The sequence below is a fragment of the Streptomyces sp. NPDC003034 genome, from assembly GCF_053591375.1.
Map to the genome: position 1 here is coordinate 1 of NZ_JBSFTS010000002.1, position 114,302 is coordinate 114,302.

At 72.1% G+C, this 114,302-nt stretch carries 95 protein-coding genes, 1 tRNA gene, 1 rRNA gene, 1 other RNA gene and 2 pseudogenes (1 of these 100 running past the window's edge); 64 read left to right on the plus strand and 36 right to left on the minus strand.

The genetic code is table 11. The features are described from left to right. Positions 1-140 precede the first annotated feature (140 nt). A 5S ribosomal RNA gene (rrf, locus tag ACWDX7_RS02415) occupies positions 141-257 on the plus strand. Between the two features lie 126 nt (positions 258-383). Here rrf and ACWDX7_RS02420 read toward each other — a convergent pair. From ACWDX7_RS02420 to ACWDX7_RS02440, 5 genes are read right to left on the minus strand one after another with little or no spacing between them, the layout of a single operon-like run. Continuing rightward, positions 384-1,694 (minus strand): DUF58 domain-containing protein, encoded by a 1,311-nt coding sequence (locus tag ACWDX7_RS02420; RefSeq protein ID WP_451488643.1) that lies wholly within the window; start codon positions 1,692-1,694, stop codon positions 384-386. Beyond that, complete coding sequence (locus ACWDX7_RS02425) at positions 1,694-2,674, minus strand: AAA family ATPase (protein WP_451488642.1); 981 nt, start codon at positions 2,672-2,674, stop codon at positions 1,694-1,696. The genes ACWDX7_RS02420 and ACWDX7_RS02425 overlap by 1 nt, the downstream gene beginning before the upstream one ends. After that, on the minus strand, positions 2,671-4,170 hold the full coding sequence (locus tag ACWDX7_RS02430) for a DUF4350 domain-containing protein (RefSeq protein ID WP_451488641.1): 1,500 nt from the start codon (positions 4,168-4,170) through the stop codon (positions 2,671-2,673). Before ACWDX7_RS02430 ends, ACWDX7_RS02425 begins: the two co-directional genes overlap by 4 nt. Further along, on the minus strand, positions 4,167-4,847 hold the full coding sequence (locus ACWDX7_RS02435; protein ID WP_451488640.1) for a DUF4129 domain-containing protein: 681 nt from the start codon (positions 4,845-4,847) through the stop codon (positions 4,167-4,169). Before ACWDX7_RS02435 ends, ACWDX7_RS02430 begins: the two co-directional genes overlap by 4 nt. Before the next feature lie 7 nt (positions 4,848-4,854). Further along, the gene (locus tag ACWDX7_RS02440; protein ID WP_451749275.1) at positions 4,855-6,219 is read right to left on the minus strand and encodes a hypothetical protein; all 1,365 of its coding nucleotides are present in this window, start codon (positions 6,217-6,219) and stop codon (positions 4,855-4,857) included. 235 nt (positions 6,220-6,454) lie between these two features. On the opposite strand from ACWDX7_RS02440, the gene mtrA reads away from it, so the two are divergent. From mtrA to ACWDX7_RS02470, 6 genes are all read left to right on the plus strand, one after another. Continuing rightward, a complete protein-coding gene (mtrA, locus tag ACWDX7_RS02445; RefSeq protein ID WP_189747360.1) occupies positions 6,455-7,144 on the plus strand; it encodes a two-component system response regulator MtrA in 690 nt (229 codons plus the stop codon). Between the two features lies 1 nt (position 7,145). Beyond that, the gene (mtrB, locus tag ACWDX7_RS02450) at positions 7,146-9,098 is read left to right on the plus strand and encodes an MtrAB system histidine kinase MtrB (protein WP_451488638.1); all 1,953 of its coding nucleotides are present in this window, start codon (positions 7,146-7,148) and stop codon (positions 9,096-9,098) included. A 115-nt stretch (positions 9,099-9,213) separates the two neighbouring features. Next, entirely contained in the window at positions 9,214-11,067 is a 1,854-nt protein-coding gene (locus ACWDX7_RS02455; protein WP_451488637.1) for an LpqB family beta-propeller domain-containing protein, read from the plus strand. Positions 11,068-11,152: 85 nt separating this feature from the next. Then, entirely contained in the window at positions 11,153-11,959 is an 807-nt protein-coding gene (locus ACWDX7_RS02460; protein ID WP_451488636.1) for a ComF family protein, read from the plus strand. 339 nt (positions 11,960-12,298) lie between these two features. Next, positions 12,299-12,994 (plus strand): ribosome hibernation-promoting factor, HPF/YfiA family, encoded by a 696-nt coding sequence (gene hpf, locus ACWDX7_RS02465; RefSeq protein WP_451488635.1) that lies wholly within the window; start codon positions 12,299-12,301, stop codon positions 12,992-12,994. A 187-nt stretch (positions 12,995-13,181) separates the two neighbouring features. Continuing rightward, complete coding sequence (locus tag ACWDX7_RS02470) at positions 13,182-13,946, plus strand: response regulator (RefSeq protein WP_451488634.1); 765 nt, start codon at positions 13,182-13,184, stop codon at positions 13,944-13,946. 55 nt (positions 13,947-14,001) lie between these two features. Here the strand turns inward: ACWDX7_RS02470 and ACWDX7_RS02475 are convergent, their stop codons facing one another. Both ACWDX7_RS02475 and ACWDX7_RS02480 read right to left on the minus strand, forming a co-directional pair. Then, complete coding sequence (locus ACWDX7_RS02475) at positions 14,002-15,192, minus strand: winged helix-turn-helix domain-containing protein (RefSeq protein WP_451488633.1); 1,191 nt, start codon at positions 15,190-15,192, stop codon at positions 14,002-14,004. A gap of 9 nt (positions 15,193-15,201) precedes the next feature. Beyond that, positions 15,202-15,804, minus strand: a complete 603-nt coding sequence (locus ACWDX7_RS02480; protein WP_451488632.1) for a GNAT family N-acetyltransferase — start codon at positions 15,802-15,804, stop codon at positions 15,202-15,204. 241 nt (positions 15,805-16,045) lie between these two features. Between ACWDX7_RS02480 and secA the strand changes: the two genes are divergently transcribed. Next, positions 16,046-18,838, plus strand: a complete 2,793-nt coding sequence (gene secA / locus ACWDX7_RS02485; protein ID WP_451488631.1) for a preprotein translocase subunit SecA — start codon at positions 16,046-16,048, stop codon at positions 18,836-18,838. Positions 18,839-19,125: 287 nt separating this feature from the next. Here secA and ACWDX7_RS02490 read toward each other — a convergent pair whose 3' ends face one another. Then, complete coding sequence (locus ACWDX7_RS02490) at positions 19,126-19,563, minus strand: Rv3235 family protein (RefSeq protein WP_451488658.1); 438 nt, start codon at positions 19,561-19,563, stop codon at positions 19,126-19,128. 468 nt (positions 19,564-20,031) lie between these two features. Here ACWDX7_RS02490 and ACWDX7_RS02495 point away from each other — a divergent pair, with 468 nt between their 5' ends. The 3 genes from ACWDX7_RS02495 to ACWDX7_RS02505 all read left to right on the plus strand — a co-directional run bounded on the left by ACWDX7_RS02495 (position 20,032) and on the right by ACWDX7_RS02505 (position 26,511). Next, entirely contained in the window at positions 20,032-20,532 is a 501-nt protein-coding gene (locus ACWDX7_RS02495; RefSeq protein ID WP_451488630.1) for a DUF6912 family protein, read from the plus strand. Continuing rightward, complete coding sequence (locus ACWDX7_RS02500) at positions 20,529-21,185, plus strand: HAD family hydrolase (protein WP_451488629.1); 657 nt, start codon at positions 20,529-20,531, stop codon at positions 21,183-21,185. Before ACWDX7_RS02495 ends, ACWDX7_RS02500 begins: the two co-directional genes overlap by 4 nt. A 355-nt stretch (positions 21,186-21,540) precedes the next feature. Continuing rightward, positions 21,541-26,511, plus strand: a complete 4,971-nt coding sequence (locus ACWDX7_RS02505; protein ID WP_451488628.1) for an NAD-glutamate dehydrogenase — start codon at positions 21,541-21,543, stop codon at positions 26,509-26,511. A gap of 159 nt (positions 26,512-26,670) precedes the next feature. Here ACWDX7_RS02505 and ACWDX7_RS02510 read toward each other — a convergent pair whose 3' ends face one another. Both ACWDX7_RS02510 and ACWDX7_RS02515 read right to left on the minus strand, forming a co-directional pair. Beyond that, complete coding sequence (locus tag ACWDX7_RS02510) at positions 26,671-27,447, minus strand: ABC transporter ATP-binding protein (RefSeq protein WP_451488627.1); 777 nt, start codon at positions 27,445-27,447, stop codon at positions 26,671-26,673. Further along, positions 27,440-28,375: an ABC transporter permease gene (locus ACWDX7_RS02515; RefSeq protein WP_451488626.1), complete on the minus strand. Its 936-nt coding sequence runs from the start codon at positions 28,373-28,375 to the stop codon at positions 27,440-27,442. The genes ACWDX7_RS02510 and ACWDX7_RS02515 overlap by 8 nt, the downstream gene beginning before the upstream one ends. A gap of 147 nt (positions 28,376-28,522) precedes the next feature. Between ACWDX7_RS02515 and ACWDX7_RS02520 the strand changes: the two genes are divergently transcribed. Next, complete coding sequence (locus ACWDX7_RS02520) at positions 28,523-29,155, plus strand: TetR/AcrR family transcriptional regulator (protein WP_451488625.1); 633 nt, start codon at positions 28,523-28,525, stop codon at positions 29,153-29,155. An 83-nt stretch (positions 29,156-29,238) separates the two neighbouring features. Here ACWDX7_RS02520 and ACWDX7_RS02525 read toward each other — a convergent pair whose 3' ends face one another. The 5 genes from ACWDX7_RS02525 to ACWDX7_RS02545 all read right to left on the minus strand — a co-directional run bounded on the left by ACWDX7_RS02525 (position 29,239) and on the right by ACWDX7_RS02545 (position 38,776). Next, positions 29,239-31,524: a bifunctional glycosyltransferase/CDP-glycerol:glycerophosphate glycerophosphotransferase gene (locus ACWDX7_RS02525; protein ID WP_451488624.1), complete on the minus strand. Its 2,286-nt coding sequence runs from the start codon at positions 31,522-31,524 to the stop codon at positions 29,239-29,241. A 180-nt stretch (positions 31,525-31,704) separates the two neighbouring features. Then, positions 31,705-32,610 (minus strand): carbohydrate ABC transporter permease, encoded by a 906-nt coding sequence (locus tag ACWDX7_RS02530; protein ID WP_451488623.1) that lies wholly within the window; start codon positions 32,608-32,610, stop codon positions 31,705-31,707. Further along, positions 32,607-33,920 (minus strand): carbohydrate ABC transporter permease, encoded by a 1,314-nt coding sequence (locus ACWDX7_RS02535; RefSeq protein WP_451488657.1) that lies wholly within the window; start codon positions 33,918-33,920, stop codon positions 32,607-32,609. The genes ACWDX7_RS02530 and ACWDX7_RS02535 overlap by 4 nt, the downstream gene beginning before the upstream one ends. A 133-nt stretch (positions 33,921-34,053) precedes the next feature. Further along, a complete protein-coding gene (locus ACWDX7_RS02540) occupies positions 34,054-35,445 on the minus strand; it encodes an ABC transporter substrate-binding protein (RefSeq protein ID WP_451488622.1) in 1,392 nt (463 codons plus the stop codon). A gap of 115 nt (positions 35,446-35,560) precedes the next feature. Continuing rightward, entirely contained in the window at positions 35,561-38,776 is a 3,216-nt protein-coding gene (locus tag ACWDX7_RS02545; RefSeq protein ID WP_451488621.1) for an FHA domain-containing protein, read from the minus strand. A 478-nt stretch (positions 38,777-39,254) separates the two neighbouring features. On the opposite strand from ACWDX7_RS02545, the gene ACWDX7_RS02550 reads away from it, so the two are divergent. Both ACWDX7_RS02550 and ACWDX7_RS02555 read left to right on the plus strand, forming a co-directional pair. Further along, positions 39,255-41,012, plus strand: coding sequence for a protein kinase domain-containing protein (locus ACWDX7_RS02550; RefSeq protein ID WP_451488620.1), 1,758 nt, complete (start codon positions 39,255-39,257; stop codon positions 41,010-41,012). 159 nt (positions 41,013-41,171) lie between these two features. Next, the gene (locus ACWDX7_RS02555; RefSeq protein WP_451488619.1) at positions 41,172-42,425 is read left to right on the plus strand and encodes a serine/threonine-protein kinase; all 1,254 of its coding nucleotides are present in this window, start codon (positions 41,172-41,174) and stop codon (positions 42,423-42,425) included. A 50-nt stretch (positions 42,426-42,475) separates the two neighbouring features. On the opposite strand, the gene ACWDX7_RS02560 is transcribed toward ACWDX7_RS02555, so the two are convergent. After that, the gene (locus tag ACWDX7_RS02560) at positions 42,476-43,477 is read right to left on the minus strand and encodes an isopenicillin N synthase family dioxygenase (RefSeq protein ID WP_451488618.1); all 1,002 of its coding nucleotides are present in this window, start codon (positions 43,475-43,477) and stop codon (positions 42,476-42,478) included. A 313-nt stretch (positions 43,478-43,790) separates the two neighbouring features. Here ACWDX7_RS02560 and prfB point away from each other — a divergent pair, with 313 nt between their 5' ends. Continuing rightward, positions 43,791-44,900 (plus strand): peptide chain release factor 2, encoded by a 1,110-nt coding sequence (gene prfB / locus ACWDX7_RS02565; RefSeq protein WP_451488617.1) that lies wholly within the window; start codon positions 43,791-43,793, stop codon positions 44,898-44,900. Positions 44,901-45,096: 196 nt separating this feature from the next. Here the strand turns inward: prfB and ACWDX7_RS02570 are convergent, their stop codons facing one another. After that, the gene (locus tag ACWDX7_RS02570) at positions 45,097-45,291 is read right to left on the minus strand and encodes a hypothetical protein (protein WP_451488616.1); all 195 of its coding nucleotides are present in this window, start codon (positions 45,289-45,291) and stop codon (positions 45,097-45,099) included. Positions 45,292-45,530: 239 nt separating this feature from the next. Here ACWDX7_RS02570 and ftsE point away from each other — a divergent pair, with 239 nt between their 5' ends. From ftsE to ssrA, 5 genes are all read left to right on the plus strand, one after another. After that, positions 45,531-46,220, plus strand: coding sequence for a cell division ATP-binding protein FtsE (gene ftsE / locus ACWDX7_RS02575; protein ID WP_451488615.1), 690 nt, complete (start codon positions 45,531-45,533; stop codon positions 46,218-46,220). A 9-nt stretch (positions 46,221-46,229) separates the two neighbouring features. Next, the gene (ftsX, locus tag ACWDX7_RS02580) at positions 46,230-47,189 is read left to right on the plus strand and encodes a permease-like cell division protein FtsX (protein ID WP_451488614.1); all 960 of its coding nucleotides are present in this window, start codon (positions 46,230-46,232) and stop codon (positions 47,187-47,189) included. Positions 47,190-47,256: 67 nt separating this feature from the next. Continuing rightward, positions 47,257-48,450, plus strand: coding sequence for a S41 family peptidase (locus tag ACWDX7_RS02585; protein WP_451488613.1), 1,194 nt, complete (start codon positions 47,257-47,259; stop codon positions 48,448-48,450). Between the two features lie 18 nt (positions 48,451-48,468). Further along, positions 48,469-48,951, plus strand: a complete 483-nt coding sequence (gene smpB / locus ACWDX7_RS02590) for an SsrA-binding protein SmpB (protein WP_451488612.1) — start codon at positions 48,469-48,471, stop codon at positions 48,949-48,951. Positions 48,952-49,107: 156 nt separating this feature from the next. Beyond that, positions 49,108-49,496: a transfer-messenger RNA gene (ssrA, locus tag ACWDX7_RS02595) on the plus strand. Positions 49,497-49,601: 105 nt separating this feature from the next. On the opposite strand, the gene ACWDX7_RS02600 is transcribed toward ssrA, so the two are convergent. Then, a complete protein-coding gene (locus ACWDX7_RS02600) occupies positions 49,602-50,960 on the minus strand; it encodes an MFS transporter (protein ID WP_451488656.1) in 1,359 nt (452 codons plus the stop codon). Positions 50,961-51,054: 94 nt separating this feature from the next. Here ACWDX7_RS02600 and ACWDX7_RS02605 point away from each other — a divergent pair, with 94 nt between their 5' ends. From ACWDX7_RS02605 to ACWDX7_RS02615, 3 genes are all read left to right on the plus strand, one after another. Continuing rightward, positions 51,055-52,029: a LysR family transcriptional regulator gene (locus tag ACWDX7_RS02605; RefSeq protein ID WP_451488611.1), complete on the plus strand. Its 975-nt coding sequence runs from the start codon at positions 51,055-51,057 to the stop codon at positions 52,027-52,029. A 96-nt stretch (positions 52,030-52,125) separates the two neighbouring features. Continuing rightward, positions 52,126-53,493 (plus strand): nitrate/nitrite transporter, encoded by a 1,368-nt coding sequence (locus ACWDX7_RS02610; protein ID WP_451488610.1) that lies wholly within the window; start codon positions 52,126-52,128, stop codon positions 53,491-53,493. 290 nt (positions 53,494-53,783) lie between these two features. Beyond that, on the plus strand, positions 53,784-54,926 hold the full coding sequence (locus ACWDX7_RS02615) for a uroporphyrinogen-III synthase (RefSeq protein WP_451488609.1): 1,143 nt from the start codon (positions 53,784-53,786) through the stop codon (positions 54,924-54,926). A gap of 10 nt (positions 54,927-54,936) precedes the next feature. Here the strand turns inward: ACWDX7_RS02615 and ACWDX7_RS02620 are convergent, their stop codons facing one another. Together ACWDX7_RS02620 and ACWDX7_RS02625 are read right to left on the minus strand one after the other, a co-directional pair. After that, positions 54,937-55,353, minus strand: a complete 417-nt coding sequence (locus ACWDX7_RS02620; RefSeq protein ID WP_451488608.1) for a PIN domain-containing protein — start codon at positions 55,351-55,353, stop codon at positions 54,937-54,939. 1 nt (position 55,354) lies between these two features. After that, a complete protein-coding gene (locus ACWDX7_RS02625; RefSeq protein ID WP_451488607.1) occupies positions 55,355-55,573 on the minus strand; it encodes a type II toxin-antitoxin system VapB family antitoxin in 219 nt (72 codons plus the stop codon). 196 nt (positions 55,574-55,769) lie between these two features. Here ACWDX7_RS02625 and ACWDX7_RS02630 point away from each other — a divergent pair, with 196 nt between their 5' ends. The 4 genes from ACWDX7_RS02630 (at position 55,770) to ACWDX7_RS02645 (ending at position 61,310) form a co-directional block, all read left to right on the plus strand. Next, positions 55,770-56,366 (plus strand): CGNR zinc finger domain-containing protein, encoded by a 597-nt coding sequence (locus ACWDX7_RS02630; RefSeq protein WP_451488606.1) that lies wholly within the window; start codon positions 55,770-55,772, stop codon positions 56,364-56,366. A 127-nt stretch (positions 56,367-56,493) separates the two neighbouring features. Next, a complete protein-coding gene (locus ACWDX7_RS02635) occupies positions 56,494-58,830 on the plus strand; it encodes a HelD family protein (protein ID WP_451488605.1) in 2,337 nt (778 codons plus the stop codon). Positions 58,831-59,272: 442 nt separating this feature from the next. Further along, the gene (locus ACWDX7_RS02640; RefSeq protein ID WP_451488604.1) at positions 59,273-60,697 is read left to right on the plus strand and encodes a malic enzyme-like NAD(P)-binding protein; all 1,425 of its coding nucleotides are present in this window, start codon (positions 59,273-59,275) and stop codon (positions 60,695-60,697) included. 331 nt (positions 60,698-61,028) lie between these two features. Then, positions 61,029-61,310, plus strand: a complete 282-nt coding sequence (locus ACWDX7_RS02645) for an HU family DNA-binding protein (protein ID WP_007264399.1) — start codon at positions 61,029-61,031, stop codon at positions 61,308-61,310. Positions 61,311-61,585: 275 nt separating this feature from the next. Here ACWDX7_RS02645 and murA read toward each other — a convergent pair whose 3' ends face one another. Beyond that, positions 61,586-62,932 (minus strand): UDP-N-acetylglucosamine 1-carboxyvinyltransferase, encoded by a 1,347-nt coding sequence (gene murA / locus ACWDX7_RS02650; RefSeq protein ID WP_451488603.1) that lies wholly within the window; start codon positions 62,930-62,932, stop codon positions 61,586-61,588. Between the two features lie 262 nt (positions 62,933-63,194). Between murA and ACWDX7_RS02655 the strand changes: the two genes are divergently transcribed. From ACWDX7_RS02655 to ACWDX7_RS02730, 16 genes are all read left to right on the plus strand, one after another. Then, positions 63,195-63,755, plus strand: coding sequence for a YqgE/AlgH family protein (locus tag ACWDX7_RS02655; protein WP_451488602.1), 561 nt, complete (start codon positions 63,195-63,197; stop codon positions 63,753-63,755). Positions 63,756-63,784: 29 nt separating this feature from the next. Then, positions 63,785-64,069 carry a DUF3039 domain-containing protein gene (locus tag ACWDX7_RS02660; RefSeq protein WP_451488601.1) on the plus strand — a complete coding sequence of 95 codons (285 nt, stop codon included), beginning with the start codon at positions 63,785-63,787 and terminating at the stop codon, positions 64,067-64,069. A gap of 282 nt (positions 64,070-64,351) precedes the next feature. Then, positions 64,352-66,010 carry a beta-N-acetylhexosaminidase gene (locus ACWDX7_RS02665; RefSeq protein WP_451488600.1) on the plus strand — a complete coding sequence of 553 codons (1,659 nt, stop codon included), beginning with the start codon at positions 64,352-64,354 and terminating at the stop codon, positions 66,008-66,010. Between the two features lie 321 nt (positions 66,011-66,331). Further along, on the plus strand, positions 66,332-67,234 hold the full coding sequence (locus ACWDX7_RS02670) for an FAD binding domain-containing protein (RefSeq protein WP_451488599.1): 903 nt from the start codon (positions 66,332-66,334) through the stop codon (positions 67,232-67,234). Further along, positions 67,231-69,435, plus strand: coding sequence for a 2Fe-2S iron-sulfur cluster-binding protein (locus ACWDX7_RS02675; RefSeq protein ID WP_451488598.1), 2,205 nt, complete (start codon positions 67,231-67,233; stop codon positions 69,433-69,435). The genes ACWDX7_RS02670 and ACWDX7_RS02675 overlap by 4 nt, the downstream gene beginning before the upstream one ends. Before the next feature lie 50 nt (positions 69,436-69,485). Then, positions 69,486-71,786, plus strand: a complete 2,301-nt coding sequence (locus tag ACWDX7_RS02680) for a xanthine dehydrogenase family protein molybdopterin-binding subunit (protein WP_451488655.1) — start codon at positions 69,486-69,488, stop codon at positions 71,784-71,786. Positions 71,787-71,977: 191 nt separating this feature from the next. After that, positions 71,978-72,445, plus strand: a complete 468-nt coding sequence (locus ACWDX7_RS02685; RefSeq protein ID WP_451488597.1) for a hypothetical protein — start codon at positions 71,978-71,980, stop codon at positions 72,443-72,445. Further along, on the plus strand, positions 72,445-73,881 hold the full coding sequence (locus tag ACWDX7_RS02690) for a hypothetical protein (protein ID WP_451488596.1): 1,437 nt from the start codon (positions 72,445-72,447) through the stop codon (positions 73,879-73,881). The genes ACWDX7_RS02685 and ACWDX7_RS02690 overlap by 1 nt, the downstream gene beginning before the upstream one ends. A gap of 21 nt (positions 73,882-73,902) precedes the next feature. Next, entirely contained in the window at positions 73,903-75,102 is a 1,200-nt protein-coding gene (gene mycP / locus ACWDX7_RS02695; protein WP_451488595.1) for a type VII secretion-associated serine protease mycosin, read from the plus strand. A gap of 35 nt (positions 75,103-75,137) precedes the next feature. Then, entirely contained in the window at positions 75,138-75,554 is a 417-nt protein-coding gene (locus ACWDX7_RS02700) for a hypothetical protein (RefSeq protein ID WP_451488594.1), read from the plus strand. An 8-nt stretch (positions 75,555-75,562) separates the two neighbouring features. Further along, complete coding sequence (locus ACWDX7_RS02705; RefSeq protein WP_451488593.1) at positions 75,563-77,848, plus strand: hypothetical protein; 2,286 nt, start codon at positions 75,563-75,565, stop codon at positions 77,846-77,848. Between the two features lie 170 nt (positions 77,849-78,018). After that, positions 78,019-78,396 carry a hypothetical protein gene (locus tag ACWDX7_RS02710; protein WP_451488592.1) on the plus strand — a complete coding sequence of 126 codons (378 nt, stop codon included), beginning with the start codon at positions 78,019-78,021 and terminating at the stop codon, positions 78,394-78,396. A 132-nt stretch (positions 78,397-78,528) separates the two neighbouring features. After that, the gene (locus ACWDX7_RS02715) at positions 78,529-80,007 is read left to right on the plus strand and encodes an MFS transporter (RefSeq protein WP_451488591.1); all 1,479 of its coding nucleotides are present in this window, start codon (positions 78,529-78,531) and stop codon (positions 80,005-80,007) included. 215 nt (positions 80,008-80,222) lie between these two features. Beyond that, the gene (locus ACWDX7_RS02720) at positions 80,223-82,007 is read left to right on the plus strand and encodes a DEAD/DEAH box helicase (protein ID WP_451488590.1); all 1,785 of its coding nucleotides are present in this window, start codon (positions 80,223-80,225) and stop codon (positions 82,005-82,007) included. A 506-nt stretch (positions 82,008-82,513) separates the two neighbouring features. Then, on the plus strand, positions 82,514-83,155 hold the full coding sequence (locus ACWDX7_RS02725) for an IclR family transcriptional regulator (RefSeq protein ID WP_451488589.1): 642 nt from the start codon (positions 82,514-82,516) through the stop codon (positions 83,153-83,155). Between the two features lie 410 nt (positions 83,156-83,565). Further along, the gene (locus ACWDX7_RS02730) at positions 83,566-84,363 is read left to right on the plus strand and encodes a S16 family serine protease (protein ID WP_451488588.1); all 798 of its coding nucleotides are present in this window, start codon (positions 83,566-83,568) and stop codon (positions 84,361-84,363) included. A 90-nt stretch (positions 84,364-84,453) separates the two neighbouring features. Here ACWDX7_RS02730 and ACWDX7_RS02735 read toward each other — a convergent pair whose 3' ends face one another. Continuing rightward, positions 84,454-84,930: an Lrp/AsnC family transcriptional regulator gene (locus ACWDX7_RS02735; RefSeq protein WP_451488587.1), complete on the minus strand. Its 477-nt coding sequence runs from the start codon at positions 84,928-84,930 to the stop codon at positions 84,454-84,456. Positions 84,931-85,062: 132 nt separating this feature from the next. On the opposite strand from ACWDX7_RS02735, the gene hppD reads away from it, so the two are divergent. Next, a complete protein-coding gene (gene hppD, locus ACWDX7_RS02740) occupies positions 85,063-86,208 on the plus strand; it encodes a 4-hydroxyphenylpyruvate dioxygenase (protein WP_451488586.1) in 1,146 nt (381 codons plus the stop codon). A gap of 78 nt (positions 86,209-86,286) precedes the next feature. Here hppD and ACWDX7_RS02745 read toward each other — a convergent pair whose 3' ends face one another. After that, positions 86,287-87,861, minus strand: coding sequence for a tetratricopeptide repeat protein (locus ACWDX7_RS02745; RefSeq protein ID WP_451488585.1), 1,575 nt, complete (start codon positions 87,859-87,861; stop codon positions 86,287-86,289). A 96-nt stretch (positions 87,862-87,957) separates the two neighbouring features. Here ACWDX7_RS02745 and ACWDX7_RS02750 point away from each other — a divergent pair, with 96 nt between their 5' ends. Further along, a complete protein-coding gene (locus ACWDX7_RS02750) occupies positions 87,958-89,412 on the plus strand; it encodes an FAD-binding oxidoreductase (RefSeq protein WP_451488584.1) in 1,455 nt (484 codons plus the stop codon). A gap of 89 nt (positions 89,413-89,501) precedes the next feature. On the opposite strand, the gene ACWDX7_RS02755 is transcribed toward ACWDX7_RS02750, so the two are convergent. Next, complete coding sequence (locus ACWDX7_RS02755) at positions 89,502-89,981, minus strand: SsgA family sporulation/cell division regulator (RefSeq protein ID WP_451488583.1); 480 nt, start codon at positions 89,979-89,981, stop codon at positions 89,502-89,504. Between the two features lie 453 nt (positions 89,982-90,434). Between ACWDX7_RS02755 and ACWDX7_RS02760 the strand changes: the two genes are divergently transcribed. Next, the gene (locus ACWDX7_RS02760) at positions 90,435-92,012 is read left to right on the plus strand and encodes an RDD family protein (RefSeq protein ID WP_451488582.1); all 1,578 of its coding nucleotides are present in this window, start codon (positions 90,435-90,437) and stop codon (positions 92,010-92,012) included. Between the two features lie 98 nt (positions 92,013-92,110). Further along, positions 92,111-92,839, plus strand: a complete 729-nt coding sequence (locus ACWDX7_RS02765; RefSeq protein ID WP_451488581.1) for an RDD family protein — start codon at positions 92,111-92,113, stop codon at positions 92,837-92,839. A 16-nt stretch (positions 92,840-92,855) separates the two neighbouring features. Here ACWDX7_RS02765 and ACWDX7_RS02770 read toward each other — a convergent pair whose 3' ends face one another. Next, positions 92,856-93,146 carry a hypothetical protein gene (locus ACWDX7_RS02770; protein WP_451488580.1) on the minus strand — a complete coding sequence of 97 codons (291 nt, stop codon included), beginning with the start codon at positions 93,144-93,146 and terminating at the stop codon, positions 92,856-92,858. A gap of 384 nt (positions 93,147-93,530) precedes the next feature. Between ACWDX7_RS02770 and ACWDX7_RS02775 the strand changes: the two genes are divergently transcribed. Then, positions 93,531-95,945: an immune inhibitor A domain-containing protein gene (locus ACWDX7_RS02775; protein WP_451488579.1), complete on the plus strand. Its 2,415-nt coding sequence runs from the start codon at positions 93,531-93,533 to the stop codon at positions 95,943-95,945. Positions 95,946-96,056: 111 nt separating this feature from the next. Continuing rightward, positions 96,057-96,392 carry a hypothetical protein gene (locus ACWDX7_RS02780; protein ID WP_451488578.1) on the plus strand — a complete coding sequence of 112 codons (336 nt, stop codon included), beginning with the start codon at positions 96,057-96,059 and terminating at the stop codon, positions 96,390-96,392. A 17-nt stretch (positions 96,393-96,409) separates the two neighbouring features. On the opposite strand, the gene ACWDX7_RS02785 is transcribed toward ACWDX7_RS02780, so the two are convergent. Further along, the gene (locus tag ACWDX7_RS02785) at positions 96,410-97,009 is read right to left on the minus strand and encodes a nicotinamidase (RefSeq protein ID WP_451488577.1); all 600 of its coding nucleotides are present in this window, start codon (positions 97,007-97,009) and stop codon (positions 96,410-96,412) included. A 218-nt stretch (positions 97,010-97,227) separates the two neighbouring features. Continuing rightward, a complete protein-coding gene (locus ACWDX7_RS02790; RefSeq protein ID WP_451488576.1) occupies positions 97,228-98,556 on the minus strand; it encodes a nicotinate phosphoribosyltransferase in 1,329 nt (442 codons plus the stop codon). 80 nt (positions 98,557-98,636) lie between these two features. Between ACWDX7_RS02790 and clpS the strand changes: the two genes are divergently transcribed. The 7 genes from clpS to ACWDX7_RS02825 all read left to right on the plus strand — a co-directional run bounded on the left by clpS (position 98,637) and on the right by ACWDX7_RS02825 (position 103,488). After that, a complete protein-coding gene (gene clpS, locus ACWDX7_RS02795) occupies positions 98,637-98,951 on the plus strand; it encodes an ATP-dependent Clp protease adapter ClpS (RefSeq protein ID WP_451488575.1) in 315 nt (104 codons plus the stop codon). Next, positions 98,951-99,565, plus strand: a complete 615-nt coding sequence (locus tag ACWDX7_RS02800; RefSeq protein ID WP_451488574.1) for a DUF2017 domain-containing protein — start codon at positions 98,951-98,953, stop codon at positions 99,563-99,565. Before clpS ends, ACWDX7_RS02800 begins: the two co-directional genes overlap by 1 nt. A gap of 356 nt (positions 99,566-99,921) precedes the next feature. Continuing rightward, complete coding sequence (locus ACWDX7_RS02805; RefSeq protein WP_451488573.1) at positions 99,922-101,358, plus strand: amino acid permease; 1,437 nt, start codon at positions 99,922-99,924, stop codon at positions 101,356-101,358. Positions 101,359-101,493: 135 nt separating this feature from the next. Further along, positions 101,494-101,916: a Mov34/MPN/PAD-1 family protein gene (locus ACWDX7_RS02810; RefSeq protein WP_451488572.1), complete on the plus strand. Its 423-nt coding sequence runs from the start codon at positions 101,494-101,496 to the stop codon at positions 101,914-101,916. Between the two features lie 77 nt (positions 101,917-101,993). After that, positions 101,994-102,158: a putative leader peptide gene (locus tag ACWDX7_RS02815; RefSeq protein ID WP_451488571.1), complete on the plus strand. Its 165-nt coding sequence runs from the start codon at positions 101,994-101,996 to the stop codon at positions 102,156-102,158. 92 nt (positions 102,159-102,250) lie between these two features. Then, entirely contained in the window at positions 102,251-102,538 is a 288-nt protein-coding gene (locus tag ACWDX7_RS02820) for a MoaD/ThiS family protein (RefSeq protein ID WP_451488570.1), read from the plus strand. Further along, positions 102,538-103,488, plus strand: coding sequence for a PLP-dependent cysteine synthase family protein (locus ACWDX7_RS02825; protein WP_451488569.1), 951 nt, complete (start codon positions 102,538-102,540; stop codon positions 103,486-103,488). Before ACWDX7_RS02820 ends, ACWDX7_RS02825 begins: the two co-directional genes overlap by 1 nt. Positions 103,489-104,183: 695 nt before the next feature. Here ACWDX7_RS02825 and ACWDX7_RS02830 read toward each other — a convergent pair. Next, positions 104,184-104,528 carry a DUF488 domain-containing protein gene (locus ACWDX7_RS02830; protein ID WP_451488568.1) on the minus strand — a complete coding sequence of 115 codons (345 nt, stop codon included), beginning with the start codon at positions 104,526-104,528 and terminating at the stop codon, positions 104,184-104,186. Then, positions 104,525-104,962, minus strand: coding sequence for a hypothetical protein (locus ACWDX7_RS02835; protein WP_451488567.1), 438 nt, complete (start codon positions 104,960-104,962; stop codon positions 104,525-104,527). Before ACWDX7_RS02835 ends, ACWDX7_RS02830 begins: the two co-directional genes overlap by 4 nt. Before the next feature lie 251 nt (positions 104,963-105,213). Here ACWDX7_RS02835 and ACWDX7_RS02840 point away from each other — a divergent pair, with 251 nt between their 5' ends. Continuing rightward, entirely contained in the window at positions 105,214-105,966 is a 753-nt protein-coding gene (locus ACWDX7_RS02840) for an MBL fold metallo-hydrolase (protein WP_451488566.1), read from the plus strand. Between the two features lie 115 nt (positions 105,967-106,081). Here the strand turns inward: ACWDX7_RS02840 and ACWDX7_RS02845 are convergent, their stop codons facing one another. Continuing rightward, positions 106,082-107,362 (minus strand): PTS transporter subunit EIIC, encoded by a 1,281-nt coding sequence (locus ACWDX7_RS02845; protein ID WP_451488565.1) that lies wholly within the window; start codon positions 107,360-107,362, stop codon positions 106,082-106,084. A 207-nt stretch (positions 107,363-107,569) separates the two neighbouring features. Continuing rightward, on the minus strand, positions 107,570-108,871 hold the full coding sequence (locus ACWDX7_RS02850) for a PTS transporter subunit EIIC (RefSeq protein ID WP_451488564.1): 1,302 nt from the start codon (positions 108,869-108,871) through the stop codon (positions 107,570-107,572). Between the two features lie 208 nt (positions 108,872-109,079). Here ACWDX7_RS02850 and ACWDX7_RS02855 point away from each other — a divergent pair. Next, positions 109,080-109,322 (plus strand): annotated as a pseudogene (locus tag ACWDX7_RS02855) (glucose PTS transporter subunit EIIB); the annotation flags it as partial. A 212-nt stretch (positions 109,323-109,534) separates the two neighbouring features. Here the strand turns inward: ACWDX7_RS02855 and ACWDX7_RS02860 are convergent. Next, a pseudogene (locus ACWDX7_RS02860) lies at positions 109,535-109,704 on the minus strand (MBL fold metallo-hydrolase); the annotation flags it as partial. A gap of 156 nt (positions 109,705-109,860) precedes the next feature. On the opposite strand from ACWDX7_RS02860, the gene rph reads away from it, so the two are divergent. The 4 genes from rph to rdgB all read left to right on the plus strand — a co-directional run bounded on the left by rph (position 109,861) and on the right by rdgB (position 111,893). Next, on the plus strand, positions 109,861-110,595 hold the full coding sequence (gene rph / locus ACWDX7_RS02865; protein WP_451488563.1) for a ribonuclease PH: 735 nt from the start codon (positions 109,861-109,863) through the stop codon (positions 110,593-110,595). 100 nt (positions 110,596-110,695) lie between these two features. Further along, positions 110,696-111,082: a hypothetical protein gene (locus ACWDX7_RS02870; RefSeq protein ID WP_451488562.1), complete on the plus strand. Its 387-nt coding sequence runs from the start codon at positions 110,696-110,698 to the stop codon at positions 111,080-111,082. Positions 111,083-111,087: 5 nt separating this feature from the next. Then, entirely contained in the window at positions 111,088-111,276 is a 189-nt protein-coding gene (locus ACWDX7_RS02875; protein WP_451488561.1) for a hypothetical protein, read from the plus strand. 8 nt (positions 111,277-111,284) lie between these two features. Next, the gene (rdgB, locus tag ACWDX7_RS02880) at positions 111,285-111,893 is read left to right on the plus strand and encodes an RdgB/HAM1 family non-canonical purine NTP pyrophosphatase (RefSeq protein ID WP_451488560.1); all 609 of its coding nucleotides are present in this window, start codon (positions 111,285-111,287) and stop codon (positions 111,891-111,893) included. Positions 111,894-111,958: 65 nt separating this feature from the next. Here rdgB and ACWDX7_RS02885 read toward each other — a convergent pair. The 4 genes from ACWDX7_RS02885 to bcp all read right to left on the minus strand — a co-directional run bounded on the left by ACWDX7_RS02885 (position 111,959) and on the right by bcp (position 113,531). Beyond that, positions 111,959-112,041, minus strand: a tRNA-Leu gene (locus ACWDX7_RS02885). A gap of 174 nt (positions 112,042-112,215) precedes the next feature. Next, positions 112,216-112,731: an HNH endonuclease gene (locus tag ACWDX7_RS02890; protein WP_451488559.1), complete on the minus strand. Its 516-nt coding sequence runs from the start codon at positions 112,729-112,731 to the stop codon at positions 112,216-112,218. Then, the gene (locus ACWDX7_RS02895) at positions 112,728-112,919 is read right to left on the minus strand and encodes a hypothetical protein (protein ID WP_451488558.1); all 192 of its coding nucleotides are present in this window, start codon (positions 112,917-112,919) and stop codon (positions 112,728-112,730) included. The genes ACWDX7_RS02890 and ACWDX7_RS02895 overlap by 4 nt, the downstream gene beginning before the upstream one ends. Positions 112,920-113,063: 144 nt before the next feature. Continuing rightward, complete coding sequence (gene bcp / locus ACWDX7_RS02900) at positions 113,064-113,531, minus strand: thioredoxin-dependent thiol peroxidase (protein ID WP_451488557.1); 468 nt, start codon at positions 113,529-113,531, stop codon at positions 113,064-113,066. A gap of 109 nt (positions 113,532-113,640) precedes the next feature. Between bcp and ACWDX7_RS02905 the strand changes: the two genes are divergently transcribed. Both ACWDX7_RS02905 and ACWDX7_RS02910 read left to right on the plus strand, forming a co-directional pair. Continuing rightward, complete coding sequence (locus ACWDX7_RS02905; RefSeq protein WP_451488654.1) at positions 113,641-113,958, plus strand: DUF3618 domain-containing protein; 318 nt, start codon at positions 113,641-113,643, stop codon at positions 113,956-113,958. A 46-nt stretch (positions 113,959-114,004) separates the two neighbouring features. Then, a protein-coding gene (locus ACWDX7_RS02910; RefSeq protein WP_451488556.1) for a GroES family chaperonin crosses the window boundary here: on the plus strand, positions 114,005-114,302 show its 5' portion. It continues 47 nt past the right edge of the window; only the first 298 of its 345 coding nucleotides appear in the window; it begins with the start codon at positions 114,005-114,007; its stop codon lies off the right edge, out of view.

Here is a 114,302-nt window from a genome sequence, read left to right on the forward strand (position 1 = left end):
CCAGATGTGGAAGCCCGGTAACGGGTGGAGCTGACTGGTACTAATAGGCCGAGGGCTTGTCCTCAGTTGCTCGCGTCCACTGTGTTAGTTCTGAAATAACGAACGGCTGTGTTCATGCCAGCGTTCAAATTTCATAGTGTTTCGGTGGTCATAGCGTTAGGGAAACGCCCGGTTACATTCCGAACCCGGAAGCTAAGCCTTTCAGCGCCGATGGTACTGCAGGGGGGACCCTGTGGGAGAGTAGGACGCCGCCGAACTTTTATTGTGGGAAAGCCCCGCACCTTATGGTGCGGGGCTTTCCTGCGTTTACGACCCTTTTCGACGGCGCCACCCTCGCGCGGGAGCCTTCGATGCGCGGCTCCCGCGAAAGGGGACCGGGACGGCTACAAGCGGCCCGCCGCCTTGAGGGCGAGGTAGGCGTCCGCCAGGGCGGGGGCCAGGGTGTCCGGGGTGGCGTCGACCACGTGGACGCCGTGGCGGGTCAGCTCTTCCGAGGTGCGGCGGCGCTGGGCCTGGGACTGGGTGCCGGCGGCCGCCTCGTAGACCGCGTCCACCGTGCCGCGCGACGTGGTCATCTGCGCCACGTGCGGGTCCGCCACCGAAGCCAGGAGCACGGTGTGGCGCTGCGTGAGGCGCGGTAGGACGGGGAGCAGGCCCTCTTCGATGGGGGCTGCATCCAGGCTCGTCAGCAGGACCACCAAGGAGCGGCGCGGGGCGCTGCGGAGGATGGTGGAGACCAGGGTGCGCGAGTCCGTCTCGACCAGTTCCGGTTCGAGGGTGGCCATCGCGTTGACGAAGGACGGCAGGATGTCGGCCGCCGCCCGGCCCTGGACCTGGGCGCGGGGGCGGCGGTCGTAGGCCAGCAGGTCCACCCGGTCGCCGGCGCGGGTGGCCAGGGCGGCGAGGAGCAGGGCCGCGTCCATCGCGGAGTCCAGCCGGGGGGCGTCGCCGACGCGCCCCGCCGACGTACGGCCGGTGTCCAGGCAGATCAGGATGTGCCGGTCGCGTTCCGGACGCCAGGTCCGGACGGCCACCTTGTTCTGGCGGGCCGTGGCACGCCAGTCGATGGAACGGGTGTCGTCGCCGGGCACGTAGTCGCGGAGGCTGTCGAACTCGGTTCCCTCACCGCGGGTCAGGAGGCTCGTACGGCCGTCCAGCTCCCGCAGGCGCGCCAGGCGTGACGGCAGGTGCTTGCGGCTGGTGAAGGGAGGCAGGACGCGGACCGTCCACGGGGACGCGATTGAGGCCTGCCGGGCCCAGAGGCCCAGCGGGCCGTACGAGCGGACCGTCACGCGGTCGGCCCGGCGGTCGCCGCGGCGGGTCGGCCGCAGGCGGGTGGTCAGGCGGCGGCGTTCGCCAGCGGGGACGGTGACCGTATGGCGGGAGGCGGTCGTCTCCGTGCCCGGGAGCCAGCTGCTCGGCGGCCAGGCGTCCCGGACGCGGGCGCGCAGGGTGCGGCCGCTGGGATTGGTCACCGACAGGTGCACCTCCGCGGCTTCGCCGAGGCGGACCGCGGTGTCGCCCGAGCGGTGCAGTACGAGGCTGCGGACGGGCGCCGCGAGGGCGCAGTCGAGCGCGCAGGCCAGCGCCAGCGGGCCATTGACCGCGAGGATCCCCGCCCAGCTCGGTTCCAGGATGCCGACGGGGATGCTGCCGAGGGCCGCCAGCAGGGCGGCTCGTCCGGTGACGGCCATCAGCGCGGCACGGGGACGTGGGAGAGGATCGCGGTGATGACGGCGTCTGCCGTGACTCCCTCCATTTCGGCTTCCGGGCGCAGTTGGACGCGGTGGCGCAGGGTCGGCAGGGCGAGGGCCTTGACGTCGTCGGGGGTGACGTAGTCACGGTCGGTGAGCCAGGCCCAGGCGCGGGCGGTGGCCAGCAGTGCGGTCGCGCCGCGAGGAGACACGCCGAGGGTGAGGGAGGGGGATTCCCGGGTCGCGCGGCAGATGTCCACGACGTAGCCGGTGATCTCCGGGGAGACGCTGGTCAGTTCGACGGCCTTGCGGGCGGCTTCCAGTTCCTTCGGGCCCGCGACCGGGCGGACGCCCGCGGCGTGCAGGTCGCGGGGGTTGAAGCCGGCGGCGTGGCGGGTCAGGACACCGATCTCGTCCTCGCGGGAGGGGAGGGGCACGGTGAGCTTGAGGAGGAAGCGGTCCAGTTGGGCTTCCGGCAGGGGGTAAGTCCCCTCGTACTCGACCGGGTTCATGGTGGCGGCCACCAGGAACGGGTCCGGGAGGGGGCGAGGGGTGCCGTCGACCGTGACCTGGCGTTCCTCCATCGCCTCCAGGAGGGAGGCCTGGGTCTTGGGAGGGGTCCGGTTGATCTCGTCCGCGAGGAGGAGGTTGGTGAAGACCGGGCCGTCCTGGAAGGAGAACTCGGCGGTGCGCGCGTCGTAGACCAGCGAGCCGGTGACATCGCTCGGCATCAGGTCGGGGGTGAACTGGACGCGCTTGGTGTCGAGTTCGAGGGCGGCGGCCAGCGCGCGCACGAGGAGGGTCTTCGCGACGCCGGGGACGCCTTCGAGCAGGACGTGGCCGCGGCACAGGAGGGCGACGACGAGGCCGGTGACGGCGGAGTCCTGACCGACCACGGCCTTGCCGATCTCGGTGCGGAGCGCTTCGAGGGAAGCGCGGGCGCTGTCCGCGGCGGCGGACTCGGTGGCCGGGTACGTCATGACGTACGGACCTCTCTTTCGAGGGCGTCGAGGTGGTCGGCGAGCGCGACGAGTGCCGCGTCGTCGGTAGGGGTGGAGCCGAAGAGGAGGGTGGTCAGGTCCCGTGCCTCGCCCGTGAGCCGGGCGGAGACGGCGGGGACCAGTGCGGTGGGCTCGTGGGCCCGGGTGTGCGGTACGCCGACCAGGGCGGCCAGGCGTTCGCGGGTGGCGGCTCGCAGCACGGTGGCGGCGCGGTCGCGGGCGCCGGCCTTGCGGTAGAGGCGGGCGCGGCCCTCGGTGGCCTCGGAGGCGCGGATGAGGACGGGCAGTTTCTCCGTGACGAGGGGGCCGAGCCGGCGGGCGCGCCAGAAGGCGGCGAGGGCGGCGGCGATGAAGAGCTGGAGGACGGCCCAGGACCAGCCGGCGGGGACGAGCTCCAGGAGGCTCTTCTCGCCGCCGGGGCCGCCGTCCGGGTCGCTGTCCGCGAGGGACGGCATGTACCAGACGAGGTCGGGGCGGGAGCCGAGGAGTTGCAGGGCGAGGGAGGCGTTGCCCTCTTCGGCGAGGTGCTCGTTGAGGAGGATCGTCTCGGAGCCGAGGAGGACGGTGTCGCCGGTGGTTCCCGTGGGGAGGACGAGGAGGGTGGGGTGGCCGTCGCTGGGGTAGCAGGCGGTGGCTGCCTGCACGGCGGTGGTGTAGCGCAGGCCGTTGCCCGTGCCGGCGCGGCCGGCGGAGGTGGCGGCGGGCAGGGCGCAGTGCGGGGCGAGTTCGTCCTCGCGCCCGGTGCCGCTGGTCCGCACGCCGGGGGCGAGGTCGGGGAGGCTGAAGCCGCTGGGGGCGAGCAGCACCGTACGGCCGCCGGAGGGTTCGGTGGCGGAGCGCAGGGTGCGGCGCTGGGCTTCGCCGAGCCGGTCGGGATCCGTGATGAGGAGGGTGGTGCGGGGGCCGGCCGCGGCGGCGGCCTCGCGGGCGGTGGTGACGACGCGGGTGGTGACGCCGCGCGCTTCGAGGAGCTCGGTGACGGCCATGCTGCCCGAGCGGTCGGGTGAGCGGGGGTCGAGGTAGCCGTGGCGGGTGCCGGAGTTGAGGGCGGCGACGACGAGTCCGCCTGCGGCGAGCACGGCGAGGAGGGTGAGCACGCGCCGGGCCCGCCGCCACGTCCAGCGCGTCCCCGGCGCCGCGCCGGTGTCCGGCGCGGGCCCCGAAGCCTGCTCGGACGCCGGGCGCGCTGAGGCACCGGTGGGCGGGCCCGGATGGTGGGCGTTCGCCCGGCGGGACCACGGTCCGGCGGTGGAGCCGCGGTGGGCGGCGGCCGCCTGTGGAGGCCCTGCGGGGCCAGCCGCCGCGTCGGCGGCGATGGGCTGCGGGGCCCCTGCGGGGGAAGTCGTGGCGTCGGCAGCGGTGGGCTGCCCGGACCGTCCGGCGGGAGGCGCCGCCTCGGCGGCTGCCTGCGGGGTGCCTGCCGGCGGAAGGGCGGGGGTCGGGGTGGTTGGGGGTTCGGGGGTGGGGCCGGTCATGCGGAGGGTCCCGTCAGGAGCGGCTTCGTGCGGGCCAGGGTGAGGTCGAGGGCGCGCAGGCGGCCGTACATGTCGGCGTCGCCCGTGCGGCCGCCGTAGGTGACGTCGTCGAAGGCGCGGGCGGCGGCGCGCAGTTCCCCGGCGTGGTCCGGGAGGGACACCGCGGCTTCGGCCGCGGCCTCGTCGGCGGTGCGGCCGGGGCGCGGGTCGAGGAGGGTGCGCTCCTCCAGGGAACGCACGACGGCGCGCATGCGTTCCTGGACGGCTTCGGTCCAGCGGCCCGCGTCGGCGTGGGCGTCGGCGGCCGTGCGGTGGTCGGCGGCGCTGCGGACGCCTCCGCCGAAGAGGAGGCCGGCGCCGGTGGCGGCCCGGCGGGGGGAGCCGAGCCGCCACCACAGGGCGGCGATGAGCAGGACGACCAGGAGGAGGATCACGACAAGGCCGAGCCAGCCGCCGGGTGTCGCCCCGGAGGCGCGGTCCAGGAGGTCGGTGACCCATTCCCAGAACCGGTCCAGGGCGCGCTGGATCAGCCCCGGATCGTTCTCGTGGTACTTCGGCTCGGACAGTTCGCGCCGGGCCGCTTCGCGGGCCGGTTCGCGCGGTGTCGTCACCGGTGGTGTCTCCGCGTTCGGCAGGAGCGCCGCGGATCGGGTGATGAGGCCCCCCGTGCTCATCATCGCTGCATCAGCCTCCGGTGACCGGCCCGCCGGAGGGCGGTGCGGCGGCGGTGTTGGCGCCGTAGTTCTCGACGCCCGCCGCCCGGGCGAGCTCCAGGTCGAGGGCCTCGCGGCGGATGCGCTGGTCGACGTAGAGCAGGACCGTGACGCCGGACTGCATCGGCATGGTGATCGTCTGGGCGATGGTCACGCCGACGGCGGAGAGGATCAGCGCTCCCCAGGCGGTGGCGGCGGTGCCGTCCTCGATGCCGCTGAAGCCGCCGCCGAAGACGGCGATGCCGATGATGGTCAGCGGCCAGACGATGATCGCGGAGACCAGGCCGGTGATGATGCCGGTCAGCGCCGTGATGCCGAAGATGCGCCACCAGGCGCCCTTGACCAGCTTCGAGGAGCGGGCGAGGGAGGTGAAGACGGTGCTCTTCTCCAGCATCAGCGCGGGGGAGGCCAGGCTGAACTTGATCCACAGCCACGCGAACAGCGGGATCGCGGCCAGGCCGCCGAGGACGCCGATCCCGATCTCCCCGGCGAGGATGCCGGGCAGGATGAGCACGGTGACGAGGAGGATGGCGCCGAGGCCCAGCAGCAGGGTCAGGCCGATCAGGCGCAGCAGCTGCGGACGCGCGTCGCGCCAGGCGTCGGAGACGGAGGAGCCGGTGCCGAGCACCGCCCGGCTGAAGATCATGGTGAGCATCGCGGTGGCCACGATGGTCCCGAGGGCCTGGATGAACAGGGTCGCCATCGAGAGCGCGGTGCTGGTGCCGAGGGTGTTGATCGTCTCCTCGACGCTCGCCTCGGGATCCGGGGCGAGGGCGAGGTCCCCCATCGCGTACTTCTGCACGAGCACGCTGATCACTTGCACGACGGTGGCCACGACGAGGGTGATGGGCAGCACCGAGCGCCAGTGGGCCCGCATGGTGGCGACGGCGCCGTCGAGGATCTCGCCCATGCCCAGGGGGCGCAGCGGGATCACCCCGGGCTTGGCGGCCGGGGGCTTGCCCCACTGGCCGGGGCCGCCGGGATAGCCGTACTGGCCGCCGTACGGGCTTCCGTACGGCGCCCCGGCCTGTCCGTCCGGCTGCTGGCCGTACGCGCCCCAGCCCGGGCCCTGGGGCTGCTGCGGGGCCGGCTGGGCGGGAGCGGTGGGCGGCTGCGTACCGGGGCTCGACCACTGGCCGGGCGGAGGCTGCTCGGCGGACCACTTCCCCTGACCGGCGGGCGGAGCGGCCGGTGCGGGCGGCTGCGCGGGCGCCGGCGGCTGCGCGGGCGCCGGCGGCTGCGCGGGCGCGGAGCCCGGCTCGTCGGCGGGTGCCCCCGACCGCTCGCCGTCGGACGGGGAGGGTCCGGGCGTAGCCCAGCCCGGAGAGTCGTTCATCGTCACTCCTTCACGTGCACCTTGCTGCGGCGGGGGCGCTGATCGCTGTCATCGTGCCACGTGACCTCATGGAACGGACCGGCCGTCCCCCCGGATCCCCGGCAGCCCGTACCTTCAATTGTCACCCGGATCCGGGGCAGACTGGTCGACCTGATCTCCACGCAGGTCCGAGGGGCGATTTCCAGCCCTTTTGGCTGTGGGACAGCTCACCGCCAGGTAACGATTAGCTAATGGGATGATGTCAACCATGAAGGGACGCGTCCTTGTCGTCGACGACGACACCGCGCTGGCCGAGATGCTCGGCATTGTGCTGCGTGGAGAAGGTTTTGAGCCGTCGTTCGTAGCGGACGGTGACAAGGCACTTGCTGCCTTCCGGGAGGCGAAGCCGGACCTGGTGCTGCTCGACCTCATGCTGCCCGGACGGGACGGCATAGAGGTGTGCAGGCTGATCAGGGCCGAGTCCGGCGTGCCGATCGTCATGCTCACGGCCAAGAGCGACACGGTGGACGTGGTCGTGGGCCTGGAGTCAGGGGCTGACGACTACATCGTCAAGCCGTTCAAGCCGAAGGAGCTGGTGGCCCGTATCCGGGCCCGTCTGCGCAGGTCGGAGGAGCCGGCGCCCGAGCAGCTGGCCATCGGTGACCTCGTCATCGACGTGGCCGGGCACTCGGTCAAACGCGACGGTGCCTCCATCGCCCTGACCCCGCTTGAGTTCGACCTGCTGGTCGCCCTCGCGCGCAAGCCCTGGCAGGTGTTCACCCGCGAGGTGCTGCTGGAGCAGGTCTGGGGCTACCGGCACGCGGCGGACACCCGCCTGGTCAATGTGCACGTACAGCGCCTGCGCTCCAAGGTGGAGAAGGACCCGGAGCGCCCCGAGATCGTCGTGACGGTGCGCGGTGTGGGCTACAAGGCAGGACCGAGCTGACATGAAGCCCGGCAAGTCCCGGGGCGGTTCCCGCTGGGGGACGCTTCGGGGCGGCCGGCTGCTCCAGGACGGAACACCCGGCGGCCCCGTGCTGCGGCTGCTCGTACGCCTCGTACGCCGGCCGCTGCTTCCGGCTGTCCGGCTGTGGCGGCGCAACATCCAGCTCCGCGTGGTCGCGGCCACCCTGCTGATGTCACTGGCCGTGGTGCTCGCACTGGGCTTCGTCGTCATCGCGCAGGTCAGCAGGGGGCTCCTCGAAGCCAAGGAGGAGGCCGCGCAGAGCCAGGCCGCGGGAGGGTTCGCGGTCGCACAGGAGAAGGCCAACACCCACTCCGCCGTGGACGGGCCCGACGCCACCGACAACAAGGTCGGCCACGATGCCAGCACCTGGATGAACTCGCTGGTCAAGCAACTGGCCAGTGGCGGCCAGACCGCCTTCGAGGTGGCGGCGCTCGGCGCCGGCACCGGCGAGGAGCCGACGGGTCCCGGCGAGCAGAAGAACGGCGTGCGCGGCGCCCGCGCCTCCGGCGACGTCGATCCGACGGCGAGCGTCCCGCTGAAGCTGCGCCAGTCCGTCAACCACGCCACCGGCACCTTCAAGACCTTCTCCGAGATCCGCTACGCCGCCGGATCGGAGGAGAAGACGCCCGAGCCCGCGCTGGTCATCGGCCAGCGGCTGAGCGATATCAACGGCGATCCGTACGACTTGTACTACCTCTTCCCGCTGACGCAGGAGGAGGAGTCCCTCAATCTGATCAAGGTCACCATCGCCACCGCCGGCCTGTTCGTCGTCGTGCTGCTCGGCGCCATCGCCTGGCTCGTCGTACGCCAGGTCGTGACGCCGGTGCGGATGGCCGCCGGGATCGCCGAGCGGCTCTCGGCCGGGCGGCTCCAGGAGCGGATGAAGGTCACCGGCGAGGACGACATCGCCCGCTTGGGCGAGGCCTTCAACAAGATGGCGCAGAACCTCCAGCACAAGATCCAGCAGCTGGAGGAGCTGTCGCGGATGCAGCGCCGGTTCGTCTCGGACGTCTCGCACGAGCTGCGGACCCCGCTCACGACGGTACGCATGGCCGCCGACGTCATCCACGACGCCCGGGTCGACTTCGACCCGGTCACGGCGCGCTCGGCGGAACTGCTCGCGGGGCAGCTCGACCGGTTCGAGTCGCTGCTGTCCGACCTGCTGGAGATCAGCCGGTTCGACGCGGGCGCCGCCGCCCTGGAGGCGGAGCCGATCGACCTGCGCGAGGTCGTACGCCGCGTCATCGACGGGGCGGAGCCGCTCGCCGAGCACAAGGGCACTCGGATCCGCGTCCTCGGCGACACCCAGCCCGTCATCGCCGAGGCCGACTCCCGGCGCGTGGAGCGGGTGCTGCGCAACCTCGTCGTCAACGCGGTGGAGCACGGCGAAGGCCGCGACGTGGTGGTACGCCTCGCCTCCGCGGGCGGGGCCGTCGCGGTCGCCGTCCGCGACTACGGGGTGGGCCTCAAGCCCGGCGAGGCCACCCGCGTCTTCAACCGCTTCTGGCGGGCGGATCCCGCGCGGGCCCGCACCACCGGCGGCACCGGCCTCGGCCTGTCCATCGCCGTCGAGGACGCGCGGCTGCACGGGGGCTGGCTCCAGGCGTGGGGCGAGCCGGGCGGGGGTTCGCAGTTCCGCCTCACCCTGCCGCGTACCGCCGACGAACCGCTGCGGGGGTCCCCGATCCCGCTGGAGCCCGAGGACTCGCGGGCCAACCGGGCCAGGGCCGCCGCCCAGGCCGCGGGCGCGGCGGGGCCCGCGCAGCCGGGGGAGGGCGCGGACCGGTCGCGGATACCGCCGCGGTCGGCGGTGGCCGGAGCCCTGCCGGTACCGGCGGATCCGACGGCTCTGCCGGGCAACGGGGCCCGGGTCGTGGCCCGGCCGGCCGAGCAGCCAGCAGCAGCACGGGAGGACACACCTGATGGACGCTGAACCCGGGAGGGCGGGGGGCGGGAGCGGACCCGGCGGGAGCGGACCCGGCGGGAGCGAACTCGGCGGGAGGGTGCGGGCGCACGGCCGGACCGCGGCCGGTGCTGGGCCCGGGGACGTGCGGGCTGGGTCCGGGGCCGCGCGGGCGGGAAGTCGTCGGCTCGGCGGCCTGCGGGCCTGCGCCCTCGGCGCCGCCGCGCTCCTGGTGGCCGGCTGCGCCTCCATGCCCGATCACGGCGAGATCCGCCCGGTGCGGGCCTCGCACGGCGTCGACTCGCAGGTCCGGGTGTTCAGTGTGCCGCCCGCCGACAAGGCCAGTCCGGCCGAGATCGTCGACGGCTTCCTGGAGGCCATGACCAGCGACGACCCGCAGCTGGAGACGGCCCGCAAGTACCTGACCGAGGAGGCCGCGAAGAACTGGAAGCCCGGCGGGGCCGTCACCGTGCTCGCCGCCGGACTCGGCCGGCGCTCCGTACAGGGCGAGAAGGACCCGTCGGGCCCCCGCTGGGAGGTGTCCGGCGAGAAGCTCGCGACGGTGGACGAGCGCAGCGCGTACCAGCCGGACCCGGGCGGCGGGGGCTACAAGGAGTTCCTCCAGCTGGTCAAGGTGGACAACAAGAACTGGCGGATCGCGACCCCGCCCAGCAGCCTCGTGCTCAGCGAATCCGACTTCCAGCGCATCTACATGCCGGTCAACAAGTACTACTTCGCGGGCGGCACGCTCGTCGCCGACCCGGTCTACGTGCGTCAGCGAAGCGACCCCGACTCGCGCATGGACCCCACCACGCAGGCGGTGAAGTCGCTGCTCGCCGGGCCGTCCCACTGGCTCGGCCCGGTCGTCGAGTCCAGCTTCCCCACCGGGACGGAACTGCGCGAGGGCACCAAGTCCCTCTCGTACGACGGCCAGAACACCCTGCGCGTCCCGCTCAACGACAAGGCGGGCAGCGTCGCGCAGCCGCAGTGCCAGAAGATGGCGACCCAACTGCTCCACACCGTCAAGGAGCTGACGGCCTCCCGGCTGGAGCGGGTCGAACTGCTGCGCGCCGACGGCAAGACGTCCCTGTGCGCGGTGACCGAGGCCGCGGCGGCCGTGATCGCCAACCGGGTGCCGAGCCCGCACTACCAGTACTACGTCGACAAGGACGACCGGCTCGTCCGGATGGAACTCGACGTCACCAGCGAGGAGCAGCAGTACCGGCCCCAGCTGGTGCCGGGGCCGCTGGCCGAGAACGCCGCCTTCAAGGTCGGTTCGGCGGCCGTGGCGTACGACGAGCGGCGCGCGGCGGTGGTGTCGGCGGACGGGCACGCGCTGTACGTGGTGCCGCTGGCGACCCCCGGAGCCATGCCGCAGCCCGTGCTGACGGCCAAGGGCAACAAGCCGGACCTGCTGACCGCGCCCAGCTGGGACGCGGCGGGCGACCTGTGGATCGCCGAGCGGGATTCCGGTTTGTGGCGCGTGCCCGGCGGGACGGGCACCCCGGAGAAGGTGCAGGTGGCCGGGCTCGACGGCGGGCAGATCACCTCGCTGAAGGCTTCTTCCGACGGAGTGCGGATCGCGCTGCTGGTGCAGCGGGACGGCAGCCGCAAGGACCTGTACGTCGGGCGCGTCGAACGGCCCGCCAAGGGGGAGACCTCGGCGGTGTCGGTGCGCGAGCTGCGCCCGGCGGCGCCGCAGATGGCGGAGGTGACCGCGATGAGCTGGGCGCCGCGCGGCCGGCTGCTGGTGGTGGGCCGGGAGAGCGGCGAGGTGGTCCAGGCCCGCTACATGCTGGCGGACGGCTCGACGGTCGCGGCGAGCCTGCCCGGTGCGAGCGGGCTGCTGGCGGTGGCGGTCGCGGCCTCGGAGGAGGAGACGAAACCGGAACCGCCGGTGGTCGGGTACTCGGAGGGCGACGGCATCGTGTGGCTGCCGCCCGGGGCGCAGTGGCGTACGGCGGCGCCGGGCGGCCGAGCGCCGGTGTACCCGGGCTGAGCCGGGCCCTACCCGGCCTGAGCAGCGGTTTCGCCGGTTGTCCACAGGGGTGGCGGCCCTGTGCCCGGCCCGGCAGAGTGGAGCCATGCGGGGGTGGTGGGGGGAGCTCGCCGGGCTGGTCCTGCCGGTCGACTGCGCCGGCTGCGGGGCCGCGCGGGTGCTGCTGTGTGCCGCTTGCCGGGACGCCCTGAGCGGGGCCGGCGCTGGCCGGGTGCGGCCGTCTCCTCCGCCCGAGGGCCTGCCGGTGGTGCACGCCGCCGCCGTGTACGGGGACGGCGTACGGGCGGTGCTGCTGGCGCACAAGGAGCGCGGGGCGCTGCCGCTGGCCGGGGCGCTCGGCGGCGCGCTGGCGGCGGCGATCGCCTGCGCCGCAAGCGGCGCCGGGGCCGGGCGTGGGGCGAGCGCGGCGGAGGTGGCGCTGATCCCCGTCCCCTCGGCGCGCGGGCAGGTCAGGGCGCGCGGTCACGATCCGGCGCGCAGGATCGCGCTGGCGGCCGCGGCGCGGCTGCGGCGGGCCGGCGTTCCCGCGCGCGTGGCGCCCGTACTGCGGCTGCGGCGGGCGGTGGCCGACCAGGCGGGCCTGGGGGCCCGGCAGCGTCGGGAGAACCTCGCGGGGGCGCTGGCGGTGTGCCGGGGCGCGGCGCGGCTGACGGACGGGGCCGCGCTCGTGCTCGTGGACGACCTGATCACCACCGGAGCGACGCTGGCGGAAGCGGCCCGGGCGGTGCGGGCGGCCGGTCTGGGGCGCGGGTCGCTCCCGGGGCGGACACAGGGATCCGCGTCGAGGACCGTGCCGGGGCCCGTCCTGCGGGCGGCGGTGGTGGCCGCGCCGGCGGACTCCTTCGAGCGAACCCGGCCGGCGACTGCCGCGGGGCGAAATTCGCCCGAATAGATTTGGAACCGGCGGGGAAGGCGGATCGTTGCAGTGATAAGACGGAAGAGACAACTGAACGGAGATACGGTCCGGTAGCGGGTGCCGACAGCGGGCATAGAGAGATATGTTCGGTGGTGAGGACTGGCGAACCTCGCGCCCCACGGATCGGATCGCACGTTTCGGGAATCTTCGTCAGGAGGCTGTCGCTCGTCTCCGAAGTCGGTGGGATACGGATCTCGCCGATGGGGGAGGAGGAGGTGGAAGTCGCCAGTCCGAGGCTCCGGTGCTCACCGGGGCCTGGTGCGAAAGGGAGACGCTTCGCCCCGTAGGCGGAGCTATCCGGGAACGGAGTTCTGCGTGGACATCGTCGTCAAGGGCCGTAAGACCGAAGTGCCCGACCGGTTCCGCAAGCACGTGGCCGAGAAGCTGAATCCGGAGCGGATCCAGAAGCTCGACGCCAAGGTGATCAGCTTGGACGTCGAGGTGTCCAAGGAACACAACCCGCGGCAGGCCGACCGTTCCGACCGTGTGGAGATCACTCTGCATTCGCGGGGTCCGGTGATCCGTGCCGAGGCGGCGGCCGCCGATCCGTATGCGGCGCTCGACCTGGCTCAGGACAAGCTGGAGGCCCGGCTGCGCAAGCAGCACGACAAGCGCTACACCCGCCGCGGCAGCGGCCGGCTGTCGGCCGCGGAGGTCGCCGATGTGGTCCCGGACGCCGCGCGTCTGAACGGGAGCGGCGAGCCGGTCGGCGAGGAGCAGGCGGACGCGGTCCCGACCACCCGGATCGGATCGCTGGAGGTACAGGGCGAAGGCCCGCTCATCGTTCGCGAGAAGACCCACTCGGCCGCGCCCATGTCGCTCGACCAGGCTCTGTACGAGATGGAGCTGGTCGGTCACGACTTCTATCTGTTCGTCGACTCGGACACCAAGATGCCCAGCGTCGTCTACCGACGTCATGCGTACGACTACGGCATCATCCACCTGAACCCCGACGGCGCTTCGAGCTCGGACGAGTCCGGCGCGGGCGCCGGCGGCGCGCTCGGCGGCTGAGCACACCATTCGTTGCCCCTGCGGGACGCCGAGGCGTTCCGCAGGGGCTCCTGTATGACGGGTATGAGCCAGGTGGCCGTCGCCGGCCCCGCCCGGTGGTGCGGGCATGGAATCATGGCGGGCAGTCAATCGGCGGCCGTACGCGTCCGGTTGGCCCAGCAGCTCAGCACATGCAGGGGGAGGAACCATGGCCGACGGCTTCGGGCCGGTGCGCGGTGACGACGGTGCGGGCTGCCGCGAGGCGGCCCGTGAGGCGGACCGCGCGGAGCAGGCCCCCGGCTCGTCGGGCGGGGAGCCCATCCGGGTCCTCGTGGTCGACGACCACGCGCTCTTCCGGCGGGGCCTGGAGATCGTCCTCGCGCAGGAGGAGGACATCCAGGTCGTGGGTGAGGCGGGTGACGGCGCGGAGGCCGTGGACAAGGCGGCCGACCTGCTGCCGGACATCGTGCTGATGGACGTACGGATGCCCAGGCGCGGCGGGATCGAGGCGTGCACGTCGATCAAGGAAGTGGCGCCTTCCGCGAAGATCATCATGCTGACGATCAGCGACGAGGAGGCGGACCTCTACGACGCGATCAAGGCGGGTGCGACCGGGTACCTCCTGAAGGAGATCTCGACGGACGAGGTGGCCACGGCGATCCGGGCCGTCGCGGACGGGCAGTCGCAGATCAGCCCGTCTATGGCGTCGAAACTGCTCACCGAGTTCAAGTCGATGATCCAGCGGACCGACGAGCGCCGGCTCCTGCCGGCGCCCAGGCTGACCGACCGGGAGCTGGAGGTCCTGAAGCTGGTGGCCACGGGCATGAACAACCGTGACATCGCGAAGGAGTTGTTCATCTCCGAGAACACGGTGAAGAACCACGTCCGCAACATCCTGGAGAAGCTGCAGCTGCACTCCCGGATGGAGGCCGTGGTCTACGCGATGCGGGAGAAGATCCTCGAAATCCGCTGACCCGTGTCCCGGACGGGACAGGCCGGCTTAGCGGGCCGCCCGTACCGGCACGCCGTTACGGGCGCCGCGCGGCGAGCTCGGCGGTGACGGCCGCCGCCTCCTGAGCGCTCCGCGCCCGCTCGACGCGTACCTCCTCGCACCCCACCCACCGCGCGGCCTCCCACAGGGCCTGCGCCATGGCGGCGGCCGCCTTGGGCGTCTCCAGCGAGAGCTGGCGCGCGACCAGGACGGCCCCCTCGCGGCCCGGGTCGACGCGGCCCTGGAGCCGCCCGCCCGCCAGCAGCGGCATCGCGAAGTAGCCGTGGATCCGCTTCGGCTTGGGGACGTACGCCTCCAGACGGTGGGTGAAACCGAAGATCCGCTCGGTGCGGGGCCGGTCCCAGACCAAGGAGTCGAACGGAGAGAGCAGCGTCGTGCGGTGACGGCCGCGGGGGGCCGTCGCCAGCGCCGCCGGGTCCGCCCACGCCGCCGCTCCCCGGCGGCGATCGCGCCCCCAGCCCTCGACCTTCACCGGGACCAGTCCGGAGTCCGCGATCACCGCGTCGACCTGATCCCCCTTGAGGCGGTGGTAGTCGGCGATGTCGGCGCGGGTGCCGACGCCCAGCGACTTACCGGCGAGCGCGACCAGGCGGCGCAGGCACTCGCGGTCGTCCAGGTCGTCATGGAGCAGGGCGTCCGGGACGGCGCGCTCGGGGAGGTCGTAGACGCGCTTCCAGCCGCGCCGCTCACCGCACACCACCTCGCCGGTGTCGAGCAGCCACTCCACCGCGATCTTGGTCTCGGACCAGTCGAACCACTCTCCGCCGTTCTTGGCGCCGCCGAGCTCGGTGGAGGTCAGCGGACCCTCGGCCTTGAGGCGGTCCAGGACCGCCTTGGTCGAGCGCTCCTTGTCCCGCAGGACGTGCCAGCGGTGGCCGCGCGCGCGGCGGGCCCGGCTGCGGAAGGCGAAGTGCGGCCACTCCTCCACGGGCAGGATGCAGGCCGCGTGCGACCAGTACTCGAAGGCGTGGTGTCCGGACCAGTACGCCGCTTCCACCGCCTTGCGCTCCACCGCGCCGAGGCGCGCGTACGCGACGAGCTCGTGCGACCGCGCCAGGACCGAGATCGTGTCCAGCTGCACGGCGCCCAGGTGGCGCAGCATGCCCCGGACCCCGCCACGCCGGTCGGGCGCCCCGAGGAAGCCCTGGGCGCGCAGGGCGATGCGGCGCGCTTCGTCGGCGGAGAGCGAGAGCGGGATCGAGGTCATGTCCGCAGCCTAGGCGGGGTCACTGACAGCCCCGTCGGACGGGATCCGTGCGGGGAGGTACGGCAGGGCGGGCGCCAGTCCGAGGTCCGAGGGGAGCAGGGCGCCCACCCAGCAGTCGCGTGCGGTGCCGCGCGTGCGCAGCCCGGCGCGCAGGGTGCCCTCGATGCGGAACCCGGCCTTCCGAGCGACGGCCCGGGAGCCGTCGTTGCCGACCTCGGCCCGCCACTCCAGTCGTACGGCGTCCAGCTCGGTGAAGGCCCAGCGGGCGACGGCGCCGACGGCCTCGGTCGTGTATCCGCGCCCCCGGTGCTCCTTGGCCGCCCAGTAGCCGATCTCGTGCGCGTCCTCCCCGCGCACGTGGACGCCGACGGCCGCGACCAGCGGGCCCCCGGCGCCGAGGCGGACGGCGAAGCTGTAGCCCGTGTCCCGGCGCCAGCCGTCCGGAACGATCTCGTTCACGAAGCCGTGCGCGTGCTCGCGCTCGTAAGGGGAGGGGACCATGGTCCAGCGCTGGATGTCCGGGTCCTGGGCGGCCGCGTAGACCTCGTCCTCATCCCCGGGGGCGAAAGGCCGCAATTCCAGCCGGGACGTGCGCAGTGTGATGGGCTCCATGAACGAATTCTGGTGTCCTCCCCCTCCCCCCGGCGAACAGTTTTCGGGAAACTCCCGGGGGACACGGCACCTTCCCTGTCCCCCGTACGTTCTCAATCCGGGTGCCAGCCGCCCTGCGGATACGGCGGACCTCCCGACGCGACCGCGTCCTCGCTTACGATGGCCGTTGCGGTGGGGCCCACCTGCCGTGCCCGTGTACGTACACAGTGCCCAGGCCCGACCGGCAAGGAGACAAACCTCGGTGTCCGTCTTCAACAAGCTCATGCGTGCAGGCGAAGGCAAGATCCTGCGCAAACTGCACCGCATCGCGGACCAGGTCAACTCCATCGAAGAGGACTTCGTCAACCTCTCCGACGCCGAGTTGCGGGCGCTCACGGACGAGTACAAGCAGCGTTTCCAGGACGGCGAGAGCCTGGACGACCTGCTGCCCGAGGCCTTCGCGACCGTCCGCGAGGCCGCCAAGCGCGTTCTCGGCCAGCGCCACTACGACGTCCAGATCATGGGTGGCGCGGCGCTGCACCTCGGCTATGTCGCCGAGATGAAGACCGGTGAGGGCAAGACCCTCGTCGGCACCCTGCCCGCGTACCTGAACGCGCTGTCGGACAAGGGCGTCCACCTGATCACGGTGAACGACTACCTCGCCGAGCGCGACTCCGAGCTGATGGGCCGGGTGCACAAGTTCCTCGGCCTGGAGGTCGGCTGCATCCTGGCGAACATGTCGCCGGCGCAGCGCCGCGAGCAGTACAACTGCGACATCACCTACGGCACGAACAACGAGTTCGGCTTCGACTACCTGCGCGACAACATGGCCTGGTCCAAGGACGAGCTCGTCCAGCGCGGCCACAACTTCGCCGTGGTGGACGAGGTCGACTCCATCCTCGTCGACGAGGCCCGTACCCCGCTGATCATCTCCGGCCCGGCCGACCAGGCCACGAAGTGGTACGGCGACTTCGCGAAGCTGGTGACCCGCCTCACCCGCGGCGAGCCCGGCCAGCCCCTCAAGGGCATCGAGGAGACCGGCGACTACGAGGTCGACGAGAAGAAGCGCACCGTCGCCATCCACGAGTCCGGTGTCGCCAAGGTCGAGGACTGGCTCGGCATCGAGAACCTCTACGAGTCGGTGAACACCCCGCTCGTCGGCTACCTGAACAACGCCATCAAGGCGAAGGAACTGTTCAAGGCCGACAAGGACTACGTCGTCATCGACGGCGAAGTCATGATCGTGGACGAGCACACCGGCCGTATCCTCGCCGGCCGCCGCTACAACGAGGGCATGCACCAGGCGATCGAGGCGAAGGAAGGGGTGGACATCAAGGACGAGAACCAGACCCTCGCCACGATCACCCTGCAGAACTTCTTCCGCCTCTACTCGAAGCTGTCGGGCATGACCGGTACGGCCATGACCGAGGCGGCCGAGTTCCACCAGATCTACAAGCTCGGTGTCGTCCCGATCCCCACCAACCGGGACATGGTCCGCAAGGACCAGCCGGACCTGATCTACCGGACCGAGGTCGCGAAGTTCGCCGCCGTCGTGGACGACATCGCGGAGAAGCACGAGAAGGGCCAGCCGATCCTCGTCGGTACGACGTCGGTCGAGAAGTCGGAGTACCTCTCCCAGCAGCTCTCCAAGCGCGGCATTCCGCACGAGGTGCTCAACGCCAAGCAGCACGACCGTGAGGCGACGATCGTCGCCCAGGCCGGCCGCCGCGGCGCGGTCACCGTCGCCACGAACATGGCCGGCCGCGGTACCGACATCAAGCTCGGCGGCAACCCGGACGACCTCGCCGAGGCCGAGCTGCGCCAGCGCGGCCTCGACCCGGAGGAGCACATCGAGGAGTGGGCGCACGCCCTTCCCGAGGCGCTCAGGCGTGCCGAGGCGGTCGTGAAGGCGGAGTTCGAGGAGGTCAAGGAGCTCGGCGGGCTGTATGTCCTGGGCACCGAGCGCCACGAGTCGCGCCGTATCGACAACCAGCTGCGCGGCCGCTCCGGCCGACAGGGCGACCCGGGCGAGTCCCGCTTCTACCTGTCGCTGGGCGACGACCTGATGCGGCTGTTCAAGGCGCAGATGGTCGAGCGCGTCATGGCGATGGCGAACGTGCCGGACGACGTGCCGATCGAGAACAAGATGGTGACGCGGGCGATCGCATCGGCCCAGTCGCAGGTCGAGACCCAGAACTTCGAGACGCGCAAGAACGTCCTGAAGTACGACGAGGTCCTCAACAACCAGCGTGAGGTCATCTACCGCGAGCGCCGCCGGGTCCTGGAGGGCGAGGACCTGCAGGAGCAGGTGCGCCACATGATGGACGACACGATCGACGCGTACATCGCGGCCGAGACGGTCGAGGGCTTCGCCGAGGAGTGGGACCTGGAGCGCCTGTGGGGCGCCTTCAAGCAGCTCTACCCGGTGAAGGTCACCATCGAGGAGCTGGAGGAGGCGGCGGGCGACCGCGCGGGCATCACCGCCGAGTTCATCGCGGAGTCCGTCAAGGACGACATCCACGAGCAGTACGAGGCGCGCGAGAAGACGCTCGGCTCGGAGGTCATGCGCGAGCTGGAGCGGCGCGTGGTGCTGTCGGTCCTGGACCGCAAGTGGCGTGAGCACCTGTACGAGATGGACTACCTGCAGGAGGGCATCGGTCTGCGGGCGATGGCCCAGAAGGACCCGCTGGTCGAGTACCAGCGCGAGGGCTTCGACATGTTCAACGCCATGCAGGAAGGCATCAAGGAGGAGTCCGTCGGCTACCTGTTCAACCTGGAGGTCCAGGTCGAGCAGCAGGTCGAGGAGGTTCCGGTGCGGGACGCGGCGCCGTCGCTGACGAAGGAGCCGGTGGCGGTTCGGCCGGAGATCCGGGCGAAGGGGCTGGACGCTCCCCAGCGTCCGGACCGGCTGCACTTCTCGGCGCCGACGGTCGACGGTGAGGGCGGTGTGGTCGAGGGCGACTTCGAGGCCGATGGCTCCGGCGGTGACGGGATGACGCGGGCGGAGCGGCGCAAGGCGCAGAAGGCGTCCGGGGCGCGGCGGCGCAAGAAGTAGCCCCCGCTGGGGTTTTCCGTCGGCCGGGGCCGGACACCGCGTACGGTGTCCGGCCCCGGCCGCGTTGTGTGCCGGTGCGGTGGGGGTTGTTGGGGTGCGGTGTGGTGCGGGCGGTGGGGCGTGGTGCGGGCCGGCTGCCGGGGCTCTGGCCCGGACCCCGCGCCTCAATCGCCGGCGGGGTTTGAAGGGGGCAGGGCTTCGGCGGGGCGAGAGGTGGCGCCGATCTCGGGCGGTCGCGGGGCTTGAAGGGGGCTTCGGCGGGGCTTGGCAGGGCTTCGGCGGGGCTGTCAGGGGCGGGGGCCCTGGAGTTCGATTGCCGCGCAGCGCCAGCGGAGGTCCTGGCCCTGTTCCAGGCGGAAGGCCATCGCCGTCACGCGTTCTCCCGTGGCGATGCGGGCGAAGGCCTCGATGACGCCCGGGCCGGGGGTGAAACGGCCGCACTGGCGGATGACGGGGCGGGGGCGCTCGCCCAGCGGGCGGTCCGGGGCGAGCGTGACCAGCTGCTGGTAGGCCGGGCCGATGGTGTGGCCGAGGAGCGAGTGGACGGGGCGGCGCCCGGTGACGACGGCCAGCAGCCGTTCGGCGAACCAGTCCTGCGGGTCCCGCCGTACCGCCTGCGGCGGGCTGCCCGGGCCGCCCGGGCGCCGGGGGTCGCGGCGCCCGGCGGGGCGGGTCCGGGAAGGAGCCGTCGCGCCGGGCCGGCGGCGGCTTCCGTCGCCAGTCATCGTGACGCGCGTCGTGGTGTCCATCGCGATCTGCCCCCGTACAGGCCGGGCCCGGAGCGGTACCGAGCGGTAACTTGATGGGGCTCTTCTACGGCCGCCCGAACACGCTCGGCAACCGAGCGCCGGGCCCGGGGCCGGCGGGCCCCGGTTCACCTATCCGAGTGCGCGCCGCCCCACCCAGGGCCCCGCGCGGCCCGTGTCCGGGGACGGCGGTGGACGCGGGCGTGCCCGGGCCCCGCACCCGAAGGGGGACGGCTCCGTCACTCCGCTGGACGGGCGGTCACCCTCCCGTACGGCGGCGGCGCAAGGTGCGGCCGGTGCGCCCGGGGCCCGGCCGTCGCGCGGGGGCTTACCGTCCCGTTCGGTGCGGCCGACCGGCGCCCGGGACGAGTCGGGCACGGGGGGCGCCGTACTGAGGGCTTCGGTCGTATCCTGAGGGCGTTTGACGACTACCGAAAGCAGCCGGCCATGCGCGTGTACGTCCCCCTGACCCTCCCCGGGCTCGCCGAGGCGCACAAGGCGGGCGAGCTGGGCCCCGCGCCGCTGCGCGCCTACGCGGTCACCCCCGGGCTGCGCGAGTGGTACGTGTCGCAGGACATCGAGGAGCTGGAGTACGCGGCCCTGGGCCGGGCCGCCGCCGCCTCGCTGCGGATGCTCGCCCGGGACGCGGACGCCCCGCGCAAGCGGGTCGTCGTGGCGCTCGACGTGGCAGACGATGCCGTCACCGCCGCCCCAGCCCTCGACGAGGCCGCGGTCGGCCAGGTGACCCTCGGGCGGGCCGTACGGCTCACCGAGGCCGCCGCCGTGCACGTCGACGCCGATGACGCGGAGGCCGACGTGGCCGCCGCCGCCGGGGCCGTCGAAGCCGCCGACGCGGGGGACGAGGACGCGCGGTTCACCGTCGACGGCGCCGAGGACCACGAGCTGCTGTGGTTCGGGGTGCAGGAGATCCCGGGGTTGCTCAAGTGACGCACATCGTCTGGGACTGGAACGGAACCCTCCTGCACGACATCGACGCCGTCATAGCCGCGACCAACGCCTCCTTCGCCGAGCTCGGCTTCGCGCCGATCACTCTGGAGACCTACCGCGACCTGTACGTCGTACCGGTGCCCAAGTTCTACGAGCGCCTCATGGGCAGGATGCCCACCGACGAGGAGTGGCTGCTCATGGACGCCACCTTCCACCGCCACTACTGGCTCTCCGCCGCCGACGCCGCGCTCGCCGCGGGCGCCCTGGAACTGCTCCAGGACTGGGAGCGGGACGGGCTCACGCAGTCCCTGCTCTCCCTCGCGCCCCATGAGAAGCTCGTACCGCTGGTGCGGGCGCACGGGATCCACCGGCACTTCCTGCGCGTCGACGGCCGGCACGGGCCCTCCCACACCTCCAAGGCGGAGCACCTCGTACGCCACCTGGAAGCCCTGGAGGGCGCGGGCGTGAGCGCCGGCCGTACGGTGCTCATCGGGGACGCGGTGGACGACGCCGTGGCCGCCGCCCACGTCGGCGCCCGGGCGGTGCTCTACACGGGCGGTTCGCACAGCCGCCGCAGTCTGGAATCAGCCGGTGTGCCGGTGGTCGACACCCTGGCAGAGGCCGTACTCACAGCTCGTCGGCTGGCCGAATAGCGACTTGCACGCACGGTCTGCCGCGTCGCTGCGCATAACGTCAAAGTTGCACCCCCGGTTTTGTACACATAAGGCTCGTGACGGGCCGGGGGTGGATCGATATAGCCTAGACCCGTGATCAGCGCGATAGTCCTCGGGGGCACTGAAGCCCCCGGCCCGCGCCCGGCGCACGAACGTGCCCGGGCCTTCGCTGATCCCCGCTGCCGGGACCTCGCGCCGATCATGGCTGATTCCGTCCCGGCCGCCTCTTCAGACGGCATAGCGTCGATGACGACCGGACACCCCGCCTCGCGGCGCTACGTCATTCCTCCTCACCACCTACGTCACGCAATGGCGCGCGACAGGAGCCAGGGACATGCAGACCAAGCTGGACGAAGCAAAGGCCGAGCTGCTCACACGGGCGGCCCGGGTAGCTGAGCACAGCCCGGCCGGGGGGCTACTTCCGACTGGGTCCGAGCAGAAAGAGCGCCCCGACCGGGACGCCGTGCTCTCCTACCTCCAGCGCTACTACCTGCACACCGCCCCCGAGGACCTCGTGGACCGGGACCCGGTCGACGTGTACGGGGCGGCGCTCTCCCACTACCGGATCGCCGAGAACCGGCCGCAGGGCACCGCGAAGGTGCGCGTGCACACCCCGACCGTCGAGGAGAACGGCTGGACCTCCAGCCACTCCGTGGTCGAGGTGGTCACCGACGACATGCCGTTCCTCGTGGACTCCGTGACCAACGAGCTGTCCCGGCAGGGACGCGGCATCCACGTCGTGATCCACCCGCAGGTCGTCGTCCGCCGTGACGTCACCGGCAAGCTGATCGAGATCCTCGGCCCCGACTGCGACGCCCACGGCCCCCGGACCCAGCGCCCCCACGACTCCCTCGTAGAGTCCTGGATCCACGTCGAGATCGACCGCGAGACCGACCGCGCCGACCTCAACCAGATCACCGTCGACCTGCGCCGCGTCCTGTCCGACGTACGCGAGTCCGTCGAGGACTGGGAGAAGATGCGCGACACCGCGCTGCGCATCGCCGAGAGCCTGCCCGACGAGCCGGCCGCGCCCGACCTGCGGGACTACGAGCTCGAAGAGGCCCGCGAGCTGCTGCGCTGGCTCGCCGACGACCACTTCACCTTCCTCGGCTACCGCGAGTACAACCTGGTCGACGGCGACGCCCTGTCCGCCGTCCCCGGCACGGGCCTCGGCATCCTGCGCTCCGACCCGCACCACAGCGGCAAGGAGGACGGCCACCCCGTCTCGCCGTCCTTCAACCGGCTCCCGGCCGACGCCCGCGCCAAGGCCCGCGAGCACCACCTGCTGGTGCTGACCAAGGCCAACAGCCGTTCCACCGTGCACCGCCCCTCGTACCTGGACTACGTGGGAGTGAAGAAGTTCGACGCCGAGGGCAACGTCGTCGGCGAGCGCCGCTTCCTCGGTCTGTTCTCCTCCGCCGCGTACACCGAGTCGGTGCGCCGGGTCCCGGTGATCCGCCGCAAGGTGGCCGAGGTCCTGGAGGGAGCCGGCTTCGCGCCGAGCAGCCACGACGGCCGCGACCTGCTCCAGATCCTGGAGACCTACCCGCGCGACGAGCTGTTCCAGACCCCCGTCGACCAGCTCCAGGCCATCGCCACCTCCGTGCTCTACCTCCAGGAACGCCGCAGGCTGCGGCTGTACCTGCGCCAGGACGAGTACGGGCGCTACTACTCGGCGCTGGTCTACCTGCCGCGCGACCGCTACACCACCGGCGTGCGGCTGCGGCTGATCGACATCCTGAAGGAGGAGCTCGGCGGCACCAGCGTCGACTTCACTGCCTGGAACACCGAGTCGATCCTCTCCCGCATCCACTTCGTCATCCGCGTCCCGCAGGGGACCGAGCTGCCCGTCCTCACCGACGCCGACGTCGAGCGCATCGAAGCCCGCCTCGTGGAAGCAGCCCGTTCCTGGGCCGACGGCTTCTCCGAGGCCCTCATCGCCGAGCTGGGAGAGGAGCGCGCCGCCGAGCTGCTGCGCCGTTACGGCACCTCCTTCCCCGAGGGCTACAAGGCCGACCACTCGCCCCGCGCCGCCGTCGCCGACCTCTGCCACCTGGAGCGGCTCTCCGCCAGCGAGGGCGAGTTCGCGCTCTCGCTGTACGAGCCGGTCGGCGCGGCCCCCGGTGAGCGCCGGTTCAAGATCTACCGCACCGGCGAGCAGGTCTCCCTCTCCGCCGTGCTGCCGGTCCTCCAGCGCCTGGGCGTCGAGGTCACCGACGAGCGCCCGTACGAGCTGCGGAGCAGCGACCGGGCCAGTGCCTGGATCTACGACTTCGGCCTGCGGATGCCCGTATCCGCCGGGAGCGGCGGCGACGCCTACCTCGGCCATGACGCCCGCGAGCGCTTCCAGGAGGCCTTCGCCGCCGTCTGGCGGGGCGAGGCGGAGAACGACAACTTCAACGCCCTGGTGCTGAGCGCCGGGCTGACCTGGCGGCAGGCCGTCGTCCTGCGCGCGTACGCGAAGTACCTGCGCCAGGCCGGCTCCACCTTCAGCCAGGACTACATGGAGGACACCCTCCGCAACAACGTCCACACCACCCGGCTGCTGGTCTCGCTCTTCGAAGCCCGGATGTCGCCCGGCCACCAGGCGGCCGGCAGCGAGCTGGTCGACGCGGTGCTGGAGGAGCTCGACGGGGCCCTGGACCAGGTCGCCTCGCTGGACGAGGACCGCATCCTGCGCGCCTTCCTCACCCTCATCAAGGCCACCCTGCGGACCAACTTCTTCCAGCTGAACTCGGCGGGCGAGCAGCACTCCTACGTGTCGATGAAGTTCGACCCGCAGGCCATCCCCGACCTCCCGGCGCCCCGCCCCGCCTTCGAGATCTGGGTGTACTCCCCGCGCGTCGAGGGCGTCCACCTGCGCTTCGGCAAGGTCGCCCGCGGCGGCCTGCGCTGGTCCGACCGGCGGGAGGACTTCCGTACGGAGGTCCTCGGCCTGGTCAAGGCGCAGATGGTGAAGAACACGGTGATCGTGCCGGTCGGCGCCAAGGGCGGCTTCGTCGCCAAGAGCCTGCCCGACCCGTCCGTCGACCGGGACGCGTGGCTCGCCGAGGGCATCGCCTCGTACAAGATCTTCATCTCGGCGCTGCTCGACATCACCGACAACATGGTGGGCGGCGAGGTCGTACCGCCGCCGGGCGTGGTCCGTCACGACGAGGACGACACCTACCTCGTCGTCGCGGCCGACAAGGGCACCGCGACCTTCTCCGACATCGCCAACGGCGTCGCGGAGTCCTACGGCTTCTGGCTCGGTGACGCCTTCGCCTCCGGCGGCTCGGCCGGCTACGACCACAAGGGCATGGGGATCACCGCCCGGGGCGCCTGGGAGTCCGTCAAGCGGCACTTCCGCGAGCTCGGCCACGACACCCAGACCCAGGACTTCACCGTCGTCGGCGTCGGTGACATGTCCGGCGACGTCTTCGGCAACGGCATGCTGCTCTCCGAGCACATCCGCCTGGTCGCCGCCTTCGACCACCGGCACATCTTCATCGACCCGAACCCGGACGCGGCCACCTCGTACGCGGAGCGTCGCCGGCTGTTCGAGCTGCCGCGCTCCTCGTGGGCCGACTACGACACCGCGCTGCTCTCCGCGGGCGGCGGCGTCCACCCCCGTACGGCGAAGGCCATCCCGGTCAACGCGCACATCCGCGCGGCCCTCGGCATCGAGGCGGGCGTCACGAAGATGACGCCGGCCGAGCTGATGCAGTCCATCCTGCGGGCCCCCGTGGACCTGCTGTGGAACGGCGGCATCGGCACCTACGTCAAGGCGACGGCCGAGACCCACGCGGACGTGGGCGACAAGGCCAACGACGCCATCCGCGTCAACGGCTCCGAGGTACGGGCCAAGGTGATCGGCGAGGGCGGCAACCTGGGGCTGACCCAGCTCGGCCGGATCGAATTCGCCCGCACCGGCGCCGGCGGCGAAGGCGGCAAGGTCAACACCGACGCCATCGACAACAGCGCCGGCGTGGACACCTCCGACCACGAGGTGAACATCAAGATCCTGCTGAACGCGCTGGTCACCGACGGGGATATGACCGTCAAGCAGCGCAACAAGCTGCTCGCCGAGATGACCGACGAGGTCGGGCAGCTGGTGCTGCGCAACAACTACGCGCAGAACGTGGCCCTCGCCAACGGCGCGGCCCAGGCGCCCAGCCTGCTCCACGCCCAGCAGCGCTTCATGCGCCGCCTCGCCCGCGAGGGGCTGCTGGACCGCGCGCTGGAGTTCCTGCCCACCGACCGGCAGATCCGCGAGCTGCTGAACTCCGGCAGGGGCCTGACCCAGCCGGAACTGGCCGTTCTGTTCGCTTACACCAAGATCACGGTGGCCAGCGAGCTCATCGCCACCGATCTGCCGGACGACCCGTACCTGCGCCGCCTGCTGCACGCGTACTTCCCGGCCGCCCTGCGGGAGCGCTTCCCGGAGCAGATCGACGCGCACGCGCTGCGCCGCGAGATCATCACCACGGTGCTGGTCAACGACACCGTCAACACGGGTGGTTCGACCTTCCTGCACCGGCTGCGCGAGGAGACCGGGGCCTCCCAGGAGGAGGTCGTCCGGGCGCAGCTCGCGGCCCGCGAGATCTTCGGTCTGGCCGAGGTGTGGGACGCGGTCGAAGCGCTCGACAACAAGGTCGCCGCCGACGTCCAGACCCGGGTGCGGCTGCACTCGCGGCGCCTGGTCGAGCGCGGTACCCGCTGGCTGCTGAACAACCGGCCGCAGCCGCTGGAGATCACCGAGACCATCGAGTTCTTCCAGGAGCGGGTGACGCGGGTCTGGGCCGAGCTGCCCAAGCTGGTGCGCGGCGCGGACCTGGAGTGGTACGGGTCGATCCTGGACGAGCTGACCGGCGAGGGCGTGCCGGAGGAACTGGCGGCCAAGGTCGCCGGCTTCTCCTCCGCCTTCCCGACGCTCGACATCGTGGCCATCGCGGACCGCACCGGCGCGGGTCCGCTGGATGTCGCCGAGGTGTACTACGACCTCGCCGACCGCCTGGACATCACCCAGCTGATGGACCGGATCATCGAGCTGCCGCGGGCCGACCGCTGGCAGTCGATGGCCCGCGCCTCCATCCGCGAGGACCTGTTCGCCGCCCACGCGGCGCTGACCGCGGACGTGCTGTCGGTGGGCAACGGCAGCTCCACTCCCGAAGAGCGCTTCAAGGCGTGGGAGGAGCGGAACGCGGCGATCATCGGGCGGGCCCGCACGACCCTGGACGAGATCCGGGGCTCGGACGACTTCGACCTGGCGAACCTGTCGGTGGCGATGCGCACGATGCGCTCGCTGCTGCGCTCGCACGCCTGAACCAGCCGGGCTGATCCGCTCGGCCTGATCCGCTCGGCCTGATCCCGCTCGGCCTGAGCCGGCGCGGCCTGGGGCCCCGCCCCGCCCGGAACACCTTCCGGGCGGGGGGCGGGGCCCTCGGCGTTGCCGTACGGGTGGTGGGGCGGTGGAGGGGGTGTATCAGGCCTTCGTGAAGGCCTCGTACGCCGCGCACACCTCCGCCGCGGGGCCGTCCATGCGCAGGACGCCCGATTCCAGCCAGATCGCGCGGTCGCAGGTCTCGCGGACCGTGTTGATGCCGTGGCTGACGAGGAAGACGGTGCCGGCGCGCTCGCGCAGTTCCGTGATGCGGGCCTGGCTGCGGCGTTGGAAGGCGGCGTCGCCGGTGGCCAGGGCCTCGTCGATCATCAGGACGTCGTGGTCCTTGGCGGCGGCGATGGAGAAGCGCAGCCGCGCGCCCATGCCGGAGGAGTACGTACGCATGGGCAGGGAAATGAAATCGCCCTTCTCGTTGATGCCGGAGAAGTCCACGATGTCCTGGTAGCGCTCGCGGATCAGCCGCTTGGGCATCCCCATCGCCAGGCCGCCGAGGACGACATTGCGCTCGCCGGTCAGATCGTTCATCAGGGCGGCGTTCACGCCGAGAAGCGATGGCTGGCCGTGCGAGTAGATCGCGCCGCGGGCCACTGGCTGGAGTCCGGCGATGGCGGCCAACAGGGTGGATTTGCCCGAGCCGTTGGAGCCGATGAGACCGATGGCCTCGCCCTTGTAGGCGGTGAAGCTGACGCCCTTGACGGCGTGCACCTCGCGGATGCCGGGGGCGGGCCGGCGGGAGAAGATCCGGCTCAGGGCGGCGGTGGCGCCGCCCTTGCGGGCGCCGTTGCCGTGGACCTTGTAGATCACGTGGACCTCGTCCGCGATCACGGTCGGGACGCGGGTCCCGGTGGTGTCAGCCACGGCCGTACTCCTCCTCGGACTTCCAGAAGTAGACGAAGCCGCCGGCGCCGGCCAGGACGGCCCAGCCGATGGCGATCGGCCACACGTGGTGGGGCAGGGACGCGGCCTGGAAGCTGTCGATCAGCGCGAAGCGCATCAGGTCGATGTAGACGGCCGCCGGGTTGGTCTTGAGCACCAGCAGCATCCAGTGCGGCAGATGGTCCGTCTTCAGCATCTGGTCGATGGACCACATGACACCGGAGGAGTACATCCAGGTGCGCAGGACGAAGGGCATCAGCTGGCTGACGTCCGGGCTCTTGCTGCCGATGCGGGCCAGGACCATGGCGCAGCCGGCGGCGAAGACGGCCATCAGCAGCAGGGTGGGGAGGGCGAGCAGCCAGGACGGGCCGGGGGTCTGGCCGAAGGCGCACAGCAGGACGGCCAGCGCGCCCATGGTGATCAGCAGCTGCTGGAAGAGCTGGACGACGGCGGAAAGCGGCAGGCTGGCGCGGGGGAAGTGCAGGGCCCGGACCAGGCCCAGGTTGCTGTGCACGGAGCGGGTGCCGGCATTGATGGAGCTGCCGATGAAGTCCCAGACGAAGACGCCGGTGATCAGGAACGGCACGTAGTCGGGCACGCCGTGGCTGGCGCGCATCACGATCCCGAAGATGAAGAAGTACACGGCGGCGTTGAGCAGCGGGGTCACCAGGTGCCAGAGCTGGCCGAGCCGGGCCGTGCTGTACGTCGCCTGCAGGCGGGCGCTCGCGTACGCGGTCACGAAGTGGCGGCGCGCCCAGAGCTGCCGGATGTAGCGGGGGAGAGTGGGGCGGGCTCCGCTGACGGTCAGGCCGTGGGCGGCGGCGAGTTCCGCCGCGCTCGGTGGGCGCTGCCCTCGGAGCTGAGGCGGTCCGGTCGGCTCGTGGCGGGCGGGTGTGGTCGCGGTGGTCACAGGGGTCGCTTTCGCCGGGGTCAAGGGCTGCGCTGACTATGGGACGGGGCCGTATCGTCGCTACGGCGAGAGTAGGACCGCTGGCGTCGGAACGCAACCGTATCGTCGTGACGGAGGGGCGTTGGCGTGCGCCGCTATGCTCTGGGCATGACCAAGGACCCCGCCCCCGCCGAACCCCCCGTCCCCGCACCGGCCCGCCGCGCCCCGGCGGGAGCCGCCGTCCTGCGCGAGGACGTCACCGAGGCGATCCGCGGCGCGGTGGTGGAGGAACTGGCCGCCGTCGGCTTCTCCCGGATGTCGATCGAGGGGATCGCCCGGCGGGCCGGCGTGGGCAAGACCGCGGTGTACCGGCGGTGGAAGTCGAAGCTGCACCTGGTGCTGGACCTGGTGGGCGCCTTCGCGGCGGACGGCCTGCCGGTGCCCGCCACCGGCTCGCTGTACGGGGACGTACGGGCGCTGCTGGAGGTCATGTCACACGTGCTGCGGCACCCGGTGGCATCCGCGGTGATCCCCGACCTGCTCGTCGAGGCGGCGCGGAATCCGGAGATCGCGCAGGCGGTCCGGGGCGCGGTCCTGGACGGGCAGCGGCGGATGGCTCAGGGAATCGTCGCGGACGCGGTGGCCCGGGGCGAGTTGGCGGGGGGCGCGGATCCCGAGCGGGCGCTCGATCTGGCGATCGGGCCGCTGTACTGGCGGCAGGTGGTGGTGCGGGACGCCGTATCGGGGGAGTACCTGGACGATCTGGCCCGCTCGGTGGTCGCGGGCCTGCGCGCCGGCTGACCCCCGCGAAGCCCCCGCCCGGCCCGTGCGCCGGCTGACCCCCGCGAAGCCCCCGCCCGGCCCGTGCCACCCGGCGGCACGCGCTACGGCCAGAGGCCCGACGTCAGCTCGGCCAAGCCCGCTTCGGGGGCGACGGCAGGGGCGGGCGCGGCGGCCTGGGCCGAAGGGGCGGGGCGCCGGTCCTCCAGCGGCGTGAGCGAGGGGAGCGGCACCGGCTGCCCGAGGAAGACGCGGCGGACCACACGCTCCGCCGCGTGCCCGTCCTCGTACGGGCAGAAACGTGCCCGGAACGCCGCCCGGAGCTGGGCGGAGCGGGATCCCTGCCAGTGGCCCGTGGCGAAGATGTCCACCAGTTCGTCCTCGGTCCGCGCGATCGCGCCCGGCGGGAAGGAGCGCAGGTCGAAGTAGGTACCGCGGGCGGCCTCGTAGGCCTCCCAGTCGTCCGCGTGGATGACGATCGGCCGGTCCAGCGCCGCGTAGTCGAACATCAGGGACGAGTAGTCCGTCACCAACGCGTCCGAGGCCAGGCACACTTCCTCCACCGACGGGTACGAGGAGACGTCGATCAGGCGGGGATGGGCCCCGGGCGTCCACCCGCTGTCCGCGTACGTGAGGTGGGCGCGGGCCAGGAGGACGAAGCGGGGGCCCAGATCGCGCAGGACCCGCTCGAAGTCCAGGTGTTCGGGACGGCTGCGCCGGTAGTCGCGGTGGGTGGGGGCGTACAGGATCGCCGTGGAGCCGGGCGGGATGCCCAGGCGTTCGCGCAGTTCCAGCACCTCGGCCCGGCCCGCCCGGTGGAAGAGGTCGTTGCGCGGATAGCCGTACTCCAGCGTCGTGTAGGAGGAAGGGACGGCCTTCTCCCACACCAGCGTGGAGTGGCGGTTCGAGGAGAGCAGGAAGTCCCACTGGTCGGCGCCGCGCAGCAGGCCCGCGAAGTCCGTCGTCGGGGCGGCCGCCGGGCGGTCCTGGAGGTCGAGGCCGACGCGCTTGAGCGGGGTGCCGTGCTGGGTCTGGACCATGATCTGGCCGGGGCGCTTGACCAGGGTGCGGTCGAAGTTGACGTTGGTGACCAGGTATGCGGCCCGGGCGAGGGCGGTCCAGTACGCGGCCGAGCCGGGCCGCAGGGCCACCGTCTGCGGGGGAAGCGTCGAGGCGTGCGCCGGATCGCAGATCCACGCCGTGCGCATCCGCGGCGCCAGCTCCCGCAGCTTCGCCTCGATCGCGGCCGGGTTGCAGGCGTAACCGCCGTGCCAGTAGGCGGAGAAGACGGCCAGCTCCGGGCGCAGCGGCAGCAGGCGCTGGATCCGGTAGTGCAGGCGCAGCCAGGCCTCGCGCTGGCCGCGCCGGGCGGCCGCCGAGCCGCGGCCCACCGCCAGCGCCCCCGTCCGCAGCACGGACAGCAGCCGGTAGGTCCGCCGGGCGCCCAGCCGCATCAGGGCGTGCCGCACGCGGTCGGTCCGGGACAGCGACAGCGGCAGCGCGCCCCCGCCGCCGGGCGCCCGGTGGCGGCGCAGCAGGGCCGAGGCCCACCGGAAGAACTCGGCGCGGCTGGAGCGGGGGAGGCGGCGCGGGTCGGCGTACAGGGCGCAGAACCGCCCGGCCATCCCGCGGTGCACGGTGGGGCGCCAGCGCTCCAGCTCGGGGCGCCCGGCGAGGTAGCCGAAGACCCGGTCGTACTGGTCGAGGATGTCGAGGTGGCGCCGGCTGGAGGTGGTCAGGACCGAGCCCGTGCGGCGCCGGCGGGAGTAGAGGCAGACCCGGTCCAGGACGGCGACGGACTCGGCGGCGAGCAGCGCCGGGTAGGTCCAGGGGATGTCCTCGTAGAACCCCGGCGGGAAGGTGAGCTGCTCGCGCTCCACGTACTCGCGGCGGTACGCCTTGTTCCACACCGCGGTCCCCAGGCCGAGCAGGGCCGGGCGGTCGGTGAGCCGGAAGCTGGCCGGGCCCTCCTCCGACAGCTGGTGCGCGAGGCGGTCGCGCACCGGTTCCCCCGTCCAGGAGGTGCGCGCGTAGTCGTAGACCAGGACGTCCGGCGAGCCGGTGGCCTTCAGCCGGTCCGTGATGGCCTGGAGGGCGCCCGGGGCGAGGGTGTCGTCGCCGTCGAGGAAGACGAGGTAATCGCCGGTGGCCCGGGCGAGGGCCGCGTTGCGGGCCGGGCCCGGGCCGAGGTGGTGGGCCAGGTGCACGGCGGTGACGCGGGGGTCCAGGGCCGCGTACTCGTCGAGGATCGAACCGCAGGCGTCCGGCGAGGCGTCGTCCACCGCGATCAGTTCCAGATCCGGGCAGGACTGGCCGAGGACCGAGTCCAGACTCTCCTGGAGGTACGCCTGGACCTTGTATGCGGGCACGATGACGCTGAACCGGGGCACGGCACATCCAGAGGTCGGCAGGCGGGACATGGCCCAGGAACCCCCGGCGTGGTGATCGGGTTACGCGGGGTGCGGCATTCGGGTTACGCAGCGTCAACGCCGCACGTCAACGGGGTCGGCAGACGATGACGGCGGGGCCCGGCGCGGGCCCCGCCGCGCCGGGCCCCGCGCGGGGCGGCGTCATTTGACCGCGCCGGCCATCACCCCCGTGACGAACTGCCGCTGGAAGGCGAAGAAGACCACCAGCGGCACCACCATCGACAGGAACGCACCGGGCGCCAGCACGTCGATGTTGTTCCCGAACTGCCGTACCTGCTGCTGGAGCGCGACCGTGATCGGCGGGTTCGCCGAATCCGCGAAGACGAGCGCCACCAGCATGTCGTTCCACACCCACAGGAACTGGAAGATGCCGAGCGAGGCGATCGCCGGACCGCCCAGCGGCAGCACCACCCGCGCGAACAGGCGCAGCTCACCCGCCCCGTCGAGGCGGGCCGCCTCCAGCAGCTCGCGCGGGATCTCCGCGAAGAAGTTGCGCAGGAGGAACACGGCGAAGGGCAGCCCGAAGGCGACGTGGAACAGCACCACACCGGCGGTGGTCTCGAACAGCCCGATGGAACCGAAGAGTTCGGAGACGGGAATGAGCGCCACCTGCACGGGGACCACGAGCAGCCCCACCACGAGCAGGAAGAGCCAGTCCCGGCCCGGGAACTCCAGCCAGGCGAAGGCGTATCCGGCGAAGGCGCCCAGGACGAGCACGAGCGCGGTCGCCGGGACGGCGATCGCGACCGTGTTCAGCAGGGAACCGGTGATCGTGTCGTTGGCCAGCAGCCGCTCGTAGTTGTCGGCCGTCAGCCGCGAGGGCGCGGTCAGCACCTGCCACCAGCCGCCCTCGTTGAGGCCGGTGGGGGAGAGGAAGGAGGAGATGAGAAGGCCGAGCGTGGGCAGCAGCCAGAACAGGGCGGCCAGCAGCAGGAAGACGCGGGTGGCTCCGCCCGCGGCGCGGGCCGCGAGCCGTCCGGCGCGGCCGCCGGGCGTCGCCGGGGCCGGGCCCGGGGCCTGGGGCCGGACCTTGGTGGGGGCGCTCATCGGGACCGCTCCTTCCGCAGCCTGCGGATGTTCACCAGCATCACCGGGACCACCAGCACCAGCAGCAGCACGGCGATGGCACTGCCCAGGCCGGGATCGGCGTCCGCGCCGAAAGAGGTCCGGTACAGCTGGAGCGCGAGGACGTTCGCGTCGTCCTGGACCGCGCCCGGCGCGATCACGAAGACGAGGTCGAAGATCTTCATCACGTTGATGACGAGGGTGACGAGGACGACCACCAGTACGGGCGCGAGCAGCGGGATGGTGATCCGGCGGAACACCTGCCACTCGTTCGCCCCGTCCACGCGCGCCGCTTCCAGCAGCTCACGCGGTACGGAGGCCAGGCCGGCGCCGATCAGCACCATCGCGAAACCGGCCCACATCCATACGTACGCCCCGATGACGGCCGGGGTCACCAGGCTCGGGCCCAGCCACTCCACCCCGCCGTACGCCTCCCGGAAGTTCTCCGCCGGCAGCCGCAGCCGCGCCCCGTCGGCCCGTTCGGACAGGCTGAAGGTGCCGTCGGCGCGGGCCCTGGCCGAGTCCACCACCTTGCCGTCCTTGACCGCCTCGACCCGCATCCCGGCGAAGGCCGACTCGGCGGGGTCCACCGCGTTCGTCGTGCCGCCCCCGCCGCGGGTGAAGTCCTGCCAGGCCGTGCCGGTCACCTTGCCGGGCTCGGCCTGGGCGAGCGCCGCCGTACGGGTCCCCTCGGGCAGGGCCTCCGGAGCCACGCCGACCAGCGGAAGCAGCACGGGCACGCCCGCCCGGACGGGATCGCGGGTGATGAAGGCGCCCCCGTCGGCGGGCTCCAGGGGGGAGTCCCGGCCGGGCCGGGCCTTGGGGAAGGCCGAGGACTCCGCGAAGGTGTCGTGCACGCCCACCCAGACCGCGTTGGCGATGCCGCGGTCGGGATCGTGGTCGTAGACGAGCCGGAAAATGATGCCCGCCGCCAGCATGGAGATCGCCATCGGCATGAACACGAGCAGCTTGAACGCCGTGCCCCAGCGGATCCGTTCGGTGAGCACCGCGAAGATCAGGCCCAGGGCGGTGGCGGTGGTGGGGGCCAGCACCACCCACACCGCCGTGTTCTGCAGGGCGGTGCGGATCGTGTCGTCGCTCAGGATCTGGCGGTAGTTGTCCCCGCCGACGAAGGTGTCGCCCGAGCGGTCGAAGAGGCTGCGGAAGAGGGAGTAGCCGATCGGGTGCACGACGAGCGCGCCGAGCAGCAGGAGGGCGGGGAGGAGGAACGCCGCCGCTATCAGCCGGCGGCGGCGCGCCTCCGCGGAGCGGGCCGTCCTGCCGGCCCGCAGGGCGGCCGCGTCGCCGCCGGACCGGGAGGCGGATCCCGCGGGGCCGGTGGGGCTGCCGGGGCCGCCGGGGCCGCCGGATCCTGCGGCGCCGGAGGACCCCGTTCCGGTGTCGGTTGGCTTGGCTGTCACGGAATCAGTTCCCTCCCCCGGACCCCGTCCCGGAGGCCCCCCAGGCCTTGGCCGCGTCCGCCTCCAGCCTCGCCTGGATGCCCGCCACGTCCGACGGGTTCGCCAGGAAGTCCTGGAGGGCCTTCCACTCGCCCGCGCCCGGGGTCCCGCCGAAGGCCGCCGGAGCCTGGTCCGACATGTCGAAGCGGAAGTCGTCACCGGCCGCGATCAGCGCCTTGGCGATGTCGCGCTGGATGTCGTTCGGGTAGGCGGCCAGGTCGACCGACTTGTTCGGGGAGATGAAACCGCCCGCGCGGGCCTGGATCTCCGCCGCGTCCGCCGAGGCCAGGAAGGTCAGCAGCGCCTGCGCGCCCTTCGTCGGCTTCAGTGCCACCGCCACGTCACCGCCCGACACCACCGGCGGCTTGGCGCCGACCGCCGGGAAGGGGAAGACGAGGGCCTCCTCGCCCACCTTCGTCTCGGTCTGCGCGATGTTCACCGCGACGAAGTCGCCCTCGAAGACCATCGCGGCCGCCGGCCGGTCACCGCCGGTGAAGGTCTGCGTCACCGACTTCGGGAACTCGGTGGACAGGGCCCCGCTCGGGCCGCCCGCCAGGAAGTCCTTGCGCCCGAACAGCTGGCCCAGCGTGGTCAGCGCCTGCTTGACGCTGTCGTCCGTCCACTTGATCTGGTGCTTCGCCAACTGGTCGTACTTCTCGGGACCGGCCTGCGAGAGGTAGACGTTCTCGAACCAGTCGGTGAGGGTCCAGCCGTCCGCGCCGGCCACCGACACGGCCGGAGTGCCGGACGCCGAGAGGGTGTCGGCCGCGGTCAGCAACTCCTTCCAGGTCGTCGGCGGTTTGACCCCGGCGGCCTCGAAGGCACCGGCGTTGTACCAGATCAACGACTTGTTCGCGGCCTTGTAGTAGACCCCGTACTGGGTGCCCCCGACCGCGCCGAGCTCCTTCCAGCCCGCCGAGTAGTTCGCGTCGAGCTGGGCCTTGGCCTCCGGGCCCACCGGCTGCGCCCACTTGTTCTGCACCGCCGAGACCAGCGCCCCGACCTGCGGCAGCAGCGCCACGTCCGGCGGCTGGCCGCCCGCGATCTTCGAGCCGAGGAAGGTGACGATCGGGTCCTGGGCCGGGACGAAGGTGACGGTGGCCCCCGTCCGCTTCTCGAACTCCTTGAGGACCTTGGTGAAGTTCTCCTGCTCCGGGCCCGTCCACACGGCCGCGACCGACAGCTTCTCCCCGGCCAGTTGCGGCAGTTCGACCCGGGGGGCGCCGGCGGTCCCGCCCTCGGTCGGATCCGGTTTGGTGGTGTCCGCGCCGCCGCCGCACGCGCCGAGCGTGAGCGCGCCGGCCGCGGCCAGCGCTGCCCAGCTGAGTGTCGTACGGCTCTTTCCGTGCCTGCGCATGGCTGTGCCCCCGATGCCCGTGGTGTGTCCCGGACCACAAGGTCTACGCTGAGCGGCGCGCCCCCGCAATACCGCCTCGCGGCGTAGGGGGCGGCCGGTTGACGCGCCGGGTGGATCAGGGGGCCGGCGGGAACAGCACCGGTGTGGCCGAGACCAGGCGAGAGGCCCGCTCCAGGGCGCTGGCCAGCAGCGCGAGATCGGTCGGGCCGTTGCCCAGCTCGCGCACCGGGCGGCGGGCCGGCGGGTCACCCATCCGCTCCCACTCCACCGGGACCACGGTCGGTCTCAAGGTCGCGGTCCGCGGGATCCGGCCGGTGACACGGCCGCCCTGGAACGGGACCGCCCGGCCGTCGGCGTACCGCAGCAGACCCCGGCCCGGGCCCGGCTGGTCGGGTGCGTCCAGCTCCACGCGCAGCGGGCTCAGCCGGGTCAGCTCGGTGCCGGCCGTACGCTCCGGCCGGGCGCTGGTCGCCACCAGGTGCACCCCGAGCCCGGCCCCCTCGCGGGCCACCGTCTCCAGCGCCCGCACCACCGAACCGGCGGCGGGGCGGCCCGTACTGCCGAGTCCGGGCGCGACCAGCGCGTCGAAGTCGTCCACCAGCACGACCAGGCGCGGCAGCGGACTCGGGCCGGCCGGGTCCGTACGGGTCACGGCGGAGCGCAGCCGGAGCGTGCCCGAGCGCTGGGATTCGAGGTCGCCGCGCAGCTCGCCGGGGGTGGGCTGGCGGGGCGAGACCATCCGCTCGGAGAGCTCGCGGCGGGCGTGCCACTCGGCGAAGGGCACCCCGTCCAGCAGTTCGGCGCGGCGCTTGAGCTCGGCGCCGAGCGCCTGCGCGAACTCCCGCATGCGCAGCGGGTCGGAGGCGACGAGGTGGGCGCAGACGTGCGGGAGCTCGGTGCAGGGCAGCAGCCCGTCACCCCGCTCGCCCCCGGCCCCGTCGAGGAGGAGGAGCCCGAGCCGGTCCGGCCGGGCGGCGGCACCGAGCGACGCGGCGACCGACCGCAGCAGCTCGGTCCGCCCGCTCCCGGCGGGTCCCTCGATGAGGAGGTGCGGGCCGTCGTGGACCAGCTCGATGCCGACGGTTCCGCGCCGCCCGCTGCCCAGCACGACCTCGGCCAGACCGCCGACGCCCTGCCCCTGCTCGGTGGCGGCGGCCCAACGGGCCATCAGGGATGCCGGGGTGGCCCGGGCCAGGCCCAGCTCGTCCAGCAGCCGTGTGGTGGGCGGCAGGGCAGCCGCCGCCGGCCTGTACGGCTCGACGGCGGCGCCGCCGTCGGTGCGCAGGGGGGCCAGGGCCCGGGCGAAGCGCTCGGCCCAGGCGGCGGAGACGGCGTCGACGGTGGCGGTGCCTCCGGCCGGGGAGGGCCTGCCGCCGCTGACCGCGAAGGTCCGTACGGCGGTGGCCACATCCCCGCTGAGCAGGGCGACGACATCGCAGTCCCGGAAGGCCGGGGTGCTCGCGCAGGCCGCCTCGTAGGTGTCGGCGACCGGCGAGGCGGGGGTGGCCGCCGGGGATTCGGCGAGCGCGAGGACGTGGATCCCGGCGGCCGGCCCGTGTGAGGCGAGCCGCCCGGTGACATCGCGCAGCGGGCCCGCGCCGGGATCGCCGTCGACGATGAGCAGGGTGTACGGGCCCTCGTACGCGGAGGCGGCCCGCCGGACGCCGTCCTGGTCGGCGGCGGCCCAATGGGTGCCCAGCGGGCCGTCGTCCAGGCGCCGGCTCAGCTCACCGGTACGGGCGGCGGCCTGGTCGCGGTCGTAGGCGAGGAGCAGCCGGCAGTCCTGGCCGTGTGCGGGCCGTACGTGGGGCAGCCAGCCCAGCCAGCCCCAGTCGCGCCGCCGCTCGGCGAGTGCGCGCGCCCGGTCGGTGGCGAGGAGCACGATCTCCAGCTGTCCCGGCGCGTGCAGTGCGGCCAGCTGGGCGACCACGCAGCGGGCGGCCCCGGCGAGCCGGGCGCGCGGACCGGCGAGGCCCAGCGAGCCGACGGTGCGCAGCGGCACCCGGCTTCCGGCGCCGAGGCCCACGTCCAGCAGCCGGGGATGCCCGGGGCCGCGGGACCACAGCCGTTCGGTGGGGCCCAGCGCGGCCAGCAGCAGCGCGGCCGGGTCGTCCGGGTCGGGTGCGGCGGCCGGGACCGCCTCCGGTGGGGTGTGGGCCTCGGGGAGGTCCTCGCCGCGCACCCACTTCAGGGCCCATGCCCCGAGGCCCTTGCGGCGTCCCGCTTGCGGGGAGCCGGGCGTCTGGGGCGGCTCCTGGTCGGGGCTCACGGAGCCGGGTACGTCCGGGGCGGAGGGTGGCGCCGGGTGGGTGCGGGAGTCGCCCCGGGTGGAGGGCGCGGGGTACGGACGCGGCGGGGCGGCGGGCGGGGCTGCGGGTGGTGAGGCGGGCGGGGGTGCGGCTGGGGCTGCGCCGCCGCCGGGCCAGCCGGTGCCGGATGCGGCCGCGGGGCCTTGCTGCGCCCCCGCCGGGGCGGGGTGCTGCTCCGTCCCGGGGACCGTGGGGCCCGCGCCTTCCGCGTCGTGGCCGCCGGGGCGCGGCCCGGGCAGGCCGGCCAACCCCGGGCCGGCCACGCCCGGACCGGCCGCGCCAGGGTCCGGGGCGCCGTGCCCCGCGCCCGGTTCGCGGCGCGGGCCCCAAGGACCGCCCGGCTCCCCGCCGGAGGCGGACGGCGCCCGGGTCGGAAGCGAGAGGTGCCCCTCCAGGTCCGGGACCACCGGCAGGGCGGCGGCGAGTGCCTCCCCCGCGGGCGCGAGCCGCAGGGTGGACTCCCCGACGCGCAGGAGCGCCCCCGGCGGCAGCGGAACCGGCTGCGGCCCCACCGGCAGGCCGTCCAGCGTCGTGCCGTTCGTCGAGCTGAGGTCGGCCACCGAAACCCGCCCGTCCCGCATCACCGTCACCGCGCAGTGCAGCCGTGACACGTCGGGGTCGTCGAGCGGGACGTCGGCCTCGGCGGAGCGGCCCACGCGGATCTGGCCGCTGTGCAGCAGGTGCACCCCGCCGGCGTCGGGCCCGGCCACCACGTGCAGCTGGGGCGCGCCGAGGCCCTCCTCCGGCAGGACGTCGGGCACCGGCGCGTGGAGCGCCAGTACCGCTCCGTCCACGAGCGGCGGCTCGCCGAGCACCCGCCGCTGGAGGTCCAGCCGCTCGGCGCCGGCGTACAGCACGACCGTGCCTCCGGTGTCGGGCCCGCCGACGGTGGCCGCGAGCCCGGAGGCGACCGCGGCCAGCGCCGTACCGGCGGGCGCGGTGACGAGGACGTCACAGCTCGCGGGCGCGGTGGAGGTCTGGTGGCCGCTGCGCGACCCGAGGACGGTCAGCCGGATCTGCATCGCCGTCAGCGGTCCCTTCTGCGCGGTGCGCGGTGTATGCGCCCGGCAGGGGGATCTCGGGACACGGCTGCCCGGTCGCCCCCTACCCGGCACGGACACGTCGTCCGGTCAGGTCTGCCGGAAGGCGGGGCTCCCGTCCCGTGCCGTTCCGTACGGGTGCATCCTCGCACCTGTCGCGGACGACACGCCCGGAACCCGCCCATAAATGATCTTGAGGGCTGGCGGCGCGCCCCCGCCCCGCCGCGATGCGGCGGGCTGACCGGGCCATGCCCGGCAATGCCGGGGAGTGCCGGGGGGTGTGGGGGAAAATCGCCTCCGGCATACCCCGCGAACATCACCCTTAGCGCATATGTGCGGCAACCAACCCCCGGTGCCCGGCGTCTTCCCCCGGGACACCCCCTAGAGTGGGCCGGAAAACCATTTCGATGGACGGCGGCACCGAAAACGCCGGATTGACGACAGCAGGGGAGCGCGAGACGTGCGGCCAGTCGGCAGCAAGTACCTGCTTGAGGAGCCGCTCGGACGCGGCGCCACAGGCACCGTCTGGCGTGCCCGCCAGCGGGAGGCCGCGGGCGACGAGGCGGCCGTCGCCGGCCACGCCGGCGAGACCGTGGCGATCAAGGTCCTCAAGGAGGAGCTGGCCCACGATCCCGACATCGTCATGCGCTTCCTGCGGGAGCGCTCGGTCCTGCTGCGCCTGACGCACGCCAACATCGTGCGCACCCGCGACCTCGTGGTCGAAGGCGATCTCCTGGCGCTGGTCATGGACCTGATCGACGGGCCGGACCTGCACAAGTACCTCCGGGAAAACGGCCCCTTCACGCCCGTCGCCGCGAGCCTGCTGACCGCGCAGATCGCCGACGCCCTCGCCGCCAGCCATGCCGACGGCGTGGTCCACCGCGATCTGAAGCCCGCCAACGTGCTCCTCGACGAGCGCGGCGGCCAGATGAAGCCGATGCTCACCGACTTCGGCATCGCCCGCCTCGCGGACTCCCCGGGGCTGACCCGTACGCACGAGTTCGTCGGGACCCCCGCCTACGTCGCCCCCGAGTCGGCCGAGGGCCGCCCGCAGACCTCCGCCGTGGACATCTACGGCGCGGGCATCCTGCTCTACGAGCTGCTCACCGGCCGCCCGCCGTTCGCCGGCGGAACGGCGCTCGAAGTGCTCCACCGCCACCTCAGCGAGGAGCCGCAGCGCCCCACGACCGTTCCCGAGCCGCTGTGGACGGTCATCGAGCGCTGCCTGCGCAAGGAGCCGAACGAGCGCCCCAGCGCCCAGAGCCTGGCCCGCGGGCTGCGCGTGGTGGCCGCCGGCATCGGCGTGCACTCCTCGGCCGCCGAGGTGGAGGCCGCGCTCGGCGTCGGCGCGCTGCTCGCGCCCGACCCCTCGCCCGCCCCCGTCCCGGAGACCCCCGGCGCGGCGGACCCCACCCAGGTGCTCTCCGGGCCGGGCCGCTCGCCCATGGGCGGGTACGACCCGAACGCGATGACCAGCGTCATGCCGCCGGTCGGCCCGGCCGACGCCACGTCGGTGCTGCCGAGCACCGGCGGCCCCGGGGCCGATCCGACCTCGGTCATGCCGCCCGTGGAGCGGCCGGACCAGCCGCACCCGTGGCAGTCGCAGATGCAGGCGGCCCGCGACCGCAACGAGCAGACGCAGATCCAGTACCTCGACCCGGACGAGGACCCGCTGCGCCGCCGCCCGCAGCGCCAGGCGCCCCCGCCGCCGCAGCACCAGCCCCGGCGGCCCCAGCAGCCCCAGCAGCAGCCGTACCGCCAGGGCCCGCCGCAGGCCCCGTACAGGCAGCAGCCGCAGCAGCAGTACGCGCCTCCGCCGCCGCAGCACTACCAGCCGCAGCACCAACAGCACCAGCCTCAGCCGTACCAGCAGCCGCAGCATCCCCAGTACCAGCAGCAGCCCCGGCAGGCACCCCCGCAGCAGCCGCCCGCCCGCCGTCGCGAGCCGCCCGCCCGCCGGGAGCCGCGCGAGCCGCGCCGCCGCAGCGCCAACCCGGTGCGGATCCCCGGCCTCGGCTGCCTCAAGGGCTGCCTGGTGATGATCCTGCTCTTCGTGGTGGCGGGCTGGATGATCTGGGAGTTCACCGGGCTCCAGCAGTGGGTCGGTACCGGCCGGGGCTGGTGGGACCAGCTGTGGACCTGGGGAAGCCAGGCCGTCGACTGGGTCGGCTCCGTCGGCGAGGCCACGGGCGGTACGACGGGCGGTACCACTCCCTGAATCCGCGCCCGTAGCGGCGAGTTCGTGGATTTGTCGACTTCTGGGGGGTGTTTTCGCCCGCAGAAGTGAAGGTCGCCGCGAATCGGGCCCCCTCCTGGCCTCCAACCCCCACCCGGCCGCGTAGCTTTGGTGCGTACTTCAGCCGCTGAGGGAGCAGTCGTGGCACGGAAGATCGGCAGCCGGTACACCGCGCACCAGATCCTGGGGCGCGGCAGCGCGGGCACGGTGTGGCTCGGTGAGGGGCCGGACGGGCCCGTCGCCGTCAAACTGCTGCGCGAGGACCTCGCGTCCGACCAGGAACTGGTCGGACGGTTCGTCCAGGAGCGCAGCGCGCTGCTCGGCCTGGAGCATCCGCACGTCGTCTCCGTCCGGGACCTCGTCGTGGACGGCAACGACCTCGCGCTCGTCATGGACCTGGTGCGCGGTACGGACCTCCGCACGCGCCTGGACCGCGAGCGGCGGCTCGCCCCCGAGGCGGCCGTGGCGATCGTGGCGGACGTCGCCGACGCCCTGGCGGCGGCGCACGCCGCGGGGGTCGTGCACCGCGACGTCAAGCCCGAGAACGTACTGCTGGACATGCAGGGCCCGCTCGGCCCTGGCGGCGCGCACCCGGCCCTGCTGACCGACTTCGGCGTGGCCAAACTGATCGACTCCCCGCGCCGGGCCTCGGCCGGACGGGCCTCCGCCCCCACCACCCGGATCATCGGTACCCCGGACTACCTGGCGCCGGAGATCGTGGAGGGCCTGCCGCCGCGGGCGGCGGTGGACATATACGCCCTGGCCACCGTCCTGTACGAGCTGCTCGCCGGTTTCACGCCCTTCGGCGGGGGCCATCCGGGCGCGGTCCTGCGCCGGCACGTGACGGAGACCGTCGTCCCGCTGCCCGGGATCCCCGACGAGCTGTGGCAGCTCGTCGTCCAGTGCCTGGCCAAGGCCCCGGCCTCGCGCCTGCGCGCCTCCGAGCTGTCGGCCCGCCTGCGCCACCTGCTGCCGATGCTGGCCGGGATGCCGCCGCTCGACGTGGACGAGCCGGACGACGCGGAACCGCAAGCCCAGGAGCCGCAGGGGCCCGCGCCCGAGCGCCCGGTCCGGCGCCGGGGCGTGGTCCCGCTGGTGCCCGGTTCCGCGACGGACTCCAACCGGGACACCCACACCTCGATGCGGGTGCCCGGTCCGGACGAACTGGCGGGGGGCGCCCTCGGGACGGCCCGGGTGCCGCGTCCCGCCGGCGGGCATCGCCCGGGTGCCGCCCGCCACCGGGCGGAGGCCGCCCGCAAGCGGCGGCTGGTGCTGACCGGCGCGGCCGTCGTCCTCGTGGCGGCGGTGGGGGTGGGCGGCTGGCTCGCCCTCTCCGGCGGCGAGGAGCCCGCCGCCCCGCAGGACACCAAGCAGTCGGGCCCGGCCACGCCGTAGCCGGCGGCGCCCGCCGGGCCTGCCCGGCGGGTGCCAGCGGCGAGCGGCCGCTATGCCTTCAGCAGCCGCGGGTGCCAGCGCCGCGCCACGGCCGGGTGGGCGCGTACCCAGCCCTTCAGCTCGTTGCGCCCGTACTCCGCGTGCAGCGGGTTCGCCGCGTCGTGGGCGATGCCGGGGGCGTGGGACAGGTAGTCGCCGGGAACCGTCTCCACCACCGAGTCCAGCCGCGGGTTGTAGAAGAACGGCACCGAGTACCGCTCCACCGCGCCCGGCGGGCTGACCACCCGGTGGTCGGTGGCCGTCAGGTAGCCCTCGGTCGCGATCTCCAGCAGCTCGCCCAGGTTGACCACGAAGGCGCCCGGCAGCGGCGGCACGTCCAGATAGCCGCCGTCCCGGACGACCTGGAGCCCGCCCACCGAGTCCTGGAGCAGCAGCGTCAGGAAGCCGTAGTCCTTGTGCGCGCCCACCCCCTGGCCGGCGCCGGAGGGCGCGGAGCCCGGGTAGCGGATCAGCTTGGTGTGCAGGTGGGGGCGGTCCGCGAAGGCGGCGTCGAAGAAGTCCGCCGGGGCGCCGATCGAGACCAGGAGCTCCTGGAGCAGCCGGTGGGCCACGCCCGCCAGCCGGGTCTGCCACGCCAGTACGGCCTCCCGCAGCTCCGGCAGGGCCGCCGGCCACTGGTTCGGGCCCTCCAGCCAGAGGTACGCCGGGTCGTCCGGTCCCACGACCGGGGCGGGGCGCTCGGCGCCGACGTCCAGCTGGTCCCGCCAGTCGGTGGCGCCGCCGGTCAGCTCGTGGCCGATCCGCGTGTAGCCGCGGAAGTGCGGGGAGTTCAGATTGCTCACGGCGAGCCGGTCGGCCTCCGGGAGGGCGAAGAACGCCCGGGTCAGCTCCAGGAGGCGGGCGGTCTCGGCGGCGGTGACGCCGTGTCCGGTCAGGTGCAGGAAACCGGTGTCCCGGGCGGCTGCGTGCAGCTCCTTCAGGAACCCGGGTCGTAGCTGGGGGTCGTCGGCCTGGGAGAGGTCCAGGACGGGCAGGGTGTGCGCGGACGGCATGACGGCTCCGTTTCGGATGTCACGGGTCCTGTTCCCCGGAGGTGGCGGGGCCGCGGGTGGGGAGGACCGCCGGCAGGGATGGCGCCGGGGTCGCACAGGCCGCGGACAGGACCAAGTCGGATCGTGGTGGATCAGGCTTGGGGATGGTCCGGCGGCGGACAGCTCGTCGTCGTGACACGCATGTGGTCCACATGGCGGCGCCTGACGAGGAGAACGGTCATACGGGTGAGCGTACGCCCGTACGCGCGTTCATCAGTACGGGTGATCCGGCCTGCCCGGACGGCCATGTCCGGGGACCGGCTACGCTGGACCCGTGGCAGTCGTCGATGTTTCCGAAGAGCTGAAGTCCCTCTCCTCGACCATGGGGTCGATCGAGGCCGTCCTGGATCTCGACAAGCTGAGGGCAGAGATCGCCGTGCTGGAGGGGCAGGCCGCCGCGCCGTCCCTGTGGGACGACCCGGAGGCCGCTCAGAAGATCACGAGCAAGCTTTCGCACCTCCAGGCCGAGGTCCGCAAGACCGAGAATCTGCGCAGCCGCATCGACGACCTCGCGGTCCTCTTCGAGCTCGCGCAGGAGATGGAGGACGCGGACACCCTCGCCGAGGCGGAGACCGAGCTGGTCGCCGTGCGCAAGGCGCTGGACGAGATGGAGGTCCGCACCCTGCTGTCCGGCGAGTACGCCGAGCGCGAGGCCCTGGTCAACATCCGCGCCGAGGCGGGCGGCGTCGACGCCTCCGACTTCGCCGAGCGCCTCCAGCGCATGTACCTGCGCTGGGCCGAGCGGCACGGCTACGCGACCGAGGTGTACGAGACCTCGTACGCGGAAGAGGCCGGCATCAAGTCGACCACCTTCGTCGTCAAGGCCCCGTACGCCTACGGCACCCTCTCCGTCGAGCAGGGCACCCACCGGCTCGTCCGGATCTCGCCCTTCGACAACCAGGGCCGCCGCCAGACCTCCTTCGCGGGCGTCGAGGTGCTGCCGGTCGTCGAGTCCAGCGACCACGTCGAGATCGACGAGGGCGAGCTGCGCATCGACGTGTACCGCGCCTCCGGCCCCGGTGGCCAGGGCGTCAACACCACCGACTCGGCCGTGCGCATCACGCACCTGCCGACCGGCATCGTGGTCTCCTGCCAGAACGAGCGCTCGCAGATCCAGAACAAGGCCAGCGCGATGAACGTGCTCCAGGCCAAGCTGCTGGAGCGGCGCCGCCAGGAGGAGCAGGCCAAGATGGACGCCCTCAAGGACGGCGGCAGCTCCTGGGGCAACCAGATGCGGTCCTACGTGCTGCACCCGTACCAGATGGTCAAGGACCTGCGGACGGAGTTCGAGGTCGGTAACCCGCAGGCGGTCCTCGACGGTGAGATCGACGGCTTCCTGGAGGCCGGCATCCGCTGGCGCAAGCAGCAGGAGCAGACCGCGTAAGCAGGAGCAGACCGCGTAGGGAAGCGCAGGACCGGGCCGCCGCCGCGCGGACGGACCCGCGGAAGGGCCCGGACACCACTCGCCCGTGGTGTCCGGGCCCTTCCGCACGTAAAAGCGCAGGTCATAGCGCACGTGATAAGGCTGGCTGGGCTGATCGGTAGGCGGCGCGGGCCGCGCGGGCGGGGAGCGCCGAGCTCTACGCCGTCTGCTGCGCGACCAGGGCCAGAGCCGCGACGAGGATCACCAGAAGCGCTATGAGCGCCACGGGATTCAGGCCGGAGAAGGGGCCCTCTTGCTGCTGGAGGCGCATCCGGTTCGCCCGGCACACCGGGCAGCGGCCCTGGTCCACGGGCGCGGCGCAGTTCGCGCACACGAGCCGGTCATATGTCATGCGCTCCTCCTCTCGTCCCCTTCGGTCCCTCTGTACAGAGACAACGGCGTGAGGAACGGGACGGTTCCCCCTACCACTGTGCCAGTTCCGCAGACATTCGGCGCGGCCCCTCCGGGCCGTCACCTCCGCCCCCGCCCGGACCTGCGGACATATGGGGGCAAGTCCGGAGGCCGGGTCCACACGCCGGGCCCGTTCGCGTATGGTCACGCACACCTACTCCCGGCGACCGTGGTGCACCCGTGATCCGATTCGACAGCGTCTCCAAGTCCTACCCGAAGCAGAACCGTCCCGCACTGAGAGATGTCTCCCTCGACATCGCGAAGGGCGAGTTCGTCTTCCTGGTCGGCTCCTCCGGCTCCGGCAAGTCCACCTTCCTGCGGCTCCTCCTGCGCGAGGAGCGGGCGAGCCACGGCCAGGTGCACGTCCTGGGCAAGGACCTCGCCAAGCTCTCCAACTGGAAGGTCCCGCAGATGCGGCGCCAGCTGGGGACCGTCTTCCAGGACTTCCGCCTGCTGCCCAACAAGACGGTGGCCGAGAACGTCGCCTTCGCGCAGGAGGTCATCGGCAAGCCGCGGGGCGAGATCCGCAAGGCCGTCCCGCAGGTCCTGGACCTGGTGGGCCTGGGCGGCAAGGAGGAGCGGATGCCCGGCGAGCTCTCCGGCGGTGAGCAGCAGCGCGTGGCCATCGCCCGCGCCTTCGTCAACCGCCCCGCCCTGCTGATCGCGGACGAGCCCACGGGCAACCTCGACCCGCAGACCTCCGTCGGGATCATGAAGCTCTTGGACCGGATCAACCGGACCGGCACCACTGTGATCATGGCGACCCACGACCAGCAGATCGTGGACCAGATGCGCAAGCGCGTCATCGAACTCGAACAGGGCCGTCTCGTACGCGACCAGTCGCGCGGCGTCTACGGCTACCAGCACTGAAAGGACGCCATGCGCGCCCAGTTCGTCATGTCGGAGATCGGCGTCGGTCTCCGTCGCAATCTCACCATGACCTTCGCGGTCATCATCTCCGTGGCCCTGTCGCTGGCCCTGTTCGGTGGCTCCCTGCTCATGAGCGACCAGGTGAGCAAGATGAAGGGCTACTGGTACGACAAGGCCAACGTCTCCATCTACCTCTGCAACGCCCAGGACGCCAAGGACGCGGGCGGGGCCGCCAGTCCGGGCGCCACGGGAGCCGTCGGCGTCGCCACCTGCTCCAAGGGCGCGGTGACGGCCGAGCAGAAGCAGGCCCTGGAGAGCGAGCTCAAGGGGATGGACCTCGTCGAGAGCGTCCATTACGAGTCCGCCGACGAGGCGTACAAGCACTACCAGGAGGAGTACGGCCACACCGCCCTGGCCGGCTCCATCACCCCGGACCAGATGCAGGAGTCCTTCCGGGTCAAGCTCAAGAACCCGGAGAAGTACAAGGTCATCACCAGCGCCTTCACCGGCCGCGACGGGGTGATGGAGGTCCAGGACCAGCACCGGGAGATGGACAGCCTCTTCAAGTACCTCGGGCTGCTGAACTGGGCCGCGCTCGGCATCATGCTCATCATGCTGATCGTGGCGCTCCTGCTGATCGTCAACACGGTGCGCGTCTCGGCGTTCAGCCGTCGGCGGGAGACCGGGATCATGCGGCTGGTGGGCGCCTCCAGCTTCTACATCCAGGTGCCGTTCATCATGGAGGCGGCCGTCGCCGGCCTGATCGGCGCCGTCATGGCCTGCGTCATGCTCGGCTCCGGCCAGTACTTCGTGATCGACCACGGGCTGGGACTGCGCGAGAAGATGGAGCTGATCAAGTTCGTCGGCTGGGACTCGGTCCTCACCAAGATGCCGTACGTGCTCGCCATCGGGGTCCTGATGCCCTCCTTGGCCGCGTTCATCGCATTGCGCAAGTACCTGAAGGTGTGACAAGCGCCCTGTGTGATCCGAGGCCAACCCTCCGTGCCCACAAGGGGTTTGTCCTAGACTCGGCGCCATGCCGGGACTGCCCGCCCTCTGTCTCCGGCCCCGCGACTCGCGTCGCGGGGCCGTTTTGACGTTGGTCTTCCTCGCGAGCGTCGCCGCCGCGGTGAGCACGGGTTGCTGGGACCGTGAAGCCACCTCGGCCGGCGCCGCGGACGCGGCCCGGGCCGCCCGGATGGGGGGCGCCGCGCCCGCGGTGCCCCGTGCGGGCACCGCCGACCGGGAGGCCGTCGCGCTGGCCGCCGCCGAGGCCGTCGCCGACGGGAAGTCCGGCAAGAAGGCCGCCCAGGAGGTGGTCAGCCGCAGCGGCGACCGCTGGGGCATGGTCTACGACCAGGGGGAGTACGCCGCCTTCGCCGAGGAACTCGACGGCCGCTGGACCGGCGTCGGGCTCTGGGCCCGGCGCGGCGGCGACGGCCTGATCGCGGTCGACAGGGTGCAGCCCGGCGGCCCCGCCGACCGGGCCGGGCTGCGGTCCGGGGACCGGCTGCTGAGCGTGGACGGGCACGCCGTCACCGGCCTGCCCGTGAGCGGTGTGGTGGCGCTGCTGCGGGGCGAGGCCGGCACCCCCGTCGTGCTGAAGTTCAGCCGGGACGGCGCCGAGCTGACCGAGACCGTCCGCCGCGAGCAGCTGCGTACCGAGCCCGTGACCGTACGGCAGCTCCCGGACGGGATCACCGTCATCAAGGTGGCCTCCTTCACCCGGGGCTCGGGCGAGCGGGTCAAGGCCGCCGTCCGCGCCGCCCCGCCCGGCTCCGGGGTGATGCTGGACCTGCGCGGCAACCCGGGCGGGCTGGTCGCCGAGGCGGTGACGGCCGCCTCCGCCTTCCTGGACGGCGGGCTGGTGGCGACCTACGACGTACGGGGCGCCCAGCGCGCCCTCTACGCCCCACCGGGCGGGGACACCGCCCGGCCGCTGGTGGCCCTGGTCGACGGCGGCACCATGAGCGCGGCGGAGCTGCTGACGGGCGCCCTCCAGGACCGGGGCCGCGCGGTGACGGTCGGGAGCCGGACCTTCGGCAAGGGCACGGTGCAGATGCCGACGGAGCTCGCGGACGGTTCGGTGGCCGAGCTGACGGTGGGCACGTACCGCACACCGGCGGGGCGCAGCCTGGACGGCAGCGGGATCACGCCGGACCTGGCGGCCGGTGCGGGCGCCGAGGAGCGGGCCGCAGCGGTATTGGGTGGCCTCGGGGTGGGTCCGTAGTGCGAAAATGACCGCACTATGGCTAAGGAAAAAGGGCGCAAGCTGATCGCCCAGAACAAGAAGGCGCGGCACGACTACACGATCCTCGACACCTACGAGTGCGGTCTCGTGCTCACCGGTACCGAGGTCAAGTCGCTGCGGCAGGGCCGGGCCTCCCTGGTGGACGGCTTCGTCACGATGGAGAGCAACGAGGCCTGGCTGTACAACGTCCACGTCCCGGAGTACAGCCAGGGGACCTGGACCAACCACAGCGCCCGGCGCAAGCGCAAGCTCCTCATGCACCGCGAGGAGATCGACAAGCTGGAGTCGAAGGCGTCGGAGACCGGTCACACGATCGTGCCGCTGGCGCTGTACTTCAAGGACGGCCGCTGCAAGGTCGAGATCGCGCTGGCCAAGGGCAAGAAGGAGTACGACAAGCGGCAGGCCCTGCGGGAGAAGCAGGACACCCGCGAGACCAACCGCGCGATCGCGGCGGTGCGGCGCAAGCAGCGCGGCGAGTAGGAGCGCTCCGGGCGGCCGGGTTTAATCTCCTGGCATGCCGTGGTCCACTTCGCGTACCATGGGCTCAGCGCCACACGCTTGCGAGTGGCGCTGGTTGAGTGGACGTAGGTCAAGGACGCCACTCAGCGCGGTTCACAACTCAATAGCGGTCAACATGGGGATGATCGGTTTCGACAGCGGATGTCGATGCAGGGGAAGCGAGCCGAGGAAGCGGCAATGATCTCGTAAACCACCTGTCGCAAAAAACAATCGCCAACTCCAAGAGCGATAACTCCCGCTTCACCCTCGCTGCCTAATAACAGTGAGCTGAAGCCTCTGTGAGGAGCGTCAGCCCGGAAGTGGTCCCGGTCCGGATCCTGGCGTCAATTAGGGATCTAAACCTCTAGCCCCGGTCACGGGGGCTGGAGGGAAATCAAACAGTGACTGAGCCCGTCGGAGACTTGTCCGTGTGATCTCCGGGGCCGAGAAAAGCGCAGCGGACTGCGCTCGGAGAAGCCCTGCTTCTGCACCGTTGGACGCGGGTTCGATTCCCGCCATCTCCACCACCCCATGTGGGCAAAGGCCCCGCAGCCTCAAGGCTGCGGGGCCTTTGTCATGCGTGCGGGTCGTCGGCCGGGCAGTACGTCCTCAGTTCATCGGTGTGAAGTCATCTACCACGCCGCTGAGGGTCGGGTGTGGGTCCGGAGCGCGGTCAGGAGGGCTGTGAGGGCGGCGGCCGCGGGGAGGGTGTAGGCCGCCGCCGGGCCCAGGTGGTCGACCGCCAGGCCTGCCGTGGCCGAGCCGGCCGCTATGCCCGCCAGGATCGCCGTCACCGCCAGGGTCATGCCTTCGTTGAGGCGCCCCTGCGGGGTGAGGGCGTGGACCCGGGACATCGCCGTCACCATCGTCGGGGCCGTGGCCATGCCGGCCAGCAGCAGGGCGGCGGCGAGCGCGGGCAGGGAGCCGGTGGCCGCCGCGGCCCACGGCAGGGCCATCAGGGGGGCCAGGGCGCACAGGCAGGTCCGCAGGGAGCGGGGGCGCCGGGTGCCGTAGAGCAGGCCCGCGGCGCAGGAGCCGGCCGCCTGGAGGGCGAGGATCAGGCCGGACGCCGCGCCCAGGCCGCGGGCGTCGAGGTAGGCGATCGAGGTGACCTCCATCGACCCGAAGACCAGGCCCAGGGTGAAGAACAGCACCAGCAGCGGGCCGAGGGCGCGCAGCGGCGAGCCGCGGCGGGGCGCTGCCGTCGCCGGGGGCTCCGTACCGCGCTGCGAGGTGAAGACCAGCATGCCGGCCAGGAACAGGACCGCGCCGGTGAGGGTGCCGGCCTCCGGGAAGGCGATCGTGCAGAGGAAGGCGGCCAGGACCGGACCGAGCATGAAGCACAGCTCGTCCGCGGCCTGTTCGAAGGACATCGCGGTGTGGTGCGAGGACGGGGAGTCGCGCAGCAGGTGGGTCCAGCGGGCGCGGGCCATGCCGCCGATGTTGGGGGTGGTGGCGGTGGCCGCGTAGGAGGCGAAGAGGGTCCAGGACGGGGCCTCGGTACGGACGCACACGACCAGGGCCAGCGAGCCGAGGACCGCGATCACGGTGGCCGGGAGGGCGATCCGGGCCTGGCCGTGGCGGTCGATCAGACGGGCCGTCCAGGGCGCGACGAGGGCGGTGGCGGCGAGGCCGGTCGCGGTGACCGCGCCGGCGAGGGCGTACGAGCCGCGCTGCTCGGCGATCATCATGACCGCGCTGACCGCGAACATGCCCATGGGGAGCCGGGCGAGCAGGTTGCCGGTGGTGAACCCGCCGGTGCCGGGGAGGGCGAAGAGGCGGCGGTACGGGCCGCGCGCGCGGGCGGGCGCACCCGGCGGCCGGGCCGGGGCGGCGGCCGGAGCAGCAGCAGCGGCCACGCTCCTGGCCGGGTCCGGGGCCGGGGCCGGGCACGCGGAAGCGGCAGCGGCCGGGCTCCGGTAAGGGGCCGGGCTGCGGCCCGGGCCGGGGCCAGGGGCGGCGAGGACGAGCGTGCTGCCGGTGACGGTCATGAAGGGCATGGCAAACAGCCTCGGCCGCGCCCGCCCGGCCCGTCCAACACCTGTTCCGGAGGGATTCACCTCTTTCTGTTGTTAGTCTCCGGGGGTGATACCCCGTGATGTGGAACCCCGCCTGCTGCGCGGTTTCGTCGCCGCCGCCGAGGAGCTGCACTTCACCCGCGCCTCCGCCCGGCTGTACGTCGCCCAGCAGGCGCTCAGCCGGGACATCCGGCGCCTCGAACAGACCCTGGGCGCGGGGCTGTTCGTACGCACCACCCGGCAAGTGGAGCTGACCGCCGACGGGGAGCGCCTGCTGCCGCTGGCCCGGCGGGTGCTGCGCGCCCACGAGGAACTCACCGCAGCCTTCGGCGCGGACGCCGAGCCCCGGCCGCTGCTCGTCGACCTGAACACCGACGGGCCCAGCACGGGACGCACCGTGCTGGAACGCGCCCGTGAAATCGCTCCGGACTGCGAGCTGATGGCCCGCTTCGAGAGCGGTCTGACGCACGCCGCCGCCGAGGTCGCCGCCGGGCGCCTGGACGTCTCCTTCGGGTACGCCGACGGGCTCGACCGGGCACTGCGGGCCCGGCTCGCGCAGCGGCCCGTACGGTACGAGCCGCTCGCCGTGCTGCTGCCCGAGGGGCACGCCCTGGCCGCGCTGGAAGAGGTACCGCTGGACGCGCTGGCGGGGGAGGTCGTGTACGCCGGGGCCGGGAATCCGCGGACCCTGGAGTGGACCGGGCTGGCCCGCGAACTGTTCGCGGGGCGGGGGATCGCGCTGGCGCCGCCCGCCCCGGTGGCGATGGGCAAGGAGGAGTTCCGCCGGGTGATGGCCAAGACCCGCAACCCGGTGCTGGTGACCGTCGACTTCCTCGACATGCCGGGCTCCGTGAAACGGCCGCTGACCGCCCCGGTGCCGCTCTCGCCGCTGTCGATGGTGTGGCGCAAGGGCTTCGCGCACCCGGGGCTCGGCGCGCTGCGTGCCGCGGCCGACGGGCTGGCCGCCGAGCGCGGCTGGCTCGACGTACCGCCCGGGAGCTGGGTTCCGACCGGGCTCACACACCCCGCCGGCAGCGGGTGAGAGCAAGGTTTCAGAGCGGTCATCGGGCGGTGACCGAGGCCGAAACCCGCCTCCCTAAGGTCGTCACCACGGACGCGACAGCTGTGGAGGCGTGTGATGACCGGTACCGCACCGCGCAAGGGGGGCCGCTGGATCGAGCAGTGGGATCCCGAGGACGAGACCTTCTGGAAGGAGTCGGGGGAGCGGATCGCCCGGCGCAACCTCCTCTACTCGGTCCTGTCCGAGCACATCGGCTTCTCCATCTGGTCGCTGTGGTCGGTGATGGTGCTGTTCATGGGGCCCGAGTACGGGATAGACCCGGCCGGGAAGTTCTTCCTCATCGCCACCGCGACCCTGGTCGGGGCCCTGGTGCGGGTGCCCTACACCTTCGCCGTCGCACGGTTCGGCGGCCGGAACTGGACCGTCGTCAGCGCCCTGCTGCTGCTCGCGCCGACGGTGGCCGCGCTGGTGGTCATGGAGCCCGGGACCTCGTACGCCACCTTCCTGGCCGTGGCGGCGCTGACGGGCGTGGGCGGCGGCAACTTCGCCTCCTCGATGACCAACATCAACGCCTTCTTCCCGCTGCGCAAGAAGGGCTGGGCGCTCGGCCTGAACGCGGGCGGCGGCAACATCGGCGTCCCCGTGGTGCAACTCGTCGCCCTGCTGGTCATCGGGACCGCCGGCGCCGGGCACCCGCGGCTGCTGCTGGCCGCCTACATCCCGCTGATCGTGGTCGCGGCGGTGCTGGCCGCCGTACGGATGGACAACCTGGCGCCCGTACGCAACGACACCGGCGCCGTCCGCGAGGCGCTGCGCGAGGGGCACACCTGGATCATGGCCTTCCTGTACATCGGGACCTTCGGCTCCTTCATCGGCTACAGCTTCGCCTTCGGACTGGTGCTCCAGACGCAGTTCGGCCGCACCCCGCTCCAGGCGGCCTCGCTCACCTTCATCGGACCGCTGCTCGGCTCCCTGGTCCGGCCGGTGGGCGGCGCGCTGGCGGACCGCTTCGGCGGAGCGCGGATCACGCTCGCCACCTTCGTGGCGATGGCGGGCGCGACCGGCCTCGTCGTCCTAGCGTCGGTACGGGAGTCCCTGCCGGTGTTCCTGACCGGTTTCGTCGCGCTGTTCGCGTTGACCGGGCTCGGCAACGGCTCGACCTACAAGATGATCCCGGGCATCTTCCAGGCCAAGGCCCTGGCCCGCGGCATGAGCGGCGAAGGCGCGGCGGCCTACGGGCGCCGGCTGTCCGGGGCCGCCATGGGCCTGATCGGCGCGGTGGGCGCGGTCGGCGGGCTCGGGATCAACCTGGTCTTCCGGCAGGCGTTCATGAGCTCCGGCTCCGGGACGGCCGCCTTCGTGACCTTCCTCGGCTTCTACGCGGTGTGCTGCGCGGTCACGTGGGCGGTATACCTTCGCCGGCCCGCCCACGCGGTCGTCCAGAGCCCCGCGGCGGCCGAGAAGCCGCAGCTCACCTCGGTCTAGGTCCGGTCGTCAAAGTAGCTCCGGTAAGGCCCGGGGCGTCTGGTGCCGCGCATCGCAAGGCGGAGGGGCGCCCGTGTACCGGACGTACTCGGGCGCTCCGACAACGCAGGGAGGTGCGGTGCCGGGCAATGCGGGCCCGGCAACGTCCGAAAGACACGCCCTAGAGGCGCAGCCTTCGGCGCGGCAGCGCTTTACGACGCCGAAATACGCCGGAACCGAGTCCGACACGCCCGGTTGGCAGGCTCGGTCCCCGCGACGCGAAACCGACCCACTGGGCAAGGCAGGTCACCATGTACGAGGACAAGCACATCGGTCCGCTCGCGGGCTTCACCGTCGGTGTCACCGCCGCGCGGCGGGCCGACGAGCTGATTGCCCTGCTGCGCCGCCGCGGAGCCAGCGTCCTGCACGCGCCCGCGCTGCGCATCGTGCCCCTGGCCGACGACGGCGAACTGCTCGCCGCGACGAAGGAACTCATCGGCCGGGCGCCCGACGTGGTCGTCGCCACCACCGCCATCGGCTTCCGCGGCTGGATCGAGGCGGCGGACGGGTGGGGGGTCGGCGAGGCGCTGCTGGAGCGGTTGCGGGCCACCGAACTGCTGGCCCGCGGACCGAAGGTGAAGGGTGCCATCCGGGCCGCCGGACTCGTGGAGACCTGGTCCCCGCAGTCCGAGTCCCTCGCCGAGGTACTGGACCGGCTGCTGTCGGCGGGTGTCGCCGGACGGCGCATCGCGCTCCAGCTCCACGGGGAGCCGCTGCCCGGATTCGTCGAGGCGCTGCGGGAGGGCGGGGCCGAGGTGGTGGTCGTCCCGGTGTACCGGTGGATGGCCCCGGAGGACCTCGGTCCGCTGGACCGGCTGCTGGACGCGGTGATCGGCGGAGCGGTGGACGCGGTCAGCTTCACCTCGGCGCCGGCGGCGGCCTCGCTGCTGTCGCGGGCCGAGGAGCGGGGCGTACGAGGCCCCCTGCTGGAGGCCATGCGCGGCGGGCTGGTCTCCGCCTGCGTGGGGCCGGTCACCGCGCTCCCGCTGCAGGCGCACGGGGTGGACACGGTGCAGCCCGAGCGGTTTCGGCTGGGCCCGCTCGTGCAGCTGCTCTGCCAGGAGCTGCCGGGCCGGGCGCGGGTGCTGCCGGTGGCCGGGCACCGGCTGGAGATCCGGGGGCAGGCGGTGCTCGTGGACACGGAGCTGCGGCCGGTGCCGCCGGCCGGGATGGCCCTGCTGCGGGCGCTGACACGCCGGCCGGGATGGGTGGTGGGCCGCGCGGAGCTGCTGCGGGTACTGCCGGGGGCGGGGCGGGACGAGCATGCCGTGGAGACGGCGATGGCGCGGCTGCGGGTGGCGCTGGGGGCGCCGAAGCTGATCCAGACCGTGGTCAAGCGGGGCTACCGGCTGTCGCTGGACGCGGCTTCCGACGCGAAGTACGTGGACGCCTGAGGGCTTTCGTTCAGCGAGGTACCCGGTGCACGTTGTGCTCCTGGACATCCGGGAGCAGGCCCGCTGCGGCGGTGAAATCCTTGTCGTCGTGGAGGATGATCAGCCCGTGGTGAGCCGCCGTCACGCAGATGAGCCAGTCGACAACGGACAGGCTCTGGTGGCGGTCGCGCTGGGCCAGGCGGTACTGCGCGGTTTCGATCCACTGCCAGGCGTTCTTGGGAACGGTCACCTCCGGATAGAGGTCGGCAAGCATGTCCGTCATCGCCTCGTACTCGTCGAGACTCCGCGCTGACCTGCGGAACTCCGTGCGCTGGGGGCGACAGGAGCCGACGTTGCCCTCGTCGACTTCGTGTGCCCACGCTTCGTTGAGGGGGCGGTCGCGCTGCAGGCGCCAGACGGCAGTCGAGTCGATCAGGTAGCGGAGCACGTCAGGCGACGCCCTTCTCCGCGGCGTGCTGACGCCAGAAGCTCTCCTCGTCCCAGGCCTGGGCCGCCTGGAACTGGCGGAGCCGGGCCTCGGTGCGGCGGCGGCGCTCGACGTATTCGCGCAGTGCGAGGTTCACCGTCTCTTTCTTCGTCCGGGCGCCCGACAGCTGCATGGCCTCGGCAAGGGCCTCGTCGTCAAGATCGATCTGAGTGGCTGACATATGCCTATGCCCCTCCCAGGGAGTAACTATCGGCTCCATATAAAGGAGCGGATGCTCCACACATGGGGGCGCGGTCGGACGGTGCCGACGGGGTTCCGGTAGACGCCCCACACGGGCACTCTTGCAGGGGCACACCCCCAGAGGTAGCTGGGGGAGCACACCCACCGGGTGACCCTCCGAGGCGGTGACAGGGCGCATGGTTGCGGACAGGGGAAAGTGCGGGCTGCGGTTCGACGCCGGGCGGGTCTGCCTGGACCTGGTGGCCACCCGCACGCCCCGCGAGGGGATCCCGGACGGCGACGGGCTGCGGCTGTGGCTCGCCGGGGCCGGGCTGGTGCCCGACGGGACGCCGCTCGCCCGGGTCGGCCCGGACTGGGTCGCGGCCTTCCAGGCCCTGCGCCGCGATGTGGAGAGCCTCGTACGGGCGGAACTCGCCGGGAGCGAACCGCCCGAGGACGCCCTCGCCCGGGTCAACGCGCTGGCCGCCGGGCCACCCCCCGGTCTGTGTGCCGTACGGGACCGGGAAGGACACCTCGTACGGGAGCTGTGCGGCGGCGCCGAATGCCCGGCGCTGCTCGCGGCCGTCGCCCGGGACGCGGTGGAGCTGCTGACCGACCCCGGCGAGCGGGCGCTGCTGCGGGCCTGCGAGGGCGAGGGCTGCGCCCGGGTCTACCTGGACACCTCGCGCGGCCGCCGGCGCCGCTGGTGCTCCAGCGAGCTGTGCGGCAACCGCGAGCGAGTCGCCCGCCACCGCCGCCGCGCCCTGGCGGCGGGATCCGCGCAGCCGGCGTAGTACGCGCGGTCCACTGAGCGGGGGAGCCCGTACCGCCCACTGAGACCCGTTCCGGAACGGGCGTGCGGACCGGGTCCCGATTCGCGTACGGTTGACGGTCGCCCATGCACGTCAGAAGGGGGCCTTGGTGGCCGCGCAGAATGCCGCTGTCGACAGCACGGCGGATTCCGTCCGCGATCGGGAGATCGCGGCCGAGCAGACGCATCTCGACCGGGTGTACCGACGCCTTGAGGAGAAGATCCACGAGGCCGAGTTCCTCATGCACGACGCGGCCAAGCGGGGCCAGGTGGGGACGCCCGGCGCCCTCGCCGAGCGCGACGCGCAGGTCTTCCGGGCGGGCATCCACCTGAACCGGCTCCACAGCGAGTTCGAGGACTTCCTCTTCGGCCGCATCGACCTGGTCCGGGGTAAGGACGGCGAGCGCGGCGCGGACGGCGCGTTCACCTCCGTCGAGCCCGCCGACGACGCGATCCGCGACGACCTGACGGCCGACATCGCCGAGACGCTGCACATCGGCCGCATGGGAGTCCTCGACTCCGAGTACGCGCCGCTGGTCATCGACTGGCGCGCGCCGGCCGCCGCGCCGTTCTACCGCTCGACGCCCAAGGAGCCCGGTCGCGTCGTGCGCCGCCGCGTCATCCGCTCCAAGGGCCGCAAGGTGCTGGGCGTGGAAGACGACCTGATGCGCCCCGAGGTCACGGCCTTCCTCGACGGCGAGGAACTGCCCGCCATCGGCGACGGCGCCCTGATGGCCGCCCTCGGGCGGGCCCGTACGCACTCCATGCGGGACATCGTCTCCTCCATCCAGGCCGAGCAGGACCTCGTCATCCGGGCCCCCGCCGCGTCCGTCGCCGAGGTCGCCGGCGGACCGGGCACCGGTAAGACCGCCGTCGCCCTGCACCGCGCCGCCTACCTGCTCTACCAGGACCGGCGCCGCTACTCCGGCGGCATCCTGATCGTCTCCCCGACCCCGCTGCTCGTCGCGTACACCGAAGGCGTGCTGCCCTCCCTGGGCGAGGAGGGCCAGGTCGCCATCCGGGCGCTCGGCTCGCTGGTCGACGGCGCGGAGGCGACCACGTACGACGATCCGGCGGTGGCCCGCGTCAAGGGCTCCTCCCGGATGCTGAAGGTGCTGCGCAAGGCCGTACGGGGCGCCCTGGAGCTCGGCGAAGCGCCGGACCGGCTGCGCGTGGTGGCCTTCGGGCGCCGCCAGGAGCTGGAGGCCGACGAGCTGAACCGCATCCGGCAGAACGTGCTCAGCGGCACCGCGCCGGTCAACCTGCTGCGGCCGCGCGCCCGCAAGCTGCTCCTCGACGCGCTGTACGCGAAGTCCGGCGGATCCGGCCGGCACAGCGACCCGGAGCTCGCCGCCGAGCTGCGCTCCGCCTTCGACGAGGACATCTCCACCGAGGACGCCTTCATCGGCTTCCTGAACGCCTGGTGGCCCGAGCTGACCCCGCGCGGGGTGCTCGCCGCGATGGCCGACGAGCGGCGCCTGTCCCGCTGGTCGCGACGGGACCTGAACCAGCGCGAGACCCGCCAGCTGGCCCGCTCGCTGCGCCGGGTCGGCCCGGACGGCAAGGGCCCGCTGTCGGTGCACGACGTGGCGCTGCTCGACGAGCTCCAGCAGCTGCTGGGCGCGCCGGCCCGGCCCCGGCGCAAGCGGGAGCTCGACCCGCTCGACCAGCTCAGCGGGCTGGAGGAGCTGATGCCGACCCGCGAGGAGACCCAGTGGGAGCGGGCCGAGCGGCTCGCGGCGGAACGCACCGAATACGCGCACGTCATCGTGGACGAGGCCCAGGACCTGACGCCGATGCAGTGGCGGATGGTGGGCCGCCGGGGGCGCCACGGCACCTGGACGGTCGTCGGCGACCCGGCGCAGTCCTCCTGGACCGAGCCGGAGGAGGCCGCCGCCGCCCGCGACGAGGCCCTGGGCAGCCGGCCGCGCCGGCGGTTCACCCTCACGGTGAACTACCGCAACCCGGCGGAGGTCGCCGAGGTCGCCTCCCGCGTGCTGCGCCGGGCCATGCCGGGGATGGAGCCGCCGACGGCGGTGCGCTCCACGGGCCTGGAGCCCCGCTTCACAGCGGCGGCGGGCGATCTGGGCACGGCGGTGCGGGAGGAGACGCGGCGGCTGCTGGAGCAGGTGGACGGCACCGTCGGCGTGGTGGTGGCCATGGACCGGCGCGCCGAGGCCGCCGGGTGGCTGGCCGACCTGGGGCAGCGGGCGGTGGCGCTCGGCAGCCTGGAGGCCAAGGGGCTGGAGTACGACGCCACCGTGGTCGTCTCCCCGGCGGAGATCGCCAGGGGCATCTCCCCCGACGGGGTCGTACGCGACGAGTCCCCGGCGGGCCTGCGGGTCCTGTACGTGGCGCTGACGCGGGCGACCCAGCAGCTCACGGTGGTCTCCACGGACCGGGACCGCCCGGACGCGGACGGGGTGCCGGAGCTGCTGCGGGAGTAGGGCGGCGGAGGCTTACGGCCGTATGGTCCGCGGCCGGGCGCGTGGTGAGTGGAACCGGCTGCCGCCAGGGGGCTCACTTCCGGCGATCCTTTGTTAGCCTGGTGAAGGCACCGGCTCGATCCAAGCCCCCGGGCCCAACCTTCGTCGCTTAGAGCGACCACTTGCCGCGAGGCGAGCATGGCGGGTCGGTGCCGTAGACAACAGCATGACCGCATCACCAGGTCCGCGCCCTCCACCAGTGGGGGGCGCGGACCTGTTTCGTATCAACCCAGCATTCCGTCGATCATGGATATCTCGTATGGTGGAAGAGTCTTTCCGAAATTTGTAGCTGGTTACCTTGTACCGGCTGGTAGGTGGGACGATCGGACAACAGGCCCCGCCGCGGCAGCCGTGCGCGAGTCCTGTGTACAGCGACAACCAGGGACAGAAGAGGAACACGGCCATGGCAACGGCGCCCAGCGTCTCGTATTCGATGACGGTCCGCCTGGAAGTGCCCGCGAGCGGAACCGCGGTCTCCCAGCTCACCACCGCCGTGGAGTCCTCCGGCGGTTCGGTCACCGGCCTCGACGTGACAGCCTCCGGCCACGAGAAGCTCCGGATCGACGTCACCATCGCCGCGACCTCCACCGCGCACGCGGACGAGATCGTCGAGAAGCTGCGCGGGATCGAGGGCGTCAGCCTCGGGAAGGTCTCCGACCGAACCTTCCTGATGCACCTCGGCGGCAAGATCGAGATGGCGTCCAAGCACCCCATCCGCAACCGCGACGACCTCTCCATGATCTACACCCCGGGCGTGGCCCGCGTGTGCATGGCCATCGCCGAGAACCCCGAGGACGCGCGCCGCCTCACCATCAAGCGCAACTCCGTCGCAGTCGTGACGGACGGCTCCGCCGTGCTGGGCCTGGGCAACATCGGCCCGATGGCCGCGCTGCCCGTCATGGAGGGCAAGGCGGCCCTCTTCAAGCGCTTCGCGGGCATCGACGCGTGGCCCATCTGCCTGGACACCCAGGACTCCGACGAGATCGTCGCGATCGTCAAGGCCATCGCCCCGGGCTTCGCCGGAATCAACCTGGAGGACATCTCCGCGCCGCGCTGCTTCGAGATCGAGGCCCGGCTGCGCGAGGCCCTCGACATCCCCGTCTTCCACGACGACCAGCACGGCACCGCCATCGTCGTGCTCGCGGCGCTCACCAACGCACTGCGCGTGGTGGGCAAGGCAGTTGGGGACGTCAAGGTCGTCATGTCGGGCGCCGGCGCGGCCGGTACGGCCATCCTCAAGCTGCTGCTCGCGGCGGGTGTCAAGAACGCCGTCAGCGCCGACATCCACGGTGTCGTGCACGCGGGCCGCGCCGACCTCGTCGACGCGGACGAGGACTCCCCGCTGCGCTGGATCGCCGACAACACCAACCCCGAGGGCTACACCGGCACCCTCAAGGAGGCCGTGGTCGGCGCCGACGTCTTCATCGGCGTCTCGGCCCCGAACGTGCTCTCCGGCGAGGACGTGGCCGCCATGGCGGAAGGCGCGATCGTGTTCGCGCTCGCGAACCCGGACCCCGAGGTCGACCCCGCGATCGCCCGCCAGACCGCGGCCGTCGTCGCCACCGGCCGCTCCGACTTCCCGAACCAGATCAACAACGTGCTGGTCTTCCCCGGCGTCTTCCGCGGCCTGCTGGACGCGCAGTCGCGCACGGTGAACACCGACATGATGCTGGCCGCGGCGAGCGCGCTGGCCGACGTGGTCGGTGAGGACGAGCTGAACGCGAACTACATCATCCCGTCGGTGTTCAACGACAAGGTCGCGGGCGCGGTCGCCGGTGCGGTCCGCAAGGCCGCCTCCGCCCCTGTGACCGCCCCCACGTCCCGCTGATCCCGGCGCGTCGCGGGATGCGGGCCCGGCGGGGCGCCTCTAGGGTTGCGGGGATGCGCCCGCGAGGTCCGCGGTCCACACGAGGTCCGCGGTCCAGCAGCACCCGGGTGAGCGACGGGTGTGGACGGAGCGTCACCGCGGCGTGACTGTGGCGCTTTTCGTGTGACCCCCGCGGGTGCCGGATTGGCTTTCCCGCCGCTGGTGGGGGCAGGATGCGTAACCGGGCGAGAGGGTCTGACGTTCAGACCCGGGTCCGGGGACTGTCCGAGGGCCCTGGCAGCATCGGCTTCGATCTCACGCCTCTAAGGCAAGTTGAACACGGGAGTACAACATGAACCGCAGTGAGCTGGTGGCCGCTCTGTCCGAGCGCGCCGAGGTGACCCGTAAGGACGCCGACGCCGTTCTGGCCGCGCTCGCCGAGACCGTCGGCGAGATTGTCGCCAAGGGCGACGAGAAGGTCACCATCCCCGGCTTCCTGACCTTCGAGCGCACCCACCGTGCCGCTCGCACCGCGCGCAACCCGCAGACCGGCGACCCCATCCAGATCCCGGCCGGCTACAGCGTGAAGGTCTCCGCGGGCTCCAAGCTCAAGGAAGCCGCCAAGGGCAAGTAGTCAGCCCCGGCGCCGAAGGCAGCACAGGCCTTCGGAACGGCGGTAGTACGTAGAACGACGAAGGGCGGCCACCCCCAGGCGGGGTGGCCGCCCTTCGCCTGTCCGGGCTGCCCGGCTGCGGGTCTGCGGGTCTGCCGGGCTTCGCGGGCTCCCGGGCGGCGGCCGCGTACGGGAAAGCCCTCCCGGCCCCGTGAAGGGCCAGGAGGGCTTCCGTAGCCAGCGCAGTGCGGTGCGGTGCAGCGCGGTGCGCGGTGCCGTGTGCCGGTGGCGGAACCTCAGACGAGCTCGCCGTTGGGCAGCTCGACCTTCGCACCGAGTTCCACGAGCTTCTCCATGAAGTTCTCGTAGCCCCGGTTGATCAGGTCGATGCCGTGGACCCGCGAGGTGCCTTCGGCCGCCAGCGCGGCGATCAGGTACGAGAACCCGCCGCGCAGGTCCGGGATGACCAGGTCGGCGCCCTGCAGCCGGGTGGGGCCGGAGACGACCGCCGAGTGCAGGAAGTTGCGCTGGCCGAAGCGGCAGGCGGAGCCGCCCAGGCACTCCCGGTACAGCTGGATGTGTGCGCCCATCTGGCCCAGCGCCGAGGTGAATCCGAGGCGGGACTCGTAGACCGTCTCGTGGACGATCGAGAGGCCCGAAGCCTGCGTCAGGGCCACGACGAGCGGCTGCTGCCAGTCGGTCTGGAAGCCGGGGTGCACGTCCGTTTCCAGGGCGATGGCCTTCAGCGGGCCGCCCGGGTGCCAGAAGCGGATGCCGTTGTCGTCGATCTCGAAGGCGCCGCCGACCCGGCGGAAGGTGTTCAGGAAGGTCATCATCGAGCGCTGCTGGGCGCCGCGCACGTAGATGTTGCCGCCGGTCGCCAGAGCCGCGGAAGCCCAGGAGGCGGCCTCCAGGCGGTCCGGGAGCGCCTTGTGGTTGTAGCCGCCCAGACGGTCCACACCGGTGATCCGGATGGTCCTGTCGGTGTCGAGGGAGATGATCGCGCCCATCTTCTGCAGGACGCAGATGAGGTCCTCGATCTCCGGTTCCACCGCGGCGTTGCTGAGCTCGGTGACGCCCTCGGCCAGAACGGCCGTCAGCAGCACCTGCTCGGTCGAGCCGACGGACGGGTAGGGCAGGCGGATCTTGCAGCCGCGCAGGCGCTGCGGGGCTTCCAGGTACTGGCCGCCCTCCCGCTTCTCGATCGTCGCGCCGAACTGGCGCAGGACGTCGAAGTGGAAGTCGATCGGCCGGCCGCCGATGTCGCAACCGCCCAGCCCCGGGATGAAGGCGTGGCCGAGGCGGTGCAGGAGCGGACCGCAGAAGAGGATCGGGATGCGCGAAGAGCCCGCGTGCGCGTCGATGTCGGTGACGTTCGCGCTCTCGACGTAGGTCGGGTCGAGCACCAGCTCGCCCGGCTCCTCGCCGGGACGGACGGTTACGCCGTGCAGCTGGAGCAGCCCGCGTACGACCCGCACGTCACGGATGTCGGGAACGTTGCGCAGCCGGCTGGGTTCGCTACCGAGCAGAGCGGCGACCATGGCCTTGGGCACGAGGTTCTTCGCACCGCGGACACGGATCTCGCCCTCAAGCGGGGTACCGCCGTGGACAAGCAGTACATCGTCACTGACTGTGCCGGTCATGAATCTCGCGTTCCGGAGAGGGATGGGCAGGGGGCCAGTGAAAAGGGTAAGGGCCACAAGCCCCTTGTCCGCATGGCCGACGCGGCCGTAGGACCGTCATTGATGCGCCCGGCACCCTGCGTACCCGCCTCATGGCGGAGCGTCGCCTTCCGCTCGCGCCGCCGGTACGCGCTCCTCCTCGCGGCCGTGCGCCCTGAGCTGCGTAAGATCCGATCCGGCCAGCTGCTCCCCTCGGGAGGCGAATGTGCGAGATCATGGCGGCATGACCGAGGTGTCCTCCCTCACAGGGCGGTTGCTCGTGGCCACCCCCGCCCTCGCGGACCCGAATTTCCACCGTGCGGTCGTGCTGCTGCTCGACCACGACGAGCAGGGCTCGCTCGGCGTGGTCCTCAACCGGCCGACACCGGTGGGCGTCGGCGACGTCCTGCTGCCCTGGGCGCCCCTGGCCGGCGATCCGGGCGTGGTCTTCCAGGGCGGACCGGTCGGGCTCGACTCGGCGCTGGGCGTGGCCGTCATCCCGGGCGAGGAGGGTCCGCTCGGCTGGCGCCGCGTGCACGGGGCGATCGGGCTGGTCGACCTGGAGACGCCGCCGGAGCTGCTGGCCGCCGCCCTGGGCTCGCTGCGTATCTTCGCCGGTTACTCCGGATGGGGGCCGGGCCAGCTGGAGATCGAGCTGGGCGACGGCGCCTGGTACGTCGTGGAGTCGGAGCCGGGCGACGTGTCCTTCCCGGATCCCGAGCGGCTGTGGCGGGCCGTGCTGCGCCGCCAGCGCAGCGAGCTGGCGATGGTCGCCACCTATCCGGACGACCCGTCGCTGAACTGACGCGCGCGGTGTTCAGTACCCTGGGTGGCATGAGCACTCTTGAGCCCGAGCGCGGGACTGGCACGGGGACCCTCGTAGAGCCGACGCCACAGGTGTCGCACGGTGACGGCGACCACGAGCGCTTCGCCCACTACGTCCAGAAGGACAAGATCATGGCGAGCGCGCTCGACGGGACTCCCGTCGTCGCGCTCTGCGGCAAGGTGTGGGTGCCGGGCCGGGACCCGAAGAAGTACCCGGTCTGCCCCATGTGCAAGGAGATCTACGAGTCCATGGGCCCCGGCGGGGACAAGGACAAGGGCGGCAAGGACAGCTGAGGCCGTCCGGCGGCCCGGGGCCGGCTCCGGCCCTCCGGTCCGCCGCCCCCGCGTAGTGCGTCTGCCTCCCGCTCGGACGGGACGAAGGCCCCCGGTGCGCTGACGCGCGCCCCGGGGGCTTTTGCCTGCCCCGGGGACGCGTTAGCGTCGGCCGCGCTCGTTCAGGGTCGGCCGCGCCGGCTCGCGGTGCGCAGTGAGCGCCGCGCCGGGTGGAACGAGCGTCGCGTCGTGCGGAGCGAGCGTCGCCCCGTGCGCAACGGAAGGCCGCGGAGGGCTGACCCCATGGACCTGATCCCCGTATCCCCGGACCTGATCCCCGCCCCGCGGTCGGCCGCTGTGCACGAGGACGGCCGCCGCCACCCCTTCGGACAGCCGGGCGGACCCGGCCCGGCCCTCGCCGCCGGGCCGGGGACCGAGGCCGTCGCGCGCTGGCTGCGCCGGGAGTTGGGAGCCGCCACCGGGTACGGCCTCGCGCGGCCCGCTTCCGGCGCCCGGGGCGACGTACGGCTGTCCGTGGACGAGCGGCTGGCCGACGAGGAGTACCGGCTGGAGATCGGCGCCGACGGGGTGGAGCTGGCGGGCGGGTCGGGCGCCGGCGTGTTCTGGGGTGCGCAGACGCTGCGTCAGCTCCTCGGACCGGACGCGTACCGCAAGGCCCCGCTGCCGGGGCGCACTTGGACCCTGCCGTACGTGCGAATCACCGACCGTCCCAGGTTCGGGTGGCGCGGGATGATGCTCGACGTCGCCCGGCACTTCATGCCCAAGGACGGGGTCCTGCGGTACATCGACCTGCTCGCCGCCCACAAGCTCAATGTGCTGCACCTGCACCTGACGGACGACCAGGGATGGCGGATCGAGATCAAGCGCCATCCGCGGCTCACCGAGGTGGGTGCCTGGCGGGCGCGCAGCCGGTGGGGGCACCGCGCCTCGCCGCTGTGGAACGAGACTCCGCACGGCGGCTACTACACGCAGGACGACATCCGCGAGATCGTCGCGTACGCGGCCGAACGGTACGTCCGGGTGGTGCCGGAGATCGACCTGCCGGGGCATTCGCAGGCCGCGATCGCCGCGTACCCGCACCTGGGGAACGGCGATGTCGTGGACACGGCCGCGCTGGAGGTGTGGGACGACTGGGGGATCAGCCAGAACGTGCTCGCGCCGACCGAGGCCGTACTGCGGTTCTACGAGGGCGTCTTCGAGGAGCTGCTGGAGCTGTTCCCCGCCGAGGTCTCGCCCTTCGTGCACGTGGGCGGCGACGAGTGCCCGAAGGGGCAGTGGAAGGCCTCCGAGGCGGCGCGGGCGCGGATCCGGGAGCTGGGGGTGGACGGGGAGGAAGGGCTCCAGTCCTGGTTCATCCGGCACTTCGACGGCTGGCTCGCGCGGCGCGGGCGGCGGCTGATCGGATGGGACGAGATCCTGGAGGGCGGGCTGGCGCCCGGCGCGGCCGTCTCCTCCTGGCGCGGTTACGGGGGTGGCATCGCCGCGGCGGAGGCGGGCCACGACGTGGTGATGTGCCCCGAGCAGCAGGTCTACCTGGACCACCGTCAGGCGGCGGGCGCGGACGAGCCGATGCCCATCGGGTACGTGCGCTCCCTTGAGGACGTCTACCGCTTCGAGCCGGTGCCGCCGAAGCTGTCGCAGGAGGCCGCCGCCCACGTGCTGGGCGCGCAGGCCAATGTGTGGACCGAGGTGATGGATGGTCAGGCGCGGGTCGACTACCAGGTGTTCCCGCGGCTGGCGGCCTTCGCGGAGGTGGTGTGGTCTTCGCTGCCGGAGCCGGAGCGGCGGGACTTCGGGCAGTTCGAGGCGCGCATGACGGCGCACTACGCGCGACTGGACGCGCTCGGGGTGGGCTACCGGCCTCCCGGCGGGCCGCTGCCGTGGCAGCGGCGGCCGGGTGTGCTCGGACGCCCGATCGACGGCGAGCCTCCGGCCGTGTGAGGGCGGGCGGAGGCCGCTGGCCGGCGGATGGCAGGGGGGGGGCAGGAACCGGAACTCTGCCTCAATGTCCGGCTATACGGGGAAAAACGGGCGAACGGGTGCGGTTCGCTGAGCCGGGCGGAGGGGGCGCGTACGAGCGAGTGCGAGAGGGCGCGCAGGAGCGTGCGCGGAAGGGCGCGGAGGGTGGGGGCGCCCGGCCGACCCTCGCGCCCGGGCGGTGTGGAAGATGTGCCAGAGTTGCCACGTCCCGGCGGTGAGCACGTACCGTACGGCGGACAGGCGTGAGCGCCGGGACCGGGACATCGGGAAGGGGCAGCTGGGTTGACCACGCACGCACCGCACGCACCGCACGCGGCGCAGGGGCCGCAGGCGGCGCAGTCCGTGACGCTGCCGGCCTCGCTCGACGAGGCCGTGGCGGCACTCACGGCCATGCCCGCCGCCGTTCCGGTCGCCGGTGGCACCGACCTCATGGCCGCCGTCAACGCCGGGCTGCTGCGTCCCGCTGCGCTGGTGGGCCTGGGCCGGATCAACGAGATCCGCGGCTGGCAGTACCAGGACGGCCACGCCCTGCTCGGCGCGGGCCTCACGCACGCGCGGATGGGGCGGCCGGATTTTGCCGCTCTGATCCCCGCACTGGCCGCTGCCGCGAGGGCCTCGGGGCCCCCTCAGATCCGCAACGCCGGCACCCTCGGCGGCAATATCGCCACCGCCGCGCCGACCGGTGACGCACTGCCTGTGCTGGCCGCGCTGGAGGCCGCCCTCATCATCGTCGGCCCGGGCGGATCCGCCCGCGAGATCCCGGTCTCGCACCTGCTGGCCGGCCGGGAGATGCTGCGGCCCGGCGAGCTGATCGGCTTCGTGCGGGTCCCGCTGCTGCACGCACCGCAAGTGTTCCTGAAGGCCACGGGGCGTACGGGGCCGGGGCGCGCGGTGGCGTCCGTGGGGCTCGTGCTGGATCCCGCGCGCCGGGGCGTGCGCTGTGCGATCGGCGCGGTGGCGCCGATGCCGCTGCGGCCGCTGGAGGCCGAGGAGTGGGTCGCGTCGTTGATCGACTGGGACGGGAGGCGGAGCCTTGCCCCCGAGGCGCTGGAGGCCTTCGGCGAGTACGTCGCCGCCGCCTGCGTACCCGATCAGGGAGACCCGGTGGCTCCCGGTGTACTGCATCTGCGGCGGACGGTGGCCGTGCTGGCACGCAGGGCCCTGGGGAGGGCGCTGACCTCATGAGTGAGAACCGGAACGAGAACGAGAACGCGAACGTGAGCCCGAACGCAACGACCGGCGGCCCGGGAGACGCGGGCTCCGCGGACTCGGCCTGGGGCTGGGAGCCGGTGCCGCACGGCGGCGAGTACGACTCCGACGCGACGGCCTTCGTGAAACTGCCTCAGGACATGCTCGACGCGCTGGGGACCGGAGAGCCGCTGGCGGCGCCCGGGCACGGCTACGTACCGCCGCCGATGATCGTGCCCCTCGGCTCCGCCAGTGCGGATCCGGCGGCCACGGGTACCTGGACGATGTCCGTGCCGTGGCCGGAGGCGGGCACGGCGGCAGCGGGGGCGGCTCCCGGATCCGCTCCGGGGCCTGCTCCCGTACGCGGCCCGATCCCGGCCTCGGTTCCCCTGCCCGCCTCCGTGGCGGCCGCGTTCGCCGACCCGGGCGAGGTGCCCGGCGAGGTGCCGGGCGACCAAGGCGATCAGGGCGAAGCCACGGCGCAATGGCGGTTCCCGGAGGCGGCGCGGGAACCCGAGGGCCCGGCTACCGGCCAGTGGCAGCTGCGGGCATTCCCCGAGCAGCCCGCGGACTACGGGCAGAGCACGCTGACGGCCGACTGGAGCCAGGCCCCGGCGACCCTGCCGGGCGGCGCCGCGGCGCCGTGGGCGGACCACCCCGACTTCGAGGGCGCCCGGGAGTACGCCGCGCAGCAGCCCGACCCGTACCCGGACGCCGGGATGCTGCCGGGCACGGACGAGGCGGCGGCCGCTTCGGCCGCCGCCGCCGAAACCGCCACGGCCGCGGGCCGGCTGCTCGGCGAGCACGGAGCCGACGCCCTTCGGCGGGGGCCGCGCGTGCTGGGCGGCCCCGGTGTGGGCACCCCCCTGCCCGAGGGCGAGCCGGTGCATCCGGCTCCGCACGACATCGACGCCGCGCACGGCGCGGCGGCCGCGCCGGTGGTGGGGGAGCGGCCGCATCCGGCGGCGGAGCCCGTGGGGCATGCGGAGCCTGTGGGGCCCGTGGTGGCGGCGGAGGCCGCCGAAGCCGTGGCGCCGCCGGTGGCGCGGGCGGTGCCCGCAGGCCGGCTGGACCTCTTCGGCAGCGTGCGACCCGAGGCGGAGCCGGCCGAGCCGCTGGAGCCCGTGCCGCCCGTGGAGCCGCTGGAGCAGCCTGCGCCCGTGGAGCCGGAGCCGCACGCGGCGCCCGCCGTGGAGCCGACGGGTTCCGCCATACCGGCATCGCATGCCGAACCGGCGCAGCCCGCGCCGCCCGCGGAGCCGGGTGGCACCGACGGGCACGGCTTCGCGGTGTCCGGCGATCGCGCGCCGGAGCCCGCCGGTACGGACGGGCACGGCTTCACCGGGACGGGGCCCGCCCCCGCCGGCACCGCGGCCGCGCCCACGCCGGGCGCGGACACCGCCGACCCTGCCGTGGTGGTTCCGGACGCGGGCACCGCCGGAGGTTTCCCGGCTGAGGAGCCGACGTACGAAAAACAAGCGGCAGCCGAGGCCGTCGCCCATCACGAGCACCCGCTGGCTTCCTACGTCCTGCGCGTCAACGGCGCCGACCGCCCCGTCACCGGCGCCTGGATCGGCGAGTCCCTCCTCTACGTGCTGCGCGAGCGCCTCGGCCTCGCCGGTGCCAAGGACGGCTGTTCGCAGGGCGAATGCGGCGCCTGCGCCGTGCAGGTCGACGGCCGGCTCGTGGCCTCCTGCCTCGTACCGGCGGCGACGGCGGCGGGCAGCGAGGTCCGCACGGTCGAGGGCCTGGCCACGGACGGGGAACTGTCGGACGTGCAGCAGGCGTTGTGCGGATCGGGCGCGGTGCAGTGCGGATTCTGCGTGCCCGGCATGGCCATGACCATCCACGACCTGCTGGAGGGCAACCACGCCCCCAGCGAGCTGGAGACCCGGCAGGCGCTGTGCGGCAACCTCTGCCGCTGCTCCGGCTACGCGGGTGTCATCGACGCCGTCCGCGAGGTCGTGGCGGGACGCAGCGCGGCGGCCTCGGCACCGGAGCCCGCGGGCTCACCGGAGCAGTCGGAGCAGGTGGCGGGGACGGCGGGGACGGTTGGCTTGACCGGGTCGGCGGGGTCGGCCGGGTCGGCCGGGTCGGCCGGGTTCGCCGGGTCGGCACCGGCGGCTGGGTCGGAGCCGTGGATTCCGCATCAGGCACCGCCCGGCGAGGGCGGCATCCACCACGGAGGCACGGCGTGAGCGGGCAGGACGCGGCGACGGCGACGGCGACGACAGCGGTGAACGCCGCGATGACGGCTTCGGCGGGGAGCCCGCCGCAGGACGCCGCGGAACAGCCGGTACCGCGCGGAATCGGCTCCTCCGTGCCCTCCGCCGACGCCCGCGCCAAAACCGAGGGCACCTTCCCCTACGCCGCCGACCTCTGGGCCGACGGCCTCCTCTGGGCCGCCGTGCTGCGCTCCCCGCACGCCCACGCCCGCATCCTCTCCATCGACACCTCGGCCGCGGCCGACATGCCCGGCGTCCGCGCCGTCGTCACCCACGCCGACGTGCCGGGCGCCACCACGCACGGCCGCCGCATCGCCGACCGGCCGGTGTTCGCGCACGAGGTGGTACGCCACCACGGCGAGCCCATCGCCGCCGTCGCCGCCGACCACCCGGACACGGCGCGGCTGGCCGCGGCCGCGATCGCGGTGGAGTACGAACTCCTCGACCCCGTCACCGACCCGGAGCAGGCCTTCGGCGCGCCGCCCCTGCACCCCGACGGCAACCTGATCCGGCACATCCCGCTCCGCTACGGCGACCCGGAGGCGACCGGCGAGGTCGTGGTCGAGGGCCTGTACCGGATCGGCCGCCAGGACCCCGCCCCCATCGGCGTCGAGGCCGGCCTGGCCGTGCCCCGCCCCGACGGCGGCGTCGAGCTCTACACCGCCTCCACCGACCCGCACACCGACCGCGACCTCGCGGCGGCCTGCTTCGGGCTCGACCCCGACCGGGTACGGGTCGTCGTCACCGGCGTCCCCGGCGCGACGGCCGACCGCGAGGACGCCGCCTTCCAGCTCCCCCTCGGCCTGCTGGCGCTGCGTACGGGCTGCCCGGTCAAGCTGGCCGCCACCCGCGAGGAGTCCTTCCTCGGCCACACCCACCGCCACCCCACCCTGCTGCGCTACCGCCACCACGCGGACGCGGAGGGACGGCTCGTCAAGGTCGAGGCGCAGGTCCTGATGGACGCGGGCGCGTACGCGGACGCCTCCTCGGAGTCCCTCGCCGCGGCGGTGGCCTTCGCCTGCGGCCCCTACGTCGTCCCGCACGCCTTCGTGGAGGGCTGGGCGGTCCGTACGAACAACCCGCCGTCGGGCCACGTCCGGGGCGAGGGCGCGATGCAGGTGTGCGCCGCGTACGAGGGCCAGATGGACAAGCTCGCGGCGGCGCTCGGCATCGACGGCGCGGAACTGCGGATGCGCAACGTCCTGGCGACGGGCGACCTGCTGCCCACCGGCCAGACGGTGACCTGCCCGGCGCCGGTCGCGGAACTGCTGCGCTCGGTGCGCGAGTACCCGCTGCCCTCCCTTCCGAAGGACACCCCGGAGGACGAGTGGCTGCTGCCGGGCGGCCTGGAGGGCGCGGGCGAACCGGGCGCGGTGCGGCGCGGCGTCGGGTACGGGGTGGGCATGGTGCACATGCTCGGCGCCGAGGGCGCCGACGAAGTCGCCACCGCCACGGTGAAGGTGGTCAACGGCGCGGCCACGGTGATCTGCGCCGCCGTCGACACCGGGCAGGGCTTCGCCACGCTGGCCCGCCAGATCGTCCAGGAGATCCTGGGCGTCGAGGAAGTGGCGACGGCCCCCGTCGACACCGACCAGCCGCCGGCCGGCCCGTCGGCACACGGCCGCCACACCTGGGTCTCGGGCGGCGCGGTGGAGCGGGCGGCGAAAATGGTCCGCACGCAACTCCTCCAGCCGATGGCCCACAAACTGGGCATGTCGACCGAGCTCCTCCAGATCGTTGACGGCCGGATCACGTCGTACGACGGGGCCTTCTCGACGACGGTCGCCGAGGCGATGGAGGGCAAGGAACTCTGGGCGACGGCCCAGTGCCGCCCCCACCCGACGGAACCCCTGGACGCGGACGGTCAGGGCGACGCCTTCGTCGGCCTCGCCTTCTGCGCGATCCGCGCGGTGGTGGACGTGGACATCGAGCTGGGATCGGTACGCGTGGTCGAACTGGCCGTGGCCCAGGACGTCGGCCGGATCCTCAACCCGCGCCAGCTGGAAGCCCGTATCGAGGCGGGAGTCACCCAGGGCGTGGGCGCGGCCCTGACGGAGAACCTCCGCACGGTCTCGGGGCTGGTCCGCCACCCGGACCTGACGGGCTACGCCCTGCCGACCTCGCTGGACGCCCCGGTCGTGCGCATCGTCAAACTGGTCGAGGAACGGGACGTGGTGGCACCGTTCGGGGCGAAGGCCGCGAGCGCCGTCCCGGTCGTCACGACCCCGGCGGCGATCGCCTCGGCGGTACGGGCGGCCACGGGCCGCCCGGTCAACAGGCTCCCGATCCGGCCATCGGCGGCGGTCGCCCCGGCCAACACGTGATCCGGCGAGCCGCGTTGCAGCTGCAACCCCGGGTTGGGGCTGTCGGTGCCGGTCGATAGAGTGCTCGTGAGACCGCGCATGTCGACGTGCGAACAGGTGCGAACGAGCGCGGACGGGGACGGGGAGTCGGGGAGGCCATCGTGGCGGCGGAGAGCGGTTTAAGCCTGTTCGGGCCAGGACCCGGGGCAGGTGTGGCGGACACGATCCGGGCGCAGGCGGCGGCTCAGTCGAGGGCTGCGGCGCTGGCGGTCCAGTACGCCTCGCTGAAGGAATACAAGGGCATGGTCGACGTCCTGCTGGACGACCTCAACGGCTCCGACGCGGACCACAGGAAACTCGCCGACGGCACCCTGCGGGAGGGCACGCTGGGGAAGAACTTCCCGGAGGCCGACGACCTCTTCACGTCGTACAAGCGGGTCATCACGGAGCTGGAGAACCTCTCGAAGGGCCTGGCGGGGCAGATCGAGGCCTTGGGCATCGCCATCCTCTCGGCGGGCAAGGGGTACGCGGGCGTGGACGAGGAGGCGCAGCGCCGCATGCTCGCCATCGCCAAGGCGGCGCAGAAAAACTATGTGGCGGAGCGGGACCCGTGGCCGGAGGAACAGCGCAAAACGGCGGCAGCCGCGCCTCCTGCCCACGCCCCGGGCGGTGAGTTCTGATGGCGACGAACTTCGACCGCTACACCCATCAGCAGATGCGGGAGATGATCGCCTCCCTGGACCCGGAGACGGTGCGGACCCGGGCCACGCAGCTCCAGGCGGCCGCCGACGCCATCAAGAAGATCGCGGACAAGCTGAAGACACACGTCGTCAGCGACTGGGAGGGCGAGGGCGCCGTCGCCTTCCAGGAATGGGTGGGGCGGACGGGCAACGCGACGCTTCGGCTGAGCGAGTTCAGCGCCGCGGGCGCCAAGTGGATGACCGAGGCCGCCCAGAAGATGGTCGAGGCCAAGACCATGCCCGCGTACGACACGGAGGCGGCCGGGACCGCCGAAGAAGCCCGCAAGTTCCGCAACGACCCGGACACCGCGAAGCTGGGGCCCCCGGCCCAGGCGAAACTGAACGCGGAACATGCCGAAGCCGTGCGGCTCATGAACAACCTGGCACAGGCATACGAGCAGTCGTACACGCAGATGAACAAGGAGAAACCCCCGACATTCCCGCCACCGCCGTCGGCGTTCGTGCCAGTGGATTACTACAGCGGACAGGACATGGCGCGGCCGACAGAAGGTTTCAACGCTGGAGCTGGATCGGCCGGTTCGTCCTACGCACCGGCGAGCTCGCGTAGCAGTGCCTCCGACGAACCCGGATGGGTGGAGGGGCGCCAGTCAACGCCGGACAGTGTGCGCCCGTCGATGACCGGGTCCGTCCCGGCGCAGCCGTCCATGCCGATCACCCCGGACCGTGAGGTCAGCGTGGGCCTCGACAGCGTTACGACGTTTCCCAATCCGACCCTGCCGCCCACGACCGCTCCACCCGGCGGACCGCTGCCCTTGGGCCCCGCCGCCGGGGGGCCAAACCCGCATATGATTCCGCCGCTCACTCTCCCGCCGAACGGCGGTTCGACGCCGTACCGTCCCAGTGGCCCCAGCGGGAACGGCTTGCTCCCACCTGTGAGCGGTCCTGGCGGGCCCAGTGGCAAGGCCGTCGGTTACACGGGACCGCCTCCGCGGGACAGCGGCATCACGGGCGGACGCCCGGTGTCTCCCGGTGGCCCCGCCACGGGCATCCCGCGCGGCACGGTCATCGGGGGCGAAAACACGCACGTCGGCGGACGCGGCATGGGTGGCGGCGTGATGGGCGGCATGGGTGGTGTCGCAGGCGGCCCGCAGAGTGGCTCCGCAGGCTCCGCGATGGGACGTCGGCTCGCGACCGAGCCGGGAGGCGTCGTCGGAGGGCGCCAGCCGTTCACCCAGGGTGGCTCGGGTCTCGTGCGCAACCCTGGTGGTACGGGCCCCATGGGGCACGCGGGCGCGGGCGTACGCACGCCGGGCCATCGGCGTGAGAGCCAGGGGGGCGGACGCCCCGACTACCTGGCCGAGGACCAAGAGACCTGGCAGGCCAACCGTCGCGTTGTGCCCCCTGTGATCGACTGAGCAGAACGGACAATCCACGGGATGCGCATGCGCAAGGCGACCTCGGCCCTGGTCGGTCTCCTGCTGGCCGGGGTCGCGGCGACCCCGGCCCACGCGGAGACGATTCGCTCACAGCAATGGCATCTCGATGCCATGAAGGCGGACGACATCTGGAAGATCAGCACGGGTAAGGGCATCACCGTCGCGGTGATCGATACCGGCGTGAACCGCATTCCGGAACTTGAGGGGCAGGTTCTCCCCGGCGCGGTCTTTCCTGCCGGTGACGCCGAGGGTGACAAGGACAACGACTACGGCGGTCATGGCACCAGCATGGCTGCACTGATCGCCGGCACCGGCAGGCACCCGAGTGGTGATGGCGCCTACGGACTAGCACCTGGGGCGAAGATCCTTCCGATTCGCGTGCCCAACGTACTGGAGGGCGCAACGACCCCATCTTTGGTCTCGGCCATCCGGTATGCGGCAGACTCGGATGCCAAGATCATCAACATCTCCCAGGGCAGGCCAGGAAAGCCAGCGGATGACCGAGAACGGGCTGACGCGGTCAAGTATGCGCTCTCCAAAGGTAAATTGATTTTTGCTGCCGTTGGTAACTCCGGTGATTCCACCAACGAAATCGCATACCCGGGTGCTACGCCCGGAGTTGTCGGCGTCGGAGCAGTGGACGCCAAGGGCGATGCGACGAAAGAGTCGCAACACGGCCCCCAGGTCGACATGTCTGCTCCTGGCGTCGACATCGTCACGGCCTGCAAGGGCAAGACGGGACTCTGCAAAACCCACGGCACCAGTGACGCGTCCGCGCTGGCCTCCGCCTCCGCCGCCCTGGTGTGGTCCGCCCACCCCGAGTGGACCAACAACCAGGTGCTCCGGGTCCTGCTGAACACCGCCGGCAAGCCCGTCGACGGGGCCGAGCGCAACGACCACGTCGGTTACGGCGTGGTCCGGCCCCGCATCGCCGTGCCCACACCGGGCGACCCCGGGCCGGCGGACGTGTACCCCCTGCCCGACCTCGCGGCGGCCGACGCCGCGGCCAAGTCCCCGGCGCCCTCCGCGGACGGCAAGCGCCCGGAGGCGGGGGCGTCCAAGCCCGCCTCCGCCGCTGCGAAGGCCGAGGAGGAGAGGAAGGCCGGGAGTTCACTTACCTGGATCGCCTTGGGGATGGGAGCCTGCCTGCTCATCGGCGGAGCCGTCACCGCAGTCGCCGTACGTCGTTCCAACCGCTGACCGGATCAACACCCACCCACGGGGAGTGCAACGCGATGTCGTTCGACGAGGAATGGTCGGCGGCGCGCGCCACGGCCGCCGCCAGCGCCTCCATGCGGCTCAACCAGGCCACCCCGGCCGGCCCCGGCGGGGGTGACCTCGCCCTCAACCAGGACCACATCGGTGCGATCGGCTCCGAGGCGTACAAGCTGCACTCCCGGCTGGAGACCGACGGCAAGCACGCCGCCACCGCCAGCGCCGAAGCGGCCAGCGCGCTCACCAAGGAGAGCTTCGCGTGCGGGGCGGCGCTGCTCAAGGTCAACACCTTATGGGAATCACAGGTGAAGACGCTCAGGGCCGCCTGCGCGAACATCTCCAACGGCTTGAACTACTCGCTCTCCTCGCACGCCAGGGACGAGCAGCAGCTCCACGCCGACTTCACCGCCTCCGCCATCGACAAGTACCTCAAGTAGGCGCGCGCATGCTGACGTACGAGAACGTGATCAACGCTCCGCTGGACAAGCTGCAAGCGGCTGTCACGGACTGGAAGGCGCTGGCCGGCAAGCTGGACGAGCTAGCCGAGGCAGCACGCAACGGCATGAAGGCCAAGTCGGACAAGGCCGAGTGGAACGGCGTCACCGCCGCCGTCGGACGGCCGTTCGTGGACAAGACGGCCAAGGAATTCGAGGACGCGGCCCACCAGGCCAAAGGCATCCACCAGCTCCTCGCCGATGCGCACACCACCTTCAAAACCGCCCGGGCCCAGCTGAGGAAGCTATCCACAGACGCACCGGCCGTCGGCTTTCAGGTGGACGCGACCGGTCACGTCACGGCCATTCCGCTCGCCACCGAGGGGGAACGTAACGCCGCCCGTCACGACCCCGACTACCAGCAGTCCCTGCGCACGAACCGCGATGCCTGGCAGGCCCGGATCAACCGGGCGGTCGAGGACGCGGCGGATGCCGACGATTCGCTCTGCCGTGCGCTGCAGACGAACGTCAGTGATGAGCACAACTTCACTAGCCCCAAGTTCAGCACCCTTGATGCCGAGCAGGCGGCCCGCGCCGCAGAGCTGATGAAGAAGGTCACCGGAGAGGGAGGCACGGCGCGCAACGTCCAAGCGCTGCATGAGCTGGAGGACTTGCTTGATGACAACCGCGAGGATCCCGAGTTCGCGACGGACTTCTATCGGACTGTCGGCCCCGACAGCACCCTCGAGATGTACTCGAAGATGTCCCTGGACGCGACCGGCCTCGGCCAGCTGGGCCGGGATCGTGCGCTGATGGTCGCCAACATCCAGAGCGACATGGGCGCCATGCTCGGCCTGGCGACGCACAAGGACGTCCGCAACCATCTCGACGCCGCCTGGACGACCCAGCTGATGAAGGCCGGCCGGAAGGAAATGGACGTCACGGGTGGCGTGACGAAGGTCTACGGCTACCAGGCGCTGGGTGCGCTGATGCGTGAGGGGAAATACGACACGGACTTTCTGACCTCGGTCGGACGGGACATGGTCGCCATGGACCGTAAGGACCCGAAGGCCTGGGAGTACACGACACCGTTCGGCTTGGACACGGCCCTGAACCACGGCGGGGAAGGCGGCCGTGGTTTTTACCCGTTGACGGGGCTCATGGAGGCCCTCGGCAACAACCCGGACGCCGCGACGGCCTTCTTCAACGAGCCGGTCCGCGAGGACAGCAACCATGACGGCATCGTCACCAAGGAAGACAAGCCGGTCGGTGGGCAGCACGGCAAGGAACAGGGCATGGTCGACTACATGCTCGACAAGAAGCCGCACGTGGACAGCTTCGACATCACCAAGACCGGCCACCTGCACCCAGCTCAGCAGGCGGTCGGCGACGCGCTGATGGCCGCGGTCTCCCATCGCAGCCCAGGCGACGATGACGCTCCCCCGGTCGCACATACCAAGGAGATGGCGGCCGTCATGGAGCGGGTCGTCGACAAGATCGGCGACAAGCCCGAGCTGGTCGCGGCAGAGCCGGGTAAGGGTGACGGCCCGCTGAAGGGGCTGTCCGGGCACTTCGGGCAGATGGCTGCCGAGTACATGCCGGACATGCAGGCGTCGGCGGAGAACGGCAGCGGCCAGATCAAAGCCAACGGCGTCATGGCCGAATTCGACAAGTCCGGCATGGCTGGCTTCATCGGGGCGGTGGGTCAAGACCCTGATGCCTACGGAGCGATGACCACCGCCCAGCGGACCTTCACCACCGCACTCGTCAATGACGTTTTCGCCCATCGGGCCGAGTACGACGACGTGGACGCGGCGATCAAGAGCGCGGTACACCCGGGCGGGCAAATCGCGGGAATCCTTTCCGAGGCACGTGCGGAGGGAGTGTTCGCCGAGAACGGCCACAAGCAGGAGGAGTACGTCAAGGGCGTCGAGGAGAACGCGAAGTGGGTCAACCGGGGTATCACCGCTGCGGGCGGCAAGTACCTGGAGTTGGTGCCGCTGGCCGGGGATGTCGTGGGATGGCTTCAGGAGGACATCACGGAAAGCATCGTCATGGGCGCCAAGGAGGACATCGCGAAAAAGGTAGAGGCCAGCAACGAGAAGGCGGGGGCGGACTTCGTGCAAGCACAGAGCGGTGCGTCGGAATCCGCGGCGGCGTCCGTGCGTATCGCGGCGCGGGGATCCGGCTTGTCCGAGCGCACCATCGGCTCCTACGCGGGTGAGGCTTCCACCGAAACGGCGAACGCCCACGCGGTTGGTCGCGGACTGGTGGCCACCTCGAACGGTGGTTCCTGATGGGTCGCGCTCGCCCTTTTCCGCTCCTAGCCGCAGTCACGGCGGTAGCCACGCTATCGGCAGGCTGCTCCGAGGGCAGCGGATCGGCCTCCCCCGAGCTGCCTTCATCCACGTGCTTCGGAGCGTTCACCCCCGCCGAACTTGAGCCTTTCATGGGGACCGGAAGAGAAGTGCGGGTCGAGTCGCCAGTCGATGTCCGTCTCACCTCCCAACGCGAAAGCGCGATCTGCAATATCGAAGTCGACGGTAAGAACCGTTTCCATGCGGCGGCCCACCGCAAGCCAGCGGGACACGAATTCCTCTGGCCGCCCTTGCTCGATGAGCAGAATCCGGAAGGACTCCCCTTCGCGGAGAACAGCAAGCTCTGGGACCGGGGCGCCGCTGTCGTGCTGACCTGTGAGGGACTTACGGACTCCTTCGTGCTCAGACTGTGGATCGATGGTGTGCCGGACGATGTGAAGCCGGCAGAGAGGCGACCCAAGTTCACCGCCTTGATGGCGAAGTTCCTGGAGTCGGCCAAACAGCAAGCCCAGTGCGGCAGCGCGTAGGCCTCCAGACCGGCCTCCAGACCGAAGAAGGCCGCCGGGCTTGCCGGGGGGTGAGGCGTAGGGCTGGGGGAGGAGGCGGGGATACGTCCAAGGACAGGGGTGCGAGGGGGATGCGGGTCTTACTCTGGGGCGATGAGTGCCCTTGAACCCCGCCTGCCCGAGAAGACCGGACCCGTTCCGCCTCCGCCGCGGGGCGGGATCATGGGGCCCGCCTACCGGACGCTCAGCATCGGGATCATTTCCGTCGTCTTCCTCATCGCCTTCGAGGCCACCGCCGTCGGTACGGCCATGCCCGTCGCCGCCCGCGAGCTGGACGGGATCGCCCTCTACGCCTTCGCCTTCTCCGCCTACTTCACGACCAGCCTCTTCGGCATGGTCCTGTCCGGGCAGTGGGCCGACCGGCAGGGCCCGCTGCGGCCGCTGAGCGTGGGGATCGGGGCCTTCGCCGCCGGGCTGGTGTGCTCGGGGACCGCGGGCGCGATGGGGATGTTCGTGCTCGGGCGGGCGGTGCAGGGCTTCGGCGGCGGGCTGGTCATCGTCGCCCTGTACGTCGTCGTCAGCCGCGCCTACGACGAGCGCCTGCGCCCCGCCATCATGGCCGCCTTCGCCGCAAGCTGGGTGGTCCCCTCGATCGTCGGCCCGCTGGCCTCCGGGACGGTGACCGAGCACCTCGGGTGGAGGTGGGTCTTCCTCGGGATTCCGGCGCTGGTGGTGGTACCGCTGGCTTTGGCGCTGCCGGCCATCCGCAGGACCGCCTCGGGGCCCGTGGACCCGGATGCCGGGCCCGTGGCTCTCGACCGGCGGCGGATCCGGCAGGCGTTCGGGATCTCCGTGGGGGCCGGGCTGCTCCAGTACGCCGCCCAGGACCTGCGGTGGCTGTCGCTGCTCCCGGCCGCCGTGGGCGCGGCCCTGCTGGTGCCCGCCGTGCTGGGGCTGCTGCCGCGCGGGACGTACCTGGCGCGGCGCGGGCTGCCGTCCGTGGTGTTGCTGCGCGGGGTGGCCGCGGGGTCGTTCATCGCGGCGGAGAGTTTCGTACCGCTGATGCTGGTCACCCAGCGGGGCCTGAGCCCCATGCTGGCCGGTTCGTCGCTCGCGCTGGGCGGGGTGACGTGGGCGACCGGCTCCTGGGTGCAGTCGAAGCGGCGGATGGAGCCGTACCGGGAGCCGCTGATGGTCGGCGGGATGGTGATGGTGGCGGCGGCCATCGCGGCGGCGCCGGCCGTGCTGATCGAATCCGTCCCGGTGTGGACGCTGGCCGTGGCCTGGGCCGTGGGGTGCCTGGGGATGGGGCTGGTGATCGGCTCCACGAGCGTGCTGCTGCTGAAGCTGTCCGCGCCGCAGGAGGCGGGGGCGAACTCCGCCGCCCTGCAGATCTCGGACGCGCTGGCGAATGTGGTGCTCCTGGCCGCCGGGGGCGCGGCGTTCGCCGCGCTGGGCGGCGGCGCGGTGGGGGTGGTGCACACGGTGGCCGCCGGGGGACCGGCGGTGGCCTCGCATCCGGGGGCGTTCGTGGTGGTGTTCCTGCCGATGGCCTGCGTGGCGCTGGTGGGGGCGTGGGTGGCGACCCGCCTGGACGCGCGCTCACCGGCCCAGGCCGCGAAATCCGGCTGACACCGAGCGGTTCGTCCTGGACGTGTGCCAGGGGCACTGGACGTCCCGAAGATCGCTGAACAGCTGCCGAGGTTCGCGCGACGCTGAGACGGCGATGTGACGCTCGCCGCACCGCCCGAGGTCACGGGCCTGTCCCTCCGCGAGGGGCGGGCCCGTCCCGGTAGGGTGGCCCGGTTGTCCTACGTACGACTGCCGAGAGCGACGAACCGGAGACCGTGACTACTACCGCCTCCCACCACCTCTCACCCGCCTTCCCCGGACGCGCCCCTTGGGGTACCGCCGGCAAGCTGCGAGCCTGGCAGCAGGGGGCGCTGGAGCGCTACATCGAGACGCAGCCGCGGGACTTCCTCGCGGTCGCGACGCCCGGCGCGGGCAAGACGACCTTCGCGCTCACCCTCGCCTCCTGGTTGCTGCACCACCATGTCGTCCAGCAGGTGACCGTCGTCGCGCCGACCGAGCACCTGAAGAAGCAGTGGGCGGAGGCGGCGGCGAGGATAGGCATCCGGCTCGACCCCGAATACTCCGCCGGGCCGCTCAGCAAGGACTACCACGGGGTCGCCGTCACCTACGCCGGCGTCGGCGTACGCCCGATGCTGCACCGCAACCGCTGTGAGCAGCGCAAGACCTTGGTGATCCTGGATGAGATCCACCACGCCGGTGACTCGAAGTCCTGGGGCGAGGCCTGCCAGGAAGCCTTCGATCCGGCGACCCGCCGCCTGGCCCTGACGGGGACGCCCTTCCGCTCCGACACGAACCCGATCCCCTTCGTCGCGTACGAGGAGGGCAACGACGGCATCCGCCGCTCCTCCGCCGACTACACGTACGGCTACGGCAACGCGCTCGGCGACGGCGTCGTGCGGCCGGTCATCTTCCTCTCCTACAGCGGCAACATGCGCTGGCGCACCAAGGCCGGTGACGAGATCGCCGCCCGGCTCGGCGAGCCGATGACCAAGGACGCCATCTCCCAGGCGTGGCGTACGGCGCTGGACCCGCGCGGCGACTGGATGCCGAACGTGCTGCGCGCCGCCGACCAGCGGCTGACGGAGGTCAGGAAGGGCATCCCGGACGCGGGCGGTCTGGTCATCGCCTCCGACCAGGATTCGGCGCGCGCCTACGCCAAGCTGATCCGTGAGATCACCGGCACCAAGGCGACGGTCGTCCTCTCCGACGACACCGGCGCCTCCAAGCGGATCGACGAGTTCAGCGCCGACGGCAGCCGCTGGATGGTCGCCGTCCGCATGGTGTCCGAGGGCGTCGACGTGCCGCGCCTCGCGGTGGGCGTCTACGCCACCACCATCTCCACGCCGCTCTTCTTCGCCCAGGCCGTCGGACGCTTCGTGCGCTCGCGGCGGCGCGGCGAGACCGCTTCCGTGTTCCTGCCGACCATCCCGTACCTGCTCGGCTTCGCGAACGAGATGGAGGTCGAACGCGACCACGTCCTCGACAAGCCGAAGAAGCAGGGCGAGGAGGACCCGTACGCCGAGTCCGAGAAGGAGATGGACGAGGCGAACAAGCAGGAGGACGAGGACACCGGCGAAGAGGAGCAGATGTCCTTCGAGGCGCTGGAGTCCGACGCCGTCTTCGACCGGGTGCTGTACGACGGGGCCGAGTTCGGCATGCAGGCGCACCCGGGGAGCGAGGAGGAGCAGGACTACCTCGGCATCCCCGGGCTGCTGGAACCCGACCAGGTGCAGATGCTGCTGCAGAAGCGGCAGTCGCGGCAGATCGCGCACAGCCGCCGCAAGCCGGACGCGGAGGCGGACCTGCTGGAGCTGCCGGCCGACCGGCGGCCCGTGGTCTCGCACAAGGAACTGCTGGAGCTGCGGAAGTCGCTCAACACGATGGTGGGCGCGTACGTCCACCAGAGCGGCAAACCGCACGGGGTGATCCACACGGAGCTGCGCCGGGTGTGCGGCGGACCGCCGAGCGCGGAGGCGACGGCGGGGCAGCTGCGCGAACGGATCAAGAAGGTCCAGGAGTGGGCCACCCGGATGCGGTGAGCCCGGCCCTGAAGCGACCCCCAGTGTGCGGGTCCCGGACCCTCGGCCCCGGGCGCCCGGCTTCGGGATCTCCCGACTGCGGGCTCCCGGCTTCGGACTCCCGACTTCCATTCCGGTGTGGGCGGTTCGTACAGGAATGCGCGCCGGGTCCGTGCGGAGATTCGCACGGGCCCGGTGTGCGGGGCACGTTGGCTTCGCGGTGGCGGCGGCCGGCTCGGTGCGGCTGTGGATGCGCGAGCGCGTCCATGGGGCGGAAGAGGTCCCGAATCGAAACCACCGGGGTTCTCAACCGGCATAAACCGGCAGCACGCGCCCGGATTCTGGACGAGCTCTTCCGCTGAGCGGACCCGCTCGCTACTGTCCCCGCATCGAACGCACCGTGGCAGCGCCGCCGCGGGAGCGCAGCCGGTGCAATGGCCGCTACCGGCGGCCTCTCCGTGCGTCGCCGCGGGACCGGCGACGTGCCACCCCGAGAGTCACCGCCGCTCACCAGAAGAGGGGGCGTCGTGACCGCGGAAACCTCCCAGACTCTCGACAGAGGGCTCAGGGTCCTCAAGCTGCTCGCCGACACCGACCACGGTCTGACCGTCACCGAGCTGTCCAACCGCCTCGGTGTGAACCGCACCGTGGTCTACCGGCTTCTCGCCACCCTCGAACAGCACGCGCTGGTACGCCGCGACCTCGGCGGCAGGGCCCGCGTCGGACTCGGGGTCCTGCGGCTGGGCCGTCAGGTGCATCCGCTCGTACGGGAAGCGGCGCTACCCGCGCTGCGTTCCCTCGCCGAGGACATCGGAGCCACCGCGCACCTGACGCTCGTGGACGGCACCGAAGCGCTCGCCGTGGCCGTCGTCGAGCCGACCTGGACCGACTACCACGTGGCCTACCGGGCCGGCTTCCGCCACTCGCTGGACCGCGGGGCGGCCGGACGGGCCATCCTGGCCGCCCGTCAGGGTTCGCTCACCGACCCCGGCTACACGCTCACCCACGGAGAGCTCGAAGCGGGCGCCAGTGGGGCGGCGGCGCCGCTGGTGGGCATCACCGGGCTGGAGGGCAGCGTCGGGGTCGTCATGCTGGCCGACGCGGTGCCGGAGCGGGTGGGGCCGCGGGTGGTCGACGCGGCGCGCGAGGTCGCGGACGCACTTCGCTGAGGCGCCTCGCTGACGCGCCTCGCTGACGCGGTCGGGCGGGCCCTTGCGTCTCGGCCTCCCGCTCGGCCGTGGCCGCCGCTGGGCCGTTCGGGTGCGGCGCCGCTGCCGGGGGCTCTGCCCCCGGACCCCCGCGCCTCAAACGCCGGCGGGGCTGGGTGTGCGCCTCAAGCGCCGGCGGGGCTGGGGTGGGGTGCTCAAGCGCCACCGGGCTGGTGGGGCGGCTCAAGCGCCGGCGGGGGTAGGTGGCGAACCTCAGGCGTCGCCGGGGCTGGTGCGGGTGCCTCAGGCGCCACCCGGGCCGGGTGCGGGTGCCTCAGGCGTCGGCGGGCTGGGGCTCCCGGGGCTGGTGCGGGTCCTCAGGCGTCGGCGGGGTTGGGAGGCGGGTGGTCGGGGGCCGATAGATTGGGCGGGTGCTCTCTCGTCTCTCGCGTCTGTCGCGTCCCGCCGCCCTGGCCGTTTGCGCCGTGCCCGTGGTCGGGCTGCTCGCCGTCGCGGCGTTCGCACCCCTGCCCTTCGTGATCGCCCAGCCCGGCCTGACCGCCGACGTGCTCGGCGTGCGCGACGGCAAGCCTGTGATCTCGGTAACAGGGGCCCCGACGCGCGAGACCACGGGCCAGCTGCGCATGACGACCATCCAGGCCACCGGACCCTCCACCACCGTGAACCTCCCCGACCTCGTCGGCTACTGGTTCGACGGCACCCGGTCGGTCATGCCCAAGGAGGCCGTCTACCCCTCCGGCGGAAGCGACCAGGAGGTCGAGAAGCACAACCTGGAGGAAATGACCAGGTCCCAGTCGGCCGCCGCGCAGGCCGCCCTCGGCTACCTCCGCAAGGACCCGAAGGACGTGAAGGTCGAGCTCAACCTCGCCGACGTCGGCGGCCCGAGCGCCGGGCTCCTCTTCTCCCTCGGCATCGTGAACAAGCTCGACGGTGACGGCAGCGGCGGCGACCTCACCGGCGGCCTCAGCATCGCCGGTACGGGCACCATCGGCGCCGACGGCAAGGTCGGCGCCGTCGGCGGCGTGGCCCTGAAGACGCAGGCCGCGCACCGCGACGGCGCGACCGTCTTCCTCGTACCGCGGCCGGAGTGCGCCGATGCCCGGTCCCAGCTGCCCGAGGGGCTCCGGCTGATCCCCGTCACCTCACTGACGGACGCGGTGACCTCCCTTCGGGCACTGCGGCGGGGCGAGGCCGTTCCGTCCTGCTGACGGACGGTGCCGCACGGTGCCGCACGGGCCGTACGGGCCTGCTCGCGTCGGCGCCGCGCCGGCGCCGCGCCGGACGGGGACGGGCGGCGGTCAGCGGTTGCCGTCCGCCGCCGCCTGTTCGACCAGGGGGATTACGCGCAGGGGGACCGGGTTCTCCATGACGATCGCCGTCGAAGCCCGCACGATGCCCTGGAAGCCGACGACCCGGTCGATCACCCGCTGGAGATCGGCGTTGGACCGGGCCACGAGCCGGCACAGCATGTCCCCGTGCCCGGTCGTGGTGTGCAGCTCCAGTACCTCGGGCACCCCGTCCAGGTGGGCCCGTACGTCCGCCCCCTGCCCCTGCTTGATCTCCAGCGTGGCGAAGGCGGTCACCGGATATCCGAGGGCCGCCGGATCGACCTGCGGGCCGAAGCCGCGGATGACCCCGCTCGCCTGCAGCCGGTCCAGCCTGGCCTGCACCGTCCCACGGGCCACGCCCAGCCGGCGGGAGGCCTCCAGGACCCCGATCCGCGGTTCGCGCGCGAGCAGGACGATGAGCCGGCCGTCGAGGTCGTCGATGCCCATGGTGTCTCCGGGGTGGTCGCGAGGTGGTCATAGTGCGCAGATGTTTCAGTCATCCTCCGGCTCTACTGGTCAACCTGTACAGCGGAACAGGAAACTGTTGCGCAGCTTGTGGATCGGCGGGACTCTGCGCTCATGACTGAGACCATCGAAACCACCCGGCACACCGCGCGTGAGGCAGATCCCTTCCCGGTGAAGGGCATGGACGCGGTCGTCTTCGCCGTCGGCAACGCCAAGCAGGCCGCGCACTTCTACTCCACCGCCTTCGGCATGAAGCTCGTGGCGTACTCCGGACCGGAGAACGGCTGCCGCGAGACGGCCAGCTACGTGCTGACCAACGGCGCCGCGCGCTTCGTCCTGACGTCGGTCATCAAGGCGACGACGGACCGCGGCCGCTTCCTCGCCGAGCACGTCGCCGACCACGGCGACGGCGTCATCGACCTCGCCATCGAGGTCCCGGACGCCCGCGCCGCGTACGCGTACGCCGTCGAGCACGGCGCGCGCGGCCTGGACGAGCCGTACGAGGTCACGGACGAGCACGGCACGGTCGTACTGGCGGCCATCGCGACGTACGGCCAGACCCGGCACACGCTCGTGCAGCGCGGGGACTACTCCGGCCCCTACCTGCCCGGCTTCGTCGCCGCCGAGCCGATGGTCGAGCCGCCGGCCAAGCGCACCTTCCAGGCGATCGACCACTGCGTCGGCAACGTCGAGCTCGGCCGCATGAACGAGTGGGTCGCCTTCTACAACAAGGTCATGGGCTTCACGAACATGAAGGAGTTCGTGGGCGACGACATCGCGACGGAGTACTCGGCGCTGATGTCGAAGGTGGTCGCGGACGGCACCCTGAAGGTGAAGTTCCCGATCAACGAGCCGGCGATCGCGAAGAAGAAGTCGCAGATCGACGAGTACCTGGAGTTCTACGGCGGCGCGGGCGTCCAGCACATCGCGCTGGCCACGAACGACATCGTCTCGACCGTCCGCTCGATGCGGGCGGCGGGCGTGCGGTTCCTGGACACCCCGGACTCGTACTACGACACCCTCGGCGACTGGGCGGGGGAGACGCGCGTGCCGGTGGAGACCCTGCGCGAGCTGAAGATCCTCGTCGACCGCGACGAGGACGGCTACCTGCTGCAGATCTTCACGAAGCCCGTGCAGGACCGGCCGACGGTGTTCTTCGAGATGATCGAACGGCACGGGTCGATGGGATTCGGCAAGGGCAACTTCAAGGCGCTGTTCGAGGCGATCGAGCGGGAGCAGGAGAAGCGGGGCAACCTGTAACCGCCGCGCCCCGACCGGCCCCCCGGCTCCCGCCGGGGGGCCTTCCCGCGCCCGCGCCGGCCCGGGCCCGGGCATGGGTCAGCGGGTCGAGGGGGACGGCTTCGGCACGGGCTGCGATTCGGGCTTCGGCTGGGGCCTCGGCACGGGCCTGCGCACCGGCTTCGGCTTCGCGGCCGCACGCGGGGCGGGCTTCGCCTTCGCCTGCGGGCGGGGCTTGGGGAGGTCGGGGGCCACCCACGGACGGGTGGGCCGGATGTTCTCCGGACCCCCCGGCGGCGGCTGCCCGATCGACTCCAGTGCCTCCTTCGCCAGCGGCGCCCGCACCGGCGAGAAGACGGGGTTCGTGCGCAGGGCCTCCTGCAAGTGCCGCCGCGCCGACGCCTCGTCGCCCAGCCCGCGTTCGATCATCGCCCGGTGGTACGCGAACTCCGCGCTCCGCAGCCCCGGTTCCGTCGCCTTCTTCGCGTACTCCAGGGCGGCCGCGTCATCGCCCGCCTTGTGCAGCGCCCACCCCAGCGCGTCGGCGACCTGCATGCTCTTGTGCCGCGACCACTCCTGCGACAGGCGGCGCACGGCCGCTCCCGGATCGCCGTGGTCCGCCTCGTACAGGCCGAGGACCACATCATCGGCGGCCCCGTGCGGATCGTCGCGCATGGACAGCGCCGCCAGCATGTCGTACGGCGTGCGCGCCTCCTGCTCTCGGCCCAGCGACTCCAGCAGCTCGCCCAGTTCCAGGGCCAGCCGCGGCACCGGCGTCCGCCCCAGAGCCATCCGGTAGTCGCGGACCGCCTCGCCGCTGCGCCCCATCGCGGCCAGCGCGCGGGCGCGGCCGCCCAGCGCCTCTGCCTGCGCCGGATCCGTCCGCAGCGCGCCCTCGTACTGCCGCAGGGCCTGCGCCGCGTCGCCGCGCTCCCAGGACAGCTCCCCGAGCCGGAACAGCGCGTGCGCCTTCTCCGCCGGGGCCTTCGCCGCGGCCGCCGCCTGTTCCATCGCCACCACCGCGTCCTCGCGCCAGCCGCGGTCACGGTAGACCTGCGAGGCCCTGGTGTAGGCCGCCAGGCCCGGCCGAAGTTCCAGCAGCCGCTCCATCGCCCGCTGGGCGGCCTGGTAGTCGCCGAGGCCCGTGTACGCGTCCACGAGCACCGGGTACGCCGTCCAGCGCCGCGGTGCCTGCGCCCGTACCAGCTCGCCCCACTTCTTCCCGGTGCCGAAGTCCCGGCGGGCATTGGCCAGCGCGCCCATGCCCGTCATCGCGTCGAAGTTGCCCTTCTCGGCCGGCCGGGCCTCCAGCGACCGCTTCAGCGCCTTCTCGGCCTTGGGGAACCACCCCGAGTCGGCGGTACGCCGCGCCTGCTCCAGATAGGCGACGCCGAGGACCGCCCAGGAGGCGTCGTCGTCGGCGTGCGCCGCGACCCACTTCTCCCGGTCCGCGACCAGCGCGGTCAGGTCCACCGCCGCCGCCGGGGCGCCCATGCCGACCGCCGCCGCGGCCCGCTCGCTCGGCCCGGGCGGGCGGGCGTCGTCGCCGGTCCGGGCCGGCCTGATCAGAAGGGCGCCGGCGATCAGGACCACCGCGACCGCGGCCGCCACGAGCGTCTTGCGGCCGGTGAAGGTCACGGGCGGCGCCAGCTGCTGCTGCGATTCCTCGTCCATGGGGTCACTGTGCGTCAATATGAAGAGCTCACCGAGATGCCCGCATACGGGCGCGGCCGTGTTCACACCGATGGCCCCGGCTGCCACGCTGGGTCCATGGACGACGCCCTCTCCACCCGCCCCGCAGAACCGCTCCCGGGCCCGCTCTCCGGTTCACCCTCCGGCCCGTTTCCGGGCCCGCTTCCCGGACCGCTCCTCGCGCGCCTCCTGGAAGGGCTCCCGGCCGAGGCCCTGCTCACCGACCCCCAGGTGACCGCCTCGTACGCCAGCGACATGGCCGGCTTCTGCGCCGCCGGCGCCCCCGCCGTCGTCGCCCTGCCCCGGACGGTCGAACAGGTCCAGCACGTCCTGCGCACCGCCACCGAGCTGCGCGTCCCCGTGGTCCCGCAGGGCGCCCGTACGGGCCTGTCGGGCGCGGCCAACGCCTCCGACGGCTGCATCGTGCTCTCCCTGGTCAAGATGGACCGGATCCTGGAGATCAGCGCCGTCGACCGGATCGCCGTCGTGGAGCCGGGCGTGGTGAACGCCGTGCTGTCGCGGGCCGTCGCCGCGCGGGGCCTGTACTACCCGCCCGACCCCTCCAGCTGGGAGCAGTGCACGATCGGCGGCAACATCGGCACCGCCTCGGGCGGCCTGTGCTGCGTCAAGTACGGGGTCACCGCCGAGTACGTCCTCGGCCTCGACGTGGTCCTGGCCGACGGGCGGCTCCTGCGCACGGGCCGCCGTACCGCCAAGGGCGTCGCCGGATACGACCTGACCCGGCTCTTCGTCGGCTCCGAGGGCAGCCTCGGCGTCGTCGTCCAGGCCGTCCTCGCCCTGCGGCCCGCGCCGCCCCGGCAGCTCGCGATGGCCGCCGAGTTCCCCTCCGTCGCGGCCGCCTGCGCGGCCGTCTGCGCCGTCATGGAGGCCGGATTCGCCCCGTCCCTCCTGGAACTGATGGACCGTACGACCGTCCGCGCCGTCAACGCGCTCGGCAAGATGGGACTCCCCGAGACCACCGAGGCGCTGCTGCTCGTCGCCTTCGACACCCCGCACGCGCCCGAGGACCTCGCGGCCGTCGGGGAACTGTGCACGGCCGCCGGAGCCACCGCCGTCGTGCCCGCCGACGACGAGGCGGAATCCGAACTGCTGCTCCAGGCCCGGCGGATGTCGCTGACCGCCATGGAGGCGCTGCGGCCCGCCACGATGATCGACGACGTGTGCGTCCCGCGCTCGCGGCTCGCCGAGATGATGGACGGCACGGCCGCCATCGCCCGCGCCCACGACCTGCTCATCGGGGTCTGCGCGCACGCGGGCGACGGCAACACCCACCCGGTGGTCTGCTTCGACCCCGCCGACGAGGACGAGACGCGGCGGGCCCGCGCGTCCTTCGACGAGATCATGGCGCTGGGCCTGTCCCTCGGCGGGACGATCACCGGCGAGCACGGGGTCGGCGTGCTCAAGAAGGAGTGGCTGGCCCGAGAGCTCGGCCCGGTCGGGGTGGAGATGCAGCGCGCGGTCAAGCAGGCCTTCGACCCGCTGGGGCTGCTGAATCCGGGCAAACTGTTCTGACCGTACGCCGCGTGGGTCCCGTACGAGGGGTACCAGGCGTACCAGGCGTACGAGGGGTACGAGGCGCACGTCGTGCCGGCCGCGCGGCGTCACAGGTCCCCCTCCGCCGACTCGTCGGACGGCCACGGGTCGCGCAGCCACAGCTCGTCGGCCGGCGTCGGGGTCAGGAGCTCGGCCAGCGCCGCGTCCAGGCCCAGCCGCTCGGCCTCCGCACCCGGCGGGACGATGCGCAGGGTGCGCTCCAGCCAGGCCGACACGGCGGCGGCCGGGGCCTCCAGCAGGGCGTCGCCGTCGGGGGAGCTGAGCGCCATGCACAGCACGGCCCTGTCGTCGATCTTCGTCGGCCAGACCCGCACATCACCGTGCCCGCACGGCCGGAACACCCCCTCCACCAGCAGTTCGCGGGCGAAGGTCCAGTTGACCGGGACGCTCGACCCGGTGTGGAAGGTGACGTGGACGGCGAACGGGTCGTCCGCGACGTAGCGGAGCCTGGCCGGGACGGCGATGCTGCGCTCGGGGGACAGGACCAGCTTGAGTTCCAGCTCGCGTTCGATGGCGGGGTGATGCATGACGGCCTCATTTCGGTGCGCTCGGGGTGCTCCGCGCTGGTGCGCTTCGCTGTCGCGGGGGCGGATCGCGCCCCACACCCGCAGAGAGCTCCGATGTGCCCGGGTATGACGCGACTTCGGGCGGCGAACGGGAGATTGGCCTGATTCTGTCGTATGACCGAAAATGACCGTCACTCAGATTCCCCCGAAGGCGTGACTCTTCGGGAGGCGTGTCGTTGATCCGATGACAGCATCGTGGGCGGCGGGGGAGTGGGACGCGGTGCGTGATCTGGTGCCCGACGAGGGGTGTCCCGCGGTCGGGAGGGCCAGGCGCCGCGCTCGGGGCATCCGGCACCGGATGGCCGAGCGGATCCCGGACGCTTGCCCTCTCCCGTTACCGGACCTGTCGGGGCGCGGTTCTTGGCTATGTTCCTGCCCTGCACAAGCCTCAAGCCACGATCGGAGTTGGGGACATTGACGGCCTCCCCTGGTGACGGCGAGCACGCGGCCCGCGAGGGCTACTACCCGGATCCGTCCATCCCCGGGTACGTCCGGTACTGGAACGGGGTGTCCTGGGTTCCGGGTACGAGCCGTCCCGCGCCCCCCGCTCCCGCCGACGAGACGGGTCCGCTGTTCCTGGACCAGACCTCCGTGACGGAGCTGCTGCCGGACCCAGGGCCAGAGCCGGGGGAGGGGGCCGGGCGGGGCGGAGCAGAGGCGGCCGGGTGGCAGGCCGATCCCGCGCAGCAGTCCGGTTTCGGCGGGTCGCGCGACCACCGGGTGTCGTGGGGCGGCCCGGCGGAGTCCGCGCCCGCACCTGAGCCCGAGCGCGCGCCCGAGGCCGTGATCGGATCCCGCCGCGAGCCCGACGCCGGTCGGGCGCCCGCCCGTTCGGCGGGAGCGCCGGTGGACCGGGGAGCCCGGCAGGAGCCCCTGGGCGTACCCGCCGGCGGTATCTCCCTGGCGCGTACGCCGGCCGCCGCGGCCGCATCGGCTCCGTCGGCCGCGCCGGCCGCATCGGCTCCTGCGACGCGGTTCCCCGCGCAGGCCTCGGCGGGGCGGGGATCCGCCGAGGGGGTGGGGATCCTGTCGGCACGCTCCCCGGTGAGCCCGGCCGCGCCCGAGTGGCCCGAGGCGCCGGGAGGCACCGCCTCCGGGATCACCTCCGCCTGGCCGCAGGCGGCCCCGCGAGCGGCCTCCGCCGCCGCCCCGGCACCGCAGGAGGCCCGGAGGGCCCCGGCGGCATCCGCGCCGCCCACGCCCACCGCCCCGGCCCGCCGGGACGCGCCGCGGCCGCAGGACCCGCTGCCCGCGGCCCGGTGGTCTGAGGAGTCCCGCCACGGGTCGGCGCCGTCGGAGGAGTCCCGCCACGGGTCGGCGCGGCCGCAGGACCCGCTGCCCGCGGCGCGGCGGCCCGAGGAGCTCGGCCACGGGTCGGCGCGGTCCGAGGAGTCCCGCCAGGAGTCACCGCGGTCGGAGGAGCTGCACCCCAAGCCGCCGGAGCCCGTCGCCGCGCGCCCCCAGGAGCCCGTACGCCCGCCCAAGGCCACCCCGCGGGAGGTCTTCGAGCGGATGGCGGAGCGGGCCGTACGCCCCGCCGGGCTCTTCCGGCGCGCCGTGGCCCGCGCCCTGGACTCCCTCGTGCTCGGCGCGGTCGCGGCGGGAGCGGCCTGGCCCCTCGTCCCGGACGCCACTGCCCACCTCCAGGCCAAGGTGGACGCGGCCCGGGGCCGGGGGCAGAGCACCACCGTCTGGCTGCTGGACGCGACCATCGCCGGGTACCTCGGCATGGTCCTGGCCGCGGTGCTGCTCTTCGGGGTCTTCTACGAGGTCCTGCCCACGGCCCGTTGGGGTCGCACCCCGGGCAAGAAGCTGCTGGGCGTCCGGGTCCTGGCCGTCACCGGCCTGCGCCCGCCCGGCTTCGGCGCGGCCCTGCGCCGCTGGCTGGTGTACGCCCTGCTCGGCGTCCCCGGCAGCCTCTGGTGCCTGGTGGACCGCCCGCGCCGCCAGGCCTGGCACGACAAGGCGGCCAGGACGTACGTGGCCCGCTGAGCCGGCCGGGGGCCCCGCTGGGCCCTCCGGCGGGGCCCCGTACCCCGAACGGACCCCGTCCCGTTGCGGGGGCACCGGAGCGGGGTTCGACTCGGGCCATGAGTACCGATCAGCCGCCGCCGGGCGAGCCACCAGAGGACCCGTTCCTCAAGAAGCCCCAGGAACCGACACCTCCGTCGGGCGGTTCGCCGTACGACTCGCCGCCGCCCGGAGGCGGCGCAAACCAGCCGCCCCCGCCCCCGGGCGGACCGGGCGGCGGTTACCCGCCTCCGCCGCCCCCGTACGGCGGTGGCGGCGACCCCTACGGCGGGGGCGGCGGCTACGGCATGCCCGATCCGCTCGCCGGGATGCCCCCGCTCGCCGACTTCGGCAAGCGGCTCGCCGCCCGCCTCATCGACCTGCTGATCATCGCCGTGCCGCTGTTCCTCATCCAACTGGCCTTCGGGACCAGGCGGTACACGGTCGAGACGGACCGCGGTGATGACTTCACCGAGGTCATCACCGAGTCCTACCGCGGCAGCGGGCTGCTGATGACCCTGATCTCGATCGTCGCCTACGTCGGCTACGACTGGTGGTTCACGAAGAAGAACGGCCGGACGGTCGGCAAGAGGGCCATGGGTCTGCGCGTCGCGATGCTCAACGACGGCAGCGTCCCGGACTCCAAGGCGGCCCTGACGCGCGCCGCCGTGCTCTGGCTGCCCACGCTGATCTGCTGCTTCTGCCTGTGGCCGATCGCGATCATCGTCTCGATCCTGGTCGACAAGCCGTACAAGCAGGGCCTCCACGACAAGGTGGCCAAGACCGTGGTGGTGCAGGCCGCCACCTGACGAAGCAGTACAGCACCTAGTGGTGCACGGGATGTTCGGCGGCGGCCGTCCGGGGCTCAGGAACCCGGGCGGCCGCCGCCGCGTCCGCCGGAGCGGGGGCCGGGGCGCTGCGCGTACGGGCATGGCGGCCACGGGGCTTGGGGCCGGGCACGGTGACGGCTACGACGAGTCCCAGGGCCAGAGCGGCGGCCGAGACGGCCGCGATTCCGGGCGCCGTACTCGCCCGCGTGAGCAGCAGCATGGCGATCGTCGTCACGATGACGGTGGCGGACCCGTAGGCGAGCTGTGCGGCAGTCGGACGCGGCATGGCGATATCCGTCCTCAAAGGCGGGAGGGGGAGTCGGCTCAACTAGGTCGCGCGTCAAGTGACTCTACGAGGGGGGATGCCCGAGCGGAACGGCCAGTAAGCGTGACCTAACCCACGGTGCCCGGGGGCATGGGGGGCGCACGGGGTCATTCCGCGCGCCACAGGAGGGCCGGGAAGCACCCTTCGCCCCATATGGCAGCGGAACGCCCGGATACCGGAACTGCCTGCCCGCATAGTGCAGTTGTAAGGAACAAGTCAAGGTCTGTCTTTTCTGGCTTCTCTCCGGTCAAATGTCGTCACTTGAGACGCGCGCCGCGCGGAACCCCCCGCTCCTACGGAGACGTTCCGACCTATGTTGCGGCCGCGGGAGGGGAACGACATCAAGTGACCAGCAACTCCGTCAGAAGACGCGCGCTGCGCGCTGTGGCCGTCGGTGTGACCTTGGCCGCGACCGCGGCCACCGGCGCCTTCTTCACGGCCACCACCGCGCAAGCCAATCCCAGTCCTCTGGGGGCACCCGCAGCGGACCATCAGGACCCGACCGCTCCCTCCAAGGAGCACGTCGAGCACAACCTCGAAGGGCCCTTCAGCAAGCAGCAGGAGCAGCAGCGCGAAGCCGCGCTGGAGCAGGTGCTGAACGGGAAGAAGGGCGTCGAACAGCGGGGCGCCTCCAAGGTCGTCAAGCTGGACGACAAGAAGTACGTCGAGCTGGGCCGCGAGAAGACCGACAAGATCTTCACGATCCTCGTCGAGTTCGGCGACCAGGTCGACAACACGACCATGTTCGACCCGGACGGTCCCGGCCCCAAGCCGTCCGTCCCGAAGTACGGCGGCACGCCCGGCCCGCTGCACAACACGATCGCGCAGCCGGACCGCGCCAAGGACAACACCACCGCCTGGCGCAAGGACTTCAGCCGCGACTACTTCCAGGAGCTGTACTTCGGCACCGGTGAGGGCAAGCACTCGCTGAAGACCTACTACGAGAGGACCTCCTCGGGCCGCTACTCGGTCGAGGGCGAGGTCTCCGACTGGGTCAAGGTCCCGTACAACGAGGCCCGTTACGGCTCGAACTACTGCGGACAGAGCAACTGCGCCAACGTCTGGGACACCGTCAAGGACGGCGTCCTGGCGTGGACCGACGCGCAGAAGAAGGCCGGCAAGAGCGACGCCGAGATCAAGGCGCAGCTGTCCCAGTACGACCAGTGGGACCGCTACGACTTCGACGGCGACGGCAACTTCAACGAGTCCGACGGCTACATCGACCACTTCCAGATCGTCCACGCGGGCGAGGACGAGTCGGCCGGCGGCGGCGTGCAGGGCACCACCGCCCTGTGGGCGCACCGCTGGTACGCGTACGGCACGAGCGCGGGCAAGACCGGCCCGGAGAACAACAAGGCCGGCGGCGCCCAGATCGGCGACACCGGCATCTGGGTCGGCGACTACACGATGCAGCCCGAGAACGGCGGCCTCGGCGTCTTCGCGCACGAGTACGGCCACGACCTCGGTCTGCCCGACCTCTACGACACCTCCGGTGGCGGCGAGAACAGCGTCGGTTTCTGGTCCCTGATGTCGGCCGGATCCTGGCTCGGCACGGGCCAGGACTCCATAGGCGACCTCCCGGGCGACATGACGGCCTGGGACAAGCTCCAGCTGGGCTGGCTGAACTACGACACGGCCAAGGCCGCGACGAAGTCCACCCACAAGCTGGGCGTCGCCGAGTACAACACCAAGGACAAGCAGGCGCTCGTCGTCGAGCTGCCGAAGAAGCAGGTCAAGACGGACATCGTCGCTCCCGCCGAGGGCTCCTCGCAGTGGTGGAGCAACATGGGTGACGACCTGAAGAACACCCTCACCCGGTCCGTGGACCTCACCGGCAAGTCCTCCGCCGCCCTGTCCCTCAAGGGCTGGTGGGACATCGAGGCGGACTACGACTACCTCTACACCGAGGTGTCCACCGACGGCGGCGCCACCTGGACGCCCCTCGCCGGTACCGCCAACGGCACGGCCATCCCGGTCGACGCGGCCGGCAGCCCCTCGCTGACCGGCGTGTCCGAGTCCTGGAAGTCGCTGAACTACCCGCTCGACGCCTACGCGGGCAAGAAGATCGACCTCCGCTTCCGCTACCAGACGGACGGCGGCGCGGGCGGCAAGGGCTTCACCGCCGACGCCCTCACCCTGACCGCGGACGGCTCCCCGCTGTTCACCGACGGGGCCGAGGCCGGCGACAACGGCTGGACCGGCAAGGGCTTCTCCCGCATCGGCGCCGGCTTCACCAAGGAGTACGCGCAGTACTACCTGGCCGAGAACCGCCGCTACGTCTCGTACGACACCACCCTCAAGGTGGGCCCGTACAACTTCGGCTTCGGCAACACGCGCCCCGACTGGGTCGAGCACTACCCGTACCAGGACGGCCTGCTGATCTGGCTGTGGGACACCTCCCAGAAGGACAACAACACCAGCCAGCACCCGGGCTCCGGTCTGATCCTGCCGATCGACGCCAACGCCAAGCCCATGAAGTGGGCGGACGGCACCCTGCTGCGGAACAAGATCCAGCCGTACGACGCGGCGTTCAGCGCCTACTCGACGGACGCGTTCACCCTGCACAAGAACGGCGAGGCGCTCTTCCTCAAGCCGAAGGCGGCCAAGCTCGTCTTCGACGACCGCAACGGCAAGTACTACTACGACGAGAACCCGACCGGCAGCGTGAAGGTCACTGACACCAACACGAAGATCAAGATCGTCAAGGAGGCCTACGACGGTCTCGTCATGACGGTCGAGGTCGGACCCTCCACGAAGTAGCGGATGAAACCGCAGGTCAGAGCATGATCGGCCGTCGCCCTCTAGCGGGCGGCGGCCGATCACGTTTAGATGCCCCGTGCGACTTTGTTATTGACGGGGGAGATGACCGCCATGCCCGGTGGAGGTTTCGTCAGATTGCCAGGCGGCAGCGTGGTGGTCGCGCTCGTGCTGCCCAGGCCCTCGGGAGAGGGCGGAAACGTCCGCGTGCTGGTGCACGCCCCGAACCGCGCCCGCGCCCTGACCAGGCTGCGGAACCACGGCATGCGGGCCGTCTACCTGCGGGGCAACGCGCAGCCGCCGACGCCGGACGAGGTCACGGCCGTCCTGCACCACCCGGACGGCCTGCTGTGGCGCAGCGCGCCGGACCGCGCGGTGGAATGCCGGCGCAGTGCTCCCGGCCGTGCGGTGGAGCTGTGGCGCCCGATCAGGGCCCTGCTGAGCGGCTGAGCGGCTCAGCGCGCCGCTCAGCCGCTGAAGGGCGCCCGGCCGACCAGGACCACCCCGGCCGCCCCCAGCTCCTCCAGCGCCCGCTCGGTGGTCTGCGGGGCGACCGCGGCCGTCAGGTCCAGCAGGACGCGGGTGGCGAAACCGGCCCGGGCGGCGTCGAGGGCGGTGGCCCTCACGCAGTGGTCGGTGGCGATCCCGACGACGTCCACCTCGCGGACGTGCCGGTCCCGCAGCCACTGGGCCAGGCCGGTCCCGTTCTCGTCGGCGCCCTCGAAGCCGCTGTACGCGGCCTCGTATGCGCCCTTGTCGAAGACGGCGGCGACGGCCCCGGACGCCACGGCGGGGGCGAAGTTCGGGTGGAAGCCCACGCCCTCCGTCCCGGCGACGCAGTGCACGGGCCAGGAGGTCTCGTAGTCCGGCTCGGCCGGGGGGCGGGCGAAGTGCGGGCCGGGATCGACGTGGTGGTCGCGGGTGGCGACGACGTGCCGGTAACCGGGCGTCGCCTGGCCGATGAGGTCCGTGACGGCGGCGGCGACGTCGGCCCCGCCGGTGACCGCGAGGCTGCCGCCTTCGCAGAAGTCGTTCTGGACGTCGACGACGATCAGTGCGCGGTGCATTTCCGTTGCCCTTCGCTCGGTGTGGCGGGTGCGGCGCAGAGCGCGGGGCCCTTCCCCCGCCCCCGCTTGCAGGGCTCTGCCCCGCACGCCGCGCCTCAATCGCCGCCCGGGCGCGAGATCACCCCGGGCGGACCGTCCGGCCCGGTGCAGGGGGCGCCCGGGCGGCCGGGCCGGTGCGGGCGGCCGGGCCGGTGTGGGCGGCCCGGCGGGCCGCCCTGCTACACGTACTCCGTGGGGATCACGGCCTCGCCGCGCGAGAGCTGCATCGCCGACAGGGGCAGTCCCGCCCGCGCCGCCCGGTGGCGGTCGCGCGCCGCCTCCAGGGGCTCGCGGGCGATCACCTCGCCGGCCTTGACCAGCTGCGTCAGGAGCTGGTGGCCGGCCAGCGCGGCCGGCACCGGGCCGGTGCCGACGACCTCGGCCTCGGCGACACCGTCGGCGTCCGGCCGGCGGGCCGCCCACTTCCGGCCGCCGATCGAGGTCTTGCCGCCGGAGGACTTCTTCGCGACCGGCACGAGCGCGGCCTTCGGGTCCGCCGACGCGGCCCGCGCCACCAGCTTGTAGACCATCGAGCAGGTCGGGTGCCCGCTGCCCGTGACCAGCTGCGTGCCGACCCCGTAGGCGTCCACGGGCGCCGCCGCCAGCGAGGCGATGGCGTACTCGTCCAGGTCCGAGGTGACCACGATCCGCGTCGCGTTCGCGCCGAGCTCGTCCAGCTGCTGGCGCACCCGGTGGGCCACGAGCAGCAGGTCGCCGGAGTCGATGCGGACCGCGCCCAGCCCCGTCCCGGCGACCTCCACGGCCGTCCGTACGGCTTCGGCGACGTCGTACGTGTCCACCAGCAGGGTGGTCCCGCTGCCCAGCGAGGCCACCTGCGCCGTGAAGGCGTCCCGCTCGCTGTCGTGCACGAGCGTGAAGGCGTGGGCGCTGGTGCCGACCGTCGGGATCCCGTACCGGAAGCCGGCCGCCAGGTCCGAGGTGGAGGCGAAGCCGCCCACGTACGCGGCGCGGGAGGCCGCCACGGCCGCCAGCTCGTGCGTGCGCCGCGCGCCCATCTCGATCAGGGGGCGCTCACCCGCCGCCGAGGACATCCGGGAGGCGGCCGCCGCGATGGCCGAGTCGTGGTTGAGGATCGACAGGATGACGGTCTCCAGCAGCACGCACTCGGCGAAGCTGCCCTCGACCCGCAGGACCGGCGACCCGGGGAAGTAGACCTCGCCCTCCGGATAGCCCCAGATGTCCCCGGAGAAGCGGTAGGAGGCCAGCCAGTCCAGGGTCCTCATGTCGACCACGGCCCGGTCGCGCAGGAAGTCGAGCACCGCGCCGTCGAACCGGAAGTTCTCCACGGCGTCGAGGACCCGGCCGGTGCCCCCCACCACTCCGTAGCGGCGTCCCTCGGGCAGCCGCCGGCTGAACACCTCGAAGACCGAGCGGCGGTCGGCGGTGCCGTTCACCAGCGCCGCCTGCAGCATGGTGAGCTCGTAATGGTCCGTGAAGAGCGCTGTCGACGGCACGTCCACCGGCAGGCCCAGGTCCGCAGGGTTCATGACAGTGATGCTAGCGCACATCTCGTCAAAGTGACGAGATGTGCGCCCCGTTTGTGCAACCGGCCGTTGGCAGTGGCAGCATGGGACAAGTGAGTGTTGCTCCCATTGAGATCGAACGCACCGAATCGGCCGAAGAGACCTTCGCGGTCCCCGAACCCGACGTCCCCTGGGTGACCCTGGTGCACAACGACCCGGTCAACCTCATGAGCTACGTGGAGTACGTGTTCCAGGCGTACTTCGGCTACCCCAAGGACAAGGCGCACAAGCTGATGCTCGACGTCCACCACAAGGGGCGGGCCGTCGTCTCCAGCGGCACCCGCGAGGAGATGGAGCGCGACGTGCAGGCCATGCACGGCTACGGCCTGTGGGCGACCCTTTCCCAGGACCGCGGCTGATGAGCGGACGGACCGGCGTGTTCGAGGCCCTCAAGGACGGCTCCGGAGCCTCCATCGTCCTCGACGAGATCGAGATCTCCATCCTGCGCTCACTGGCGGTCCAGCTCCTGGAGCTGATCGGCCCCGGCGCTCCCGAGCCCGCCGAGGACGCGGACCCGCTCGCCGCGCTCTTCGCGGAGGGCCCCTCCGAGCCGCCGTCCGACCCGGCGCTGGCCCGGCTCTTCCCCGACGCGTACGAGGCCCCCGGCGACGCCGACGGGACGGGCGTGGACCCGGAGGAGCTGAAGGCCCGGTCGGCGGAGTTCCGCCGCTTCACCGAGAACGACCTGCGCGCCCGCAAGCGGGAGGACGCGCTGGCCGTCGTACGCAGCCTGGACGGGCTCGACCCGGCCGGCGGCGGGTCGGCGCTGCTGGAGCTGACCGGGGAGCAGCCGCTGCGCTGGCTCGGCGCGCTCAACGACCTGCGCCTGGCCATCGCGGCCCGGCTCGACATCACCGAGGACGACGAGAGCGCGGCGCTCTTCCGGCTGCCGGACGACGATCCGCGCAAGCCGATGGTGATGGCGTACCTGTGGCTCGGCGGTCTTCAGGAGAGCCTCATCGAGACCCTCTGAGAGGGCCCCGCGGCGAAGACCCGCCCCCGGGCGGTCCAGGCGGTCCAGGGGGGTCCGTGTTCGCTCAGCGGATGCTCAAATTCGGATAACGATCAGATCACCACACCGTGGTGATCTGATCCATTTCTAGCCCTTTGTCCGGAATTCCCTGTGCAGTGCGCCACTTTACCCGCCCGCGATAACCCCTCATCCCGTGATAAATCTTCACGATCGCCGACGGGACGCCACCCATGTCCCCCGGCCTGCTTGAACCGGCTGATCGCCGGCGTGCAACTCCATCCGTATCCGGGGGGATCGAGGACCCGATCCGCGGCCTGCAGAAGGCGCGGATCGGCGTGGAGAAAGGCGCACCAGACATGACCTCTGTGCAGGTCGAGCAGCACGACAAGACGCCCGGCGAGGGCGCTCCCGGCGAGGGCGACGGCTACCACCGCGCGCTCGGGGCCCGCCAGATCCAGATGATCGCGATCGGCGGAGCCATCGGCACCGGCCTGTTCCTCGGCGCCGGCAAGGCGATCTCCAAGGCCGGCCCCAGCCTGATCCTGGCCTACGCCATCGCGGGCCTGGTCATCTTCTTCATCATGCGGGCCCTGGGCGAACTGCTCATGTACCGCCCCGTGTCCGGGTCCTTCTCGGACTACGCCCGCGAATTCCTGGGCCCCTTCTGGGGATACGTGACCGGCTGGACGTACTGGCTCTTCTGGGTGGTCACCGGCATCACCGAAGTCACCGCCGCCGCGCAGTACATGGGGTACTGGACCCATGACAGCTTCCCGCAATGGGCGTACGCGCTGATCTTCACCGTCATCCTCTACGGCGCCAACCTGATCTCCGTGAAGCTCTTCGGCGAGCTGGAGTTCTGGTTCTCCATGGTCAAGGTCACCGCCATCGTCGGCATGATCCTGATCTGCGCCGGCATCCTCACCATCGGCTTCTCCGACGCCGGTGACACCGCCACCGTCACCAACCTGTGGAGCGACGGCGGCTTCTTCCCGAAGGGCATCGGCGGCACGCTGATGACCCTGCAGATCGTCATGTTCGCCTTCCTCGCGGTGGAACTGGTCGGCGTCACCGCCGGCGAGTCCAAGGACCCCGAGAAGACCCTGCCCAAGGCCATCAACACCGTGCCGTGGCGCATCGCCGTCTTCTACGTCGGCGCGCTCATCATGATCCTGTCGGTCGTCCCGTGGCACGAGTTCCAGCCGGGCGTCAGCCCCTTCGTCGCCGCCTTCGAGAAGATGGGCCTCGGCGTCGGCGCCGCCATCGTCAACTTCGTGGTGCTGACCGCGGCCCTGTCCTCCTGCAACTCGGGCATGTACTCCACCGGCCGCATGCTGCGCGACCTCGCGCTCAACGGCCAGGGACCGAAGTTCTTCACCCGGCTCACCAAGAACGGCACCCCGCTCCTCGGCACCACCTTCTCCGCCGCACTGATGCTGGTGGGCGTCTGGATCAACTACGTCGCCCCGGGCAAGGCCTTCGACTACGTCGTCTCCTTCGCCACCATCTCCGGCATGTGGGCCTGGATCATGATCCTGGTCTGCCAGATCCGCTACCGCGCCAAGGCCGACCGGGGAGAACTGCCGCAGTCCTCCTTCCGGGCCCCCGGCGCCCCGTGGACCAGCTGGTTCGCCCTGCTCTTCATCGGGATGGTCATCGTGATGATGGGCGTCGACAAGGACGCGCGGGTCTCCCTGTACTGCGCCCCCCTGTGGGGACTGGTCCTCGGCCTGTCCTACCTGGGCCTGAAGTCCCGCAACCCGCGCGGAGCCGCCTTCACCAAGGCCCCGTAGCGCCCCGGCCGCAGAGCCGCGCGCGCGAGGCGCAAACCCCCGGCGGGCCCCGCCCGCGGGGGCCGGTGTCCAGCATCCGGGCCCTTCCGTACCATCCCTCGGTACGGAAGGGCCCGTCTGCTTATCCTGTCGCTCATGCTGACCCTCACCCAGGCCCTGTACGACCAGATCGTCGAGCACGCCCGCCGGGACCACCCCGACGAGGCGTGCGGTGTGGTGGCCGGCCCGGCAGGCACCGGCCGCCCCGAGCGGTTCATCCCGATGCTCAACGCCGCCCGCTCGCCCACCTTCTACGAGTTCGACTCCAAGGACCTGCTCAAGCTCTACCGCGAGCTGGACGACCGTGACGAGGACCCGGTGATCGTCTACCACTCGCACACCGCGACCGAGGCCTACCCGTCGCGCACCGACGTCACGTACGCGAACGAGCCCGCGGCGCACTACGTCCTGGTCTCCACGGCGGACGAGGACGGCCTCGGCCCGTTCCAGTTCCGCTCGTACCGGATCGTCGACGGAGTGATCACCGAGGAAGAAGTGCAGGTCGTAGCGGCCTACTGACCAGTATGTGAGCAGGAACCGTCCACGATGCGGGATCACACTCCAAACCGGGGACCGGGAATCGTTAACATGACCGCATGGTTTCCCACGACGTGAGCATCGAGACGCCCGGCAGGCTGCTGCTCGCTCCGCTCGCTGGCGCTCGCTCCGCCTCCGCTCTTCTTGGGGCCTTTGGGTGCGGAGCGGCGCGGCTGCACGTCGATCTGTGCCGCCTCGCCAGCGCGATCTGTCCTGCCGCCTGAGCACCCCAGCGCCCCACAGCCCTCTCGCGCGGGGGGCACCACAACCGCGCGCCCTGACGTTCTCACGCCCCTTCACGACACTGGAGCCAGCCATGGCCATCGAGGTCCGCATCCCCACCATCCTGCGCACGTACACCGACGGCCAGAAGGCGGTGGAGGGCAGCGGCGCCACCCTGGACGAGCTCTTCTCCGACCTGGAGACCCGCCACAAGGGCATCCGGGAGCGCATCGTCGACGAGGCCAAGGGCGGCGAGCTGCGCCGCTTCGTGAACGTCTACCTCAACGACGAGGACGTCCGCTTCCTCGCCGGCATCACCACCGAGCTCTCCGACGGCGACAGCGTCACCATCCTCCCCGCCGTGGCCGGCGGATCGAAGTAATGCGCTACGACTCCCCGCTGGCCGCCGTCGGCAATACGCCGCTGGTTAGGCTGGTCAGGCTGTCGCCCTCCGCCGACGTGCGGATATGGGCCAAGCTGGAGGACCGCAACCCCACCGGTTCGATCAAGGACCGCCCCGCGCTCCACATGGTCGAACAGGCGGAGAAGGACGGCCGGCTCCGCCCGGGATGCACGATCCTGGAGCCCACCTCCGGCAACACCGGCATCTCGCTGGCGATGGCGGCCAAGCTCAAGGGCTACCGCATCGTGTGCGTGATGCCGGAGAACACCAGCAAGGAACGGCGTGACCTGCTGGCCATGTGGGGAGCCCAGATCATCTCGTCGCCGGCGGCCGGCGGCTCGAACACGGCGGTCCGGGTGGCCAAGGAACTGGCGGCGGAGCACCCGGACTGGGTGATGCTCTACCAGTACGGCAACCCGGACAACGCGGGCGCGCACTACGCCACGACGGGCCCCGAGATCCTCGCCGACCTCCCGTCGATCACGCACTTCGTGGCGGGCCTGGGCACGACCGGCACCCTGATGGGCGTCGGCCGCTACCTGCGCGAACACGTCGAGGGCATCAAGATCGTCGCGGCCGAGCCGCGCTACGACGACCTCGTCTACGGCCTGCGCAACCTGGACGAGGGCTTCGTCCCGGAGCTGTATGACGCCTCCGTGCTGACCACCCGCTTCTCGGTCGGCTCGGCGGACGCGGTCACCCGCACCCGCGAGCTCCTGCAGCAGGAGGGCATCTTCGCGGGCGTCTCCACCGGCGCGGCCCTGCACGCGGCGATCGGCGTCGGCCGCAAGGCGGTGGCGGCGGGCGAATCGGCGGACATCGTCTTCGTCGTGGCCGACGGCGGCTGGAAGTACCTCTCGACCGGCGTCTACACGGCAGCGACGACGGAAGAGGCCATCGAGGCCCTCCAGGGCCAACTCTGGGCTTAGGGGCCGCGGGGCCGCCGGGGGGCTGGGGTTCCGCTCGGCTTCGGGGGCTTCGGGGGCTGCGGGGGCTTCGGGCCCGCTGGGCCCGCTCCCGGGCTCTGGCCATCGGGGCGCTGGGGTCTGGGGGTCCGGAGTACGGGGGTCCGGGTCGCCGGGCGCGGGGGCCTGGGGAGCCGAGCCCCTTGCGGTGCGGTGCTCGCGGTGCTCCGCACCGGGCCCGTGGCCTGAGCACCGGCGGGCCGATGTCCAGCCCCGTCGGCGCTGAGGCTCGGCTCCGGGCGGAGCCGGGGGAAGCGTCGGGAGGGCGGCGCGGGGAACCAGGGCGTGTCTTTCGGATCTTGCCGGGCCCCACGTCGTCCGGCACCGCACCTCGCTGCGTTGTCGGGGGCTTCCAGGTACGTCCAGTACGAGGCAAGCTCCTCCGCCTTGCGATGCAACGGCACCAGACGCCCAGGGCCTTACCGGAGCTTTGACGACGACCTAGCCCCGCCGGTCCGCGCACCCGTACGGGCGTACCCACCGGGGGCGCCAGGCCATGCGGTGCACGCCACCCCTTACCGGCCACGCGGCCGTTGCCCGAGTCCGGGCGGCCGCGGGGCCGACCGTGCACGCCACCTCCAGCGGCGCCGTGCCGTGCCGGCGCGCGGCACGAGACCACCGCTCGCGGGCGCCCGGTTACCCGCCCGGCTGCGAGGCCGTCAGGCCAGCAGCTCCGCCAGGACGGCGGCGTGGCTGGATGCCGGGTCCTTGGTCGCGGTCAGCAAGGTGACCGGGCCCGCCGCCGCCAGGGCGCGCAGGCGGCTCAGTTCCGCCGCCGCCTCCGGCTCCGCCAGCTCGGCCTCGTACCGGGTCCGGAACTCCCCGGCGGATCCACCCGCGTGGAACCACTTGCGCAGCTCGGTCGACGGGGCCACCGCCTTGGGCCACTCGTCCACCCGCGCCGCCGCCTTCGCCAGGCCCCGTGGCCACAGCCGGTCCACGAGCACCCTGAGCCCGTCCGCCCCCGGCTCCGGGGGGTCGTACACGCGCCGCACCCGGATCATCCGCCACCGCCTCCCGGATCGCCGAGGCCCTGGATCTCGTCCCACAGCGCCGGGTCCAGGACCCCGATCCTGCTCCCCAACTCCCACAGCGACACCTCGGCCGGCCGATCCGCCTCCAGGAAACTCGGCCGGCCCTGCGTTCCCACCGTCCCCGGGGGCAGCGGGATCACCCCCAGCCGGCGGTCGTCGTACGTCCCGGTGATCCACGCGACGCGGACGCGGCGGGCCCGTACCGGCCCCACGGCCAGGACCAGACACGTCCGGCCGTCCGCCAGACGCCACAGCTCACCGGCCCGCGGCCGGGGCGGCGGGCCGGCCCCGTGCGGGGGCGGGGGCGGGGCCCGGCGGGGCAGCCCCAGCCGTTCCCCGGCGACCAGCACCGCCAGCGCCACGACGGCGACCGCGGCCACGGCCGGCCACCAGGACGTGTCCATGCTTCGACCGTAGCGGCGCCGCAGGCCCCCGGCGCGGCGGGCCAACAGCCCCCGGCGCCGCGGCACAACGCCCCCCGGAGCCGCGCCGCACGGCAACGCCCCGGCCCGCCGTCGCTCCCCCGAGTGACACCACAGGTGATTCCCCCCACAACGGCCCGCCGCGGAGGAGCGACCGAGGGTTTCGCGCCTTACGCTCGACGCACGCACGGCCCGCATTCCGTCCACGGACCGTCCACGGAGGTTCACGCTCCATGAAGCTCACCGTCGTCGGCTGTTCGGGGTCGTTCCCCTCCGCGGACTCAGCCTGTTCGAGCTACCTCGTCGAGGCCGACGGCTTCCGGTTGCTCCTCGACATGGGCAACGGCGCACTGGGCGCCCTCCAGCGCCACTGCGGCCTCTACGACCTCGACGCGATCTTCCTGAGCCATCTGCACGCCGATCACTGCATCGACATGTGCGCGTACTTCGTCGCCCGCTACTACCGGCACGAGGGCGGCCGCTGCGGCACCATCCCCGTCTACGGACCCGAGGGCACCGAGCAGCGCCTGAACGCGGCCTACGAGGACGTCCCCGACGAGCGCTCGATGAGCGAGGTCTTCGACTTCCGCACCCTGAAGTCGGCCTCCTTCGAGATCGGCCCCTTCCGGATCCGCACCGAGAAGGTCTGCCACCCGGTCGAGGCGTACGGCATCCGCGTCGAGCACGCCGGCCGCTCGCTCACGTACTCCGGTGACACCGGCGTCTGCCCGGAGCTGGGTGTGCTCGCCGAGGGCGCCGACCTCTTCCTCTGCGAAGCCTCCTTCACGCACGGCAAGGAGGACATCCCGGACCTCCACCTCAACGGCCGCGAGGCCGGCGAGTACGCGCACGCCGGCCGGGTCGGGCGGCTCGTCCTCACCCACATCCCGCCGTGGACGGACGCCGGACAGAACCTCGCCGACGCCCGCGCGGTGTACGACGGCCGGGTCGACCTGGCGTACCCGGGCGCCGTCTACGAGATCTAGGTCCTGTCGCCCGGCCAGGGGCAGTTCTCCAGGGCATCGCCGAAGCCCCCGCCTTCGTACGTACGGTACGTACGAAGGCGGGGGCTCTCGTTTCGGGTGCCGGATGTGGCGGGGCCTACTTGGCCTCGGCCTTCACCAGCTCGGCGAGCTCCTCGTCGGACTCGCGGCCCGGCGTCGGGAGGTTGAACTTGACGATGGCGAAGCGGAAGACGACGTAGTAGACGACCGCGAAGCACAGGCCGACACCGGCGAGCATCCACGGCTTCTCCGCGATGCCCAGGTTCAGCAGGAAGTCCACCAGGCCCGCCGAGAAGCCGAAGCCGTCCCGCATGCCCAGGGCCCAGGTCAGTGCCATGGAGACACCGGTCAGCACCGCGTGGATCGCGTACAGCACCGGCGCGATGAACATGAAGGTGAACTCGATCGGCTCCGTCACACCGGTGACGAAGGAGGTGAGCGCGAGGGAGAACATCATGCCGCCGACGACCTTGCGGCGCTCCGGGCGGGCGCAGTGGACGATCGCGAGACAGGCCGCGGGGAGCGCGAACATCATGATCGGGAAGAAGCCGGTCATGAACTGTCCGGCGGTGGGGTCACCGGCGAGGAAGCGGCCGATGTCACCGTGGACGGCGCCGTTGGGAGTGTCGAAGGAACCGGCCTGGAACCACGGGAAGGAGTTCAGCAGGTGGTGCATGCCGATCGGGATCAGCGCACGGTTGGCGACACCGAAGATGCCCGCGCCGACGGCGCCGGAACCGGTCAGCCACTCACCGAAGTTGTGCAGACCCGTGCCCAGCACCGGCCAGATCAGGCCGAAGACGATACCGGTGACCAGGCCCGCGACGGCGGTGAGGATCGGGACGAGGCGGCGGCCGCCGAAGAAGCCCGCCCAGTCGGGCAGCTTGGTCCGGTAGAACTTCTGGTAGAGCAGGGCCGTGATGATGCCCATCACGACACCGCCGAGGACTCCGGCGTTGACCGCGGCGTCCACCATGACGATCTTGCCGCCGACGACCTTGGCGACCTGCGGCAGGTTGCTGTCGGTGAAGGTGGCGAGGACCTTCTGGAAGACGAGGTAACCGGTGACGGCGGCCAGGGCGGTGGAACCGTCCGACTTCTTGGCGAAGCCGATCGCGATGCCGACGGCGAACAGCAGCGCCATGTTGTCGAGGATCGCGCCGCCGCCGGCGGCCATGTAACCCGCGATCTTGAGGACGAACGTCGGGAAGACGTCCTTGTCGCCCAGCATGTCGTCCGCGCCGAGTCGCAGCAGCAGGGCGCCTGCGGGCAGCACCGCGACGGGGAGCATCAGGCTGCGGCCGATGCGCTGCATGACAGCCATCGCTCCGGAGCCCTTCTTCTTCTCGGCCGCCGGGGCAGCGCTAGCCGTGGACACAACTTCCTCCAGGGGGCAAGGCGCCGCCCGGGGACACGGGGGAAGGGTGGCGGCGTCTCAGAAAGGGGGACCGCGAGGGCCGGATCCAGCCTCGCGTGGTCTACACCAATCGTGGTGTAGACCAGTTGTAACACGGTGAGGGTTAGATAAGGAACCTTCGATTTCATGTGGCCTGCGCCACATCTGCCCCCTCGGCGGCCACCGGCGCTACGGCTTCGTCGTCTCCGCCTCCATCGCCGCGATCTCCTCGTCCGACTCCCGGCCTGGAGTCGGGATGTCGAACTTCGTGATCGCGAAACGGAAGACCACGTAATAGACGAGGGCGAAGGCCAGGCCGATCGGAATGATCAGCCACGGCTTCGTGGCCAGACTCCAGTTGATGACGTAGTCGATCAGACCCGCCGAGAAACTGAAGCCGTCCTTCACCCCCAGCGCCCACGTCACCGCCATCGACACACCCGTCAGCACCGCGTGGATCACGTACAGCAGCGGCGCCACGAAGAGGAAGGAGTACTCCAGCGGCTCCGTGATGCCGGTGACGAACGAGGTCAGGGCGACCGACAGCATCAGCCCGCCCACCTCCTTGCGCCGCTGCGGCTTCGCACAGTGCGTGATCGCGAGGGCTGCCGCCGGAAGGGCGAACATCATGATCGGGAAGAAGCCGGTGAGGAACTGACCGGCCTCCGGGTCACCCGCCAGGAACCTGTTGATGTCGCCGTGCACCGTCTGGCCGTCCGGCTTCGTGAAACTGCCGAACTGGAACCACACCGGCACGTTCAGGAACTGGTGCAGCCCGATCACCAGCAGCGCCCGGTTGGCGATGCCGAAGATGCCGGCGCCCCACGCACCCAGACCGATCAGCCAGTCCGAGAAGCTCTCCAGCGCACCGCCGATGGGCGGCCAGATCCACAGGCACAGCGCGGCGAAGGCGATCGCCACGAAGGACATGATGATCGGCACCAGCCGGCGGCCGTTGAAGAAGCCCAGCCAGTCCACCAGCTTCACCCGGTGGTAGCGCTGCCAGAACCAGGCGGTCAGCAAGCCCATCACGATGCCGCCGAAGACCCCCGGATTCTGGAACGTGTACCCGGCGAAGGCGTCCGCCTGCCCCAGGCAGCCACCCCTGACGTCCCGCGTGCCCTCGGGGCAGTCGTCGGGGAAGGCGTGCAGCACCCCCCGGTAGACGAGGAAGCCCGCCACCGCCGCCAGCGCGGTCGAACCGTCCGCCTTCTTCGCCATGCCGATCGCCACGCCGATGCAGAAGAGCAGCGGCAGACCGAGGTCCGCGTCCAGCAGCGCCCCGCCGGCGCCCGCCATCACCTTCGCGACGTTCGTCCAGTTCAGACCCTCCGAACCGAACACGTCCGGCTGGCCGAGGCGGTTGAGGATGCCCGCCGCGGGCAGGACCGCGATCGGCAGCTGCAGACTCCGCCCCATCTTCTGCAGTCCCTGGAACAGCCCGTTCCACCACCGGGGCTCCGGCACAGCTGCGGCGCTGCTCGCGCTCATCGGCGTCCTCCCTGACCGACCCGGTTTCTGGCAGTCGCAACATGTGCGGCACACTGGTGTAGACCAGTCGTGGGGCAGGCTGCTGCTGATCGTCATCATTGGGCAGGAGCCGGTCATGCGCCCGCGTAGATAGGCCAAGCGTGAGCTACCGTGACAAAGCGGATCCGCTGGTTAAGGCCGCCGAGACTCGTTCTTCGAAACACTCAGGGAGAAACACATGGCCACCAAGGCTGAGAAGATCGTCGCCGGGCTCGGCGGTATCGAGAACATCGAAGAGGTCGAGGGCTGCATCACCCGCCTGCGCACCGAGGTCGTCGACCCGAGCAAGGTCGACGAGGTCGCCCTCAAGGCCGCCGGCGCCCACGGCGTCGTCAAGATGGGCACCGCGATCCAGGTCGTCATCGGCACGGACGCCGACCCGATCGCCGCGGACATCGAAGACATGATGTGACCTGAGCGGCCTGAGCGGCCTGAGCGGTACCGGCGCCCCGCGCGGCAGTCGCCCGTACGGAGACGCCGTACGAGGCCCTGCGCGAAGGCCCCGCCCAAGGCACCCGAAGACCCCGTCCCGGACCACCCGGACGGGGTCTTCGCGTACCCGCGCAGGGGCATGACCCGGATGCGCGCAGCGGTGTGTCGCCGTCGAGGAGCCGCAGCCGGCCGGCGGCCCTCGGCGCCCACCGCGCCCGGGTCGTAGCGGTCGCCTCGGCCCACTGAGCGGCCGTGGCCCCGGGGAAGGCCTCGGCGCGCGGGGAGAAGAACGGGCCCGGGCCGTCGGCGAGGGCAATGATCTCGGTCGAGCCGATCCAAAGGCGGGGAACGCTGAGGGACATGGCCGCGGTCCTCACGGGCCCGCCACGCGGAGGGTGGCGCGCCCCATGCCGTGATGACCTCGATGCGGCGCGAGGGGATTCCTCAGATGAACAGCACCTGCGTCGGGTTTCCGCCGCGTCTGGGTCATGCTCCCCGCAGGGGCTAGGCTCGCAACCATGTCTCGCATCGACGGCCGCACGCCCGAACAGCTCCGCCCGGTCACCATCGAACGCGGATGGAGCAAGCACGCCGAGGGCTCCGTCCTCATCTCCTTCGGAGACACGAAGGTCTTCTGCACCGCCTCCTTCAGCGAAGGCGTCCCGCGCTGGCGCAAGGGCAGCGGCGAAGGCTGGGTCACCTCCGAATACTCGATGCTGCCCCGCTCCACCAACACCCGCGGCGACCGTGAATCCGTACGCGGCAAGATCGGCGGCCGCACCCACGAGATCTCCCGCCTCATCGGCCGCTCGCTGCGCGCCGTCATCGACTACAAGGCCCTCGGCGAGAACACCATCGTCCTGGACTGCGACGTCCTCCAGGCAGACGGCGGCACCCGCACCGCCGCCATCACCGGCGCGTACGTCGCCCTCGCCGACGCCGTCGCCTGGGGCCAGCAGAAGAAGCTCATCAAGGCCGGCCGCAAGCCGCTCACCGGCACGGTCGCCGCCGTCAGCGTCGGCATCGTGGACGGCGTCCCCCTCCTCGACCTCTGCTACGAGGAGGACGTACGGGCCGAGACGGACATGAACGTCGTCTGCACCGGCGACGGACGCTTCGTCGAGGTCCAGGGCACCGCCGAGGGCGAGCCCTTCGACCGCAAGGAACTCAACGCCCTCCTGGACCTCGCCGCCGGCGGCTGCGCCGACCTCGAAGCCATCCAGCTGCGCGCGCTGGACCTGCCCGTCCTGTAGGGGGCAACCGCCGGACCCGTCCCGGCGTCATGGAAGATGCGGGCGCACGGTGTCATCACCGTGCGCCCGTCCACGCATCCGAATCTTGGGGGACCCGAAAATGAAGCAGAAGCACCGCATCGCCGCCGTGGTGGCGGCCGCCGCGCTCTCCGTCTCCGCCCTGACGGCGTGTGACGCGATCTCCACGGCGATGGACTGCGCGAACACCGCCGTCGCCATCACGGACGGCGCCAACGACCTCCAGCAGGCGGTCTCCCAGGCGGGCAACAGCCCGCAGGACGCCCAGAACGCGCTCAACCAGATCGAGACGAACCTCAAGAAGATCGGCGACCAGACGGGCAACGCCGACCTCGGCAAGGCCATCGACTCGATGAACACGGCCGTCCAGAACGTCCGCACCGCCATCGAGAACGGCAACCCCACCCCCGACATCAAGCCGGTCGCGGACGCGGCGAGCGAGATCTCCAAGGTCTGCACCCCGGGCTGAGCGGGTTGAGCGGACTGAGCGGGATGGCCGAGCGGGCCGGGCTGGCCGAGCGGGCCGGGCGGGCCGAGCGGGCCGGGCTGGTCGCGCGGACCGAGCTGGCCGGACTGGTCGCGCGGACCGAGCTGGCCGGACTGGTCGCGCGGGCCGGGCGGGCCGGGTGCACGGGGCCGGACGGGAGGCGGGGGCCGGAATAATGGCCACCATGAGCAGCAGCCGCCTGATCCTCGCCACCCGCAACGCGGGCAAAGTCTCCGAACTCCGCGCCATCCTGTCCGACGCCGGCCTGCCGCACGAGCTGGTCGGCGCGGACGCGTACCCGGACATCCCGGACGTCAAGGAAACCGGCGTCACCTTCGCCGAGAACGCCCTCCTCAAGGCCCACGCCCTGGCCCAGGCCACGGGCCTGCCCGCCGTGGCCGACGACTCCGGACTCTGCGTGGACATCCTGGGCGGCGCCCCCGGCATCTTCTCCGCCCGCTGGGCGGGCCGCCACGGCGACGACGAGGCCAACCTGCGCCTCCTGCTGGCCCAGCTCGCCGACATCGCCCCGGAACACCGCGGCGCCCACTTCTTCTGCGCGGCGGCCCTGGCCCTCCCGGACGGCACCTCCCGCGTGGTCGAGGGCCGCCTCCTGGGCACCCTGCGCCCCACCCCGTCGGGCACCGGCGGCTTCGGCTACGACCCGATCCTCCAGCCCCTCGGCGAAAGCCGCTCCTGCGCGGAACTCTCCGCCGCGGAGAAGAACGCCATCTCCCACCGCGGCCAGGCCTTCCGCGCCCTGGTCCCGGTGATCCGGGACCTCCTGGGCTGACGCCTGCCGTTCACGCCGAAGGCCCGGTGCGCACCTGCGCGCGCACCGGGCCTTCAACGTAGAAGTGCGGTTGGGGGGATTCGAACCCCCACGGGTTTTACCCCACTGGGACCTAAACCCAGCGTGACTGCCATTCCACCACAACCGCGACATGTCGCCCGATTCGGACATTGGACCCGTCCGGGCTCCGCTCAGTCTACGGGTTGCTCGATGGGCGGGGCAGATTTTGGACGACGGTCGCGGCACCACGTATCCATGATGCTGTGGCAGTTGGGGCACAGCAATCGCAGGTTCTCGCGGCGGTTGTCGCTCCAGTCGCCGTTCACGTGGTCGACCTCAGCGTCATGGGCAGTCCGCGCCACTCGGGAGGGATTCCGCACCGATCGCACCGATCGGGCACGCCGACCTCGCGCAGCGCGCGGAGCAGGGCCTTGGTTCCGGTACGCCGCTTGCCTTCGTGGCGGACGAGGATCTCGGCAGCCGTAGGGGCGAGGGGCCCCGGTTTGCCGCGCTGGTGTGCCTGCCCGAGGAAGTGCGAAGTGTCCAGTCCTGATGCGCGGATCCACCCCTGCAGGGATTCCCTCCAGCGGGGGCCGGGCGGTCGCCCGAGACGCCGGAGCGTTTCCGCCAACGACCGTGATGAGGGGACCGCTTCCCGCAAGGAGGCCACGTCCGGTTTCTCGTGCCGCGTGTACGGCCGTCGCCTGAAGTGCGCGACGTCGATGCCGTAAGCGGAGAAGCGGCGCATGAGGTAGTGCCCCAGTCCGGCGTGCGGGTCGATGCCGTAGCGGGCGACGACCTCCTCGATGGTCCCGCACCGGGCGGCCGCCTCGGTCAAGACCTCCCGTTCACTCCCTCCCGCTGAAAATGCGACGTGTCCACATCCAGCCGCTTCATGCGATCGGAGAGGTACCGCCGCGATCCCCCCTTCGGGTCCACCCCCAGCTTCACCAAGGCCTCGGACAGCGTCCGTGCATCGCGCACCGCCTCCGTGAGGCGCTCCTTCGTGTACGGGCTGATCGGCATGGGCCCCCTCCGTGTATCGGCCGCGCGTTAGTCGCTCGTACGGAGTAACGGTCCGGCATTCGGGCAGTTACGGGGCCTTTCGTGCAGTAAAAGGAGTGCCCGCACCGTTGCGGTGCGGGCTGTTTCCCTCGGCAGCGGGCAGGGTCAGATGCCCAGGTCCTTGATGATCTTGGCTACGTGGCCCGTCGCCTTCACGTTGTAGAAGGCGTGCTCGACCTTGCCCTCCCCGTCAACGACCACCGTCGAGCGGATGACGCCCGTCACGGTCTTGCCGTACAGCTTCTTCTCGCCGTACGCGCCGTACGCCTCCAGGGTCTTCTTCTCGGGGTCGCTGACCAGGGTGACCTTCAGGTCTTCCCGGTCGCGGAACTTCGCCAGCTTCTCCGGCTTGTCGGGGGAGACGCCGATGACGTCGTAGCCCGCCGACGCCAGGAGGGCCAGATTGTCCGTGAAGTCGCAGGCCTGCTTGGTGCAGCCCGGCGTCAGGGCGGAGGGGTAGAAGTAGACGATCACCTTGCGGCCGGTGTGGTCGGCGAGCGAGACCTCGTTGCCGTCCGCGTCGGGCAGGGTGAAGGCGGGGGCGGTGTCGCCCGGCTGGAGTCGCTCGCTCATCTGACAGTCTCCTCGGCAGGGGATCGGTATGGCATGAGCCTAAGCTGACTCAGCTGACAGACTGTCCATGACGGATCACGATCACGACCACGACGACGGAGGCAGCGCGGTGCCGGAAGCCAGGACCCCCGCACAGATCGAGGCGGACATCGTCCGCCGCCGCGAGCAGCTCGCCGAGACGCTCGACGAGATCGGTGTGCGCATGCACCCGAAGACGATCATCGGGGACGCCAAGGCGAGGGTGGCCTCGACGGTCGACCACACCGCCGGGCGTGCCTTCGTCGCGGTGAACCGTCTGGTGACGGATGCGCAGGCCGGCCTGCGCCACGAGGACGGGTCTTTGCGCATCGAGCGGATCGTGCCCGTCGCGCTGGTCGCGGCGGGTGTGGTGGGGCTGCTCGTGGTGTCGGCGCGCCGTAAGCGCTGATGACCCTCCGGAGTACGGCCCGGGTGCGGGCAGGTAGGTTCGGGTCGTGAGCGACAACACCACCACCCACGACAAGATGCCCATCCGCATGCTGCACGACCGCGTGCTCGTGAAGTCCGATCTGCCCGAGGGCGAGCGCCGCTCGGGCGGCGGCATCCTGATCCCGGCGACGGCCGCGGTGGGCAAGCGGCTGGCCTGGGCCGAGGTGGTCGCGGTCGGGCAGAACGTCCGGAGCGTAGAGCCCGGTGACCGGGTGCTGTACGACCCCGAGGACCGGGCCGAGGTCGAGGTGCGGGGTGCGACGTACGTGCTGATGCGCGAGCGGGACCTGCACGCCGTGGCGG

Excerpts from the sequence above, each read along its gene's own strand:
- rdgB (WP_451488560.1), top strand. The coding sequence starts at position 111,285 with ATGAGCAGCAGCCGCCTGATCCTCGCCACCCGCAACGCGGGCAAAGTC.
- bcp (WP_451488557.1), bottom strand. The coding sequence starts at position 113,531 with ATGAGCGAGCGACTCCAGCCGGGCGACACCGCCCCCGCCTTCACCCTG.
- ACWDX7_RS02675 (WP_451488598.1), top strand. The coding sequence starts at position 67,231 with ATGAGTGAGAACCGGAACGAGAACGAGAACGCGAACGTGAGCCCGAAC.
- ACWDX7_RS02470 (WP_451488634.1), top strand. The coding sequence starts at position 13,182 with ATGGCCGACGGCTTCGGGCCGGTGCGCGGTGACGACGGTGCGGGCTGC.
- ACWDX7_RS02655 (WP_451488602.1), top strand. The coding sequence starts at position 63,195 with ATGACCGAGGTGTCCTCCCTCACAGGGCGGTTGCTCGTGGCCACCCCC.
- ACWDX7_RS02805 (WP_451488573.1), top strand. The coding sequence starts at position 99,922 with ATGACCTCTGTGCAGGTCGAGCAGCACGACAAGACGCCCGGCGAGGGC.
- ACWDX7_RS02800 (WP_451488574.1), top strand. The coding sequence starts at position 98,951 with ATGAGCGGACGGACCGGCGTGTTCGAGGCCCTCAAGGACGGCTCCGGA.
- ACWDX7_RS02755 (WP_451488583.1), bottom strand. The coding sequence starts at position 89,981 with ATGCATCACCCCGCCATCGAACGCGAGCTGGAACTCAAGCTGGTCCTG.
- ACWDX7_RS02560 (WP_451488618.1), bottom strand. The coding sequence starts at position 43,477 with ATGCCGTCCGCGCACACCCTGCCCGTCCTGGACCTCTCCCAGGCCGAC.
- ACWDX7_RS02665 (WP_451488600.1), top strand. The coding sequence starts at position 64,352 with ATGGACCTGATCCCCGTATCCCCGGACCTGATCCCCGCCCCGCGGTCG.
- ACWDX7_RS02680 (WP_451488655.1), top strand. The coding sequence starts at position 69,486 with ATGACGGCTTCGGCGGGGAGCCCGCCGCAGGACGCCGCGGAACAGCCG.
- ACWDX7_RS02490 (WP_451488658.1), bottom strand. The coding sequence starts at position 19,563 with ATGACTGGCGACGGAAGCCGCCGCCGGCCCGGCGCGACGGCTCCTTCC.
- ACWDX7_RS02570 (WP_451488616.1), bottom strand. The coding sequence starts at position 45,291 with ATGACATATGACCGGCTCGTGTGCGCGAACTGCGCCGCGCCCGTGGAC.
- ACWDX7_RS02430 (WP_451488641.1), bottom strand. The coding sequence starts at position 4,170 with ATGACCGGCCCCACCCCCGAACCCCCAACCACCCCGACCCCCGCCCTT.
- ACWDX7_RS02610 (WP_451488610.1), top strand. The coding sequence starts at position 52,126 with ATGACCGGTACCGCACCGCGCAAGGGGGGCCGCTGGATCGAGCAGTGG.
- ACWDX7_RS02440 (WP_451749275.1), bottom strand. The coding sequence starts at position 6,219 with ATGAACGACTCTCCGGGCTGGGCTACGCCCGGACCCTCCCCGTCCGAC.
- ACWDX7_RS02505 (WP_451488628.1), top strand. The coding sequence starts at position 21,541 with ATGCAGACCAAGCTGGACGAAGCAAAGGCCGAGCTGCTCACACGGGCG.
- ACWDX7_RS02475 (WP_451488633.1), bottom strand. The coding sequence starts at position 15,192 with ATGACCTCGATCCCGCTCTCGCTCTCCGCCGACGAAGCGCGCCGCATC.
- ACWDX7_RS02495 (WP_451488630.1), top strand. The coding sequence starts at position 20,032 with ATGCGCGTGTACGTCCCCCTGACCCTCCCCGGGCTCGCCGAGGCGCAC.
- ACWDX7_RS02700 (WP_451488594.1), top strand. The coding sequence starts at position 75,138 with ATGTCGTTCGACGAGGAATGGTCGGCGGCGCGCGCCACGGCCGCCGCC.
- ACWDX7_RS02420 (WP_451488643.1), bottom strand. The coding sequence starts at position 1,694 with ATGGCCGTCACCGGACGAGCCGCCCTGCTGGCGGCCCTCGGCAGCATC.
- ACWDX7_RS02790 (WP_451488576.1), bottom strand. The coding sequence starts at position 98,556 with ATGAACCCTGCGGACCTGGGCCTGCCGGTGGACGTGCCGTCGACAGCG.
- ACWDX7_RS02520 (WP_451488625.1), top strand. The coding sequence starts at position 28,523 with ATGACCAAGGACCCCGCCCCCGCCGAACCCCCCGTCCCCGCACCGGCC.
- smpB (WP_451488612.1), top strand. The coding sequence starts at position 48,469 with ATGGCTAAGGAAAAAGGGCGCAAGCTGATCGCCCAGAACAAGAAGGCG.
- ACWDX7_RS02835 (WP_451488567.1), bottom strand. The coding sequence starts at position 104,962 with ATGGACACGTCCTGGTGGCCGGCCGTGGCCGCGGTCGCCGTCGTGGCG.
- ACWDX7_RS02435 (WP_451488640.1), bottom strand. The coding sequence starts at position 4,847 with ATGATGAGCACGGGGGGCCTCATCACCCGATCCGCGGCGCTCCTGCCG.
- ACWDX7_RS02780 (WP_451488578.1), top strand. The coding sequence starts at position 96,057 with ATGCCCGGTGGAGGTTTCGTCAGATTGCCAGGCGGCAGCGTGGTGGTC.
- mycP (WP_451488595.1), top strand. The coding sequence starts at position 73,903 with ATGCGCATGCGCAAGGCGACCTCGGCCCTGGTCGGTCTCCTGCTGGCC.
- ACWDX7_RS02810 (WP_451488572.1), top strand. The coding sequence starts at position 101,494 with ATGCTGACCCTCACCCAGGCCCTGTACGACCAGATCGTCGAGCACGCC.
- ACWDX7_RS02815 (WP_451488571.1), top strand. The coding sequence starts at position 101,994 with ATGGTTTCCCACGACGTGAGCATCGAGACGCCCGGCAGGCTGCTGCTC.
- ACWDX7_RS02785 (WP_451488577.1), bottom strand. The coding sequence starts at position 97,009 with ATGCACCGCGCACTGATCGTCGTCGACGTCCAGAACGACTTCTGCGAA.
- ACWDX7_RS02770 (WP_451488580.1), bottom strand. The coding sequence starts at position 93,146 with ATGCCGCGTCCGACTGCCGCACAGCTCGCCTACGGGTCCGCCACCGTC.
- ACWDX7_RS02660 (WP_451488601.1), top strand. The coding sequence starts at position 63,785 with ATGAGCACTCTTGAGCCCGAGCGCGGGACTGGCACGGGGACCCTCGTA.
- ACWDX7_RS02530 (WP_451488623.1), bottom strand. The coding sequence starts at position 32,610 with ATGAGCGCCCCCACCAAGGTCCGGCCCCAGGCCCCGGGCCCGGCCCCG.
- ACWDX7_RS02600 (WP_451488656.1), bottom strand. The coding sequence starts at position 50,960 with ATGACCGTCACCGGCAGCACGCTCGTCCTCGCCGCCCCTGGCCCCGGC.
- ACWDX7_RS02615 (WP_451488609.1), top strand. The coding sequence starts at position 53,784 with ATGTACGAGGACAAGCACATCGGTCCGCTCGCGGGCTTCACCGTCGGT.
- ACWDX7_RS02830 (WP_451488568.1), bottom strand. The coding sequence starts at position 104,528 with ATGATCCGGGTGCGGCGCGTGTACGACCCCCCGGAGCCGGGGGCGGAC.
- ACWDX7_RS02715 (WP_451488591.1), top strand. The coding sequence starts at position 78,529 with ATGAGTGCCCTTGAACCCCGCCTGCCCGAGAAGACCGGACCCGTTCCG.
- ACWDX7_RS02540 (WP_451488622.1), bottom strand. The coding sequence starts at position 35,445 with ATGCGCAGGCACGGAAAGAGCCGTACGACACTCAGCTGGGCAGCGCTG.
- ACWDX7_RS02820 (WP_451488570.1), top strand. The coding sequence starts at position 102,251 with ATGGCCATCGAGGTCCGCATCCCCACCATCCTGCGCACGTACACCGAC.
- ACWDX7_RS02425 (WP_451488642.1), bottom strand. The coding sequence starts at position 2,674 with ATGACGTACCCGGCCACCGAGTCCGCCGCCGCGGACAGCGCCCGCGCT.
- rph (WP_451488563.1), top strand. The coding sequence starts at position 109,861 with ATGTCTCGCATCGACGGCCGCACGCCCGAACAGCTCCGCCCGGTCACC.
- ACWDX7_RS02460 (WP_451488636.1), top strand. The coding sequence starts at position 11,153 with ATGCGGGGGTGGTGGGGGGAGCTCGCCGGGCTGGTCCTGCCGGTCGAC.
- ACWDX7_RS02745 (WP_451488585.1), bottom strand. The coding sequence starts at position 87,861 with ATGGACGAGGAATCGCAGCAGCAGCTGGCGCCGCCCGTGACCTTCACC.
- ACWDX7_RS02640 (WP_451488604.1), top strand. The coding sequence starts at position 59,273 with ATGGCAACGGCGCCCAGCGTCTCGTATTCGATGACGGTCCGCCTGGAA.
- ftsX (WP_451488614.1), top strand. The coding sequence starts at position 46,230 with ATGCGCGCCCAGTTCGTCATGTCGGAGATCGGCGTCGGTCTCCGTCGC.
- ACWDX7_RS02705 (WP_451488593.1), top strand. The coding sequence starts at position 75,563 with ATGCTGACGTACGAGAACGTGATCAACGCTCCGCTGGACAAGCTGCAA.
- ACWDX7_RS02850 (WP_451488564.1), bottom strand. The coding sequence starts at position 108,871 with ATGAGCGCGAGCAGCGCCGCAGCTGTGCCGGAGCCCCGGTGGTGGAAC.
- ACWDX7_RS02585 (WP_451488613.1), top strand. The coding sequence starts at position 47,257 with ATGCCGGGACTGCCCGCCCTCTGTCTCCGGCCCCGCGACTCGCGTCGC.
- ACWDX7_RS02825 (WP_451488569.1), top strand. The coding sequence starts at position 102,538 with ATGCGCTACGACTCCCCGCTGGCCGCCGTCGGCAATACGCCGCTGGTT.
- murA (WP_451488603.1), bottom strand. The coding sequence starts at position 62,932 with ATGACCGGCACAGTCAGTGACGATGTACTGCTTGTCCACGGCGGTACC.
- mtrA (WP_189747360.1), top strand. The coding sequence starts at position 6,455 with ATGATGTCAACCATGAAGGGACGCGTCCTTGTCGTCGACGACGACACC.
- ACWDX7_RS02870 (WP_451488562.1), top strand. The coding sequence starts at position 110,696 with ATGAAGCAGAAGCACCGCATCGCCGCCGTGGTGGCGGCCGCCGCGCTC.
- mtrB (WP_451488638.1), top strand. The coding sequence starts at position 7,146 with ATGAAGCCCGGCAAGTCCCGGGGCGGTTCCCGCTGGGGGACGCTTCGG.
- ACWDX7_RS02840 (WP_451488566.1), top strand. The coding sequence starts at position 105,214 with ATGAAGCTCACCGTCGTCGGCTGTTCGGGGTCGTTCCCCTCCGCGGAC.
- ACWDX7_RS02895 (WP_451488558.1), bottom strand. The coding sequence starts at position 112,919 with ATGCCGATCAGCCCGTACACGAAGGAGCGCCTCACGGAGGCGGTGCGC.
- ACWDX7_RS02750 (WP_451488584.1), top strand. The coding sequence starts at position 87,958 with ATGGACGACGCCCTCTCCACCCGCCCCGCAGAACCGCTCCCGGGCCCG.
- ACWDX7_RS02735 (WP_451488587.1), bottom strand. The coding sequence starts at position 84,930 with ATGGGCATCGACGACCTCGACGGCCGGCTCATCGTCCTGCTCGCGCGC.
- ACWDX7_RS02765 (WP_451488581.1), top strand. The coding sequence starts at position 92,111 with ATGAGTACCGATCAGCCGCCGCCGGGCGAGCCACCAGAGGACCCGTTC.
- ACWDX7_RS02630 (WP_451488606.1), top strand. The coding sequence starts at position 55,770 with ATGGTTGCGGACAGGGGAAAGTGCGGGCTGCGGTTCGACGCCGGGCGG.
- ACWDX7_RS02545 (WP_451488621.1), bottom strand. The coding sequence starts at position 38,776 with ATGCAGATCCGGCTGACCGTCCTCGGGTCGCGCAGCGGCCACCAGACC.
- ACWDX7_RS02690 (WP_451488596.1), top strand. The coding sequence starts at position 72,445 with ATGGCGACGAACTTCGACCGCTACACCCATCAGCAGATGCGGGAGATG.
- hppD (WP_451488586.1), top strand. The coding sequence starts at position 85,063 with ATGACTGAGACCATCGAAACCACCCGGCACACCGCGCGTGAGGCAGAT.
- ACWDX7_RS02625 (WP_451488607.1), bottom strand. The coding sequence starts at position 55,573 with ATGTCAGCCACTCAGATCGATCTTGACGACGAGGCCCTTGCCGAGGCC.
- ACWDX7_RS02645 (WP_007264399.1), top strand. The coding sequence starts at position 61,029 with ATGAACCGCAGTGAGCTGGTGGCCGCTCTGTCCGAGCGCGCCGAGGTG.
- clpS (WP_451488575.1), top strand. The coding sequence starts at position 98,637 with ATGGGACAAGTGAGTGTTGCTCCCATTGAGATCGAACGCACCGAATCG.
- ACWDX7_RS02480 (WP_451488632.1), bottom strand. The coding sequence starts at position 15,804 with ATGGAGCCCATCACACTGCGCACGTCCCGGCTGGAATTGCGGCCTTTC.